General features: G+C 35.1%; 108 protein-coding genes, 1 tRNA gene, 2 other RNA genes, 2 pseudogenes and 1 riboswitch (2 of these 114 cut by a window edge). Of the genes and pseudogenes, 67 read left to right on the forward strand and 46 right to left on the reverse strand.

The window, feature by feature from the left end; translation table 11 throughout:
* From miaB to BST93_RS11850, 8 genes are all read left to right on the forward strand, one after another.
* Window positions 1-95, forward strand: partial view of a tRNA (N6-isopentenyl adenosine(37)-C2)-methylthiotransferase MiaB gene (gene miaB / locus BST93_RS11815; protein ID WP_105019327.1) — the 3' end only. 1372 nt of this gene lie to the left of the window's left edge; only the last 95 of its 1467 coding nucleotides appear in the window; its start codon lies beyond the left edge, outside the window; it ends in the stop codon at window positions 93-95.
* A gap of 6 nt (window positions 96-101) precedes the next feature.
* Window positions 102-1403: a sigma 54-interacting transcriptional regulator gene (locus BST93_RS11820; protein ID WP_105019328.1), complete on the forward strand. Its 1302-nt coding sequence runs from the start codon at window positions 102-104 to the stop codon at window positions 1401-1403.
* Complete coding sequence (lptE, locus tag BST93_RS11825) at window positions 1393-1899, forward strand: LPS assembly lipoprotein LptE (RefSeq protein WP_105019329.1); 507 nt, start codon at window positions 1393-1395, stop codon at window positions 1897-1899. The genes BST93_RS11820 and lptE overlap by 11 nt, the downstream gene beginning before the upstream one ends.
* A complete protein-coding gene (locus tag BST93_RS11830) occupies window positions 1893-2732 on the forward strand; it encodes a DUF8458 domain-containing protein (protein ID WP_105019330.1) in 840 nt (279 codons plus the stop codon). The genes lptE and BST93_RS11830 overlap by 7 nt, the downstream gene beginning before the upstream one ends.
* Entirely contained in the window at window positions 2732-3079 is a 348-nt protein-coding gene (gene secG, locus BST93_RS11835; protein ID WP_060524504.1) for a preprotein translocase subunit SecG, read from the forward strand. The genes BST93_RS11830 and secG overlap by 1 nt, the downstream gene beginning before the upstream one ends.
* 136 nt (window positions 3080-3215) lie before the next feature.
* A complete protein-coding gene (locus BST93_RS11840) occupies window positions 3216-3491 on the forward strand; it encodes a co-chaperone GroES (protein WP_105019331.1) in 276 nt (91 codons plus the stop codon).
* 69 nt (window positions 3492-3560) lie between these two features.
* On the forward strand, window positions 3561-5204 hold the full coding sequence (gene groL / locus BST93_RS11845; RefSeq protein WP_042277968.1) for a chaperonin GroEL: 1644 nt from the start codon (window positions 3561-3563) through the stop codon (window positions 5202-5204).
* Between the two features lie 78 nt (window positions 5205-5282).
* Window positions 5283-6635: a M28 family peptidase gene (locus tag BST93_RS11850; RefSeq protein WP_105019332.1), complete on the forward strand. Its 1353-nt coding sequence runs from the start codon at window positions 5283-5285 to the stop codon at window positions 6633-6635.
* Window positions 6636-6691: 56 nt separating this feature from the next.
* Here the strand turns inward: BST93_RS11850 and BST93_RS11855 are convergent, their stop codons facing one another.
* Together BST93_RS11855 and uvrA are read right to left on the reverse strand one after the other, a co-directional pair.
* Window positions 6692-7324 carry an SDR family oxidoreductase gene (locus BST93_RS11855; protein WP_105019333.1) on the reverse strand — a complete coding sequence of 211 codons (633 nt, stop codon included), beginning with the start codon at window positions 7322-7324 and terminating at the stop codon, window positions 6692-6694.
* Window positions 7325-7440: 116 nt separating this feature from the next.
* Window positions 7441-10269, reverse strand: coding sequence for an excinuclease ABC subunit UvrA (gene uvrA, locus BST93_RS11860; RefSeq protein ID WP_105019334.1), 2829 nt, complete (start codon window positions 10267-10269; stop codon window positions 7441-7443).
* A gap of 248 nt (window positions 10270-10517) precedes the next feature.
* Between uvrA and BST93_RS11865 the strand changes: the two genes are divergently transcribed.
* Window positions 10518-10979: a DoxX family membrane protein gene (locus tag BST93_RS11865; protein WP_105019335.1), complete on the forward strand. Its 462-nt coding sequence runs from the start codon at window positions 10518-10520 to the stop codon at window positions 10977-10979.
* Here the strand turns inward: BST93_RS11865 and BST93_RS11870 are convergent.
* On the reverse strand, window positions 10963-11670 hold the full coding sequence (locus BST93_RS11870; protein ID WP_105019336.1) for a DUF868 domain-containing protein: 708 nt from the start codon (window positions 11668-11670) through the stop codon (window positions 10963-10965). The genes BST93_RS11865 and BST93_RS11870 overlap by 17 nt on opposite strands.
* A 54-nt stretch (window positions 11671-11724) precedes the next feature.
* On the opposite strand from BST93_RS11870, the gene BST93_RS11875 reads away from it, so the two are divergent.
* Both BST93_RS11875 and prmC read left to right on the forward strand, forming a co-directional pair.
* The gene (locus BST93_RS11875; RefSeq protein WP_105019337.1) at window positions 11725-12249 is read left to right on the forward strand and encodes a DUF8685 domain-containing protein; all 525 of its coding nucleotides are present in this window, start codon (window positions 11725-11727) and stop codon (window positions 12247-12249) included.
* A gap of 7 nt (window positions 12250-12256) precedes the next feature.
* Window positions 12257-13102, forward strand: a complete 846-nt coding sequence (gene prmC / locus BST93_RS11880) for a peptide chain release factor N(5)-glutamine methyltransferase (RefSeq protein WP_105019610.1) — start codon at window positions 12257-12259, stop codon at window positions 13100-13102.
* A gap of 21 nt (window positions 13103-13123) precedes the next feature.
* Here the strand turns inward: prmC and BST93_RS11885 are convergent, their stop codons facing one another.
* Entirely contained in the window at window positions 13124-13606 is a 483-nt protein-coding gene (locus BST93_RS11885) for a hypothetical protein (protein ID WP_105019338.1), read from the reverse strand.
* Window positions 13607-13689: 83 nt separating this feature from the next.
* On the reverse strand, window positions 13690-14358 hold the full coding sequence (locus BST93_RS11890) for a ZIP family metal transporter (RefSeq protein WP_240919399.1): 669 nt from the start codon (window positions 14356-14358) through the stop codon (window positions 13690-13692).
* A 99-nt stretch (window positions 14359-14457) separates the two neighbouring features.
* Here BST93_RS11890 and BST93_RS11895 point away from each other — a divergent pair, with 99 nt between their 5' ends.
* The 3 genes from BST93_RS11895 to BST93_RS11905 are packed head-to-tail and all read left to right on the forward strand — an operon-like array spanning window position 14458 to window position 16290.
* Window positions 14458-15075, forward strand: a complete 618-nt coding sequence (locus BST93_RS11895; RefSeq protein WP_042277951.1) for a LemA family protein — start codon at window positions 14458-14460, stop codon at window positions 15073-15075.
* 1 nt (window position 15076) lies between these two features.
* Window positions 15077-15520 carry a TPM domain-containing protein gene (locus BST93_RS11900; protein WP_060524488.1) on the forward strand — a complete coding sequence of 148 codons (444 nt, stop codon included), beginning with the start codon at window positions 15077-15079 and terminating at the stop codon, window positions 15518-15520.
* Window positions 15520-16290, forward strand: coding sequence for a TPM domain-containing protein (locus BST93_RS11905; protein ID WP_105019339.1), 771 nt, complete (start codon window positions 15520-15522; stop codon window positions 16288-16290). Before BST93_RS11900 ends, BST93_RS11905 begins: the two co-directional genes overlap by 1 nt.
* Before the next feature lie 74 nt (window positions 16291-16364).
* Here the strand turns inward: BST93_RS11905 and BST93_RS11910 are convergent, their stop codons facing one another.
* Window positions 16365-17588, reverse strand: coding sequence for an NAD(P)-dependent oxidoreductase (locus BST93_RS11910; protein WP_105019340.1), 1224 nt, complete (start codon window positions 17586-17588; stop codon window positions 16365-16367).
* A 141-nt stretch (window positions 17589-17729) separates the two neighbouring features.
* Here BST93_RS11910 and BST93_RS11915 point away from each other — a divergent pair, with 141 nt between their 5' ends.
* Complete coding sequence (locus BST93_RS11915) at window positions 17730-18134, forward strand: hypothetical protein (protein WP_181072629.1); 405 nt, start codon at window positions 17730-17732, stop codon at window positions 18132-18134.
* Between the two features lie 140 nt (window positions 18135-18274).
* Window positions 18275-18673: a transfer-messenger RNA gene (ssrA, locus tag BST93_RS11920) on the forward strand.
* 1764 nt (window positions 18674-20437) lie between these two features.
* On the opposite strand, the gene BST93_RS11930 is transcribed toward ssrA, so the two are convergent.
* Both BST93_RS11930 and BST93_RS11935 read right to left on the reverse strand, forming a co-directional pair.
* Complete coding sequence (locus BST93_RS11930; protein WP_105019342.1) at window positions 20438-21532, reverse strand: HmuY family protein; 1095 nt, start codon at window positions 21530-21532, stop codon at window positions 20438-20440.
* Window positions 21533-21535: 3 nt separating this feature from the next.
* Entirely contained in the window at window positions 21536-23671 is a 2136-nt protein-coding gene (locus tag BST93_RS11935) for a TonB-dependent receptor plug domain-containing protein (RefSeq protein ID WP_105019343.1), read from the reverse strand.
* A gap of 106 nt (window positions 23672-23777) precedes the next feature.
* Here BST93_RS11935 and BST93_RS11940 point away from each other — a divergent pair, with 106 nt between their 5' ends.
* The 4 genes from BST93_RS11940 to BST93_RS11955 are packed head-to-tail and all read left to right on the forward strand — an operon-like array spanning window position 23778 to window position 28881.
* The gene (locus BST93_RS11940) at window positions 23778-24686 is read left to right on the forward strand and encodes a DUF6607 family protein (protein WP_105019344.1); all 909 of its coding nucleotides are present in this window, start codon (window positions 23778-23780) and stop codon (window positions 24684-24686) included.
* On the forward strand, window positions 24686-26179 hold the full coding sequence (locus BST93_RS11945) for an ankyrin repeat domain-containing protein (protein ID WP_105019345.1): 1494 nt from the start codon (window positions 24686-24688) through the stop codon (window positions 26177-26179). The genes BST93_RS11940 and BST93_RS11945 overlap by 1 nt, the downstream gene beginning before the upstream one ends.
* A gap of 25 nt (window positions 26180-26204) precedes the next feature.
* Window positions 26205-26669 carry a DUF2271 domain-containing protein gene (locus tag BST93_RS11950; RefSeq protein ID WP_258150552.1) on the forward strand — a complete coding sequence of 155 codons (465 nt, stop codon included), beginning with the start codon at window positions 26205-26207 and terminating at the stop codon, window positions 26667-26669.
* Window positions 26670-26673: 4 nt separating this feature from the next.
* A complete protein-coding gene (locus tag BST93_RS11955) occupies window positions 26674-28881 on the forward strand; it encodes a PepSY domain-containing protein (RefSeq protein WP_105019347.1) in 2208 nt (735 codons plus the stop codon).
* 40 nt (window positions 28882-28921) lie between these two features.
* On the opposite strand, the gene BST93_RS11960 is transcribed toward BST93_RS11955, so the two are convergent.
* Window positions 28922-29170, reverse strand: a complete 249-nt coding sequence (locus BST93_RS11960) for a hypothetical protein (RefSeq protein WP_042277939.1) — start codon at window positions 29168-29170, stop codon at window positions 28922-28924.
* A gap of 192 nt (window positions 29171-29362) precedes the next feature.
* Between BST93_RS11960 and BST93_RS11965 the strand changes: the two genes are divergently transcribed.
* Window positions 29363-29713: a DUF6686 family protein gene (locus BST93_RS11965; protein ID WP_105019348.1), complete on the forward strand. Its 351-nt coding sequence runs from the start codon at window positions 29363-29365 to the stop codon at window positions 29711-29713.
* Window positions 29714-29719: 6 nt separating this feature from the next.
* Here the strand turns inward: BST93_RS11965 and BST93_RS11970 are convergent, their stop codons facing one another.
* Window positions 29720-30883 carry a BamA/TamA family outer membrane protein gene (locus tag BST93_RS11970; RefSeq protein WP_105019349.1) on the reverse strand — a complete coding sequence of 388 codons (1164 nt, stop codon included), beginning with the start codon at window positions 30881-30883 and terminating at the stop codon, window positions 29720-29722.
* A gap of 158 nt (window positions 30884-31041) precedes the next feature.
* On the opposite strand from BST93_RS11970, the gene BST93_RS11975 reads away from it, so the two are divergent.
* Both BST93_RS11975 and hemN read left to right on the forward strand, forming a co-directional pair.
* Window positions 31042-31329 carry a hypothetical protein gene (locus BST93_RS11975; RefSeq protein ID WP_105019350.1) on the forward strand — a complete coding sequence of 96 codons (288 nt, stop codon included), beginning with the start codon at window positions 31042-31044 and terminating at the stop codon, window positions 31327-31329.
* A gap of 2 nt (window positions 31330-31331) precedes the next feature.
* Window positions 31332-32690: an oxygen-independent coproporphyrinogen III oxidase gene (hemN, locus tag BST93_RS11980; RefSeq protein ID WP_105019351.1), complete on the forward strand. Its 1359-nt coding sequence runs from the start codon at window positions 31332-31334 to the stop codon at window positions 32688-32690.
* Here hemN and BST93_RS11985 read toward each other — a convergent pair.
* Entirely contained in the window at window positions 32687-33604 is a 918-nt protein-coding gene (locus BST93_RS11985; RefSeq protein ID WP_105019352.1) for a LysR family transcriptional regulator, read from the reverse strand. The genes hemN and BST93_RS11985 overlap by 4 nt on opposite strands.
* A 372-nt stretch (window positions 33605-33976) precedes the next feature.
* Here BST93_RS11985 and BST93_RS11995 point away from each other — a divergent pair, with 372 nt between their 5' ends.
* The 4 genes from BST93_RS11995 to BST93_RS12010 all read left to right on the forward strand — a co-directional run bounded on the left by BST93_RS11995 (window position 33977) and on the right by BST93_RS12010 (window position 38810).
* Window positions 33977-34255, forward strand: a complete 279-nt coding sequence (locus BST93_RS11995; RefSeq protein WP_258150538.1) for a hypothetical protein — start codon at window positions 33977-33979, stop codon at window positions 34253-34255.
* 21 nt (window positions 34256-34276) lie between these two features.
* Window positions 34277-35242 (forward strand): sodium-dependent bicarbonate transport family permease, encoded by a 966-nt coding sequence (locus BST93_RS12000; protein WP_105019355.1) that lies wholly within the window; start codon window positions 34277-34279, stop codon window positions 35240-35242.
* Between the two features lie 494 nt (window positions 35243-35736).
* The gene (locus tag BST93_RS12005) at window positions 35737-37011 is read left to right on the forward strand and encodes a ribonucleotide-diphosphate reductase subunit beta (RefSeq protein ID WP_105019356.1); all 1275 of its coding nucleotides are present in this window, start codon (window positions 35737-35739) and stop codon (window positions 37009-37011) included.
* A 2-nt stretch (window positions 37012-37013) separates the two neighbouring features.
* Window positions 37014-38810 carry a ribonucleoside-diphosphate reductase subunit alpha gene (locus BST93_RS12010; protein WP_042277924.1) on the forward strand — a complete coding sequence of 599 codons (1797 nt, stop codon included), beginning with the start codon at window positions 37014-37016 and terminating at the stop codon, window positions 38808-38810.
* Window positions 38811-38905: 95 nt separating this feature from the next.
* Here the strand turns inward: BST93_RS12010 and mazG are convergent, their stop codons facing one another.
* Window positions 38906-39679: a nucleoside triphosphate pyrophosphohydrolase gene (gene mazG / locus BST93_RS12015; RefSeq protein WP_042277923.1), complete on the reverse strand. Its 774-nt coding sequence runs from the start codon at window positions 39677-39679 to the stop codon at window positions 38906-38908.
* Window positions 39680-39848: 169 nt separating this feature from the next.
* On the opposite strand from mazG, the gene BST93_RS12020 reads away from it, so the two are divergent.
* Window positions 39849-40589 (forward strand): thioredoxin family protein, encoded by a 741-nt coding sequence (locus BST93_RS12020; protein WP_052510302.1) that lies wholly within the window; start codon window positions 39849-39851, stop codon window positions 40587-40589.
* Window positions 40589-41332, forward strand: coding sequence for a thioredoxin family protein (locus BST93_RS12025; RefSeq protein WP_258150539.1), 744 nt, complete (start codon window positions 40589-40591; stop codon window positions 41330-41332). Before BST93_RS12020 ends, BST93_RS12025 begins: the two co-directional genes overlap by 1 nt.
* Here the strand turns inward: BST93_RS12025 and BST93_RS12030 are convergent.
* The 3 genes from BST93_RS12030 to recG all read right to left on the reverse strand — a co-directional run bounded on the left by BST93_RS12030 (window position 41327) and on the right by recG (window position 45909).
* Window positions 41327-42790 (reverse strand): magnesium chelatase, encoded by a 1464-nt coding sequence (locus BST93_RS12030; RefSeq protein WP_105019357.1) that lies wholly within the window; start codon window positions 42788-42790, stop codon window positions 41327-41329. The two genes, BST93_RS12025 and BST93_RS12030, sit on opposite strands and share 6 nt — an antisense overlap.
* Window positions 42791-42910: 120 nt before the next feature.
* Window positions 42911-43786, reverse strand: a complete 876-nt coding sequence (locus BST93_RS12035) for a hypothetical protein (protein ID WP_146105027.1) — start codon at window positions 43784-43786, stop codon at window positions 42911-42913.
* A 17-nt stretch (window positions 43787-43803) separates the two neighbouring features.
* Entirely contained in the window at window positions 43804-45909 is a 2106-nt protein-coding gene (recG, locus tag BST93_RS12040) for an ATP-dependent DNA helicase RecG (protein WP_105019359.1), read from the reverse strand.
* Window positions 45910-46153: 244 nt separating this feature from the next.
* On the opposite strand from recG, the gene purL reads away from it, so the two are divergent.
* The 11 genes from purL to BST93_RS12100 all read left to right on the forward strand — a co-directional run bounded on the left by purL (window position 46154) and on the right by BST93_RS12100 (window position 58616).
* Complete coding sequence (purL, locus tag BST93_RS12045; RefSeq protein ID WP_105019360.1) at window positions 46154-49828, forward strand: phosphoribosylformylglycinamidine synthase; 3675 nt, start codon at window positions 46154-46156, stop codon at window positions 49826-49828.
* A 159-nt stretch (window positions 49829-49987) separates the two neighbouring features.
* Complete coding sequence (locus BST93_RS14325; protein WP_308736877.1) at window positions 49988-50317, forward strand: DUF6122 family protein; 330 nt, start codon at window positions 49988-49990, stop codon at window positions 50315-50317.
* Window positions 50318-50408: 91 nt separating this feature from the next.
* A riboswitch (TPP riboswitch) is annotated at window positions 50409-50498 on the forward strand.
* Window positions 50499-50578: 80 nt separating this feature from the next.
* The gene (thiM, locus tag BST93_RS12055; RefSeq protein ID WP_105019361.1) at window positions 50579-51325 is read left to right on the forward strand and encodes a hydroxyethylthiazole kinase; all 747 of its coding nucleotides are present in this window, start codon (window positions 50579-50581) and stop codon (window positions 51323-51325) included.
* A 3-nt stretch (window positions 51326-51328) separates the two neighbouring features.
* Window positions 51329-51973 (forward strand): thiamine phosphate synthase, encoded by a 645-nt coding sequence (gene thiE / locus BST93_RS12060; protein WP_105019362.1) that lies wholly within the window; start codon window positions 51329-51331, stop codon window positions 51971-51973.
* The gene (gene tenA / locus BST93_RS12065; protein WP_105019363.1) at window positions 51949-52602 is read left to right on the forward strand and encodes a thiaminase II; all 654 of its coding nucleotides are present in this window, start codon (window positions 51949-51951) and stop codon (window positions 52600-52602) included. The genes thiE and tenA overlap by 25 nt, the downstream gene beginning before the upstream one ends.
* Window positions 52590-53402 (forward strand): bifunctional hydroxymethylpyrimidine kinase/phosphomethylpyrimidine kinase, encoded by an 813-nt coding sequence (gene thiD / locus BST93_RS12070; protein WP_105019364.1) that lies wholly within the window; start codon window positions 52590-52592, stop codon window positions 53400-53402. The genes tenA and thiD overlap by 13 nt, the downstream gene beginning before the upstream one ends.
* Window positions 53403-53534: 132 nt before the next feature.
* Entirely contained in the window at window positions 53535-54008 is a 474-nt protein-coding gene (locus tag BST93_RS12075) for a hypothetical protein (protein WP_105019365.1), read from the forward strand.
* 157 nt (window positions 54009-54165) lie between these two features.
* On the forward strand, window positions 54166-55398 hold the full coding sequence (locus BST93_RS12080) for a pyridoxal phosphate-dependent decarboxylase family protein (RefSeq protein ID WP_105019366.1): 1233 nt from the start codon (window positions 54166-54168) through the stop codon (window positions 55396-55398).
* A gap of 633 nt (window positions 55399-56031) precedes the next feature.
* Window positions 56032-56499, forward strand: a complete 468-nt coding sequence (locus BST93_RS12090) for a hypothetical protein (protein ID WP_105019368.1) — start codon at window positions 56032-56034, stop codon at window positions 56497-56499.
* A 290-nt stretch (window positions 56500-56789) separates the two neighbouring features.
* Window positions 56790-57452, forward strand: coding sequence for an oxygen-insensitive NAD(P)H nitroreductase (gene nfsB / locus BST93_RS12095; protein WP_105019369.1), 663 nt, complete (start codon window positions 56790-56792; stop codon window positions 57450-57452).
* Window positions 57453-57584: 132 nt separating this feature from the next.
* Window positions 57585-58616 (forward strand): L-dopachrome tautomerase-related protein, encoded by a 1032-nt coding sequence (locus BST93_RS12100; RefSeq protein ID WP_105019370.1) that lies wholly within the window; start codon window positions 57585-57587, stop codon window positions 58614-58616.
* Window positions 58617-58623: 7 nt separating this feature from the next.
* Here the strand turns inward: BST93_RS12100 and BST93_RS12105 are convergent, their stop codons facing one another.
* Window positions 58624-59562: a LysR substrate-binding domain-containing protein gene (locus BST93_RS12105; protein ID WP_105019371.1), complete on the reverse strand. Its 939-nt coding sequence runs from the start codon at window positions 59560-59562 to the stop codon at window positions 58624-58626.
* Window positions 59563-59667: 105 nt separating this feature from the next.
* Between BST93_RS12105 and katG the strand changes: the two genes are divergently transcribed.
* From katG to BST93_RS12120, 3 genes are all read left to right on the forward strand, one after another.
* Entirely contained in the window at window positions 59668-61956 is a 2289-nt protein-coding gene (katG, locus tag BST93_RS12110) for a catalase/peroxidase HPI (protein ID WP_105019372.1), read from the forward strand.
* 109 nt (window positions 61957-62065) lie between these two features.
* Window positions 62066-63688, forward strand: a complete 1623-nt coding sequence (locus BST93_RS12115) for a protein adenylyltransferase SelO (protein WP_105019373.1) — start codon at window positions 62066-62068, stop codon at window positions 63686-63688.
* A gap of 85 nt (window positions 63689-63773) precedes the next feature.
* Entirely contained in the window at window positions 63774-65177 is a 1404-nt protein-coding gene (locus tag BST93_RS12120; protein ID WP_105019374.1) for an exonuclease domain-containing protein, read from the forward strand.
* 79 nt (window positions 65178-65256) lie between these two features.
* On the opposite strand, the gene BST93_RS12125 is transcribed toward BST93_RS12120, so the two are convergent.
* Complete coding sequence (locus tag BST93_RS12125) at window positions 65257-65691, reverse strand: hemerythrin domain-containing protein (RefSeq protein ID WP_042277886.1); 435 nt, start codon at window positions 65689-65691, stop codon at window positions 65257-65259.
* Between the two features lie 10 nt (window positions 65692-65701).
* Entirely contained in the window at window positions 65702-66193 is a 492-nt protein-coding gene (locus BST93_RS12130) for a pyridoxamine 5'-phosphate oxidase family protein (RefSeq protein ID WP_105019375.1), read from the reverse strand.
* Between the two features lie 218 nt (window positions 66194-66411).
* Here BST93_RS12130 and BST93_RS14550 point away from each other — a divergent pair, with 218 nt between their 5' ends.
* Window positions 66412-66546, forward strand: coding sequence for a hypothetical protein (locus tag BST93_RS14550; RefSeq protein ID WP_258150540.1), 135 nt, complete (start codon window positions 66412-66414; stop codon window positions 66544-66546).
* 47 nt (window positions 66547-66593) lie between these two features.
* Here BST93_RS14550 and BST93_RS12135 read toward each other — a convergent pair whose 3' ends face one another.
* On the reverse strand, window positions 66594-68261 hold the full coding sequence (locus BST93_RS12135; RefSeq protein ID WP_105019614.1) for an alpha-amylase family glycosyl hydrolase: 1668 nt from the start codon (window positions 68259-68261) through the stop codon (window positions 66594-66596).
* Window positions 68262-68377: 116 nt separating this feature from the next.
* Between BST93_RS12135 and BST93_RS12140 the strand changes: the two genes are divergently transcribed.
* Entirely contained in the window at window positions 68378-69256 is an 879-nt protein-coding gene (locus tag BST93_RS12140; protein ID WP_105019376.1) for a sterol desaturase family protein, read from the forward strand.
* Here the strand turns inward: BST93_RS12140 and BST93_RS12145 are convergent, their stop codons facing one another.
* The 3 genes from BST93_RS12145 to ffs form a co-directional block, all read right to left on the reverse strand.
* Window positions 69257-69733 carry a hypothetical protein gene (locus BST93_RS12145; RefSeq protein ID WP_060524408.1) on the reverse strand — a complete coding sequence of 159 codons (477 nt, stop codon included), beginning with the start codon at window positions 69731-69733 and terminating at the stop codon, window positions 69257-69259.
* A complete protein-coding gene (locus tag BST93_RS12150) occupies window positions 69733-70536 on the reverse strand; it encodes an SDR family oxidoreductase (RefSeq protein WP_042277878.1) in 804 nt (267 codons plus the stop codon). The genes BST93_RS12145 and BST93_RS12150 overlap by 1 nt, the downstream gene beginning before the upstream one ends.
* Before the next feature lie 45 nt (window positions 70537-70581).
* Window positions 70582-70681: signal recognition particle sRNA small type (ffs, locus tag BST93_RS12155), an RNA gene on the reverse strand.
* A 443-nt stretch (window positions 70682-71124) separates the two neighbouring features.
* On the opposite strand from ffs, the pseudogene BST93_RS12160 reads away from it, so the two are divergent.
* The 4 genes and pseudogenes from BST93_RS12160 to BST93_RS12175 all read left to right on the forward strand — a co-directional run bounded on the left by BST93_RS12160 (window position 71125) and on the right by BST93_RS12175 (window position 74654).
* A pseudogene (locus BST93_RS12160) lies at window positions 71125-71813 on the forward strand (glutaminyl-peptide cyclotransferase).
* Complete coding sequence (locus BST93_RS12165) at window positions 71813-72217, forward strand: acyl-CoA thioesterase (protein WP_235783955.1); 405 nt, start codon at window positions 71813-71815, stop codon at window positions 72215-72217. The pseudogene BST93_RS12160 and the gene BST93_RS12165 overlap by 1 nt, the downstream one beginning before the upstream one ends.
* 1 nt (window position 72218) lies before the next feature.
* A complete protein-coding gene (locus tag BST93_RS12170; protein ID WP_105019377.1) occupies window positions 72219-73754 on the forward strand; it encodes a hypothetical protein in 1536 nt (511 codons plus the stop codon).
* 27 nt (window positions 73755-73781) lie between these two features.
* Complete coding sequence (locus tag BST93_RS12175; RefSeq protein ID WP_105019378.1) at window positions 73782-74654, forward strand: DUF6252 family protein; 873 nt, start codon at window positions 73782-73784, stop codon at window positions 74652-74654.
* 45 nt (window positions 74655-74699) lie between these two features.
* Here the strand turns inward: BST93_RS12175 and BST93_RS12180 are convergent, their stop codons facing one another.
* The 3 genes from BST93_RS12180 to pfkA all read right to left on the reverse strand — a co-directional run bounded on the left by BST93_RS12180 (window position 74700) and on the right by pfkA (window position 77716).
* Window positions 74700-75572: a BadF/BadG/BcrA/BcrD ATPase family protein gene (locus tag BST93_RS12180; protein WP_105019379.1), complete on the reverse strand. Its 873-nt coding sequence runs from the start codon at window positions 75570-75572 to the stop codon at window positions 74700-74702.
* 72 nt (window positions 75573-75644) lie between these two features.
* Entirely contained in the window at window positions 75645-76649 is a 1005-nt protein-coding gene (gene gap / locus BST93_RS12185; RefSeq protein ID WP_105019380.1) for a type I glyceraldehyde-3-phosphate dehydrogenase, read from the reverse strand.
* A gap of 80 nt (window positions 76650-76729) precedes the next feature.
* Window positions 76730-77716, reverse strand: coding sequence for a 6-phosphofructokinase (gene pfkA, locus BST93_RS12190; RefSeq protein WP_105019381.1), 987 nt, complete (start codon window positions 77714-77716; stop codon window positions 76730-76732).
* Between the two features lie 116 nt (window positions 77717-77832).
* On the opposite strand from pfkA, the gene BST93_RS12195 reads away from it, so the two are divergent.
* The 3 genes from BST93_RS12195 (at window position 77833) to BST93_RS12205 (ending at window position 82022) form a co-directional block, all read left to right on the forward strand.
* Window positions 77833-79575, forward strand: coding sequence for a sodium:solute symporter family protein (locus tag BST93_RS12195; RefSeq protein WP_105019382.1), 1743 nt, complete (start codon window positions 77833-77835; stop codon window positions 79573-79575).
* A 151-nt stretch (window positions 79576-79726) separates the two neighbouring features.
* The gene (locus tag BST93_RS12200; protein WP_105019383.1) at window positions 79727-81574 is read left to right on the forward strand and encodes a PLP-dependent aminotransferase family protein; all 1848 of its coding nucleotides are present in this window, start codon (window positions 79727-79729) and stop codon (window positions 81572-81574) included.
* A 70-nt stretch (window positions 81575-81644) separates the two neighbouring features.
* Complete coding sequence (locus tag BST93_RS12205) at window positions 81645-82022, forward strand: hypothetical protein (protein WP_105019384.1); 378 nt, start codon at window positions 81645-81647, stop codon at window positions 82020-82022.
* On the opposite strand, the gene BST93_RS12210 is transcribed toward BST93_RS12205, so the two are convergent.
* From BST93_RS12210 to pheT, 3 genes are all read right to left on the reverse strand, one after another.
* Entirely contained in the window at window positions 82019-83188 is a 1170-nt protein-coding gene (locus tag BST93_RS12210) for a GlmU family protein (RefSeq protein ID WP_105019385.1), read from the reverse strand. The two genes, BST93_RS12205 and BST93_RS12210, sit on opposite strands and share 4 nt — an antisense overlap.
* Window positions 83189-83468: 280 nt before the next feature.
* Window positions 83469-84188: a hypothetical protein gene (locus BST93_RS12215; RefSeq protein ID WP_042277862.1), complete on the reverse strand. Its 720-nt coding sequence runs from the start codon at window positions 84186-84188 to the stop codon at window positions 83469-83471.
* A 105-nt stretch (window positions 84189-84293) separates the two neighbouring features.
* Window positions 84294-86720, reverse strand: coding sequence for a phenylalanine--tRNA ligase subunit beta (gene pheT / locus BST93_RS12220; RefSeq protein ID WP_105019386.1), 2427 nt, complete (start codon window positions 86718-86720; stop codon window positions 84294-84296).
* 111 nt (window positions 86721-86831) lie between these two features.
* On the opposite strand from pheT, the gene BST93_RS12225 reads away from it, so the two are divergent.
* The 5 genes from BST93_RS12225 to BST93_RS12245 all read left to right on the forward strand — a co-directional run bounded on the left by BST93_RS12225 (window position 86832) and on the right by BST93_RS12245 (window position 90494).
* A complete protein-coding gene (locus tag BST93_RS12225; RefSeq protein WP_105019387.1) occupies window positions 86832-87527 on the forward strand; it encodes an SIR2 family NAD-dependent protein deacylase in 696 nt (231 codons plus the stop codon).
* A complete protein-coding gene (locus BST93_RS12230) occupies window positions 87511-88077 on the forward strand; it encodes an adenylosuccinate lyase (protein ID WP_258150541.1) in 567 nt (188 codons plus the stop codon). Before BST93_RS12225 ends, BST93_RS12230 begins: the two co-directional genes overlap by 17 nt.
* Window positions 88078-88125: 48 nt before the next feature.
* Entirely contained in the window at window positions 88126-89466 is a 1341-nt protein-coding gene (gene purB, locus BST93_RS12235) for an adenylosuccinate lyase (RefSeq protein ID WP_373420743.1), read from the forward strand.
* Window positions 89467-89714: 248 nt separating this feature from the next.
* Complete coding sequence (locus BST93_RS12240; RefSeq protein WP_082586957.1) at window positions 89715-89870, forward strand: YqaE/Pmp3 family membrane protein; 156 nt, start codon at window positions 89715-89717, stop codon at window positions 89868-89870.
* Between the two features lie 48 nt (window positions 89871-89918).
* A complete protein-coding gene (locus BST93_RS12245) occupies window positions 89919-90494 on the forward strand; it encodes a hypothetical protein (protein WP_105019388.1) in 576 nt (191 codons plus the stop codon).
* Between the two features lie 34 nt (window positions 90495-90528).
* On the opposite strand, the gene BST93_RS12250 is transcribed toward BST93_RS12245, so the two are convergent.
* The 10 genes from BST93_RS12250 to BST93_RS12300 all read right to left on the reverse strand — a co-directional run bounded on the left by BST93_RS12250 (window position 90529) and on the right by BST93_RS12300 (window position 101374).
* Window positions 90529-91101 carry a hypothetical protein gene (locus BST93_RS12250; protein ID WP_146105028.1) on the reverse strand — a complete coding sequence of 191 codons (573 nt, stop codon included), beginning with the start codon at window positions 91099-91101 and terminating at the stop codon, window positions 90529-90531.
* A gap of 128 nt (window positions 91102-91229) precedes the next feature.
* A complete protein-coding gene (locus tag BST93_RS12255; protein ID WP_105019390.1) occupies window positions 91230-91928 on the reverse strand; it encodes a hypothetical protein in 699 nt (232 codons plus the stop codon).
* 240 nt (window positions 91929-92168) lie between these two features.
* Window positions 92169-92876 carry a sulfite exporter TauE/SafE family protein gene (locus tag BST93_RS12260; RefSeq protein ID WP_105019391.1) on the reverse strand — a complete coding sequence of 236 codons (708 nt, stop codon included), beginning with the start codon at window positions 92874-92876 and terminating at the stop codon, window positions 92169-92171.
* On the reverse strand, window positions 92876-93322 hold the full coding sequence (locus tag BST93_RS12265) for a FixH family protein (RefSeq protein ID WP_085775040.1): 447 nt from the start codon (window positions 93320-93322) through the stop codon (window positions 92876-92878). The genes BST93_RS12260 and BST93_RS12265 overlap by 1 nt, the downstream gene beginning before the upstream one ends.
* Window positions 93323-93466: 144 nt before the next feature.
* Window positions 93467-94885: a cytochrome c oxidase accessory protein CcoG gene (ccoG, locus tag BST93_RS12270; RefSeq protein WP_105019392.1), complete on the reverse strand. Its 1419-nt coding sequence runs from the start codon at window positions 94883-94885 to the stop codon at window positions 93467-93469.
* A gap of 125 nt (window positions 94886-95010) precedes the next feature.
* Window positions 95011-95982, reverse strand: coding sequence for a cbb3-type cytochrome c oxidase N-terminal domain-containing protein (locus BST93_RS12275; protein ID WP_105019393.1), 972 nt, complete (start codon window positions 95980-95982; stop codon window positions 95011-95013).
* Entirely contained in the window at window positions 95979-96173 is a 195-nt protein-coding gene (locus tag BST93_RS12280; RefSeq protein WP_042277839.1) for a CcoQ/FixQ family Cbb3-type cytochrome c oxidase assembly chaperone, read from the reverse strand. The genes BST93_RS12275 and BST93_RS12280 overlap by 4 nt, the downstream gene beginning before the upstream one ends.
* 6 nt (window positions 96174-96179) lie before the next feature.
* Complete coding sequence (gene ccoN / locus BST93_RS12285) at window positions 96180-98378, reverse strand: cytochrome-c oxidase, cbb3-type subunit I (RefSeq protein WP_105019394.1); 2199 nt, start codon at window positions 98376-98378, stop codon at window positions 96180-96182.
* A 34-nt stretch (window positions 98379-98412) separates the two neighbouring features.
* Entirely contained in the window at window positions 98413-98568 is a 156-nt protein-coding gene (gene ccoS / locus BST93_RS12290; RefSeq protein WP_082586956.1) for a cbb3-type cytochrome oxidase assembly protein CcoS, read from the reverse strand.
* Window positions 98569-98911: 343 nt separating this feature from the next.
* Window positions 98912-101374 carry a heavy metal translocating P-type ATPase gene (locus tag BST93_RS12300; RefSeq protein WP_105019396.1) on the reverse strand — a complete coding sequence of 821 codons (2463 nt, stop codon included), beginning with the start codon at window positions 101372-101374 and terminating at the stop codon, window positions 98912-98914.
* A gap of 149 nt (window positions 101375-101523) precedes the next feature.
* Here BST93_RS12300 and BST93_RS12305 point away from each other — a divergent pair, with 149 nt between their 5' ends.
* Entirely contained in the window at window positions 101524-101745 is a 222-nt protein-coding gene (locus BST93_RS12305; protein WP_105019397.1) for a hypothetical protein, read from the forward strand.
* A gap of 108 nt (window positions 101746-101853) precedes the next feature.
* A complete protein-coding gene (locus BST93_RS12310) occupies window positions 101854-102555 on the forward strand; it encodes a Crp/Fnr family transcriptional regulator (RefSeq protein ID WP_105019398.1) in 702 nt (233 codons plus the stop codon).
* Here the strand turns inward: BST93_RS12310 and BST93_RS12315 are convergent.
* Both BST93_RS12315 and BST93_RS12320 read right to left on the reverse strand, forming a co-directional pair.
* Window positions 102552-103145 (reverse strand): pyridoxal 5'-phosphate synthase, encoded by a 594-nt coding sequence (locus BST93_RS12315; protein ID WP_181072633.1) that lies wholly within the window; start codon window positions 103143-103145, stop codon window positions 102552-102554. The genes BST93_RS12310 and BST93_RS12315 overlap by 4 nt on opposite strands.
* Window positions 103146-103147: 2 nt before the next feature.
* Window positions 103148-103987 (reverse strand): universal stress protein, encoded by an 840-nt coding sequence (locus BST93_RS12320; RefSeq protein ID WP_105019400.1) that lies wholly within the window; start codon window positions 103985-103987, stop codon window positions 103148-103150.
* A 118-nt stretch (window positions 103988-104105) separates the two neighbouring features.
* Between BST93_RS12320 and BST93_RS12325 the strand changes: the two genes are divergently transcribed.
* The gene (locus BST93_RS12325; protein WP_105019401.1) at window positions 104106-104378 is read left to right on the forward strand and encodes a heavy-metal-associated domain-containing protein; all 273 of its coding nucleotides are present in this window, start codon (window positions 104106-104108) and stop codon (window positions 104376-104378) included.
* Between the two features lie 67 nt (window positions 104379-104445).
* On the opposite strand, the gene BST93_RS12330 is transcribed toward BST93_RS12325, so the two are convergent.
* Together BST93_RS12330 and BST93_RS12335 are read right to left on the reverse strand one after the other, a co-directional pair.
* Window positions 104446-105015 carry a CopD family protein gene (locus BST93_RS12330; protein ID WP_042277827.1) on the reverse strand — a complete coding sequence of 190 codons (570 nt, stop codon included), beginning with the start codon at window positions 105013-105015 and terminating at the stop codon, window positions 104446-104448.
* Window positions 105016-105064: 49 nt separating this feature from the next.
* Window positions 105065-106032 (reverse strand): annotated as a pseudogene (locus BST93_RS12335) (NAD(P)H-dependent flavin oxidoreductase).
* A 153-nt stretch (window positions 106033-106185) separates the two neighbouring features.
* On the opposite strand from BST93_RS12335, the gene BST93_RS12340 reads away from it, so the two are divergent.
* On the forward strand, window positions 106186-108543 hold the full coding sequence (locus tag BST93_RS12340; RefSeq protein ID WP_105019402.1) for a TonB-dependent receptor: 2358 nt from the start codon (window positions 106186-106188) through the stop codon (window positions 108541-108543).
* 3 nt (window positions 108544-108546) lie between these two features.
* Window positions 108547-109344, forward strand: a complete 798-nt coding sequence (locus BST93_RS12345; protein ID WP_105019403.1) for a DUF4249 family protein — start codon at window positions 108547-108549, stop codon at window positions 109342-109344.
* 8 nt (window positions 109345-109352) lie between these two features.
* Here BST93_RS12345 and BST93_RS12350 read toward each other — a convergent pair whose 3' ends face one another.
* Both BST93_RS12350 and BST93_RS12355 read right to left on the reverse strand, forming a co-directional pair.
* A complete protein-coding gene (locus BST93_RS12350; protein ID WP_105019404.1) occupies window positions 109353-109856 on the reverse strand; it encodes a thioredoxin family protein in 504 nt (167 codons plus the stop codon).
* A gap of 60 nt (window positions 109857-109916) precedes the next feature.
* Window positions 109917-110543: an NAD(P)H-dependent oxidoreductase gene (locus tag BST93_RS12355; RefSeq protein WP_060524347.1), complete on the reverse strand. Its 627-nt coding sequence runs from the start codon at window positions 110541-110543 to the stop codon at window positions 109917-109919.
* Between the two features lie 147 nt (window positions 110544-110690).
* On the opposite strand from BST93_RS12355, the gene BST93_RS12360 reads away from it, so the two are divergent.
* The 4 genes from BST93_RS12360 (at window position 110691) to BST93_RS12370 (ending at window position 111900) form a co-directional block, all read left to right on the forward strand.
* Window positions 110691-111077, forward strand: a complete 387-nt coding sequence (locus BST93_RS12360; protein WP_105019405.1) for an acyl-CoA thioesterase — start codon at window positions 110691-110693, stop codon at window positions 111075-111077.
* Window positions 111077-111331 (forward strand): hypothetical protein, encoded by a 255-nt coding sequence (locus BST93_RS14555; protein ID WP_258150542.1) that lies wholly within the window; start codon window positions 111077-111079, stop codon window positions 111329-111331. Before BST93_RS12360 ends, BST93_RS14555 begins: the two co-directional genes overlap by 1 nt.
* Complete coding sequence (locus BST93_RS14560; protein ID WP_258150543.1) at window positions 111328-111732, forward strand: SanA/YdcF family protein; 405 nt, start codon at window positions 111328-111330, stop codon at window positions 111730-111732. The genes BST93_RS14555 and BST93_RS14560 overlap by 4 nt, the downstream gene beginning before the upstream one ends.
* 84 nt (window positions 111733-111816) lie before the next feature.
* A tRNA-Ser gene (locus BST93_RS12370) sits at window positions 111817-111900 on the forward strand.
* 65 nt (window positions 111901-111965) lie between these two features.
* On the opposite strand, the gene BST93_RS12375 is transcribed toward BST93_RS12370, so the two are convergent.
* Window positions 111966-114056, reverse strand: a complete 2091-nt coding sequence (locus tag BST93_RS12375) for a M1 family metallopeptidase (RefSeq protein WP_181072635.1) — start codon at window positions 114054-114056, stop codon at window positions 111966-111968.
* Between the two features lie 108 nt (window positions 114057-114164).
* Between BST93_RS12375 and BST93_RS12380 the strand changes: the two genes are divergently transcribed.
* Complete coding sequence (locus tag BST93_RS12380; protein ID WP_105019407.1) at window positions 114165-114686, forward strand: class I SAM-dependent methyltransferase; 522 nt, start codon at window positions 114165-114167, stop codon at window positions 114684-114686.
* 1 nt (window position 114687) lies between these two features.
* Here the strand turns inward: BST93_RS12380 and BST93_RS12385 are convergent, their stop codons facing one another.
* On the reverse strand, window positions 114688-115343 hold the 3' portion of the coding sequence (locus BST93_RS12385) for a zinc-dependent peptidase (RefSeq protein WP_181072637.1). Its footprint extends 40 nt past the window's final position; the window shows 656 of its 696 coding nt (coding positions 41-696); the start codon falls outside the window, past its right edge; its stop codon occupies window positions 114688-114690.

Consider the following 115343-nt stretch of genomic DNA (forward strand, 5'->3'; position numbering starts at 1 on the left):
TTGTAATGGTCAAAATAACAGACTGCACTAGCGCAACTCTAATAGGTGAAGCTGTTGGATATAGTGATATGACAGGCCCAATCACGATTAAATAATAGTTTATGGAAGGGATACAAGCTATAAAACAAAGATTTGAGTTAATTGGTAACGACCCTAGTTTTAATCGTGCTATTCAAAAATCCCTGCAAGTTGCTCCTACTGATATTTCAGTATTAGTAACGGGAGAAAGCGGTGTTGGTAAAGAAAGTATTCCTAGAATTATACATTCTCAATCCTTTAGAAAACACGCCAAATATATAGCCGTAAACTGTGGTGCAATCCCAGAAGGAACCATAGACTCTGAACTTTTTGGGCATGAAAAAGGCGCTTTTACTGGAGCTACACAAACAAGATCTGGTTATTTTGAAGTCGCCGATGGCGGAACCATATTCTTAGATGAAGTAGGTGAATTACCACTACCTACACAAGTAAGATTGTTGCGAGTTCTAGAAAATGGTGAGTTTCTAAAAGTAGGATCCTCAAAAGTTCAAAAGACTGATGTTAGAATTGTAGCAGCCACAAACGTCAAAATGTTTGAAGCTATTGAGAAAGGGAAGTTTAGAGAAGATCTGTATTATCGATTAAGTACAGTAGAAATTCACTTACCGCCATTACGCGAGCGTAAAGGTGATATTCATTTGTTATTTAGAAAATTTGCTAGTGATTTTGCTACCAAGTACAAAATGCCAACTATCAGATTAGATGAGGACGCAGTACGCTTATTAACCAATTACAGATGGAGTGGAAATATCAGACAATTACGCAACATTGCCGAGCAAATAAGCGTTCTTGAACAGGAACGTAATATCAATGTAGCTACCTTACGTAATTATCTACCAGACATTGGCACTCATTTACCTGCCGTGGTAGGAGAAAACAAAAAAGCCGACAGTGATTTTGCAAACGAGCGTGAAATACTTTACAAAGTGCTGTTTGATATGAAAAATGATTTGAATGATCTTAAAAAGCTCACTCACGATTTGATGGCTAGCGGTAACATGAAAGATGTGTCAGAAGAGAATTCTGGTTTAATTCAACGTATTTATGGCAACAATAATGATTCTAGTACAGACTATGAAGAAGTTATTGATAATGCCTATGAAATAACCAATGAAGATTCTTTTCATGAGGATAAATTACCTATAGAATATCAACCTCAATCTTCCATGGCTTCATCTGTATCAGACAGGTATGATTTTGCTCAAGAAATTGAAGAAGAAGAATCTTTAAGCCTAGAGGAAAAGGAAATTGAATTAATTAAAAAATCTCTTGAACGTCACAAGGGAAAACGCAAAGCAGCCGCAGAAGATTTAGGAATTTCAGAACGCACCTTATATCGAAAAATTAAGCAGTATGACCTTTAAGAAAATAACCTTTTTAGTAGTAACCCTTATCTTGGTTACCAGCTGCGGTATTAAATATGGGTTCAAACAAACTTCTATTCCTAATAATGTCAACACTTTTCAGGTAGATTTTTTTGGCAACCTGGACCCTATTGAACCTGGTATCGAGCGTACTTTCACGCTTAATTTACAAGATTTAATTCAGGATCAAACAAGGTTAAGTATTGTCAACAGCGGTGGTGATTACATTTACCAAGGTGAAATCACCAGGTACTACATCGCTCCTATGACTGCAACCGCAAACAATACTGCGAGTCAAAATAGGCTAACTATAGAAGTAAATGTAAGATTTACTAACACTAAGGATGAAGAGCAAAGCTTTGAGAAAAAATTTAGCTTCTTCTATGACTACCCTGCAAATGTTTTACTAAATGGTAGTGCTTTAGATGAAGCTCTCGATGTGATATTCACACAGATCACACAAGATATCGTCAATGAAACACTTACTTCATGGTAACCAAGGATCGTTTACATACTTTGATTGCCACTCCTGACGAGCTTTCATTAAACGATTTAGGAGACATTCAAACTACACTAGAAAAGTATCCATACTTTCAAAGTTTAAGATCTGTATTTCTTAAAGGTTTAAAATTAGAAAATAGCCCTTCATACAATCAGGAACTTCAAAAAACGGCCGCGCATACCTCGGACCGCGCTGTTCTTTTTGATTATATTACTTCCAAAAGTTTTATTCAAAATAGAATAAGTACTGAGATCAAAAGACAACAAGAGCAGCTTAATTCGCTAGATATTGAAGTAGAAGAGTTTAACGTTGTTCAAGAAGATTTTAATGAAAACAGCGATTTTACCTATGTAACAGATGATGACTTATTTGTTAAAAAGGATACTGATCAAACACTGAATTTTGAACAAAGTGATGCTTACAGCTTTAGTGAATGGCTCAAGCTCACATCGCTCTCGCCCATTAAAAGAAGTGATGAGAAATCAGTTGCTCAAGAAACTGATGATATCCAAGACACTTCAAGTGAAAATAGCTATAGCATTGAGGAGTCTCATCAACGTTCCATGGATATTATTGATAAGTTTCTTAAAACTAAACCTAAGAAAATTAAACCAGTAGCCAGTGAAACTAAAATTCAAAATCTGGCAGATCATAATATGGCGCCAGAGCAATTCATGACTGAAACTCTAGCCAAAGTTTATCTTGCGCAAAAAAACTATAAGAAAGCAATTAAAGCATATGAAATTTTAAAATTGCAGTATCCAGAAAAAAGTAGTTTCTTTGCAGACCAAATTCAAGAAATAAAGAATTTACAAAGTAATCCATAATGACAACATATTACATTTTTGCAGGTCTTATCATTTTAGTTGCCTTTTTACTTATCGTAGTAATTATGGTTCAAAATCCTAAAGGTGGTGGACTTTCACAAAGCTTTGGCGGCGGTGGAACACAGCAGTTAGGTGGTGTACAAAAAACAGGAAATTTCCTAGACCGCAGTACTTGGGTTTTATCAACGTTACTTCTAGTACTTATTTTATTAGCTAGTACTGCAAAACTTCAAGGCTCTAGTACGTCAACTATTAAAGTTGCCGATCCTGATGCTCAAGTAGAAACTCCTGCTTTACCATCAGATTCTGGTGATGCAACAACACAAGAAACTGACACGAACGAATAATCAGTTCTTTTAACTGACAAAAAATCCAGCTCCACGAGCTGGATTTTTTTATTTACGGCATTTTGTCAGTAACCAAAAAATGGCACATTATTAGAATATAGGCAGACATAAAAACAACTAAAAATTCATTTTAAAAATGGGATTAAATATTCAACCTTTATCAGACAGAGTTTTAATTGAGCCTATAGAGGCTGAACAGAAAACAGCAAGTGGTCTGTACATTCCAGACACAGCAAAGGAAAAACCTCAACAAGGTAAAGTAGTAGCTGTAGGAAATGGTAAGAAAGATCACGAGATGACTGTAAAAGTAGGTGATACAGTTCTTTACGGTAAGTATAGCGGTACCGAACTAAAATTAGAAGGTACTGATTACCTTATGATGAGAGAGGACGACATCCTTGCAATCGTTTAATCTAACCTTTCAATTTAATTTTTAATTAAGTACGCTTTCGCGAAAGCGTAAATTCAAAAAAAAACAATCATGGCAAAAGACATAAAATTTGATTTAGAAGCTAGAGATGGTATTAAGCGTGGTGTAGATGCACTTGCTAATGCTGTTAAAGTAACATTAGGACCAAAGGGTCGTAACGTAGTAATAGGAAAATCATTTGGAGCGCCAGTCGTAACTAAAGATGGTGTAAGTGTAGCTAAAGAAATCGAGCTAGAAAATGAGCTGGAAAACATGGGTGCTCAAATGGTTAAAGAGGTTGCATCAAAAACCAACGATCTAGCTGGTGATGGTACTACTACTGCAACCGTACTTGCACAAGCTATCGTAAAAGAAGGCCTTAAAAATGTGGCTGCTGGTGCAAATCCTATGGATCTTAAACGCGGTATCGACAAAGCAGTAGAAGCAATTACTAAAGATCTAGATAAACAATCAGAGAAAGTTGATGATAGTGGTGATAAAATAAAACAAGTTGCCTCGATCAGTGCTAATAATGATGATGTTGTAGGTGAATTAATCGCTACTGCATTTGGCAAAGTAGGAAAAGAAGGTGTAATCACAGTAGAAGAGGCAAAAGGAACCGATACTTATGTAGACGTAGTTGAAGGTATGCAGTTTGATCGTGGTTACTTATCTCCATACTTTGTAACTAATTCAGAAAAAATGACAACTGAATTAGAGAATCCTTACATCCTTCTTTTTGACAAGAAGATTTCTACCATGAAGGATTTAATGCCAGTATTAGAGCCCGTAGCTCAAACTGGAAAACCTTTACTTATCATTGCAGAAGATGTTGATGGAGAAGCTCTTGCTACGCTAGTTGTAAACAAGCTAAGAGGAGCTCTTAAAATAGCTGCAGTTAAAGCACCAGGTTTTGGTGATCGTCGTAAAGCTATGCTAGAGGACATCGCTATCTTAACAGGTGGAACCGTGATTAGCGAGGAAAGAGGATTTACTCTTGAGAATGCTACCATTGACATGCTAGGAACAGCAGAAAAAGTGGATATTGATAAAGATAACACTACAATCGTTAATGGTAACGGTGATAATGAAGCTATTAAAGCACGTGTAGGTCAAATTAAATCTCAAATCGAGAACACGACTTCTGACTATGATAAAGAAAAACTTCAAGAACGTCTAGCTAAACTTGCTGGTGGTGTTGCTGTACTTTATGTAGGTGCTGCAAGTGAGGTTGAAATGAAGGAGAAGAAAGATCGCGTTGATGATGCATTACATGCAACAAGAGCAGCTGTTGAAGAAGGTATTGTTGCTGGTGGTGGTGTTGCCCTAGTAAGAGCTAAATCAGTTCTATCTAAGCTTAAAGGCGCTAATACAGATGAAGAAACTGGTATTTCAATAGTAGCTAGAGCTATAGAGGCTCCATTAAGAACTATCGTTGAAAATGCCGGTGGTGAAGGTAGCGTTGTAGTTTCTAAGATTCTTGAATCTAAAGGAGCTCAAGGTTATGATGCTAAAAATGATCAATATGTTGATATGCTTAAAGCTGGTATCATTGACCCTAAGAAAGTAACGCGTGTAGCTCTTGAAAATGCTGCATCGGTTAGTGGTATGATTCTTACAACAGAATGTGCTCTAGTAGAAATTAAAGAAGATGCACCTGCTGGTGGCGCTGGAATGCCAGGTGGAATGCCAGGAGGAATGGGCGGAATGATGTAATCATTTCTCCATTTTATTACACAAAGCCATCTCTTCTAGAGATGGCTTTTTTTGTTTTGGCTAACTTATCTTTGTGATATGCGTATTTTATTTCTCTTATTCTTAATAAGCTCTGGGATTTCCTTATCACAAAATGTTCAACACATCATTGATCAAGTTGATACCAATAGAATTACTACCCGACTTCAAGAATTTGCAGGTGAAGTACCTACAACGGTAAATGGTAATGCGCAAATCATAATTAATCGCGAGAGCAATCAAAACGATATTGCAAAAGACTATCTTGTTGAAAGATTGAATGCCTTGCCCAACCTGAATGTTACTACTATAAATTACAGCACTAGAGGAACTAACATCATAGCAACGCAAACTGGTCTTACTAATCCCAACGACATTTACATAATATGCGCTCATTATGATACAGTTACTAACTACTGTGTAGACGATAATGCTACTGGAACTATCGCTGTTTTAGAAATCGCAGAATTATTAAGCCAGCAGTGCGCGGATAACACGATTGTATATGCATTTTGGGATGAGGAGGAACAAGGTTTAATAGGAGCACGTAATTATGCACAAGCAGCAAGAGCCAGAAATGATAATATAAAAGCAGTACTCAATCTAGATATGATAGGATACGATGGTGATGGTGATAATGATTTTGATATTGACGTGAGAGATGTCGCTAACAGCCTAGCTATGAAAGATGATATCATACAAATGTTAAATCAATATGGAACAAATTGGAATTTAAACGCCAATGTCATTAATCCAGGAACACCTTTGAGCGATCACAAGGTATTTTGGGATGAAAATTATACTGCCTTACTAATCGGTGAAGCATGGTCTATGAACGATCAAAACAATCAATACCATACCACTAGAGATAGATTTAATAATCTAGATTTGTCTTACTGCACCGACATTATAAAACTATGTACCGCTTATATGGCCACAAAAGCAGGACTTAATTACATAGACTCAAGTATTCAAAACACAGGTTCATCACTTACTGTTACTAATGATCCTACAGCAACTTATAGGTGGATTGATTGTTCCACAAATTTATCAATTTCGGGTGCTACCAGTCACTCCTATACTCCTACCACAGATGGTATTTATAAAGTTAGTATTACGAAGTCAGGCTGTACGGAAGAAAGTGACTGCATTAATTTCACAACGTTATCACAGAATAGTTTAAAAACGCCCATTCAAGTAAGCTATAACCAAGCAACCAAAGATTTATTAGTAACCAACTCCACAAAAGCTGAAATCCAATTGCGATTGTATCATGTAAATGGTCAATTTGCTCAAGAATGGATTACAGAAAAGGCTCAAGAGAATATTAACCTAAAAAATTATTCGGCAGGGATTTATATTCTACAATATTTCGTTGAAGGACAAAGGCATATGTTAAAGATTCAGATATAAAAAAACACCCTGAAAATGATTGCATTTTCAGGGTGTTTAAATCAATTATCGAGATATTATTGTTGTACTGGTTCTAACGCATCTGCGATTAATGTTTCCCCTTTAATTATTTCAAAAGTTTCTTTATTTGCTACATCATCGTGTAATGCTTTTACTAAGACCTTTGCTACATCAGCTCTTGGTATTTCTCCATGCTTATTTAACTTGGATTGCAATTCTATTTTATTGTTAGAATTATCATCGGTTAATGAGCCTGGTCTCACTATTGAGTAATTTAAATTTGAATTTTTTAAATAATTATCTGCGGCTTGTTTAGCTTTTAGATACTCTTGTAAATCTGAAGCCTGCTCTGGGTTGTCTGCTCCCATAGAACTTAGCATCACAAATTTCTTGACCGTTGCATTTTGACTTTCGTCAATTAATTTAATCGCGCCATTTTTATCAACTTCTTCAACATTCTTTCCTTTTGATCCTGCTGCAAAAATCACCTTATCTATGTTGTTTGTAGTATGACTTAAATCATTAGTTAAATCACCCAAAACAGTTTCAATCCCGTTAGTTTTAAACTGATCTACCTGTTCAGGCTTGCGCACCATTGCTACTGGTTCAAAATATTGATCGTTTTTTAATAATTCAATAACTTGTTTTCCTGTGGTACCTGTTGCACCTGCTACTAATATTCTTTCCATGTCATGAAATTAACCACAAAAGCCCTTTAAACAAGGGCTTTTAAGACTACTTAACTAGAGTTTATAATCTAGCTAAGAAGTTAGTCATAAATTAACAAAAGGATCTCTTAAAAGAGTTATAACTCCTTTTTTAAGAATCTAGCTGTATGGCTGGTTTTGTGTTTTGATACTTGTTCAGGAGTACCCTTTGCAACTACTTCTCCACCACCACGACCACCTTCTGGACCTATATCTATAAGGTGATCTGCGATTTTAATGACATCCATATTATGTTCAATAATAAGTACTGTATTTCCTTTATCCACCAACTTATTCAGCACATCCATGAGTACTCTTATATCCTCAAAATGTAATCCTGTAGTAGGTTCATCTAAAATGTAAAAGGTATTACCGGTGTCTCTTTTTGATAATTCGGTAGCCAGTTTTATTCGTTGTGCCTCACCACCAGATAATGTCGTAGATTGTTGTCCCAATGTTATATAACCTAACCCAACATCTTTAATTGTTTTTAACTTACGATATATTTTTGGAATAGATTCAAAGAAATCTGTTGCCTCATTTATTGTCATCTCAAGTACATCGCTTATAGATTTTCCTTTATAGCGTATTTCAAGAGTTTCTCTGTTAAATCGTTTTCCGTTGCAGGTCTCACAGTTCACATAAACATCTGGTAAAAAGTTCATTTCTATTACTCGTAATCCACCACCTTTACAGGTCTCACATCGTCCACCAGCAACATTAAAACTAAAACGACCTGGTTTGTAACCTCTTATTTGCGCTTCTGGAGTCTTGGCAAATAGCGATCTTATTTCATCAAAGGTTTTAGTATAAGTAGCTGGATTAGATCGCGGCGTTCTACCAATTGGACTTTGATTGATATCTATGACCTTATCAATGTGTTCAAGTCCTTTGATACTTTTATAAGGCATTGGCACTTTAACACCATTGAAAAAATGTGCGTTTAAAATCGGATACAAAGTTTCATTAATCAAAGTAGATTTTCCACTTCCAGAAACTCCCGTCACTACGATCATTTTGCCTAATGGAAAGTCAACTGAAATATTTTTAAGGTTATTACCTGTACAACCTTTCAATACCAATTTTTCACCAGTTCCTTTACGACGCGTTTTGGGTATTTCAATTTCTTTGGTACCGCTTAAATATTGTGCAGTAAGTGTATCGTGTTTAAGAATATCTTTTGGACTGCCTTGACTAATTATTGATCCACCGTATTTTCCAGCTCTAGGACCTATGTCTATTACATGATCGGCACGTTCAATCATATCTTTATCATGCTCCACGACTATCACGCTGTTACCAGTATCTCGTAGTGATTCTAAGGAATTGATTAATTTTTCATTATCTCGCTGATGTAAACCTATACTAGGCTCGTCTAGAATGTATAAAACACCTACTAATTGTGAACCTATTTGCGTCGCTAGTCGTATGCGTTGTGCCTCGCCTCCTGATAATGTTTTTGCGCTCCTGTTTAAGCTTAAATAGTCTAGCCCAACGTCGAGTAAAAATTGTAATCTTTCTTTAATTTCTTTAAGTAATTCAGTGGCTATTTGTTTTTGCTTTCGCGAAAGCGAACTCTCTAAATCATCAAACCAATCTACTAGTAATGCGATATCCATGTTTGCCAGATCGGCAATGGATTTTTCATTTACTCTAAAGTAAAGCGACTCTTTTCTTAAACGTGTTCCTTCACAGGTAGGACAGGTTACTTTATCCATAAAACCTTTGGCCCATCGTTGTAAACCAGCACTATCGTTATTGTTATAAGTTGCTTCTATAAAATTAGCAAGACCTTCAAAATCAATCTTGTATTTACGAGAAACTCCAAGTGTTTTTGAATTTACTTCAAGACTTTCATTGCCGCCATACAGGATCATTTGTACAGCCTCCTTGGGTAGTTTCTCAATAGGATCAGTAAGTTTAAAGTCAAACTTTTTAGCAATAAGTTCAAGTTGTTTAAATATCCAATTCTTCTTATTGTCTGGATAAGGAGCTAGTCCACCTTTTGAAATACTTAGACTAGGATTGGGAATAATTTTTTCTTCATTAACCTTATACAGGGTTCCTATACCGTTACAGGTAGGACAAGCTCCCTTAGGCGAATTAAAAGAGAAGTTATTGGGTTCTGGCTCTGGATATGAGATACCAGTTTCTGGACACATGAGAGATCTAGAAAAAAAACGTCCTTCCTTATCTCCATGAGCCACTACCATAGTAATGTCGTTTCCATGGTACATAGCTGTGCGTATAGCCTCATCTAGTCGTTTAATATCCTGTTCTGTATCATCTACTTGAATGCGGTCTATTACAATTTCAATATCATGAGTTTTGTAACGATCTAGTTTCATTCCTTTGGTTATGTCCACGATTTCACCATCGGTGCGCACCTTTACAAATCCTTGTTTTGCAATTTGTTCAAATAATTCCCTGTAGTGACCTTTTCGAGCTCGCACAACTGGTGCGAGGATGTTGATACGTTTGTCCTTATAATCCTTAATAATTAAATCCCTGATTTGTTCATCGCTATAACTAACCATTTTTTTACCGGTGTTATAGGAATAAGCATCACTCGCCCTAGCATAGAGCAAGCGTAAGAAATCGTAAATTTCGGTAATCGTTCCTACTGTACTTCGTGGGCTTTTTGAAGTCGTCTTTTGTTCGATGGCTATGACTGGTGATAGACCATCAATTTTATCCACATCTGGTCGTTCTAATCCTCCTAAAAATTGCCTGGCATAGGCACTGAATGTTTCAATATAACGTCTTTGACCTTCGGCATAGATGGTGTCAAATGCAAGGGAAGATTTTCCAGAACCTGATAATCCTGTAATAACTACTAGTTTTTCTCTAGGAATGTTAACATCAATGTTTTTTAAATTGTGAACTCGAGCTCCTTTTACTTCAATAATCTCGTCTGAATATCCCATAATTTTAGTCAATCTCGCGAAGTTACCTAAACCGCTCTAAAATTTATTTCAAACTAAGTTTAAATCTTGTTAAGTCTTTGCCTCTATTCTTATTACATCTAGTAAACATAAGTGAAAAAACTTGACATTTATCACAAATCGCTCGATTAACTGTAGGCGTTCATCCTAATAATAATAGGCTTTATCTAAAAAAATATAGTTTTAAAACTAAAGTAAATTTTACTTTTAATTTTATCAAAAATTCCCCTATGACCTACCACGGTAAAAATGATTTTCCAGTTTATTTGTATACCATTTTACGTATTGGTTTAGGACTGTATCTTCTTTTTCATGCCCTAGATCATATTATTCATTTCAACCAGTATCTTAAAGACACAGAAGCATATTTAGGTGAAGACTCTATGAGTACCGTGCTGCAATTATTTATCCCGATTGTTCCTATGATTGAGTTTTTTATTGCCCTTATGATTACCATGGGACTTTATACTCGTAGTAGTTTAATAGGCGCGATTGCGACAGGAATTATTTTTATAATTACATTCTTCCTTTTTGAAGATTATGACGCTGGCATTGTTCTTCTTTATTCTCTCGCGGTTAAAACGTTGTTGCTGTTCACTGTTAAATACAATCGAATATCGGCCGATTATAGAAACATCCAAATCGCCGAAAAAGAAATGAATGAATTATTAAGGATTAAGGAACAACTTTAACCTGAGTTATAGGTATTTCAATACCGTAGAGACTACGCTTTCGCGAAAGCGGAAAACCACCATCTGTCATTTCCCAGTCTTGCCATGTAGCTCTTATTCCATCTAGAGGTATAATACTTACCCACATTTTAAATGCTACTGGTTGGTAATTTTCATCCAATTCCCAGAGATAAGCATCGCCTGGCGTTGATCCTCCACTAGTATATTGTACTAATAATTGTTCTTTATCATCAACTTGTACGACAGAGCGCTTTACACCAGCATCAAATAGTTTATGAGGCGCTACCATCCAAAAGCTATCGTTATTAAAGTTTTTTTCAGCATAGGCTATAGCTTCTTCTCTTTCCTTTCCTTCTAGTTTTACTTCGTTTTTAAATGCAAAGCTACTTTGCGGATACCTGGTTTGATACGCAACCCTATAATCATCCCAATAAACATCAACTAGGTTTTGCTGTAACTTCCATCGATATCTATTAACTCCTCTAAAGGTCCAATGTAATTCACTAGCTTGAGTAAATTCTTTGTGATTAATTGCATCCAGCATTTTCATGGCCAATTCATCGGCAGGTTTTCCTGTGGTTCCTTCTGGCACCTGTTCATTAAACGTAAGTTTCAATACTATAAAAACAATAAGTAATAATGCAACAACACCTATAAAACCTTTCAATAAAAACTTCAATATTTTTTTCATAGTACTTATTTTTTGCGCAATTTACAGGCAAAATTAAACGTATATCTTTTACTTATGAAATTATTAGGAATAGGCTCTAGAATTGAACATGATGAATTAGGTTTTGGTGTGGTAACCAATGTTACTTCAAAACATTATTGGGTAAGCTTTCAAAAGTCTGGAATTGAAACTATTGATATAGATGATAATTTTGATGTCATCGAAGCCTGTGAAGATGATGTTGATACAGTTAGTTTTTATGAAGTTGAAAAATCACTAAGATATATTCTTGAACGTTACAGCGATACCAGTCAAATTGTACCGCTAGCCGATAAATTTAAAGGTGGTAAACTTATCCTAGAACCTAAAGATACTGATCTACAATCTAAGGAAATTCCTATTGACAAATTCTGGCACAAAATTGTGATGTTAAGAGATAGACTGCGTGTTATGGAACAAAAGATTAATAGTTCAAAAGAATTAGAGGATCAACTTAAAATAGACCTACAGCAATATATTACTCGTATTTACGGTAGTCTTACTACATTCAATGTATTGTTTGCTAGTAAAGACCAGCAATTTAAAGGAACTGGTAAATAAGGATACCATGAACCTACAAGAGGTAAAAAACGAATTTAGAATTGCATTGTCAAATAATTATCCTGACTTTGAAATTGATTCCATTTTTAAAATATGTTGTGAGGATTTATTAGATTTTTCTCGATCTGATATTTTACTAAAATCACAAGAGCCATTGACCAAAAATCAAGAAGGCACTTTAATTACAGCGCTTGAAAAGCTAAAGCAAGATATTCCTGTTCAATATATTACTGGTGTAGCACATTTCTATGGCAGGCAGTTTAAGGTAACTGAAAACACTTTAATTCCAAGACCAGAAACTGAAGAGCTCGTACAGCTCATCGTGAGTGATGTAAATAACGAGTCTTCTTTAAAAATTATAGATATAGGCACTGGAACGGGTTGTATAGGTATAAGTCTTAAAAAAGAACTGATCTCAAGTGATGTCACCTTATTGGATGTTTCTAAGGAAGCATTATCAATCGCAAAAGAAAATGCCACCAACTTAAAAGCTCAGGTACATTTTATAGAACAATCTATTTTAACCACTACGGATTTACCTGACAAATTTGATGTCATCGTAAGTAATCCACCCTATGTGCGGAATGTTGAGAAACAGGAAATCCATAATAATGTATTATTACATGAACCTCATCTTGCATTGTTTGTGGAAAATGAAAATCCGTTACTTTTCTATAGAAAAATCTTAGAACTTGCCCTTCATGGACTTACAGAAAAAGGTCGCGTTTATTTTGAAATTAATCAATATCTTTCAAATGAAATGAATGAACTAGCTAGTTCACTAGGGTTTGATTCAAAGATGATCAAAGATTATAATGGGAATTGGCGTATGATGATATGCTGGAAAAAATAAATTCAATTTCAATAGTAGTCCCTATTGACTCTGGTAGTATTCTTTTTTCAATAATAAACCAGCCTTTTCATCAAATTTTTTATTGAAAACAAACATGTCCCAAAACCATACTCGCTGAGTGATTTGTAGGGTAAATTCCTTTTCAGTAACCTCATTGTTCCTTATTTCATCAAACTTAAATTGATAATAATCTGGCATATATACAGGCACTTGGCCTAAGGTAATCATGGATAAAGTCAAGGGTTGACCGCATACTGGAGTTCTCTTAAGTGGATACAATTTTAGAACCACATTAGCTTCAGTACTATCTGACACTACATTAAAAAGTCCTGAGGCCTTTATTATTTTTAGCTCCTGCTTCAATGAGTCGCCCAATACAAAAGCGTCAATAGTTGTAATTTCCTTCCCGTATTCTTCATAATGAGTAGGAAACACGCGATAACTATAACACGAATAACAACTCCAAAGCAGGGATACAACAAATAAGAATTTCAATAATCTCATGACTCAAAATGGTTTTCGTTACAGTAGAACAACACTGTTCGCGAGTGATGTGACAATAAAAATACAGTTTTCAGTTCTATTGATTATAACAACAATCCCATTGCGGCTCCTACAATCATTACCAACATTTTTGCAAGATTAAATTTATGAGCTTCACTTGCTTCAAGAATTAAGGTAGTAGAAACATGTAAAACAATACCTGCGACTATGGCCTTAATGATAGTGACTAATTCATCGTCAAATAAGATATATTCATTAAGAAGCGTTCCTAGCGGTGACATTAAGGCAAAAATAAATACTAGCAATGCTGATTTAAATACGCCATATCCTTGTTGTAATAAAAAGCTCGAAAAAATAAAAGCAATAGGAATCTTGTGTACAGCAATTCCATACACCATACTTTGACTAGCATTCAAAGGAATACCTTCTAAGAAAGCATGTATACATAAACTCACAAACAATGCGGTAGGAAAACTAGGAACTTCTTTATTTATGTGTAAGTGACCATGCTCGGCTCCTTTTGAAAAAAATTCTAGAATAATTTGAATAAAAACTCCTATTACAATGTATACACCATAGCGACTTCCATCTTCAAACACCTCTGGTAAGAATTCATGCACCGTAGTGCTCAATAAAAAAGCTCCTGAAAATGCAAGTACCAGTTTAATACTATTAGAATTGATGTTTTTTAATGCCATAGCAGCAAAAAACCCCAATACTACAGCTATAAATGGGAGAAAAATTGGTATCATCTATTATTTAGAATAAGCTTGCAAAATTAACTAACTTCTCAAACATTTGAGCACTTAAAACAGTTATCGTAACTTTACTTTAATATTTATTCAATCAATATGAAAAAAGGATCTTTAGGCTGTTTGGGCATAGGTTTAATTAGTCTTGTAGGCTTAGTTGTCGTTATGGCAATTTGGGCAGGCAGTTGGTACAATGGTACTATTAATTTAAGCGAAGGCGTTTCTGGCGCGTGGGCAAATGTTGAAAGTAGTTATCAACGTAGGAATGACCTAATTCCAAATATCGTAGCTACTGCAAAAAAATATGCCGAATTTGAACAAGAAACATTGATCGGTGTGATTGAAGCTCGTGCAGCGGCCACTTCAATAAAAGTAGATGCCGACAACTTATCTAGTGAACAAATTCAAGCGTTCTCCAAGGTACAAAGTCAAGTAAGTTCAGGTTTAGGTAGATTATTAGCAACCTATGAAAATTATCCAGATCTTAAATCAAACGAGCAGTTTAAAGAACTTATAAACGAATTAGAACGTACAGAAAATCGCATCAATGTGGAACGCAATAACTATAACGGTGCTGTAAAACAATACAACGCTCGCATCAAACGTTTCCCAGGAAACCTGCTTGCCGGTATCTTTAATTTTGATGCTTCTCCTTATTATCAAGCAGATGAAGGTGCAGAAAATGCTCCTGATGTAGAAGGCTTATTTGGCGAATAATATGGACAACCACGTTGAGGAATTTCTTACCGCACAAGAAGAGAAAGAGATTATTGCTGCGATAAGACGAGCAGAAAATAAAACCAGTGGAGAAATAAGAGTACATCTTGAGAGTACCTGTGAAAATGCTATATCCAGGGCTCAAGAAGTATTTCATTTACTCAAAATGGATAACACCAAAGAAGAAAATGGCGTACTTATTTATCTTGCTGTAGATTCTCACAAGTTCTCCATCATCGGCGATAAGGGTATCGATAATAAAGTACCCAGCAACTTTTGGGATCAAATAAAGGATGTGATGGCATCACGCTTTCGCGAAAGCGAATTCTCAACAGGAATCATAAAAGGTATAGAGCTTATAGGTAAGGAACTAGCACAGTATTTTCCATGGGATGTGGATGATACTAATGAGTTGAGTGATGAAATATCAAAAGGAACGATTTGATGAAGAGGATACTTTGCTTTTTGGTATTATTTCCTGTTCTTCTACAGGCGCAATTTAATATCCCAGAAAAACCAGTAGTAAAAGAACAACGAGCTGTTTACGATTATTATAAAATACTCAACAAGCAGGAGTTCACAGCGCTAGACCGCAAATTGATCAACTATGCCGATACAACAAGCACGCAAATTGTAATTGCAATTGTAGAGAGCACAAATGGAGAAGACATTTCTTTACTAGGAGCTCGCTGGGGTGAAAAATGGCAGGTAGGACAAAAAGACAAAGGCAATGGGATTTTTATCCTGATGGCTTATGGCGATCGTAAAATTGATATTAATACAGGACGCGGCATTGAATACCGCATGACAGACCTAGAAAGTGAACGTATTATTAATCGAATTATAGTACCCAACTTCAAAAGAGGTAATTATTATCAAGGACTGGATCAAGCCACCGATGCCATTTTTAAATATTTAAATGGTGAATTTGTAGAAGATAGAGATTTAAACAACTCGCCTTTTCCATGGTCATTCTTTATTGTACTAGCTTTTATATTATTCATTATTATACTAAGCAGCCGCAAAGGAAATAATGGCAATAATCGTGGTGGCGGCACTTCCTTATTAGATGTCATTATCTTAAGTAATATGGGACGTGGCTCATATTCTGGTGGTAGTTTTGGTGGTGGATCTTCCGGTGGTTTTGGCGGCGGATTCGGTGGTGGATTTGGCGGTGGAAGCTTCGGTGGTGGTGGTGCCTCTGGTGGCTGGTAATTAGTAACTTAAAATATAAAGCCGTTCCTATTTGATAGGAACGGCTTATTTATATTCTAAAGTCACACAAGTTACTACTCTTTACCGTCTACATAATCTTGTAAGTAGGCAAAGCGCTCTGTCAATTGACCATCGCTGGTAGTAATTTTTGCACGTTGCAATACACCATCTTTATCCTCATTAAAAAAAGCAGGAATCACATACTTAGAGAACATTTCACCAAAACCTTCACTTGCATCCTTGGGTAATTCACAAGGTAGATTATCTACCGCCATTACAGTTATAGCGCCCTCTTTCTTATAATCTACTTCCTTTTCAGTTTGTGGGTTATAACCATAAATAGGTTGTGCAATTGTGCTAGGTCTAATTGTACAAGCAATAGGACCATCAATATCGCAACTAACATCGGCTACAAGGTTGATATTAAAATCTTCATTTCTCATATCTTCTCTTGTAAAAAAGTAAGGAGCACCATTTCCATAAAAATGACCTGTAATAAGCATGTCGGTTACCCTAGCATACTTCATAAAATCGCTTTTCAATAATTCAGGATTGTTATAACACTCGGTTCTAGTAGGTTTATATCCATCTTTGCGCATGTAATAATCCGTCACATCCAGTTGGGTAAACAAGGTTTGCACACTTTTGAATTGACCCAATTGCAAATATTCCTTGGGTTTTACTTCATGAATTTTAAGCTCCTCTAGGATTTCTCTAATTCCACCTGCCACTTTACCACTTCCTGTCATTACAATATGTATAGGTGGTAGATTGCATTTTATGCGTGCTAGTTCTTTTTTAAGAGCCTTGTAATCAGGAAGTGATTCTACTTTGGGCAATTCAAAACTTCCGTCTCTTAAACCTAATGCTCTAAAGCCATTGTATGCACCTACTATACCAGCATATCTTCCAAAACCTATTAATCTACCGCCGTTTTTTGCGACTATGGTTTCATGGTCATACAGTTCTATTTTTTTATCTAGAATGGCTTGCAATAACTTTCGGTTATAGGGCTGCTTTTTTATCGTGTGAGAAAAGAAAAAGTATTTTTTTCCAGGTATTAAACTTTCAACGGGTACTTCCTTTACTCCTATCATTACATCGGCATCGGTAACATCATCGGTTACGGTAATTCCCTCACGAGTATAGGCTGCATCGTCAAAAATTCTTATTGGTGATGATTCTACTAGGAATTCCGCTTTCGCGAAAGCGTGATCAAGAACATGTAATTGTTGTGGAGAAAAAACTACGCGGCGATCTGGCGGATTTTTTCTTTCTCTAATAATGGCAAATTTCATAAGGTAGATTATAAAGTAGCAAGATAATTAATCGCAATCAATTTAAAATGGGAAATAAACACCATAAAGACGGAAATATGTTCCAATTATACAGGAAGGTCTATCTGGATCTTTGTCTTATAAATTTATAAAACAAAAAACATGAAAAATTTAGTAGTAGTACTTATCGCATTTTTAGGCTTTTATGGTGTGCAAGCACAAGATAAAATGAAAAAGCATTCCGATGAGATGACCCAGGAAGTAGCTCACGTTCAACTAGATCAAATCAAAGGAGAGTTTGTTCAAAAACAAATTACTCTTAAACCGGGTACGTACATCTTTGATGTATCAAACAAGAATGTTGGTCATGAGGTTGGATTTGTACTAGTAAAAAAAGGTGCCGACATAAGTAACCCTAAAAATCACATTCAAACTGCCTATGTAACGCAAGCTGTTAAAACAGGAGAAATCCAACAGTCTAACCCTACAAAACTAGAAGCTGGAGAGTATGTGTATTTTTGTCCTTTAAATCCTACAAGTACAGATAACACGATACTTGTGGAATAGCTTTCTTCTCCCTAGAAAGCAAAAGCCCTGTCATCCAGACAGGGCTTTTTTTTGGCATAGTTTTTAGGCTAATTAATGAGTGTAAATGATATATTTGCGCTCCTAAATTAATTTTAGGTTTTGTTTTTTGAAAACAATCTGGGGTCGACTGGTTTTGACAGCGAGACTGGATTAATGGTAAGCATGTCGAGCGCTGGGAAACAGCTCGTAAATCTCATTTTTCATCTTTTTTAAACGGCGAGAATAACTACGCCCTAGCTGCATAATCTGAATCATAGTAAGATTACGCCTCGGTCTACTAGGTAGACAAGCAGGAAGTCTCTCAACAGCCTTGGTTTGCGGCGGTTGGTTATGGGACTTCGTAAAAGTAAACCTATCTACAGCAGTGCTTTGATGCGGTAGAGAAATTTAATTGAAGCCAAGCCTAGTTTTGGTAGTTTCTGACCGGCTCTAGGACTGAAATGAATTAGAAACTAAACATGTAGAAAGCGATTGATTCACTTGTTTGGACGGCGGTTCGAATCCGCCCGACTCCACAAAAAAAACGATAAACCACGACAGCGGTCGTGGTTTTTTTGTTTTGAATTAATTCAGCTAGCAAACTCAATCACTAATATTAAGATCTCATCAAATAATATATTCCATTTGAAGATAAAAATTGCATTACCATTAGCTAATGCTTCGATTGAAGAACAACTAAATGGAATATTTGACCCATTATTACTCCTAGAATAATCATAAGGAGATTGACTAAAGTCTAAACGAAAGCCTGCCCCAAAAAATCATTTGGATGTGTTACCTTAAGAATTAACTATAGTCAACATTAATCAAACTGGTTCATTGGAATCTAGAGCACTTACGATAACGAGTTCTGATTCTTCGTAAATTTTAATAGTATCTATTTCTATTATCATATCTGTCTGATCACTGAAATAAATATTTCTTTTATTTAAAGCCTTCTCAATTGATTTAGAAAGTGAATTCTTAACAATTTCAGGCTTTGAGTTATTAGAATTATTTTTGATGTTTTAATCTTGGTTTAAGCTATAACGATGTATTTACTGCAAATGCCAGTCAGAGACATCAGAAAATTGAAACAGCCTTTACAGAAACATTTATTTTTACAATTTCTGTCGCTCAACCAGAAATAGGAGTAATAATAAAGGCTGGGACTATTCTTTATAACAGTTAAGAAAATCAATTATTTAGACAAAAATTAAAGCGACAAAGATTTTAGAAAGCAATAGTTTAAATCATTTGACTTAATCGAAGAAATAAAACCATGGGATGGTTATAGCCGAAATAATAATGGAACCTCTCGATAAGTAAAAAAATAAGCAATGAAGTTGTACGATTATGTTTTCTGTATTATTTACTTACAGCTTAACAAAACAAACAAGTCAATTCCAGAATGGGGTACCATTTTTGTGATTTCAGCTATACAACTAGTAAATATCATGACAATTTTAATATATAATGATGTCGATTTTGCTAGTATTTCAAATAAGGAATTTTCGATTGGAGCATTCGTTTTGGTATTAATTAACTGGACAATATTTGTTTATAAAAGTCGCTACAAGAAGATTTTAAAAACCTTTAATAAACGTATAACTTGGTTAAAACGGATTTTAGTTTTCGCATATTTAGTGTTATCAATATTTGCTTTATTTTGGACTGAGAGGATACTTTATCTACCTATTTTAATAACCATTCTTCTTTTACTTATTATTCTACTTCAAAGTAAATCTTTATGGAAAGATTGAGAAGTATTTGAATCAAAAGTCTTTAATCACTCGAGTTGTACTTCATAGTAAGTCAGCAAAATAATTTTTTTATTAAAATAAGTTCGAAAAGCTTTAATGGCTCCTGTTTTATATTACGAGATTTGATATCGTGAGTGCGTTTTGAAAAATTAAAGAGGTCTAAGTTTAAGTAACTATTGCTTCATTTTTATGAAAGACCGAAGATTTGACCGTGTTTGTTTGTGGTTCTTGGATCTTAGAATGATCGTTTAATACAGAGAATTATCGCGATGAATAAGATTAGATTAGCTCAATATCTTGGTTTAAAAAGTTCGGATTTTGTCCCTTAATGCCTACAAAAAAAACGATAAACCACGACAGCAGTCGTGGTTTTTTTGTTTTGAATTAATTAAGCTAGCAAACTCAATCACTAATATTAAGATCTCATAACCATACTGCTTACAGTGAAAAAAAGCCCATCCATTTACTGGACAGGCTCTACCTAAAAAAATAAACACTGAGCTAATTCAATATTTAAAGATTCTAAATGAAAAAAGAAAATTATTCTTCCAATAACTTGTAAGCAAATTGAGGATATCCTCTTTCATTACTAGGACTTGTAAGTGCAAGAAATTGGAGTTTGTAGTAGTTTCCATTGGCATCGTGAATAACATAGAAAATATCTTCTATAAGTGATGGTGAAGCGCTAGGACCACCGCCGTTTCTCCATGTACTACCTATACTTCTTTGGTCATTTTCAAAATTGCTATCCACAACATCTAATAAACTAAAGTCCTCGTAGGTGATACCTTCCTCAGCTTCATCAATCATATAAGCTCGCGCACTCGACTTGATGTTATTGGTTATAAAGTCTGCATAGGCATAGGCTCCATAACTTTGTCCACCAAAAACAGCCTCGTTTGTAAATACGGTATAGCACAAATCCCATTCTTCTTTTTGTGGCTCAACACTCACTACTGATTCTGTATTAAAACTGAAAAAAGTATAGTGGAAGGAAGGGTTTTTATTAATGGTAGTTGTTTGAAAGGTAGTATCGTCAAGGTTAGCATATTGCAATAAATAATTCTCACCGACTTTTAAGATTCTAATCTTCTTCCAACCTCTAGCATCTCCTTTGTAGTTTGATGAACCAGAATTAGGTTGATCTACACCTACTTCATAGCCTAGATTGATTAGATAAACGTTGTTGTTTGAATCTACTGAAGAGACTGCATCTATAGCGGTTCCTGATATATTCCCATCTGGTGCATCGATAAACTCCATATTCGCTGGATTGAAATTACCTACTTCTGCCTGTGGTTGTAATTGTTGCACTTCAGGATTGGTTGAGTTTACTGCAGTCATATCGTTAGTAGATAAGCGAGCGGCCATCATGAGGATAGACCCATTTATGATAACCCTATCTTGCATAGAACTAAATCCTAAATCCCACGAGGTTCGGTTAACCTCGGTTGCGATATTGGTACTCAAATCAAAAAAGACCTGGTTGGGCATATTAGGACCACCTACATTTGGAGAAACTGTAGCGCCATCTACGGTCACTACGATTGGTCCCATAGGCTCATCGTCTTCACTACAACTACCTAATAGTAGAATGCTTATAATAGTTAAAGCTGTTAATAGATTATTTTTCATGTTTTAAAAATTAAGTTTATATAAAAGTTTTAAATAAAAAGATCGTCCGTAACCCAGTAAAATAGAATTTGTTGCTGTGTTGTGTGCACCGCCACTAGAGGTATAATTAGTATTTACACGAGTAATATCAAATAAATTACGCGCTCCTACTGTAGCCTCTAATTGATCACTTAAAAAGGATTTTCTTATCGATGCATCTAACCATGAATAAGCATCTGTTTCAATCTTGGAAAAAGTTGAATTACCGTCACTGTCTGAACCTGTAACCCTAAAATCTTGCTGTCTTCCGTTATAATTTACAAGTAGCGAGAAAACCGTATCCCACTTAGGGTAACGATAATTAAGACTGGCATTCAATTGGAATTGATACAAGTAGTCGTCACTAGCATTATCTTCACTTGCTAGCTCTCTAGATATACCAAAAACAGTTGCATTTAAAGAGGTACTCCAGTTCTTTAATTTAAGTGAATTAGTATTAGTTAATCCTATAAAACGATAACTATCTATATTCACATATCGGTACTGTAAAGGATTCGTATTTACAATGGATAGTTCAATGCGATCAGATAAATCAATGTAAGTTAGTTTTACACTATTTTCTAATCTAATCAAAGAATTATCAAACCAAGTTTTCTTTTTTAAACTTAGGAAAGTAGTTAAACCTTCTTCCGGTTTTAAATTCTCGTTACCTTGAACATCATGGTTAGCATCAACAAAGTAATAATAAAGCTCAGTAAAATCAGGAACCCTATACGATGTGCCTACATTGGCTCTTAATTCAAACCCTTTTTCAAACAACTGTCTTGCTGTTAATTCATAAACCGCCTTGTTATCAAATTGAGAGTTATAAATGAAACGTATACCAGGACGTACAGTTAACTTATCACTTAAACCTATTTCAGAAGAGATGAACCCAGCAAAATCATTGATGTTTCTAGTTTTAGGATTTAAGATGTTTTCTCCTGCAGCTTCCCTATCAAAACCTTTTTGTAAAGTTATTTCATAACCTACCTGAGCATTAAAACGATCCGTTTTGAAAAGATTCCCTAATGTACCTTTTGAATAGAAAAATTTCCCAGATTGGTTAACTTCATCTATTTCTGCAGTTCGTTCTCGGGTAAGAATGAAATAGTTAAATTCATTCAATCTTCTTTTTTGTTCTTGATAGGATAATGAAACACTATACCTTAAACCAGAATCAAATGTACCAGAGCCATTAAGGTGATTGAATATTCTTGAAGTTTTATAAATCCTATCAGTAGCAGATGGATTAATGGTTGAATTCTGGCTATTAAAATTACTTCTTACTGTAGAATTAAAGAAGTTGATAGTCTCGTCAAAGTACTCAAACTTATAGAAAAACTTGTGCTTTCTATTATTATAGCCTAACAATGCGTTTGAGGTAATTTGTTCCTTAGGTAACCACTCGTAACCTCGCAAACCATCATTCTCAAAATAATCACGCCCTTTCTTATTATTAAAAAAACCAGCAAAATCGTTTCTGGTTACTCCTACACTCGCATACCAATTATCATTAATGTTGTGTGAAATTGTAGCACCTTGTACATGCCTACCTTCATCAAACCATGCGTACTCGTCGCTTACCGTTTCTTCTTGCAAGGAGAGATTAATTCTCCATTTGTTTTTATCAGATTTTTTGGTGATAATATTTAAAACACCCGATACGGCATTAGCACCATATTGAACTCCCATAGATCCCTCAACAATTTCTATACGTTCAACATCGTCTAGATTAATTTGCGTGAGATCAATGTTGCTTCCTACACCATTATCACTCACTATGGGAACATTATCAATGAGAACATTAAAATAACGAGCATCTAATCCAAAAAAACTTACTGTACTCCTACCTGTTGAAGCACTAGGTGTTACATTAAGATTTAGATTAAAATTGAGCAAATCCGCTACATTAACAGCAGCTATTTGTTTGATTTGTTCTGCTTTAATGACTCGCACGTTGTAAACCGATTTTTTAATTGATTGTGGATTATACTGTCCGGTCACCACAATCTCTTCTAGCGACTCTACCTCAGTTGTATCAATAACAACTGTTTGTTGTGAGTTCGCTTTCGCGAAAGCGAGAATTAAAACCAATAAAACATTAAACTTAAACTTCATTATTAATTAGAATGATTCTTAATAAGGCGCAAATATATATATTTTATTTTTATTTAGAATCAATAAAAACAACTATTTTTGCAGCAACAAAAAATTTGTACTAATCATGAAAAAAGTTTTAATACTTGGTGTTCTATTAATTTCTATTGCAGCAACTGCTCCTAGTAAAAGGAATGATGATGCTTATGCCATTAAACAAATGTGTGGCTGTTTTGAAGTCACTTTTAACTTTGCGGAAACCTTTAATTATTCCCAAGATTCACTATATAAGCCCTCAAAAACCAAAGTTGATAAAGGACTAGAATGGGCTCAATTGGTTACTGATGAAAAAGACAAAATCCAAATTCAACACTTACTTCAAGTAGGAGATCCTTCAAATCCGTATATCGTGAAACATTGGAGGCAAGATTGGCTGTATGAGAATACAGATTTATATGAATACAACGCCGACAACAAATGGGATTTCATTCAATTAGACAAAAAGGACGTAAAGGGTCAATGGACTCAAAAGGTATATCAAGTTGATGATAGTCCTAGATATGAAGGTACAGGAACCTGGGTGCATGTTGATGGTAAAAGCTATTGGGAAAATACCACTAGTGCTCCATTACCTCGCAGAGAATATACTACTCGTAGCGATTACAACGTAACTATGAGAGGTAATCGTCACGAAATTACGGATTATGGATGGGTACATGATCAAGACAACTTAAAGATCATACGTAAAGAAGGACAAGAGGATCAAGTACTAGCAGCCGAAAAAGGTTATAACACCTACAAAAGAGTAGACGATAGTCGTTGTGCAGCGGCGGCTCAATGGTGGAAAGATAATAACGACAAATGGAGTACCGTACGTTCTAAATGGGACGAAGTTTACAACCGCAATACGGATTTACGTTTACATGAAAAAGTAGATAATAAATTGCTTTTCAAGCATTTGTTTGATGAAGAAATTAAAACTAAAGATCAAATTGATCCTATTATTGAATCATTCATAATCTCAAACCCTAAATAATGAAAGGAATTTTAAACTTAATCCTAGGCGTTGTTGTAAGCTCGTTTTCAATAGCCCAAAACAATGTATTTTTGGAAAGATCTTACTGGAATTCAAAACCTAGTCTAGAACAAGTAAAACAAGACATCGCGGCCGGAAACGACGCAACTCAATTGAATCAAAATGCCTTTGATGCTGTTGTATACGCGATTAACTCGGGTGCTGATAATGATGTGATCTTTCATTTATTGTCGTTAGAAGGAAATGATGTAAACAAACTTACACACGACGGAAGAACCTATATCTTTTGGGCTGGTTATAAAGGGAATCTACAAGTCCTAGAATACTTAATGAGCAATGGAGCCAATACAGATGTGATTGACAGTCATGGTTATACCTATCTTAATTTCACAGCAAATGCTGGACAGCAAGACACGGCTTTGTATGATTTTATATTTGAAAACGGTGGTAGCCCTAAACAAGTTAACAAACAAGGTGCCAACGCTCTTCTTCTAATTGCTCCATCTTTAAAAGATGAGAAGCTCCTATCCTACTTAATAAGCAAAGGATTTGACCTTAACGCAACCGATTATGATGGGAACAACATATTTAACTATGCTAGTAAAAAGGTTAATCCTGATTTTCTTAATCTTTTAGTTGAAAAAGGGATAGACTATAAAAGCAAAAATGAGAATGGTGGAAATGCCTTCTTATTTGCAGCAAGAGGTACACGAGGAAACTCAAATTCTCTAGAGGACTATCAATATTTAGAACAATTGGGTATTGATCCTAATGTTGTAAATAATGACGGAGTAAATGCCCTGCATTATTTATCAGGAAGAAATAAAGATTTAAAATTATTTGATTTTTTCATAGATAAAAATGTAGATATTAATCAAGCCAATAAAGAAGGTATCACGCCGTTCATGAATGCTGCACGTAGTAACGATAACACTGTTATAGATTATCTATTAGACAAAATAAAAGATATTAATACAATAGATGAGAATGGATATAACGCATTAACTCATGCTGTGCGTTACAATCGCGCAAGTGTAGTTGACTTACTTCTTAAAAACAAGGCTAACGCTCTTGTAGTAGACAAGGAAGGACAATCCATGGTTTACCATCTAATTCAAAGTTATAACAGCTCTAGACACGATGACTTCATCAAAAAATGGAAGTTTCTTACAGATGCCGGAATTGAACTTAGTGCTCCTATTTCAAAACAAACAACCATCTGGCATGAAGCTGTTAAAAAAGATAACTTGAAACTATTAAATTTTATTAGTATTGTTTCCAAAGAAAAGATAAACGATCTTGATAAGGATGGTATGACGGCGCTTCATCTCGCTGCCATGCAAACTAAGAATCCTGAGTTATTAAAATTCTTAATCGATCAAGGTGCAAGTACCCAAATTACTACTGCATTTGATGAAACAGTTTATGACCTAGCTCTAGAAAACGAGTTATTAATGAAAGAAAATGCTAATCTAGATTTTCTAAAACCCTAATTAAAAAATGATGAGAATATTATACATGGCCCTTGTTGCCTTGATTTGTCTATCTTTTACTGCTTCTACCGTTTCAAAAACGTCCGTAAAATGTATGATTCAAATGAAAAATTATACTGGTGAAGGTGCCTACATAGTAGTATCTGTAACCGATAAAGAAGGAGAATATAAAGAAACGATTTATGTTCATGGAAAGGATCCAGAATGGTATAGCGAGATTGACTCATGGTGGAAATTCTACGGTAAGCATAGACCAGATATCGACGCTATATCTGGTGAGACTATCGCTGGCGGTGAGCGTTCCATTAGTGTGCTTGAAATACCTACACAATACATAAATTCTAATCACAAACTACGTTTTGAAACTGCTGTAGAGGATCAAGATTACAATGAGGTAGATTTGGAACTAGATTTAACTGATAGTAATCTCAAATCAAAAGTTGACGGTACAGGTTGGATTAGATACGTGAGATTAATGCCTCAAAAATAAATAAGTGATTACATCTATATATAGATACAGTCACCTTGTACTCGCAGCTATTTCCTCCCTTTTTTTGGTAGTAGCTGCGATTACAGGTTTAGTACTTTCAACTGAACCGATTTTTTATGACTTAAAACAACCAGATAAAATCGATTTAAGTGAAATAAGCCTAGGACAAACTATTCATAAATTACAACAAGAATACGACGAGCTTATTACACTTTCTACAACCTCGCAAGGTCTTGTACTTGCCGATGTTGTAACTAAAGAAGGTACAAGCGTTACCGGCTACATAAATCCCAAAACAGGCATGTTTCTGGGAGATGAAATAACGCGACCTAGTATTTACAATTGGTTCACAAACTTACATAGATCCCTATTCCTTAAATCAATAGGAAGAGGTTTTATAGGTGTTTCCACCTTTTTATTAGTCTTAATAATCGTATCTGGTATATTTTTATTAGCACAGCGCCAGGGCGGATTTAGTAAATGGTTTTCCTCGATAAAGGATAAGGAATTCCATAAAAAATACCACGTAATACTTAGTCGTTGGCTTTTGATACCTATTCTTATTATTGCTATCACTGGTGTCTATCTTTCACTGGAACAGTTTGATTTGATTCCTGTTGAGAATCAATCTTTAGATTGGAGTTTATCTCCCGATGAGGAGTTACCATTACAAACAATTGAAAATCAAGACTTTTTTAAGACCACGACCCTAGATCAGGTTAAAGAAGTAAACTTTCCTTTTTCAAGTGATCCCATAGATTATTATGAAATTTATTTAAAGGAAAAAAGTGTTCTGGTCGCACAACACACGGGTGAAGTCATCGATCAGGTAGAAAATCCTTTTACAGCACTTGTTTCTTATTACAGTACCATTTTCCATACTGGGAGCGCATCGCCGCTGTGGTCTGTGATCTTAGGAATATCCTGTATAGGAATACTGTATTTTATTATTTCAGGATGTGTCATTTATTGGAAACGTAGGCCTAAGAAAAATTACAAGCTAGAACTTTCAAGCGCACAGGATAGTGAATATATTGTTTTAGTTGGGTCTGAAAGTGGCAGTACTTACGCTTTCGCGAAAGCGTTCACACAACAACTCTTAAGGACAGGTAAAAAAGTATCCCTGAGTGATCTTAATCATTACCAGCAATACGAGCGTGCCTTACACCTCATCATTTTTACAGCAACCTATGGTGATGGCGATGCGCCTACTAATGCTAGGAAGTTTTTTGATAGACTAGAAAAAATTGATCAACCTAGATCATTATTTGTGTCTGTAGTAGGATTTGGTTCTTCTATCTATCCAAAATACAATGAGTTTGGAAAACAAGTTTATCATCGTCTAGTAAAAGATGAGAATATGAAACCATACTTGCCGTTCACTGAGGTAGACGAAGAACACCAACCGGAAGAAACTTGTAAGCAGTGGCTGCAGTTATGGCAGCAAAAATCGGGTTTTCCTATGGAACTAAAGGTTGACCAGTTTCCTAAAAGCAATATTGAGAAACAAAAATTTAAGGTAACTCATCGCAGCCCATTAAATAAGGATGAAACCTTTATCATAAGCTTACAACCTACTAGTTATAATGATTATCAATCTGGAGACTTGTTAGAGGTTTATGCAAGTGAAAAAGCAAAGGCACGGCAGTACTCGATAGCTCGTATACAAAACAAAATAGTCTTAAGTGTTAGAAAGCACGAGCACGGACTGTGTTCCACTTATCTAGCAAACTGCCATAAAAACGATGATATCATGGCCACAATTAAAACAAATACCAGCTTTCATTTTCCTAAAGATGCTCCAAAAATTATCATGGTAGCAAATGGTACTGGAATAGCACCTTTTCTAGGAATGCTGGATGAAAATAAAACGAACATACCTATAGATTTATATTGGGGTGGAAAAAACATAGAGAGTCTTTCCATTTATGGAGAATATTTAGAAGATGCTCATAAAAAGCAACAAGTATCTAATTATCATATTTCATATTCTAGAGAAAATGAGGTTGTAGAATATGTACAACATAAAGTGGCTGAACACAAAGAAGAAATAACTACTGATTTGCAACAAGGCGCAGTCATCATGATCTGCGGATCTTTATCCATGCAAAACGAAGTTCTAGACTTATTAGAATTATGGAACAAAGAGAATCCTAAGATCCAACTAGAACAACTGTATAAAAATCAAAAAATCCTTACCGACTGTTATTAATACAGTCCGTAAGGATAATATTCAGTAAGTTGGAAGCCTATTAAGCAGTAACTTTTTCTGGTGCCCAAGCCTCACACATCATTCCGGCACTTGCCTTTTCTGGATGAGGACAAGAAGATGACTTGAATCTAGCACATTGTGCGCAATCGTGTTCATTATTAAGATCGGCACGCATATCAAAACTGTTACAAGTGTAACTGCTGCTCACTGCCACTTCATGAATTTTACATGTATTATCTGCGTTCAAGTTTGAACAATTTCCACAAGTATTTCCTAATCTAATTGCCATAATCTTTGATTTTTATTTAAAGATATAACACTTTACAAGAAGAATATTCAATAAGTTGTTAATTACCAATAATATGCATTTAGAATAAATAAAGATAAATGAACTTTAACACTCTAATTTTATTTAGAATAATTAAAAATAGATTATATTTGCACTGTAAATAAAGGGTTTATAACCGATTAATTATTTTTCATGAATCACGAACTTCAATTAATTACAAAAAATCAATTTGGTGAACTTAACTATTGCAATGGTTGTGATTGTTATTCGCTTGTTTTTTCTAATTTCATTTTTAAGTTCACTGTGGATGAGTTTGAAACATTTCAAAATTATATCAATGACATTCCCATGTCGTTTTGGAATAACTCTGAGATGATGAAAAATAAAAAACGTCGCATTCCAATTCACACTAAACAAAAGAATCTTACGCTTGTTTTTAATGGTGAAGAATTTACAAAGCTCAAGGCTTTGGTAAATGGAGTTACTAAAAAAGATGAATTCTTATCCTTATTAGATATTGATTATCCGCTTCATTTGAATTAAGGATACTTAAAAAGCTTCAGCAATACTTAAGTAAAAGCTACTAGCTCCATTTTGTCCACGACCGTAGTCAAATCTTAGATTTAAATTTTCTGATTTATCTAGCATAAATCTTAGTCCAGCACCATAATTAAATTTTAAGCTGTCAAACTGAAAATCAGATATATTATTATAGACATCTCCGGCACCTACAAAAGCCACTAGCCCTATCCTACTATCTTTAAAGTTTTTACGGTACTCTATTTGACCAGCTAGTAAATCGCGGTCCACGTACCTACCTTCACGGTAACCTCTCATAATTTCACTACTACCAAAAAAGGAAAATTCTGAAAAAGGAATATCTCCTCGCGTGAATCTACCTATTGTTTGTATTGCAAGAATGTCAAGGTTATTTGGTGATACATCTATATAATGTCTTAAATCAAAACGAGTAAGATTGAACTTATGAGTACCACCTACTGCTTCAAAATATTTACCATGTGTAAATTCCAAATACCATCCGTCTTGAGCATTTAATATATTACTACGGCTATCGTATAATAATGCAGCTTCTACACCAGCCGATGTTGAACCATCATTACCACTAGGTCTAGTTTGATCAATGAGTTTTCCCGGTTCTATTTCAACATCATAGATTACATTATACCTTACACCAGCTCCTAGAAATAAATACCTTAGTGAGGTTTGCTTGAGAAATATAGGCTCAAATAAAAACTGATAATAATTATACTGTTCTTCATTACTTTCAGGTGAATTGTTTCCCATACCGTAATAAAGCCTAGGGTAATTCTGGAACAACAAATTTCCTTCAATCACCCATTTTTCCTGATTGGTAAAAACTTCAAATCCTGAATACAAAAAGAACTGGTTGTTTAACGTATACTGTAAGGTGATCGGCATGTTTGAGGTTCTAGTTTCCTCGCCACTACCATTAAATTTGAATAAATATTTTGCTCCTGTTCCAAAAGCAAAACTGGTCTCTGGAGAATAACTTATCACCGGTGCGGCGATAAACTTTTGTAGGTATAAACTACTATCTTTTTCTACAGCTTTACGATTCGGGTAAAAAGTAAAAAACTCTTTAAGATCTTCAATAGTTCCCTTTTTTTCTTGAGCGTTAAGAGAAGAACAACTTAGGATTATCAGTATTACGGATAGGTAGAAATATTTCAATACATGCTATTTAAACGCCCAAAATAAAACAGGCGTAATAATAAAAGTATCAGTGTTTTACTAATTAGGAAAACTTTATCACTCTTTAGGGTGACAAAAGTCATCCTTTATGGCTTGTAGTCGGTTCTAGATTTGTATCAAATTTAAAATTTATAGGTATGAGCACTTTGTATAACAATATAAAAACCGACTGGGAAAATCACTTCATGATGTATGCTGCACTAGCTATTATAGCATCAACCTGTTTGGGAGGATTTGCGGTATTGTCCATTTTCAATAATGGTAGTGGTATCCCACAAATGATTCAAATATTTCTTGTGGTAACGATTTGTAATATCGTAAACGCTTCTATTCTAACAGTTCAAAAACCAGAACGTGTATTAAAGGCACTTATAGCAAGTTTAATCATTTGCTTCCTCATTACGGCAATTAATCTATTGTTCTAGAAATGGATTTAGTTAGAAAGTATAACGTAGCTGGTCCTCGTTATACCAGTTACCCTACAGTTCCCTATTGGGATGATACTACTTTTGACGTTGAGTCCTGGAAGGAATCTGTTAAAGTAAGCTTTCGCGAAAGCGGAATAAATACAGGCATCTCATTATACATACACCTACCTTTTTGCGAAAGCATGTGTACTTTTTGTGGATGTAACAAAAGAATTACTAAAAATCATAAGGTCGAAACACCTTATATTGAAAGTGTTTTAAAGGAATTTGATTTGTATTTAGATTTAATGGAGCAAAAACCTAGAATCAAACAAATTCATTTGGGTGGTGGAACTCCAACATTTTTCTCACCACAGAATCTAAAACAACTTATAGACGGCATTTTCAAAAATGCATATCGGGATGATAACGTAGAGTTCAGTTTTGAAGGACATCCTAACAATACCACATACGAACACTTAAAAGTTCTACATGATTTAGGTTTTTCTAGAGTGTGTTACGGTGTTCAAGATTACAATCTCAAGGTTCAAAAAGCTATAAATAGAGTTCAACCTTTTGAAAACGTTCAACAAGCTACTCAAATGGCTAGGGACATAGGTTATAGTAGTGCAGGACACGATATCATTTACGGTTTACCTTTTCAAACCTTAGAAGATGTAATATCGACAATTGAAAAAACGATAGAACTTAAACCAGATCGCATTGCTTTTTATAGTTATGCACACGTGCCATGGATTAAAGGTAATGGACAACGTGGTTTTAAGGACGAGGATTTACCACATCCTACGATTAAAAGAGCGCAGTATGAAACGGGAAAACTCTTATTGACACAAGCAGGATATGTAGAGGTCGGCATGGATCATTATGCACTGCCCGATGATACTCTTGCCGCTGCTATCCATAACGGTAAACTACATCGTAATTTCATGGGTTATAACAGTTCCAAAACAGATTTAATGATAGGTCTAGGTGTTTCCTCAATAAGTGATAGCTGGTCAGGATTTGCACAAAATTATAAAAACATAGAGGACTACAAGCAAGCAGTAGACCTAGGTATACTACCTGTTTTTAGAGGTCATATCCTTACCGAAGAAGATATGATTATAAGAAGGCATATTTTGAATTTAATGTGTCAATTTTCTACTAACTGGACTTCAAACTCAGATTATTTTGATGAAGTTCCAGATGTTCTTATAGCTCTTAAAGAATTGGAAGCCGACGGACTAGTTATTCTGGATAAAAACGGTGTTATTATTACTGAAAAAGGTAAACCCTTTGTTCGAAATATATGCCTACCGTTTGATTTAAGACTTAAGAGAAAAAAACCTGATACACAGTTATTTTCTATGACGGTTTAACTTACTACCCATTTAAAATGCTCGTCGATAATCTTACTTTTATTATCAGATAAGTAATCAATATACGCTTGCGCCACTGGTGTAAGCGTTTTGTTTTTTAGCCATACTAAGTTCCACTTTGTTTCTATAGGTAAGCCTGGATAATCAACGGTCTCGATCAATCCCATTTCAAGAGCATTTTTGATTCCGATTTTGGGCATAATTGAAAAACCCAGTCCAGCTATTACAGCTTGTTTAAGTGCCTCGTTTGAAGTTAATTCAATTCTCTTTGTAATTGGATATTCATTTGCTTTTAAAAAATCTTCCATCGCATTGCGAGTAGCACTACCCGATTCTCTGTATAACAGTGGTTGACTCATGAAAATATCTTCACCTTCCTTTAATTTATTTATTCTTTTTTTGTTCCCTACTAAGAAAAGTTCATTTTTAAATATAGAAAAGGTTTTAAGCGATAAATGCTCTGGCAATACAGAAACAAGAGCAAAATCTACTAGATTCTCCTCCAAATCTTTTATTACTCTTTGTTTGTTAGTCACATCCATTTTAAACTCAATTTGTGGATGTTCATCTATAAAACCTGATAAGAAATAAGGCATTAAATACTTACCGGTAGAGACTACAGAGATTTTTAAAGTACCAGCCAATTTTCCTTGAAAGCGTTGAACCTTGTGCTCCATTTCCTTGATTTGTTCAAGAATATTGATCGCTGTGCGAGCTATTTCTTCACCAAAATCAGTTACATAAAGCTGTCTACCAACTACCTCAGTTAAGGGTAAGGGAAACTGCTCTTGAAATTTTTTAAGCTGTATGGATACTGCTGGCTGGGTTAAAAAAAGACTTTCAGATGCCCTTGTGATACTTCTATGCTTAACAATCTCTATAAAAATTTGTAATTGATGTAAGGTGTAATGCATAAACTTGTTTTATGGTAAAGATAAAAATATAAATAAAAATATATGCAAATGATGTTCAACCTTTGCACCGTAAATGAGAGCATGTTATGGCAAGAACACAAAACCTGTATTCCAATCATAATTCAAAGAGAAAGTTAATCCGGTTGAAAACAACCGCGCAACTTATTAGCATTCAAATTGATAAGACAAAAATAAGTAAAGGATTACAAGTTTTATCGGTTTCTAGCTTTTTAACAATTTTACTCGTTGCTGTTGTATACAGTTATTGGAATAATACCTATCACTTTAAACCCTTACTATTTTCTAGCGGTATTATTTTCTTACTCATTTCATTAAAATTTATTAACTCTAAAAACAAGTAATATGTCTGTAATGATTAACCACAAAGTCAATCTCGTAGAAGGGACTTTTACACCGCAAGAATCTTTGGATATCATTAATGCGTTAATCAAAGAAAAAATTAATTTCCATAAACTACATAGACTTTCGATAGCTGAAGGTAATCTTTATGAAGATACAAGTTATGATGATGACCGCGTGGCACAACTAAATGAAGAACGTCAATCTTACCGAGAATTTTACAAAGAGATTAAACAAAGCGGCAAAAAGTTACGCATTAAAGGAACTATAGAAATTGAGGTTCTAAATTAATTCTAAGATTACTAAACACTTATGGATTTACATTTACTGGCAGATAACCTAACAAATCCTGCCTTATTATTTTTTATTCTAGGTCTTATTGCTTCACAAATTAAAAGCGACCTAGAAATTCCGCGAACCTCTTCAAAATTCATTTCACTATACCTTCTATTAGCCATAGGCTTTAAAGGTGGACAAGAACTTTCTCACAGCCCTATTACAAACGATATTTTATGGGCTTTAATCATGGGTATTGCTCTGGCTGCACTGGTACCCGTCTACACTTTTTTCATATTAAGAATTCGGTTTAGCCTAGAAAACGCTGGAGCAATTGCTGCAGCCTATGGATCAGTAAGTGCTGTCACCTTTGTAACTGCAATAAGTTTCCTAGAAATGGAAGGAATAGAATTTGGCGGACACATGGTGGCAGTAATGGCCTTGATGGAAGCTCCTTCTATTATAGTAGGTGTCCTTTTAATGAGGATATGTAGTAAGAAGAAAAATAAAAAAGATAAGGATACGAGCAAGATAGTTAAGCATGCGGTAACTAATGGTAGCGTTTTAATGATTCTGGGTAGTTTAGTCATCGGAATATTAGCCAACGACGCACAGGCAGCCGATATCAAACCTTTTACCACAGATATCTTTAAAGGATTTCTTGCTGTATTCTTATTAGATATGGGTATTGAAAGCGGTAAAAAAATTGGTGCATTAATTAAGAAAGGTTGGTTTGCCTTAGGATTTGCTCTAATAATTCCAATTATAAATGGAATCTTTATCGCTTGGGTTTCACAATTTGTACTTTCAGAACCAGGCGATAGATTTTTAATAGCCATACTGGCAGCGAGTGCAAGTTATATTGCAGTTCCTGCGGCCATGCGTATAGCAGCACCTAAAGCCAACCCCAGTTTATACTTACCTATGGCGCTAGCGATAACCTTTCCCTTCAATATCACTTTGGGCATGCCATTATATATGTATGTGATACAATCTTTATAGTTGAATGGTTAACTAGAATTATAAAAAGGAACTCAAAGATGGGTTCCTTTTTTATTTCACGCATGTGGTATGGAGAAGTTCATTTTTAAACTTAGATCATTTAAAAAATTGATTTTTCTACTCTATAGAAATTCTCTCATCGTATGTCATTTCATTTTGAAAGTGCCAACTTTAAATTTTGACGTTTTCGGTCCTTTGTAATTGTTAAATTTTGAAAAAAAGTGAACCATCAACAAAAAATAAAAAAGTAGATTTTAAGAGTTTTATAACATTTGAAATTTGGCTAAGCCTTTGCAAAATAAAGGTTTGTTAAACCTTTGAACAGACTATCAACAACTTAGCTTAACAAGCTAGTAAATTTAATATAAAAAACTGTTTTACAGTACTTTAAGCCATTGTTGAAAACATTGTGAACAACCTCAATTGCTCCTTCTAGTTACACCAATAATTTATACGCAATTTTACTTAACGTTAATTTAAAGAAGAAATAGGGCATGGAAATAGCATCGATTAGAAAGAGAGATTTTAGCGTTGTTCCTTTTGAACTGGATAAAGTAACATTGGCAGTTTTAAAAGCAATGAACGCGCAAGGAAATGGTGAAGAAAAAGACGCACAAAATGTGGCGCTTACCGTTTACAAGAAATTAAGTACCATTAAGGATAAAGATGCTAGTTTTATTCCTACCGTAGAGCAGATTCAAGATTATGTTGAAACGGCCTTGATGGAAAATGGTTTTCATGATATAGCTAAAGCTTATATCATATACCGTGAAAAAAGAGCTATGGGACGTCGTTCCAATATCTTTGAAAAACGAGTGAACCTAAAACCATACGAGTATCCACAATTATATGAATACGTTCCTGCAATTAGACACTCTTACTGGATACATACCGAATACAACTTCACAAGCGATATTCAAGATTTCAAATCTAGACTAACTGATGTAGAACGTAGTGCCATCAAGAATACGATGCTCGCTATTTCTCAAATCGAAGTTGCGGTTAAAAGTTTCTGGGGCGATATATACCATCGCATGCCTAAACCAGAAATAGGATCAGTAGGATCCACATTTGCTGAAAGTGAAGTACGTCATGCAGATGCCTACTCACACCTACTTGAAATTCTAGGATTAAATGAAGAGTTTAAAAAGCTTAAGAAAAATCCTGTAATTATGAAGCGTGTTCAGTATTTGGAAAACGCTTTACGTAATTCAAAAAGTGAAAGCGATAAAGAATATGCAGAATCTATTCTTCTGTTCTCTATTTTCATTGAACATGTTTCCCTTTTCTCTCAATTCTTGATCATCATGGCCTTTAACAAGCATAAAAACATGCTTAAAGGAATTTCAAATGTGGTTGAGGCTACATCTAAAGAAGAGCAAATACACGGTGACTTTGGTATCGATCTAATTAAAATTTTCCAAGACGAGCGTCCAGAGTGGTTCAATGAATCCTACACCGAAAAAATTCAAAACATCTGTAGAGAAGCCTACGAGGCAGAAAAAGCTATTGTAGATTGGATCTTCGAAGCAGGTGAACTTGACTTCCTTCCTAAAGCGGTTGTAAACGAGTTTATCAAAAACCGTTTCAATCGTTCCCTAATCAGCATTGGTAATGAGGCCATCTTTGAAGTAGATGAAGAACTTCTCGGTCAAACAGAATGGTTTGATGAAGAAATCATTGCCACCAAGCACGTAGACTTTTTTGTAAAAAGATCTATTAACTACACAAAAAGAAAACAAAGTATAACCAGCGACGACTTATTTTAATTATGATTCAAGAAAACAAGCAAGAACAAAAGGTTCAAGAGCAACAAGCAGCACCATCTGCTGCAGAACAATTACTAAAAGCACGTAAAGAAACCCTACAGAAAAGTAAGGAAAAACGACAAGAGCCGTTTTACTGGTTAAACGATTACAGTCGTAGGTTTCTTGAATCAGGATATTTAACCCAAGGAGTAACTCCTGAACAACGTATTAGAGAAATCGCAGATCATGCTGAAAAAATCCTAGGCATGCCAGGTTTTTCAGATAAGTTTTATGACTACATGTCTAGAGGTTTCTATTCATTAGCCTCTCCAGTTTGGTCAAACTTTGGTAAACGTCGCGGTCTTCCTATAAGTTGTTTTGGATCTCATATCGATGATGATATGGGTAACATCTTATATACGCAGTCAGAAGTTGGTATGATGTCAAAATTAGGTGGTGGTACATCAGGTTATTTTGGTAAAATACGTCATCGTGGTGCGGCTGTAAAAAATAATGGAGAAGCTTCTGGTGCTGTACACATTATGCAATTGTTTGAGTCAATGGTCGATGTAGTAAGTCAAGGATCAGTGCGTCGTGGCCGATTCTCTCCTTACCTACCTGTAGAACATCCAGACATCATGGAGTTTCTAGAAATAGGTACTGAAGGAAACCCAATTCAAAGTCTTACTCACGGTGTAACTGTGACTAACGACTGGATGGAAGAAATGATTGGTGGTGACACTGAAAAAAGAGCCATTTGGGCCAAAGTTCTTCAACGTCGTGGTGAGATGGGTTATCCATACATTTTCTTTACAGATAATGCTAATAAAGGTGCTGCTGATGTTTACCAAGACAAAGACCTTCCTATTTATGCCAGCAATTTATGTACAGAAATAATGCTACCTTCAAATGACGACTGGTCGTTCGTTTGTGTACTGTCAAGCGTTAATTTATTGCACTATGATGATTGGAAAGATACTGATGCGGTAGAAACCATGATCTACTTCCTAGATGCTATTATCACTGAATTTGTTGAAAAATTAGAAGCGTATAGAGATTCTGAAAATAGAGATGATCGTCAAACGTTCTTATTTATGGAGCGCGCCTACAATTTTGCAAAAACAAATCGCTCTTTAGGTTTAGGAGCATTAGGATGGCACTCACTTTTACAATCAAAACGTTTATCGTTTGGAAGTCAAGAAGCATTCAATTTGAACAGTGAAATTTTTAGAGAAATAAAAGATCGTTCTTACAAAGCAAGTGAGGAACTAGCCAAAAAATTTGGAGAACCTGAAGTTCTTAAAGGTTATGGCCGTAGAAATGCTACACTTAATGCAGTAGCGCCTACTACATCTAGTGCCTTTATTTTGGGTCAGGTATCTCAAGGAATTGAACCTATTTGGTCAAATATTTATGTAAAAGATATTGCAAAGATTAAAACCACCATCAAAAACCCATTCCTTGTAGAGCTTTTAGAGGAAAAAGGAATGAATAATAAAGAAGTGTGGAGAGATATTCGCGATCATGATGGATCTGTACAGCATTTGGATTTCTTAACAGAAGAAGAAAAAGATGTTTTTAGAACTTACCCTGAATTAGATCAAAACGATATCGTTTATCAAGCTGCAAACCGTCAAAATCATATTGATCAAGGTCAGTCGGTTAACTTAATCGTTCATCCAGATATGCCTATTAAAGAGATTAATAAAATTCATATTAATGCATGGAAATTAGGCCTTAAGTCACTGTATTACCAGCACAGTATGAATGCTGCACAAAAATTCAAACAACAAAAAGAATGTACTACATGTGAAGCTTAAGTAATTACTTGTAATTAATAAAAAAAGCCATCTTTTTCAAGATGGCTTTTTTAATTCCTCTAATTTTTAAGGACAATCAAATCGTAATTCCCCACTTACAACTCTTTAGCCTCGTTCCAATACACATCCATCTCGTCCAGCGACATATCATGTAGTTGTTTACCAGCCTCACCTGCTTTTTTTTCCAGATAAGAAAAGCGTTTGATGAATTTTTTATTAGTTCGCTCTAGTGCATTTTCTGGATTTACACCTAAATGTTTGGCATAATTTACAAGTGAGAAGAGCACGTCTCCTAGTTCGGCTTCAATTTTATCCTTATCTCCTGCTAGGACCTCAACTTCTAGCTCTGCCAGTTCTTCTTGTAACTTTTCTTTTACCTGTTCTGGTCGTTCCCAGTCAAATCCTACACCAGCCACTTTTTCTTGTATACGTGCACTTTTTACTAGAGCTGGTAAAGAATTAGGAACACCTTCTAACACACTCTTTTTACCTTCTTTAAGTTTAAGAGCTTCCCAATTTGCCTTTACCTCGGCCTCGTTTTCCACTTTTACATCTCCGTAAATATGTGGATGCCTAGAAACCAACTTATCGCAAATTCCATGAGCAACACTAGCAATATCAAACTCACCAGTCTCACTACCTATCTTGGAATAAAAAACAATGTGCAATAATAAATCACCCAGTTCCTTAGGAATTTCTTCTCGATCATCATCTAGAATAGCATCTCCCAGCTCATAGACTTCTTCAATGGTCAAATGACGTAGTGATTGCAATGTTTGTTTACGATCCCATGGACAGCCTTCTCGCAGTTCATCCATAATGGTAAGCAATCTATCAAGAGCTTCTAATTTTTCCTGGCGTGTAGTCATAAATTGATACTTTTGTGATAAAAGGAACTTACTTTTATCCGTGTGAATAGTTGGTTTAATTACGCTTTCGCGAAAGCGTACTCTCAAAAATACTACTGAACTTTTTCAGTCCATCTACTCACAATAATTATGGCATAAAATTAGTTAGCTTTACTCACAAACAAGAACAATGAACAGAATACTTTTCCTCTTACTTTTTATTTCACTAGGTGGGACCATACAAGCACAGGATTATATAACAGATGATACGTTTGAAACTACTGCGATGAAAAGCGATGGGCAACTTAAAGTCGTATCCTTTACCGCGGCATGGTGCGGTCCTTGTAAAATGATGAAACCTATTTTTAAAGAGTTAAATGAGGATAATGATCTGGATATTACGGTATATTATCTGGATATTGATCACAACGTGACCAATGATGTTCTCAACATTCACAGCGTGCCTACTATATATTTTATAAAAAATGGTGTAAAAATGGGCGAATTAATAGGTGGTCGTTCCAAAAGTCACCTTTTGAAAGAAATAAACAAGTTTAAAAATAGTGAGGCAACGGGAGAAAAACTGGACTACCTGCCTGTACCTAGTTCAATAGAAATAGTTGCTGGTGATCATAAGAAATTGACGGTAAAAACCGCTCAAAAAGTATGGAACAGTGTAGATAATTTAAATAAGCTGAGTGAATCTATATTTCTGAACCTGAACAATAAAGCAGACTTGCGTTACGGCCTGATGCTAGCAGAACGCAGCATAGAGATAGAACCTTCCCTAGTGAATACTGTGACAAAAGCTTATATCCTGTACAAATTAGGCGAATCAAAAAAGGCCAAAAAAGCACTTAAAATGGCTCAAAAGGTGGCAGGCGATCAAAAAGTAGAGGCTATTGAAAGTCTACTTAAAAAACTAGCTTAATGTTCAACCGCATAGCATTACTCATCCTAATATTCATGTGCTGGATGTTGCCGGCACAAGCTCAAACCTATGTTACAGATGCAACCATGGATGAAACTGTAATGCAGGAGAACGATCGCGTGGTAGTTCTTTTTTTTACCGCTACCTGGTGTGGACCATGTCAATACATGAAACCTATAATAAACAGTATTAAAAAAGAAGTGGACGTTGACATTTACTATCTAGACACAGATAATAACACCGCCGATGATATTTTACACGTAACTAGTATACCTACTTATTATTTCATTAAAAACGGACGAAAACTAGGTCAAACAACCGGTACTTTGAAAAGAGCACGACTTATCCAGTTAATTCTAAGACATGATGCAATGACTGTAACCGGTGATCTTTTACCCTATCGCGGTAAACCCAGTAAATTTTCTATCAAGGAAGGGCTTTCAAAAGAATTATCTTATGAAAGCATTGATAAAGTATGGTATGATGCGGCGCAACTTAATGCCACTGCATGGAACTATACTAGTGAATCGTCTCATTTACAGGATGTACAAGCTGCTCTCGTCATGATAAATCGCAGTATTGAACTAGAAGAAACGGTAAGTGCTCTAGAGACAAAAGCCTTTTTGCTGTTACGTTTAAACCGCAAAAAAGAAGCAAAATTGGTAATTGACCAAGGACTTAAACTAGCTCGTAAAAGGGATGAATTTACTGGAATTCTAGAAGGTTTACTAGAACGATTATAATCCCTTTAAATAACTGCTGTACAAATCGTTGATTTGGTATCCTTCTTTAAATCGGTGCTTGCTTAGTTTATCAAATTCCACCAAAGACCAAAGTAAAAATTCTTTTAAAAAGAATTTTTCCTCGCTAACTACATCGGGTTGATACTCGTTTATTAAATCTTCTAGTGGAGTAACTTCATTCAACAAATGCTCATATTCCTCATTGGACAACTCATCAAGTAATTCAATCCCGTTATTGTCAAAAAACCATTGCACAAGAGTATCGTATGGGGTCTGCTCATCAGCTTTGGTAAGCTTTTTAATTTCAGGAAAATATATTGGAAAAAGTGTTTTTGTAGCCTGAGCAATTAATTCTTGCGCTACAAATGCAGCTCCTTCTTGTTCTCCTTCATAAACCAACTCTATTTTACCCGTGATGGATGGTATGACACCTAAAAAGTCGCTATATCGTATAGTGGTTGTTTTTTCGCCACTAATAAGCGACCTACGTTCGGCAGTACTTAATAGGTTTTCATATGCGGTGATACTCATACGAGCACTCACGCCACTTTTTTCATCTACGTATTCACTTTCTCGTGCTGTAAAACTTATTTGTTCTAACAAATCTTTGGCAAGTTCAGGTACGTGAATGTGATTTTTTAGACGATCGTCATTACTAGCTTCTTGTTGGGTAATGATTTTGGCAATCTCAATAGATTTTGGATAATGAGTAAGTATTTGTGAGCCTATACGGTCTTTAAGAGGTGTTACAATGCTACCACGATTGGTATAATCTTCTGGATTTGCAGTAAATACAAATTGCATATCTAGTTGTAGCCTTAATTTAAAACCACGAATTTGAATATCTCCTTCTTGAAGAATATTAAATAAGGCAACTTGAATGCGCGCCTGTAAATCAGGTAACTCATTAATTACAAATATGCAGCGATTTGCTCGTGGTATCATACCATAATGAATCACCCTATCATCTGCATAACTTAACTTGAGATTAGCTGCTTTTATAGGATCGATATCTCCTATCAAATCGGCAACAGTAACATCTGGAGTGGCTAATTTTTCATAGAACCTTTCATCTCTATGTAACCATTCAATAGGCGTGTTATCGCCATGTTCTTCTATAAGTTGTTTCGCTTTTCGCGAAAGCGGATTTAAAGGATCATCATGTATTTCACTGCCACCTATAAAAGGAATGTATTCATCTAAAAGCTGAGTCATGAGCCTTGCGAGCCTAGTTTTGGCCTGTCCTCTTAAACCTAGTAAATTAATATTATGCTTAGATAGGATGGCACGCTCTAGTTCTGGAATCACAGTATTTTCATATCCATGAATTCCTTTAAAAGTGACTACATCATTTTTAATGTTATCAATCAAGTTATCACGCAGCTCATCCTTTATGGATTTTGATTTCCATCCAGCTTCCTTTAATTGACCCAGTGTTTTAATACTTTGAATATTCATGACATTACTTTGAGTAGTGAAAATACAGCGCATAAATGCATTAAAAAAGAAGACACCGCTGTTTTAACGATACTTTGAGTTTTAAAAAGCTCACTGTTCTCTTTATGTGCTCAAATAGAATTAATGAGTAAACAAAACCTCACTGTAATCTGTCAAAGCATCCAATTGTTCCTCGCTTAAATCATCACGGTCTTGATCATTCAAAAGAGACAAATGATACAGGTAATATTTCTTACTTACCTCATTAGGATTAAATTCAATTTCATAGTTTAACTTTTCGTAAATCAATTCATTATTATCAATTAGTAGTAAAACTTGAATGATACCTGATCTAAGGATTACATAATTACTGTAAGGGCTTTTTATTTCTCTAACTAAATCTAAAGCTCCATCTGGATTCCCACGATTTAATTGATGCCTTGCCTCAGCAAGAGTTTGGTAGGCATCCATCATCTCTAGCTGTTTTCCTAAAGGAACATCTACTTGCATGGACAGGGCACTTTGTATAAGTTGTGAAATACTATAACCAGAAGCTACGTGGTAATGATTTGCTATGTAATAATCCCCTTGATTATTAGGTTGAAGATAAAAAACTACATTATCGGCGCTTGTGCCTGTGCTATCTGATATACTATAAATAGCTCTCACGGCATTGTCTTTCTGATAAAGTTCAATCAGTTCTGTTTTTTGATTATTCAATTTATTCGTTTCTGCAATTGACCCCAACGCATCTCTAACTAATCGACGCAGAAAATAAACTACACTACTTCGAGTGTGTTTTGGTATTTTTTTAAAACTAATTTTTTTAGTAAAAGAATTGATATTAAAATTATTCTTAAGGAAATCTGCATCATAATTATTAAGGGCTTCTTCAATATCAACAGCAAGATTTTCAGCTTGAATGGGTACTATGTAATTGATTTTATCTTCATCTGATTTGCAAGCGGTGAGAATGACAATTATGAATGTTAGAATAAGAACGTAGTGGTTTTTCATTAAAGTAGTTAGGTTGATTAACTTATATATTTCCAAAAGCCTTTTTTACTTTGTAAGTAGGCCATTACTCGTTTGATAGGTTGATTTTTATCTAATTGAATAGCAGGATCTTCTTTCAACACTTTACTTGCAGCCTCTCTTGCAATAGCAAGAATTTGTTGGTCCTTCACTAGATCGGCCATTCTCAAGTTCATGATACCACTTTGTCGTGTTCCCATTAAATCTCCTGGACCTCTTAATTTAAGATCTACTTCGGCAATCTCAAACCCATCGGTAGTACGCACCATAGTTTCCATTCTAGTGCGAGCTTCTTTGCTTAACTTAAATCCAGTCATAAGAATACAAAAACTTTGATCGGCACCGCGTCCTACTCTACCACGTAATTGATGCAATTGCGACAAACCAAAACGTTCGGCACTTTCAATTACCATTACACTTGCATTAGGAACATTTACACCTACCTCAATAACGGTTGTAGCTACCATAATTTGTGTTTCTCCTTTGACAAACCTATCCATTTCCCAGTCTTTATCTTCTGGCTTCATCTTTCCATGGACAATACTTACCTTATAATCCGGTAAAGGAAATTCTCTCACGATACTTTCATATCCGTCTTGTAAATCCTTATAGTCTAATTTTTCAGATTCTTCAATTAAGGGATACACCACATATACTTGTCTACCTTTGGTAATTTCATCCCTAATGAATTTAAAGACTCCTAGCCTATTTTTATCGTAACGATGTACGGTTTTTATTTCCTTACGTCCTGGTGGCAATTCATCAATTACAGATACATCTAAATCTCCATAAACACTCATAGCCAAGGTACGTGGGATAGGAGTTGCGGTCATTACCAGGACATGTGGTGGTAATTCATTTTTCTTCCACAGTTTTGCTCGTTGAGCTACACCAAATCGATGTTGTTCATCTACAATCGCAACACCTAGATTTTTATACTTTACTTTATCTTCAATAAGTGCATGTGTCCCTATTAAAATATGTAAGGAGCCATCTTCTAGTCTTTCATGAAGTTCGCGACGCTCTTTAGTCTTTACACTACCAGTTAGTAAGCCGACTGACAGGTCTGTTTTTTCTAATAATTCAGCTACGCCTGCATAATGTTGCTGCGCAAGAATTTCTGTAGGAGCCATTATACAGGCTTGGAATCCATTATCAATAGCAAGAAGGCAAGTAAGTACCGCAACTATAGTCTTTCCAGATCCTACATCACCTTGAAGTAAGCGATTCATATGGGCGCCTGTTCCCATATCGGCTCGTATTTCCTTAACCACTCTTTTTTGAGCACCTGTTAATTCAAAGGGCAAGTGATTATTATAAAAATCTAAAAAATTATCACCTACTTCTTGAAACGGGTATCCTTTAATTTTAGACTTGCGCACTTTATTTTTAAGAAGTAACTCCATTTGAATAAAGAACAACTCCTCAAACTTCAACCGGTATCTGGCAGCTTGTAAATGCCTTGCCGTTGATGGAAAATGCACTTCTTTCATTGCTTGATTTTTCCCCATTAAGCTGTAACCTGATAGTACCTCTTCAGATAAGGTCTCAATAAAGCTGTTATGTATTTCACTATACAGCGACCTCATCAATTTTACCATGTATACGTTGGTAATTTTTCTTTTGGCCAAAGTCTCGGTACTGGGATAAATAGGAGCCATTGCTTGTTGAGCACGCGATTGGTGATCTTTAAGCAATTCCATATCAGGATGAGCCATGCTAAAAGTTGCGCCATAGCGCTGTACTTTACCAAACACCACATAAGGCTGATTAAGTTTTAAATTATCTTTAAAATACTTCTGGCCTCTAAACCAAACTAACTCCATTTTACCAGTATCATCTATAAACGTCGCTACTAGCCTGCTTACTTTACCTGTAGGAACGGTTTTGATACTAATGATTTTACCAATTACTTGTACTTGTGTGTTACCGTCAATTAATTGATTGATTTTATAATATTTGGTTTTATCTACATATCGATTGGGGAACAAATTTGCCAGATCTCCATAAGTATCAATACCTAATTCTGTGCGCAACAACTTAGCTCGTTGTGGCCCTACTCCATTTAAATATTCTATAGGTGTAGATAAAAAATTCTGTGGCAAAATTTCTAATTTATTACCAAAAATAGCACATCTCTATCAACGACTGTGGTTTCTTACAAGCATACTTAGCAACTTACATAAGCAACACATTATCTAACAACCATTTAAACCCATAATCACACATAAAAAACTAAATCGAATTGATTGTGAATAACACGTTATTAAAAGCCAACTTACTAAGAATAAAGTCATGAAATCTATGTAGTAAAAAGCTATCTTTGCAACTAGCTTTAAAACGCTCGCAATGATCCTTTTTTTCGGTGAACCCACAAAGAAAATTTATGCTGTACAATCACAGCAAGCTCTCTCTAACGACAACCTTCAAAAATTAGTTTGGCTACTAGGTAATGCTCCTCAAATCGAGGCCGATGCAGTTCCAGGAACCTATACAGGTCCTAGAGCAACTACCATAACTCCATGGTCTACTAATGCAGTTGAAATTACTCAAAACATGCAAATTCCAGGTATACAGCGTATAGAGGAGTTTAACTCCTGTCTGCCCGATGCCGACTACGACCGCATGTTACTAGTTAAATTTGATGGATTAAATCAATCTCAATTTGATATTAATGTTACTCCTGATCAAGTATTAGAAATTGATGACATCGCAGCTTACAACATGCAGGAAGGACTAGCTTTAAGTGATGATGAAATTGATTATTTAAATCAACTTGCCGAGCGTTTAGGGAGAAAGTTAACCGATTCTGAAGTATTTGGTTTTTCACAGGTAAATTCTGAGCATTGTCGTCATAAAATATTCAATGGTACCTTTATTATCGATGGTAAAGAACAACCTACTTCTTTATTTAAATTAATTAAGGAAACTAGTAAACAAAACCCTAATGAAATAGTTAGTGCTTACAGTGATAACGTTGCATTTATTCAAGGTCCACAAGCAGAACAATTTGCTCCTGCCAGCGCAGATAAACCTGACAAATACGTCAATAAGGATTTTGAATCTGTAATATCATTAAAAGCAGAAACCCATAATTTCCCAACCACTGTAGAACCATTTAACGGTGCTGCTACAGGAAGCGGTGGAGAAATACGTGATAGACTAGCTGGTGGACAAGGTTCTTTGCCTCTTGCAGGAACAGCTGTATACATGACCAGTTATTCACGATTAAATAATCAACGCCCATGGGAACGCGATTTTGAAGCACGTGAATGGTTGTATCAAACTCCATTGGACATACTTATCAAAGCCAGTAATGGAGCAAGTGATTTTGGAAACAAATTTGGACAACCATTAATAGCAGGCTCTGTACTTACATTTGAACATGACGAACATGTAGACCAAGAAAACCAATCTTCCCACGATCCACGTTATTTAGGTTACGACAAGGTGATCATGCTTGCTGGTGGAATAGGATATGGAAAAAAAGATCAAGCTCTTAAAAAAACACCCGATGCTGGCGATGATATCATCGTCATGGGTGGTGATAATTACCGTATAGGAATGGGTGGTGCTGCCGTGAGTAGCGCCGATACTGGTTCAATGGATAGCGGTATTGAATTAAATGCTGTTCAACGATCTAATCCCGAAATGCAAAAACGTGCAGCTAATGCCATTAGAGGAATGGTAGAAAGCGACAACAATACCATTAAATCCATTCACGATCATGGTGCTGGTGGACATTTAAATTGCTTATCAGAACTTGTAGAAGAAACAGGTGGAGTAATTGATGTAGACAAATTACCGGTAGGTGATCCTACTCTTTCTCGCAAAGAACTTATAGGTAATGAAAGCCAAGAACGTATGGGATTAGTAATGGAAGCTAGTGATACTCCAGTACTAGAACGTATAGCTCAACGTGAGCGTGCTCCTTTATATAAAGTAGGAACAGTTACCGGTGACAACAAATTTATTTTTAGTGAAAAAGATGGGCGCAGCCCGATGGATCTTGCTCTAGAAGACATGTTCGGTTCTAGTCCAAAGACCATTATGGATGATGTCACCATAAACAGAAAATATAACGACGTACAGTACATTCAAGATGAATTGACATCATACCTTAAAAAGGTTTTAAAACTAGAAGCTGTCGCAAGTAAGGACTGGTTAACAAATAAAGTAGACCGCTGTGTAACAGGTCGCGTAGCAAAACAACAAACCTGTGGTGAATTGCAGTTACCTCTTAATAATGTAGGTGTGATGGCTATGGATTATCAAGGTAAAAAAGGTGTTGCGACTACCATAGGTCACAGTCCTGTGAGTGCACTTATCGATCCTATCGCTGGATCTCGTAATTCTATTGCAGAGGCATTGAGTAATTTAGTATTTGCTCCGGTTGAGAAAGGTCTATCTGGTGTAAGTTTGAGTGCAAACTGGATGTGGCCATGTAACAATCCAGGAGAGGATGCTAGACTATATCAAGCAGTAAAAGCGGTAAGTGACTTTGCTATCGAATTAGGTATCAATATACCTACAGGAAAGGACTCCTTGAGTATGAAGCAAAAATATGCCGATAAAGATGTTTTATCTCCTGGAACAGTAATCATTAGTAGCGTGGCAGCTGTAGATGATATCACACGAATTGTAGAACCCGTTCTACAGCCAGATGATAATGCTCCTATTTACTACATTAATTTAAGTGGTGATTCTCACAAATTAGGTGGATCTAGTTTTGCACAAGTTTGTGATGCAATAGGTAATGAATGTCCGACAGTTGTAGATAGTTCCGCTTTCGCGAAAGCGTGGTCACAAATTCAAGCTCTCATAAAATCTGATAAAGTACAAGCTGGTCACGATATAGGAAGTGGTGGTCTTGTAACTACTTTACTAGAGATGTGTTTTCCATCAACCAAGGTGGGAATGAAACTTGACCTTTCAAGCATTGGAGACGATTTAATAAAGGTTTTATTTTCAGAAAACATTGGTGTGGTCTTACAAACCACCCAAGATATAGATAATGAATTAAAAGATTGTGGAGTGCCTTTTTATAAGATAGGTACAGCGACAAACAAGCCTGTTATAGAGCTTAATGAGCTTATTCTTGACGTGGCAGAATATCGCAAAGAATGGTACGAGACCTCTCACCTATTAGATCGTGAACAATCCTTTAATGGTAAAGCCGATGAACGAGCTGCTAATTATGAACAGCAGCCTTTAAATTATCAATTTCCTGCATCCTTTGACGGAAAACTACCCGAGCTACCAAAGCACAAAATAAAAGCAGCTGTAATCCGAGAAAAAGGAAGTAACAGTGAACGAGAAATGGCAAGAGCAATGCATCTTGCTGGTTTTGAGGTTATAGATGTTCACATGACTGATCTTATAAGCGGTCGTGAAACTCTTGAAGATGTGCAATTTATTGCTGCTGTTGGAGGTTTTTCTAACAGCGATGTTTTAGGTAGCGCCAAAGGTTGGGCCGGTGCATTTTTATATAACGACAAGGCAAACAAGGCATTGAAAAACTTTTTTGCACGACCAGATACGATGAGTTTAGGAGTATGTAATGGTTGTCAATTATTTGTGGAATTAGGATTGATAAACCCAGACCACGACATCAAACCAAAAATGCTTCATAACGATAGTAACAAATTTGAATGTCACTTTACTAGCGTAGAAATTGCAGCAAATAATTCTATTATGTTAGAATCACTAGCTGGTACAACCTTAGGAATTTGGGCAGCCCATGGAGAAGGAAAGTTCCAGTTACCTAAACAAAAAGAGGATTACAAGATCCCAGCCACTTATGCCTACACGGGATATCCTGCAAATCCTAATGGATCTGATTACAACGCTGCTATGTTGAACAGTGAGGATGGTAGACATCTTGTAATGATGCCACACCTAGAACGTTCTACATTCCCATGGAATTGGGCGCACTATCCTAAAGACCGTAAAGACGATGTAGTTTCTCCATGGTTAGAAGCATTTGTAAATGCTAGAAAATGGTGTGAAAAACAAAATTCCTAAGGAATTTGTTTTTATTAATATGATTAAAAAACACCTCTCTTAACGAGGTGTTTTTTTAATTGTAAATTTCAATTTTATAATAAATCTAGATTTATATGGCACCATGCAATTTGTAGTTCATTATTTTTTACATTTTGGTTTTCCTTTTTCATTGCCTATATATTCTTTAGGAAAAATTGGAAACGGGTTTATTTAATTCTTCTCGCAACCATGATGGTAGATCTTGATCATCTATTAGCAAATCCCATATTTCAAGAAAATAGATGTAGTATAAACTTTCATCCACTGCATACTTTTTATGCGATGGCATTTTATGTAGTGTTACTGTTTTTCCGCAAGCCATTCAATATCATTGGTATCGGTTTACTTTTTCATATGCTAACTGATTTTATAGATTGCTTAATGACCTACAGTAAATGTACCGATTGCCTAGTCTCCTCTCCTATTTATGAGAGTTTACAATCAATAAGTCAATTCTTGGGCATATAATTTTATTCCTATACTTAAGAATAGTTGATACTACTAGATGTAAAACAAATATTAAAATCATAACAAACACTTTTTTATATAGTAACTTTACACCAATCGTTAGGGGTGCCGTTGTGCTGAGATTATACCCTATGAACCTGAGATGTGTAATTACAGCGGAGGAAAACGAGACTTGTAACTAGTAAATAACCATAAACCTACAAGCCACTTTCATTACCGTGAAAGTGGCTTTTTTAATATAATAATGACCCAACAAAGCATATGAATACAACCATTGACTTAATCAAAACGCAATCGCCGCTTATTCATAATATCACCAATTACGTGGTTATGAATAACACTGCAAATGCCTTACTAGCTATAGGAGCTTCACCAGTGATGGCTCATGCAATAGAAGAAGTTGAAGATATAACCATGATCTCATCATCTTTAGTAATCAACATGGGAACCCTTAGTAAATCTTGGGTAGCTGCCATGGAGCAAGCAATGAAAAAAGCAAAAGCAAACGGAATCCCTATCGTCTTTGATCCGGTTGGAGTAGGCGCGTCAAATTACCGTACGCAAACCGCTCTTCACCTAGCAGAAACTTACCAACCTGACGTAATTCGTGGGAATGCATCAGAAATTATGGCACTGGCACAATTAAGTTCAAATACAAAAGGTGTTGATAGCACGATAGACTCTAATAACGCAGTGGATGCTGCTAGCACGCTTTCGCGAAAGCTGAATAATACCATTGTTATAAGTGGAGCTACCGATTACATCGTAACTGGTGACAAAATTGAAGAAATCACTGGTGGAAGTGCGATGATGCCTAAAATAACAGGAATGGGATGTACCGCAACCAGTATTATAGGCGCTTGTGTAGCAGTTAACAAAGACATACATAAAGGAGCTCGCGATGGAATGGAAATTATGAGTAAAGCTGGTGAGCAAGCTGAGTCTAAATCCAATGGACCTGGTAGCTTTCAAATGAATTTTATAGACGCGTTGTTTCAACTCACATAGAATATGAATAAAGCAGACTATTCTCTTATGTATGTGACTGATGAGCGCATTACAGAAGATACCCTATTTTTTGACACGCTACAATCCAGCTTAAAAGGTGGTGTTACTATAGTGCAACTTAGGGAAAAGCTGCTGGATACTAGAGATTTTTATAATCGCGCCCTTAAAACAAAAGAGATCTGTGATTATTACAATGTGCCATTGATAATTAACGATAGAATTGATATCGCTTTAAGCATCAACGCCCATGGTGTTCATATTGGCCAACAGGATTTACCACCAGCAATCACGAGAAAAATTTTAGGATCAGATAAAATTATCGGTTGGTCAGTAAGCAATGAGGAACAGGCTCTTAAGGCTAATAGCCTAGAGATTGATTACATAGGTCTTTCTCCAGTATTTAGCACGGCAACTAAAACAGAAAATTTAGAAAAACCATTAGGAATTTCAGGTTTATTAAGAATAAAGTCCATAAGCAACAAACCCATTATATGTATAGGAGGAATTGACCATTCAAATACAGAAGTACTTATAGAAAATGGTGCAGAAGGAATTGCTGTGGTATCCGCTATATCAACCTCGGAGCAACCTCAACAAGCAACTGAAAATTTTAAAAAATTATTATGTCGAATTGGTACCAACAAATAAATAAATCTACCGGTAGTATTCTTGCTAAGATTCAAAATCAGCCTTTCATAAAAGAACTTATGCAAGGTACATTACCTAAAGATGTATTTCAGTTTTACATTAATCAAGATGCCTTGTATTTAGCACAATACAAAAAAGTTCTTGCCCTTGTTGGAATAAAATGTCGTGATGAAAATGAAACCCAGTTTTTTCTAGATGCAGCAACAGGAATCATACATGTTGAAAATGCTCTTCATCAACATTTTGTAAATGCCGATTCGTTTACCACAATAGCATCACCTACTTGTGAGCTTTATACCAGTTACTTGTCTAGAATTGCTCATGAAAAATCAATTACAGTAAGTATAGCAGCTGTTTTACCATGCTTTACCATTTACAAACAAATAGGCGATTATATTATTGAGAACCAAACTAATAAAGACAATAATCCCTACCAAGAATGGATTAACACCTATGGTGGTGAGGAGTTTGCAGCATCTGTAGAACAAGCAATCAATATTGCAAACAAGTATGCACAAACAGCTAATCAAGAAGAACTCGAAATGATGAACCAAGCCTTTTTGAAAGCTTCACAATTAGAGTGGATGTTTTGGGATAGTGCTTATAGAAAGGAACAATGGGAAATTTAAAAAACACTTACCATACAGTACTTACCATTGCCGGTAGCGATAGTGGTGGCTGTGCTGGTATACAGGCAGATATAAAGAGTATTTCTGCTTGTGGTGCATTTGCTGCCAGTGTCATTACAGCCACAACAGCACAAAATACGCAAGGCGTTTTTGATATTCACCCTATACCGATTGATCATATAGAAAAACAACTAGACGCTGTTTTTACCGACATAACCTTTCAAGCGGTAAAAATAGGCATGTTACATTCTTGTGAGGTGATTAAACTTATTTCAAAAAAGCTACAAGAGTATCAGGCAGTAAATGTGGTAATAGATCCTGTGATGGTAGCGACTTCCGGTGATAGATTAATCACCAACGAGGCGCTGCAAAGCTTGAAATCATTACTGCCACAAGCCTTTTTGATCACACCAAATTCTAAGGAAGCAGAACTACTACTAGAACTAGAAATTAATCCCAAAAATGCACAAGAAGCGGCTCAACAACTTGGTAAAAAATACCAGACCTCGGTCTTATTAAAAGGCGGTCATATGGATCATGCTCCTGATGAAATGGTTGATATTTTATACAACTTTGAAACCGCTCAAACCATTCTGCTCAAAAATCCTAAAGTAGAAACCCGTCACACTCATGGTACAGGCTGCAGTTTATCATCTAGTATTGCTACTTTTTTAAGTAAAGGATATTCCTTGGAGAAATCAGTTGACCATGCATGCCAATACATCAATTCGGCAATTTTAAATGGTAAGGATAAGATATTAGGAAAAGGCAATGGTCCCATCAATCATTTTGGATTGTAATTTTTTTGTGAGCATGTATTTTAGGTACGCTTTCGCGAAAGCGTAATCAAATCAAGCAACTGTAAATCAGACAATAATCTTGGAAAAAGTTTATTAATCCATATCTTTAAGCTGAATATAAAAGGTGTAAAAATGACCAAAAAGTTAACTCCTATATTTTGTTTACTACTCTTTCTAATAGTAACCAGTTGTACATTAGAATCTGAATTTTCTTTACCCAACAATGAGGCAATTGATAGTGAGTTATTGGGTTTATGGAGCCCAACAAATAACCCGAAAGAATCCGTAAAAATAGAACGTCACACTGAGAAAAGATACAAGTTAACTCTAATAGATGGAGATGATAAAGAGGAGTTAATCGCCTACCCTACTACCATAAGAGAAAGACAAATTTTGACTATAATCACGGAAGATGAAGTTGGTCTGAGTTACCAATTTTATGGGATCTCAATGATAAACAACTCTCTTACCTATAGTGAGGTCAATAATCAAATAAGAGAGGAAAAATTTGAGTCCCAACAAGATTTATATGATTTTTTTCTCACCCATATTGAGAAAGATTATTTTTTTAAGAATCCTGAAACTTTAAAAAAAATATCCCCTTAATCTAAAATGCATTACTTGGGATCAACGGTTTAAATTAAAAGTTATAAAGTAAAAATCTGAATCATAATCTTATTGTTTTTACAAGTCACTTATTTAAGAAATCTTACCTTCGTCATAATTTTTACAGCCCTTTTGGGGCTATTTTTAAACAGCTATAATGACACAATTTTGGACTAAAAAATCCGAAGAAGAGATTAAGAAGATTGTATTTAATGCATTAGATAAAAATATAAATTATGACAAGGAAGGAGTTATAGGGGTACCTGCTTCCTATTTAGACGACAAGGTTTTTAATCAAGATGCTACCTTTCTTAAAGACGCTCCTTTTATGTACGCACTGGTGAAAAATCCCAATCACATAGGTTGTCATACTTTAGGAAATTCCGAATCTTTTTTTGAAGGTACACATGCAATTGAAAAGGATCTTATTGAAATTTGTGCTGTAGATATTTTAAAAGGAATACCATATGAACAAGATGGTTACGTAGCATCAGGAGGAACTGAAGCTAATATTCAGGCCATTTGGATTTATCGTAACTATTACATGCAACAAATGAATGCATCTCGTGATGAGATAGCAATTGTTTGTAGTAAAGACAGCCATTATTCCATGGATAAAGCTGCAAATCTATTATCGATCAATATTCACAAATATGATGTAAATGAACATACTAGGGAAATTACAGCAGCAAGTGTCGAGCAAACTCTTACTAGCGCAAAAAACAAGGGTATAAAATACTTTATTGTGGTTGCAAACATGATGACAACCATGTATGGATCAGTTGATAATATTGAAACAATAATAGATTCTTTAAAAAAACTGAAGTGTGAATATAAAATCCATGTAGATGGTGCTTACGGTGGCTTTTACTACCCTTTTACCATAAAAAACAACTTACTTACCTTTCAAAATCCTGAAATCACATCCTTTACACTTGATGCTCATAAAATGGCACAGTCTCCTTATGGAACCGGAATTTTCTTGATAAGGAAAGGTTTTATGAAGTATGTAAACACCCAAGAAGCAAGTTATGTGGAAGGTCAAGATTTTACACTTGTAGGTAGCCGTTCAGGAGCCAATGCCATCGCGGTATGGATGATATTGGCAAAAAATGGACCTTATGGTTGGCAGGAAAAAATATTTATACTTCAAAAAAGAGCTGAATGGATTTGTAAGGAGCTAGAGCAACTTAACATAAAATACTATCGTAACCCCATGTCGAACATTGTTACGATAGGATCCAGCTATTTAAATCCAGAATTGGTTAAAAAATATGGTCTAGTACCAGACAATCATGTATCACCTAAATGGTATAAAATTGTAATTATGGAGCACGTTACTGTAGATAAACTAGCTCTTTTCATCAATGACATAAAGGAAACTGTTTAAACAGCTTTGAACTATAGAAGAGCGAAATTTATACGAAACCTGATAGCGTTTAGCATTAGATAGATTAAAACTAATCGGTATTCGTAAATAGCTTTTTTTATTTTTTAAGATTTATCCTTCAAGGATACTACTACTTTTGGCATCTGAATTTTTCTAAAACTTGAAGGAGAAAAGAACTCATATTTTAAGTGCTATTGTACTTGCTGCCATTTATGTATTTGGAATAGTTAACTGCATTAATACAGTTAATATTTCACATGTTTCTATTCAAGAAAATAACATATCCACAGATAAAATAGAATCTGTTGGGAATGACCTATTCGCCCATGCTACGCCTTCGGATAGCAGCATTTTTAGTCTTACTGAATACAGCGACTATAATGGTTTAAGTAGTAAGACATCACCATCATTCCATAGCTCTCTTGTATTATCAAATGAAACAAAGGCAAGACTAAAACAATATACCAATTATCATTTTTCTATATCATTTAGGTATAGAAAATCAGACCTAATATTTCCTTTTCATTACTTCTGGTAGTTAGAAGCTTTTTAATCTGAATCAGATTAAAGCTACGATAAGGTGCTGTAACCTTTACAGTACTAAAAAACATACTATCAATTTAAAATAAAATAATGAATACAGGAATAGCCTTTATAGGCATCGTTTGTGTTGCAATTTGTGCAATACCGTTTTTACTCACATACAGCTCACGTAAAAGAAAACAAACTTTAGAAAAGAAGGAATTTGATACTTTCTTAATGAAACATCAAGCACAACTCGATTATAGCGAGTCTTGCGGTAACTATCATATCGGTATAGACCAGAATAAAATGAAATTGTATTTTCAGCTTCATACAAAGCACCTTATAGAGCAGGAAGTTGTTAACCTTGATGAAATGAGCCATGCCGAAGTTAAACGACATAACTCTAACAAGGGAACTATAGATAAGCTCGTGATGATACTCTATCCTAAGGACAAAAACCTACCTAGTACTTTTTTAGATTTTTATGATATCAATTTGAGTTATTTGCCTAGTGGTGAAATTGAATCTATTGAAAAATGGCAAGACGTTATAAACAAAGCCATTAAACATAACTAAAGTCCATAATGTGGTTTTTCATTTTTTTATTTTCACAATAAGAATGAAAAACCGCATCAAATTCTGACAATTTTCTTGAGAAGAATCTTAAAAAATTAATACAATAAACTCTATTAACACAAGATTAATACTCTATAAGAACCAATTATAAATAACTGATTAACAATGTTTTATTTTAGTGTTAATGATTTTTACAGCGTTAAAATATTACTATCATTTTAGATAGTTATTGCTCACCAATAACACTATAGTTACTTTTGCTACTATAATTTTTATAGTACAATATTGATATGGAACATACAGACATTATAGAAGCATTAAAGTGGAGATACACAACAAAATCTTTTGACCCTTCTAAAAAAATATCTAAGGAAAATGAAGAGAAAATTAAAGAATTACTTCAGTGGAGCCCTTCATCAATTAATTCTCAACCTTGGCATTTCGTATTAACTTCAAGTGAAGAAGGAAAAAAACGACTTGCAAAAGGAACCGCTGGATTTTTTAGCTTTAATGAATCCAAAGTGACTCAAGCTTCGCATGTTGTCTTGTTTTGTACAAAAACTGAAATTAGCGATCAATATTTAAATGAAGTAACAGATAAAGAAGATGAAGACGGTCGTTTTGCAAATGAAGATTTAAAGGAACAAAATCTAGGTGCCAAAAAATTATTTACTAATATTCATAGGTATGACTTAAAGGATGCCCAACATTGGATGGAAAAACAAGTTTATTTAAACATTGGTAATTTCCTTCTAGGTGTGGCTGCACTTGGAATAGATGCTGTACCTATGGAAGGTATTGATATGAAGGCCCTAGATGAAGAGTTAGGTTTACGTGAGAAAGGCTTTTCTTCTATTGTTATGGTTGGATTGGGTTACCGATCTGAAGATGACTTTAATGCCAAGCTACCTAAATCTCGATTGAATCAGGACGACATTATTACCGTGATTTAACAAAAATTAGAATTTAGAATTTAAGTGAACAAAGCCTTTGAGAATACTCAAAGGCTTTGTCTATTAACAACATATTAATTCATCTAGGTATTCAACAGGATTATCTTTCTTGATGTAATGAATCCATTAGTCATGAATAAACTAATCCCGTTTTTACTGAGTATTATTTTCTTAAGCTGTCAAACTGAACAGAAAAAACAAATTACCCAAGTAATTTCTTTTAAAGGTCAACAAGTGACTGGTGTAACTGCTACAAATACAGGAAGGTTATTTGCTAATTTTCCTAGATGGCGCAACAATGTTGAAAATTCAGTCGTTGAAATTTCAGATTCTGGGGTTGCGACACCTTATCCCAGTAAAGATTGGAACAACTGGAAACTAGGAGCTCCGATCCATGATAGCTTATTTGTTGCGGTTCAATCGGTGGTAGCCTTTGAAGACCATTTATATGTTCTAGATACAAGAAACCCATTGTTCAAAGGGGTTATTGGACAACCTCGCATTTATGATTTTGATTTAAATACTAATCAACTGCTCAATACATACCTTTTGTCTCAAGGTAGTTATCATCATGACTCATATATCAATGACCTTAGAGTTGATAAAAAATTAAATAAAATTTATTGTACAGATTCTGGTCATGCCGGTCTTGTAATAATTGATATGGAATCTGGAAATTCTATCAGAGTTTTGGATAATCATGAATCTACGCTAGCACAAGTAAACAAACTTACTTTTGACAACGGTGATTGGAAAAATACGGTTCATTCCGATGGTATTGCCCTGGATACTGTAAATGACGAACTATATTTTCATGCACTCACAGGTTATAAATTATATAAGATTTCAACTCAGTCACTTAACTCTGGCAATTTAAATATCATAAAGAACAACGTGCAGTTTGTGGCACAAACTCCAGCTCCAGATGGAATGATAATAGATAGCAATGGAATACTTTATTTAGCTGATCTTGAAAAAAATAAGATTATGCAGTATAATATTAATCAAGGAGAACTGTCTGTTTTAGCTCAGGGCGAAAACATAAGATGGGCAGACACATTTACACTACACGACAATAAACTGTATTACACAAATTCTAGAATTAATGAGGCTCAAGATGACATAAGCCAATTAGAATTTTCAATTAATTACATTGAATTATAAATTCAAGTTACTCTAATGGATGAATAATTTTGTTTTCAGGAATTTCAGAAATAACTTCCTTCATGATGTCTTGAATCATCAATTGGAGTTTATTAAGTAGCGTTTTCTTCACAAAATACTTATGAGTAATTATTCCTACCGATCTGGATGGAACAGGTGTATCAAAATGTACCAATTTATCTTGATCATTCTCGGTAAAATCTAAGGTAGCTATTTGCGGTAATATAGTTAAACCATTACTCGCTTTGGTAAATCTTATAAGGCCGTCTAGCGATCCAGATCTAAATTCGAGATTAGAATCTTCATCAACCTGTCGAGAAGACTGTTCACAAATTTGATGTACTTGAGTTTGTAAACAATGACCTTGTTTTAATAACCACAACTTGGAATAATCTAAATTTTTAATAGAAATAGGTCCTTCAGTAGATTTTTCCCTGCAATCATAAATTAAAAATGGTTCAACAAACAATTCTTTTTCATTAAGATCTTTATCCTTTATAGGTAAAGCGAGTAAGCCAATATCTAAAGATCGATTTTTTATAGCTGCTACGATCTCGTCAGTTTGTAATTCATCCACAATTAAATTTACATAAGGAAATTTAGTGGCAAACTTGTGTAAAAATAAGGGTAATAAGTAAGGAGCTATTGTGGGAATCACCCCTATTTTTAATTCACCCATGAGCTCACCTTTCAACTCTTTAACCAGTGCTCCTAACAGTCCAATATCATTGTTTATAGTCCTTAAACGTTCAACGATTATAGCTCCTTCACGAGTGACCGAAACAGGTTTGGACTTACGATTAAAAATTTTAATTCCAATTTCATCTTCAAACCTTGCAATCATCGTGCTTAAGGTAGATTGACTTACAAAGCATTTATCAGCTGCGGCTTCAAAATTTCTTAAATCAACCACCGCTAGAATGTATTTAAACTGTTGAATGTTCATCTACAAATATAATATCTACCATGTCGATATTAACATTGATTTTTTAGTTTTTATAAATAAAACAACGCGCCTAGTTTTGTGCCAAATTCAATTAAACAATACACTATGCGCAAGATTTTAATAATTTCCGCAATTGCACTGGTAGCTATAGCATCCGTAGCTTTTACCATGCATGTTAACAGTTATTCAGACAAGACTTCAACGTCTGAATCTGGCGGCTGTCCATTTGGTTTTGACCAACCTAAATCAACAGGAAACAGAATTAAAGGAGAAGGAAAAACTAATCAAGAATGGTGGCCTAATTCATTAGATTTAAGTGTCCTTAGACAAAATAGCGATAAATCAAATCCACTAGGAGAAGATTTTGATTACAAAAAAGAATTTGAAAGTTTAGACTATGCGGCTTTAAAAGCTGATGTAGAAAAAGCACTTACCGATTCAAAAGATTGGTGGCCAGCAGACTTTGGTAACTATGGTGGATTATTCATAAGAATGGCATGGCACAGTGCCGGTACTTATAGAACTGGTGATGGTCGTGGTGGTACACGAGAAGGTAAACAACGTTTTGCTCCTCAAAACAGTTGGCCTGATAACGCAAACCTTGATAAGGCAAGAAGATTACTTTGGCCAGTTAAACAAAAATACGGTCAAAAAATTTCATGGGCAGATTTAATGATTTTGGCAGGAAATGTATCCTTTGAATCCATGGGCTTTGAAACACTAGGCTTTGCTGCTGGTAGAGAAGATACATGGGAACCACAAACAAGTGTTTATTGGGGTTCAGAAAATGAAATGCTAGGTGACGATAGATTCAATGAAGAAAGAGAACTAGAACAACCACTTGCTGCTGCACAAATGGGTTTAATTTATGTAAACCCAGAAGGACCAAATGGAAATCCAGATCCAGTACTTGCAGCACACGACATACGTAAAACCTTTGGACGTATGGGAATGAACGACGAGGAAACAGTTGCTCTTATTGCTGGTGGACATACCTTAGGTAAAACACATGGTGCCGCGAGTGGTGAGAATTTAGGAAACGCTCCAGAAGAATCAGGAATTGAAGAACAAGGATTAGGATGGAGCAGCACTTTTAAATCTGGTAAAGGAGCCGATGCTGTTACGTCGGGTCTTGAAGTAACCTGGACTCTTACTCCTACACAATGGAGTAATGGATATTTTAAATCCCTTTTTGAAAATGAATGGAAACTAGTAAAAAGTCCTGGTGGCGCACATCAATACGAGGCTGTAAATCCTAAAAAAATGTATCCACATGCCTTTGATAAGGATAAAGAAGTTAAACCTACCATGCTCGTAACTGATTTATCGATGATTAAAGATCCAGAGTATCGTAAGATTTCTAAAAGATTTTATGAAAACCCAAAGGAATTTGATAAAGCTTTCGCGAAAGCGTGGTTCAAACTAACACATAGAGATATGGGGCCTAAATCCACTTACCTAGGACCTGAAGTTCCTACGGAAGAATTTATCTGGCAAGATCCTATTCCTGCTTTAGATCACAAACTGGTTTCTACTAAAGATGTTGATCGACTTAAAAAAGAAATCAAAAACTCTGGTTTAAGTACTAGTGAATTAGTTTCAACAGCATGGGCTGCCGCAGCTACTTACCGAGATGGTGATAGACGTGGTGGAGCAAATGGCGGTAGAATAAGATTAGAACCACAAGTAAGCTGGGAATCAAACAACCCGAATCAACTTAAAAAGGTTTTAAAAGTTTATGAGGAAATAAAATCAAATTTTGATTCCAATACAACAAAAATTTCTATAGCCGATTTAATTGTTCTAGGTGGAAATGTAGCTATAGAAGACGCTGCAAAAAAAGCAGGATATACCATTAAAGTTCCTTTTACACCTGGTAGAATGGATGCGTCACAAGAACAAACAGATATTGATGGTGTTAACCTGCTAGAACCTATCGCCGATGGTTTTAGAAACTACCAAGAAAAAGAATATACGCTTACCCCAGAACAATTACTGATTGACAAGGCTCAACAACTTACATTAAGTGCGCCAGAAATGACGGTCCTTGTAGGTGGTATGAGAGCCCTAGGAGCAAACTACGATAATTCGTATGTAGGAGTTTTAACTGATAATCCTGGTGTACTTACTAATGATTTCTATCGCAATCTTTTAAGTATGGATTATAAATGGAAAGCTGTTGAAGGAGAAAACAATCTTTTTGAAATCATCGATCGTTCCAACAATAAAGTAATGTGGAAAGCAACTAGAGCAGATCTTATTTTTGGATCAAATTCAGAATTAAGAGCTTTATCTGAAGTTTATGCCAGTGACGATGCCAAGGAGCGATTTATAAACGACTTTGTACAAGCATGGAGTAAAGTAATGAATCTAGATCGATTCGACATTAATTAAAGAGTAATTGATTTTTATGATAAGCGGTTTTAAAAATTTTTAAAACCGCTTTTTTTATTCTTAACTTATTTTGAACCTAAGCCACACGCCTAATTCTTATTTTTACCACATGGCCCAATTGAAACCTATTAATGCGTTTACATCTACCTTACCTGCAGATCCAGTAGATGAAAATTACCGACGACAAGTAAGTCAAGTAGCGTACTCTTTTGTACAACCAGAACACTTTATTGATAGTGAGGTACGACATACATCATCGCTAACCGAAGAGCTAGGTTGGGATCCCATTTATGTGGCTAGCAATGAATTTAAAGCTGTATTTGGCAGTAAACAAATAATAGAAAATAGCAAGCCTTATGCAATGGCCTATGCTGGTCATCAATTTGGTAATTGGGCTGGTCAATTGGGTGATGGTCGCGCTATCAATCTTTTTCAACTAGAAACGGATATTGGATTGCAAACCTTTCAACTTAAAGGTGCAGGACCTACACCCTATTCAAGAAATGGAGATGGATATGCAGTTTTAAGGTCCTCTATAAGAGAATACCTGTGTGCAGAAGCAATGCATCACCTTGGCGTTCCAACCACACGTTCACTCACAATAGCTACTACTGGTAAACAAGTATTAAGGGATGTTATGTATGATGGAAATCCAGAATATGAACAAGGTGCGATAGTTTGTCGAGTAGCTCCTAGTTTTATAAGGTTTGGTAATTTTGAATTATTTGCCGCACAAGGAGATCAAGAAAACTTAAGAAAACTGCTGGATTATACGATTGAGCATCACTTTCCACAGGTCACTGCACTTGATAAGAAAGGATATCTAGAGTTTTTTGAAATTGTCTCTCAACGCACACTGGACATGATTATTCACTGGCAACGAGTAGGATTTGTTCATGGGGTAATGAATACAGATAACATGAGTATCCTGGGCCTTACGATTGATTATGGACCATATGGATGGTTAGAACCTTATGACCACGGTTGGACTCCAAATACGACTGACCGACAACACAAAAGATACCGTTATGGTGCACAACCCGAAATTGGATTGTGGAATTTGCTTCAGCTGGCAAATGCACTCTATGAAATAATCGATGATCAATCTGGACTAGAACAAGTTTTAGACAATTACAAAATTCAATATCAAGAAAAACATCTTGATATGATGAGGAATAAGCTAGGTTTTCTTCATAAAGATAGTAACGATCAACAATTAGTAACACAGCTCATACAAACCCTTCATCTTCACGAGGTAGATCACACGTTCTTTTTCAGGGAATTGCAGCATTTGGACAGAAACATGGATACTACCATTATGCTAGATAAACTTGCCATTGCTTTTTATGATTTTGAACAATTAAGTGAACCTCATCGATTAAGATGGTTGGACTGGTTATCGGTTTATAAGTCACGAATTCAACTAGATTATTCTAAATTTCTTGAATCCAAACAGTTTACTAATAATGATGAGGATGTTGTTAATCTCGCTTTCGCGAAAGCGAGATCTGAAAAATTAATTACAACAAATCCTAAATACGTCCTGCGCAATTACATAGCTCAGCAAATTATTGATCAAGCTGAAAAAGGAAATTATACCATATTCAACGAAATTTATCGGGTATTGCAACATCCATATGACGAGCAACCAGAATTTGAAAAATACTATGCCAAAAGACCTGAATGGGCAAAAACTAAAGTGGGCTGCAGTATGTTAAGTTGTAGTAGTTAAACAACTTAAAACTTGTAGGTGTTAAATTTTCATTTTCCACATCGTTATAATTGGAATTATTCCTATTTTTGGAACTATTCCAATTATGAATTTACAAGAGCAAGATTTTGTTATAGTAGACCTAGAAACTACAGGTAGTGGACTGGGCGGAAATCGCATCACAGAGATATGTATGGTGCGCCTGCGAGGTGAAGAAATACTAGATAAATATACCAGTCTAGTGGATCCCCAAATGCTTATTCCTGATTTTATTACTAGTCTCACAGGCATTGATAATGAAATGACTAGTAGCGCTCCGCTTTTTGAGGAGATTGCTCAGGATATATTAGATTTTACTAAGGATGCTGTTTTTGTAGCGCATAATGTGAGTTTTGATTACAACGTTTTACGCAATGAATTTAAAAGGTTGGAACTACCATTTACCCGTAAAAAATTATGTACGGTAAGATTGTCTAGAAAAATTATTCCTGGGTTTCCTAGTTATAGTTTAGGACGTTTGTGTAATTCATTAGGTATCGATCTTGTAAACAGGCATCGCGCTGAAGGTGACACTGATGCAACGGTAGAATTATTTAAATTACTGCTTACAAAACCCGATGCAAGCGAAGTAATGCTAAAGGCTCTTAAGCCCAAAAGTCGTGAGGGAACTTTTCCACCACACCTAGACCGATCTCAATTTAATGAGTTACCAGAAATTCCTGGAGTTTATCTTTTTAAAAATCAAGCACAGAAGGTCATTTATGTAGGAAAAGCAATTAATTTAAAGAAAAGGGTACTCTCTCATTTTTATAACAAACGCAGTAAGTCCTATCATATGTGTCAAGAAATTCATCACGTTGAACATATTCCAACTGGTAGTGAATTGGTTGCGCTGTTGCAAGAGGCAGAACTTATTCTTCACTACTACCCAAAATATAATGCTGCACAAAAAAAACCAAGACGTTCCTACCAGATTTTACATTATAAAAATCAAAAAGGCGTAATTCAGTTTGCGGTAGGAGTTATGAAATCCTACGACTCTAGATTAGTTACTCATTACAGTCGAGCACACGCCGTAGAACAGCTGGAACAATTGTGTGAGGAATATAATCTGTGTCCTAGGTATTGTAGTTTTAACACTAAAGAACATTGCACCAGCCATTATAAAATAAAATCATGTAAAGGAGTATGTAGAGAAGAGGAACTTGTTCAACTATATAACATACGAGCTAATCAAGCGATTAAAGCTTTACAAGAGACCAATGCTACTTATTTCATTCAAGAACAAGGTAGAACCGAAGATGAATTTTGTTTGGTGATGGTCAAGGATGGTGAGTATGTAGGTTTTGGGTTTGTACCCAATCATGAATCTATAGAATCGGTAGAACAAGCAGAAAGCTATATTGAATCTAAAAAGCCTAATTATCACACCTCTCAAATTTTAAGAGCCTATATAGAAAAAAGGCCTGGTAAACGATTAGAGATAAATAATTGGAGTACTGCTGTTTAAACTATGTTTTTAAAGCTGTTATTTTCAAGTTTACCAAAAAGTAAAACGTCACCATAGCTTTATGGTGACGTTTTTGTATTTACCTATTGCTTTGCATGGCGTCCTTATAGTCTGACGCTAGGCTTTTCTTTTGATTTTCAGAAAGTGATTTTCCAGCAAGTTGAAAAACCTCGTGCTCTTCTTCATCAAGGTGATGTATTACTTTATCGGCTAGGTTTTTCATGTGTGCCAGCCATGCGCTACTATCAAAGTCTGTGTCATTCAATTTTTCTATTAACTCATCAATTTCATGATGTTCGGCGACGCTGTGTCTGGCTTTATCTTGTGTAAGGTCATCCTTAAATAAAGGAACGTAAAAGTACTTCTCCTCTGCGTCGGCATGGATTTGGAGCTCTTTTTTAAGCTCTTCCCAAATGTTTCTTCTAAATTCACTATCACCAGAGGTGTCTAGTAACTTCTTACAATAATCACGTTGTTTCTCATGGTCTTCTCTTATGGCTTCAAAGATGTTCATAGTATTTTGGTTATAGAGTTAATTTTCCTTTTGTTCCTATATCAGTAGGTGTACCGGTTATGGCTGTAAAACCGAGCTTAATCATATTGCTGAGTGCATTGCTTTTAGTATCCCAATACTGACCTTCAAATGGTTGAAATTTTAAAATAGTAATGGAAGTATCCTCTTCATTTTCAAACCAATTATTATCAATATTTGAGTACAACTCTTTAATCAATTCTCTGTCATGAGAAATTATCGTTTCTCCATATACAATTAGGAACTGGTGGCTTGAAGGATCTGAAAACACAATTTGAGATTCTGCATCAATTTGAATATTCTGATTGTGCTCACTATCCTTTTTGCTAAAGAATAAAATGGTTCCATCGTCCTCTACCCTTTTTAAGGTCATGGGAATTGAGTGAATAGGAAATTTATCAAGTGCGGTTTGAAGGATTCCAGTTTGAATTTCTCTGGTTAATTCTAGGTACTTTTCTCTTGCTTCTCGTTGGGTTAAATTCATGTTGCTAGTTTTTCTTTTAAATCTATTGAACTTAAAAGGGCAAGCGTATTAATGAAATATGAATTAACAGAATTTAAGACTGATTGTTACAAGTTTTCAGAACTTAATTTTATTAAGAAGATTTTAAGTTTAACTCCTTCATTTAGTAATCATTAAATAACAATTCGTTAAGACAAAAAACTGTGCTTGCATATTAAATTTGAAAAAAAAAGCAAACAATGAAAGAGTACTATCTAACCAATGGTTATAGTGATTACAAAAGAAAGGTAATGACTGATGACAATTCAACTAAGGAAAAACCCAAAGTTGAACCTCAAGAGCTATTTGATACAAGGTATCAAAGTAAACTTTAAACGGCTGGTTTCCCAGCCGTTTTTTTTATTCTAAAGTATAGTAATACTTAAAAGGACTCTAATAGGATTGTGTTGTTAACCACTTGTATGGACACCATTCCATCTTCTACAGAAAGTATTTTATCGGAATAAGCATCTCTAATCTCAGTTGCATTAGGGAATACTTTTTTAACTTCGATAGTAGTTGGACCGTTAGTTAAACCAGTTCCTACTAGTACGTCGTCAACGACTCCATTTTTATTGTAAAAACGGGCGAACAACACGCCTTGGCCATCGTGTTCTAGTTTAAAATGTTTTCCGGCTCCTACAGCAGGATGATTAGATCTAAATGTTCCTAACTTTTGATAATGCGACAACAAATTGTTGTCGATAGCATTCCAATTCATCATAGAACGTAGATTAGCATCACCCAAAGCTCCGTCAACTATCAATTGTCTTGCAGTTTCATCACCGTAGTAGGTTTGTGCCATTCCTGGAGCTAGTAGTAGCTTTGTAGCTGCTTCATACCTTTTTTCTCTTCTAGGATCAAATGGTTGCCCATCATCATGACTGCTTATGTAGTTCATGAAGTAAGCTTTATCATTTGGATCTTCGTTTAGTAAGCTTTCGCGAAAGCTATCATACTTACTAAATAATTCTTCATAACTAGCCTGTGCATGTCTTTTGAAACCAAAATTGATCATGCCGTCATAACCATAATCGAAATAATCTACTTGATTCTCGTCACTGAATGGAAAAGGTCTACCACCTGCTACTTCCCAACCATACAACTCACCTAAAACGAAAAACTCATCGTCATGAATCATTAAATCAGGATGGTTGGACTTCCATTTTTCAAATGCTTTTTTAGATTGATCAATAAAGGTTTGCCATACATCTTCTTCAACATGTTTAACTGTATCTACTCTAAATCCATCTACACCTGTTTCACGTGCATAATCAGTAACCCATTTAATAAGATAATTAGAAGGTGTACGTGGTAAACCGGTTTCCTCAAAGAAGGCATCGATTTCCTGTATTTCTTGTTCGTATCTACCTTCTTTTTTCCATTTCTGGATTAAGATTTCTGGTAACTCGACTTCTTTACTACTATTCGTTAAAATATCTGGTAAATTGTTAGTTAGTGTACAGTCAACAGCTGTCGCTTGATCTTGATAGGTACAGGTAGGTGTAGTTCGCACCCAATCTGATGGCCAAACGGGATCTAACTCGGTTACAGGACCTGTGTGGTTAATAACCACATCTAGTAAAACTCTTATATCCTGATCGTGAGCTTTTTGAACTATGGTTTTAAATTCCTCGTAAGTTCCATAGCTGGGTTCAATAGCTGTCCAATCCTTTGCCCAATATCCATGAAAAGCATAAGTATTTCCTGTTCCTTCATCAACGCTGCCATGAATTTGCTCCCAAATAGGTGTAAGCCATATTGCATTTACTCCTAAATCAGAGAAGTAACCTTCATCTAGCTTTTGTATAATCCCTGCAAAATCACCACCTCTAAAATCTCTAAGTTTTCCTGTCTCTAGGTCTCTATTTATAATAGTGTCATTAGTGGTATCACCGTTTTTGAATCTATCTGTAAGTAAAAAATAAACATGTGCGCTTGACCAATCAAACACCTTTTCTGGAACGGCAACATCCGCATTATCTTTTGAATTACATGATGTTATAACCAATGCAAGTAGCAAAAAGAAAAGTAAATAGATATGTTTCATGAAATAAATTTGAGTACTAAAATACATTCACAATTGTTTTTTATGATGTTATCAGATTTATAAATAATACAACGTTGTAGTTTGTAATCTAAGGACAATATCTTTGTAATCGATTTATGAATAAATATGTAGACGTTTTTATAAGTAGTTTTAAAGGCTATTTTAATTATATAATTCATGAGGTTACACATCCTGAATGGGGTAGCTATTTTTATGGATTGTTATTACTATCCATGGTTGTTTATGTCTTGGAAATAATTATTCCATGGAGAAAAAAGCAGTCGGTAGTTCGCAAGGACTTTTGGTTGGATCTTTTTTACTTACTATTTAATTTCTTTTTGTTTTCACTTATAGGCTATAACGCAGTCAGTGATGTTTTTGTGACCCTGTTTAATGATGGATTGCGAGGTATAGGCATTACCAATCTAGTAGCTATTGAAATACAATCTTGGCCAGTATGGGCACAGTTGCTAACGATGTTTATAATAGCAGACTTTATCCAATGGAATATTCATAGGTTGCTTCACAGAGTGCCTGCTTTGTGGCGTTTTCATAAGGTGCATCATAGTGTTAAGGAAATGGGTTTTGCCGCTCAATTTAGATTCCATTTTATGGAAACTATAATATATAAGAGCTTGCAGTATATACCACTGGCAATGATAGGATTTGGAATACAAGAGTTTTTTGTGGTACACATGATTGCGATTTTAATTGGTCATTTAAATCATGCTAACTTAAACTGGGATTATGGACCATTAAAATATGTTTTTAACAATCCCAAGATGCATTTATGGCATCATGCAAAAAAGCTTCCTAAAGAACATCCTTATGGTGTTAATTTTGGTCTATCCTTAAGTATATGGGATTATTTATTTAAAACTGCTCATCAACCCTACAATGATCCTTATTTAGAATTGGGATTTGAAGGTGATGAGAATTATCCTGATGACTTTATTAAACAAACCATAAAAGGATTTGATAAAAATCAATCCTAATTAGATTCTTCCTGGACTAAATATTCGTTTTTTAAAGCCAAAAAGATCTGCTAGTTTTTCAGCCTCGTATTGGGCTGCTTGTTCATCTTCAAGTTGTAATAGCAATAATCTTTGATAATGATTTTCAGTGAGTAAGCAAATTCTAAAAACTTGTTTTTTGGAACTGCTAGTAACCATTGATCTACTTGTCAAGGTCGTTTTTTCTGTAAAGGAAAGTACCGATATATCCGTGTATGGGCTTAATGTTTCCCATGTTCCAAATTTGATAAATAATACTTGAGTGTATGATTTTAATCTATTTTGATTCTTGTCTAATAAAACGCCTTTACGTGAAAGTAATATAGCAAAACCAACAAGTGTGATACAAATTCCAACAACAACATTTGAAGTAATCCCTACCAAACCGATTATGATAAATAATCCACTTAAAATTCTTGTAACAGGTGGAAAAAGCCAACTTGTTTTAAAATTATGCATTACAAACCATAGTGTTTTTTAAGCATGTTCTCATACATTTTTTCAGGTAGTATTTTTTTGAGAACGATGGAGAACTTTTGTAAAAAGCTACCTACTTTATAATGAATTCCGGGATTCTTTGCTTTTAATATTTTTTCGACTGTATATGCAACCTCCATTGGATCATTACCGTCATCCACATGTTCATCTATGAGCTTTAAGGTGTGTGAATAACCTTTTTCATAATCACTACCAGCAACAACGGGTGCGTGGTACCTACCTGCTGCGATATTTGTTGCAAAATCTCCAGGTGCTAGGTTACTAAAATGAATATTGAGGTGAGCACACTCCATACGATATGCTTCAGTCGCTATTTCTAGCGCTCCTTTTGAAGCACTGTAAATCCCTCGATAAGGTAATCCCATGTATCCAGCGATACTGGTTATATTTATCACTTGTCCCCTTTTTTGTTTACGCATTATTGGTAAAACCGCTTTTAACACCCTAAGAGGACCATAAAAATTAGTTTCCATAGCATGTTTTACCTCATCAATCGGAGTTTCCTCAATTGGTCCTGTAATACCTACACCTGCATTATTAATTAAGACGTCAATGGTAGTTTCTTTTTGTAAAATAGACGCAACACAGTTGTGCGCTGATTCTAAATCATGAACATCAAGTGCGACTAATTCAAAAGGTAAATTAGAATACTTATTAGGATTTCTACTTGTACCATACACCTTATAATCTAGTGATGAAAGATGTGTAGCTATGGATTTACCAATACCAGATGAAGCGCCAGTAACAAGAACCACTTTATTCATATTAGTCTTAATATCAGGTAGTTAAATTTCAATGAAGTGTACAAAAAAAGGCAAGCTACCTACATCACACCGCTACGACCGCTTACCTTTGCTGCGTTCCCGCCCTGGAGGAGTTCAGCAGGAGCTGGTTGTGTAGGACTTGCCCGGTGCAAATATATAATCTTGTATGGCTGTCACAAAGGATTAACTGTATTTTTATGAGTATATTTCGACTGAATTTTAAGTTGTACTATGAAATTAAAATCGATCGCTATAATTGCGACAATAGCACTCTCATTATCAGGATGTAAGACTGAACTGGAAAAATTCTCTTCAAACTACAGTTTAGAAATTTCCAACCCAAAATCGGTATATACACAGAATGATGAAATAAAAATTAGCCTTATCGATGACGCTGGTATAGGTATGGACAGTATAAAATGGTACCGCAATGCTCAACTTTTAAAAGAGGTTTCGGGTAGTACGCTTTCGCGAAAGCTGGCTAACGAACCTTTAGGTAACATTACCTATAAAGCTCGTATTTATAAAGACGGGAAAATAACGGCTGCCACAACACAGGTTACTCAGTATTCCAACAAACAGCCTAATATGATTAAAACTGTAGTGACTAATAGGTTTCCACATTTGACTGAAGCTTATACACAAGGTCTAGAGTTTTATGGAGATAGTTTATATGAAAGTACCGGACAATATCGTGAGAGTGATTTAAGAATCACCAATCCAACTACCGGTGAGGTAATTAAAAAAATCGAATTACCTGCCAATGAATTTGCAGAAGGTATGACCATTTTAAACAATAAAATTTATCAACTTACCTGGCGCAGTAACAAAGGATATGTTTATGATCTTAACTTGAACAAGTTAGATGAATTTAGATACAACGAGAGTAAAGAAGGCTGGGTCTTACTAACGATGGCAAACATTTACTGAAAAGTGATGGTAGTGCCAAAATTTGGAGGATAGATCCAAACACTTATGAAGAGTTAGGGTACATTGAAGTTACTAGTAATGATCGACGCATTGATAAGATCAATGAATTGGAATTTGTAAATGGTAAAATTTATTGCAATGTGTATCAAAATGATTTAATCATGGTTGTAAATCCAGAAAATGGCGCTGTAGAATCATTTATAAATGTTAAGGATTTACGCAATGAGATACCTAATTGGGATAAAGACAATAACGTACTTAATGGAATCGCTTACCGTAATGAAACTGGTAAGTTCTATGTAACAGGAAAAAGATGGAACACTCTTTTTGAAATTGAATTACAATAGTGAAAGAGGAACTTCCTATCTACTCCAAAGAGCTTTTTGTAACGGACGAACATATAGATCAAAATGGGCATGTAAATAATGTAATCTATGTGCAATGGGTTAATGATATCGCACTGGAGCATTGGTTTTCAAAGTCCAACCAAAAACAACAAAAAGAGGTATTATGGTTTTTAGTAAAGCATACCATTAACTATAAAAGTCAAGCGGTTATCGGTGACCGAATTATTATTAAGACTCAGGTAGGACGAGCAACAAATGTGAGATATGAACGTTTGGTAAATATTTACAATGCAGATAGTAATCAATTACTAGCAAGCTCAAAAACAGATTGGTGCGCTGTAAATCCTGATGGAAAAATTATTAAAATCTCTCAAGAAATTAGAGATTTATTTGAAGTGAAATAGTATGAAGAACTTTTTAGGCGTCTTAGGAATTCTAATTTTATTGATCACAGGAACCTCGTGTAGGGATGATTTTTCGTTTGAACCTAGTACAGGAAATCTAGAATTTTCTCAAGATACTGTGTTTCTAGATACTGTATTTTCTACAATTGGAAGCAGCACTAGAACACTCAAAGTTTACAATAGAAGTTCAAACAACATAGTAATTCCTAGAGTTGCACTAGCCGATGGTACTAATTCAAAATACCGATTAAACGTTGATGGAATACCTGGTCAAGTGTTTGAAAATGTCGAATTACTAGCAAAGGATTCCTTGTTTGTTTTTATTGAAACAACTGTAGATATTACTGATTTTACAAACGACACTCAATTTGTTTATGAAGATCAAATTGAATTTGATAGTGGCGCGTTGCAACAAAAAGTAGAATTAGTAACTCTTATACAAGATGCTATCTTCTTATTTCCTGAACGTGATGCCGATGGAGTAATAGGAACATTACCTCTAGGAACTACACAGGATGGTGAGGAAATTAGAATTCAAGGTTTTGTTCTAGATGACAGTCAACTCAATTTTACAAATGAAAAACCTTATGTAATATATGGTTATGCAGCAATCCCTAATAATAGGACCATGACTATTCAACCTGGGGCAAGACTTCATTTTCACGCTAATAGTGGGATAATAGCCACTAATGAAGCTACCGTAAAAGCTTTGGGAGATTTCTCCTCAACAGAAGATCTAGAAAACGAAATTATAATTGAAGGTGATAGACTTGAACCATCATTTGCAGACTTACCTGGTCAATGGGGAACAATTTGGCTTACTCAAGGTAGCTTAAATCATGAATTCAATCATGTTACTATCAAAAATGCCAGTGTAGGGATTTTGATGGATAATTCTAATCCTAATTCTACAGGTGCTACCTTAAAGATAAATAATAGTCAGATTTTAAACAGTTCAAATAGTGCTTTAATCGCAACTACTGCCGATGTTGATTGCTCTAATAGTATTTTTCATAACAGTGGTCAAAGTACCGTGATAGCAAGACTAGGTGGTTCTTACAACTTTAATAATTGTACCATTTCAAATTACTGGCGTAATAGCTTTAGACAAGATGCAACATTATTAATAACAAACGGCTTTCCTAATTCTGAATTAAGTGAAGATCTTATAGAAGCTACGTTTTCTAATTGTATCGTATATGGAGATAGGAATATTGAGATTGCCCTAGCTGATACTGAAAATAGTTTGTTCAATTTTAATTTTAACCATAGCTTGTTAAGAATCAATGATGTATTTAATGATTTAGACGGTAATCCTAATTACGATTTTAACAACCCATTACTTTACGAGAACAACATTCTAAACATCGATCCGGAATTTGAAAACCCTGCCAGATTTTTGATGAGAATTGACAATTCATCTGGTGCTAATGGCATTGCCAATCCAACTACAGCTAGTAACACTGATATTCTAAACATTACGCGAGGAAGCAATCCTGATGCTGGTGCTTATGAAAGTCAAGATCTTAATAATTAACAACTAAAAACAACTAAAAAAATCGATATGTTAAAGAGAACTTTACCTTTTTTAATTTTAATTCTTTCTGTTGTAGCATGTACTACAGATATAGAACCACTGGATCCAGGATTAAATCCTAACGGTGGTAATAATGGTGGTGGTAACTTAAATGCCGTTTTCACCGCAGAAATTGATGGTCAATTCAATGACTATTCAAGTACAGTCGAAGCTGAGGAAACTGAAGATGGTTTTACCGTAGGTACTTTGGGAAATCCTACTCTAGCCATTCAAGTATTTAATCCTGCTGTTGGCTCCTTTAATGTAGACGCAAATAACACAAATACTGGTGCACTTATACTCTATTCTTCTGGTCCTAACAGCCTCTATGTTCCAATGAGTGGTACTGTAACAATCACTTCCTATGATACTACAAATCAAATTGCAAACGGTACATTTGAAGGTGTCATGTCGGATATTGCAGGAGTAGATCCTGATGTAATAATTACAAATGGTGTTTTTCAAAACATTACATACAACATCACAACCTCTTTTGATGAATGTGAAGCTCTATTAGACGGTAATCAGTTTGTAGCCGACGTTTTTGCATCAGCTGAAATCAATAATCAACTAAGTATTGCTTTCAGTAATAGCTTAAATGAACAAATCAACATTCAATTTCCATTGAATATTACTCCTGGCACTTATGATATAGAAGGTTTAGGAGGTACTTATATTGGTCGTTACACCGACACTAACGGAGTTGATTACACCTCTGTGCCAATGAGTGGTGAATTAGTAATTACTAGTTCTTCTAACCTCATATTTGAAGGTACATTTGAATTTACAGTAGCCGAAGATGGAAATCCTGCTAATGTTATTGTCATAACCGCTGGAACATTTATCTACGACTATAATTAATAAGAATTAACAGTATAAAAAAACCGAGCTTGAAGCTCGGTTTTTTTATACATTTTGTTGTTGTTTGATTTTGTCAATGTGATAATCCACTAAACCTTCAATTGGCCTGCGCACAATGTTACCCACTTCATAATCAAACTCATTTGCAACTTGCTTGATTCTCTTTTCAGCAAAATGAGCAATACTTCCTACAAAATGAACTTTATACTGTTTTAATTCTTCTTGAAATTGTAAAATCATGTTACGTGAGAACTTTCGTAATCCTTTACGCAACAATTTTTTGATGTATCGTTCTTCTAGATTTTTAAAAATAAACTCAGCGTGCTTTGCTAGATAGGCATTAGGATTTGGTAGTTTATACAAATTGTACTTAATGTAATCCGGATCTGTATTATATTCTGCCGCAAATCGTTCCATTAATACTCCTGGCATTTTACCGTAATTGTAATCTTTGAGCAACTGCTTACCATACCAGTTACCACTTGCATCATCCATTAAGGTATAGCCTAATGAAACCACGCGTTGTTCAATATGAGTACCATCGCTAAAACAGCAATTAGATCCAGTTCCCAAAATACAAACAATACCTGGCCTGTCTCCTACTGCGGCATATACGGCAGCTGCAGTATCTTCTTTAACAACGACCTCATTTGCTTGTTGAAAATAATTCTCCAATAAATTTTGAAGCGCCAATCTAGGTTTTTCGGTACCACAACCAGCACCGTAGAAAAAGATTTTTTCAACCTTTTCTTTCGAAGCAATGAGCTCACTTGATTCATTTATGCGATCTTCTAGTTGTTCCAGAGTTAGAATAGCCGGATTCATACCTTTTGTCCTAGACTTGAATAATTGATTTCCATCATTATCAAGAGCTATCCAATCACATTTTGTAGAACCACTATCGGTGATAAGTATCATAAGGGTTAGTTTTAAGGGTAAAACAAAAAACGGCCGCAATCAAATAGTTGTGCAGCCGTTTTCTTTTAATCATTATAATGAATTTACCTTTTCAGCTAGGTCTACCAATTTGTTTGAGTAACCAAACTCGTTGTCGTACCAACTCACCAACTTGAAAAATGTTGAATTAAGTTCGATTCCTGCAGTAGAATCATAAATACTAGTGCGGTCATCACTTACAAAATCCTGAGAAACTACAGCCTCATCGGTATAACCTACTATCCCTTTGTATTCGTTTTGTGCCGCTTTCGCGAAAGCGGAATTAATTTCCTCTAAACTAGTCTCCTTACTTAGTTTTACTGTTAAATCAACAACCGAAACGTCTACAGTAGGTACTCTAAATGCCATACCAGTAAGTTTACCTTTAAGTTCTGGGATTACTTTAGTAACAGCAACTGCTGCTCCTGTAGAAGTTGGAATAATGTTATTCATAGCACTACGACCCAATCTATAGTTCTTTTTGCTAGGTCCGTCAACAGTGGCTTGTGTTGCAGTTGTTGCATGAACGGTAGTCATAAGCGCCTCTTCAATACCAAAATTGTCATCAAGGATTTTTGCCATAGGTGCCAAACAGTTTGTTGTACATGAAGCATTCGAAACGATATGATGATCCGCAGTAAGTTTATCATCATTTACACCCATTACAAACATAGGTGCAGTCTTTGATGGTGCAGATATTACCACTTTTTTTGCACCAGCATCGATATGAGCTTGTGCTGTATCTAGGTCGGTAAAAATACCTGTACAATCTGCCACTACATCAACGTTAACATCGTTCCATGCAAGATTTTTTGGATCTCTTTCACTCGTTACTCTTACCTCTACACCATCTACGATTAAATTTCCATCCTTTATTTCGATAGTACCGCCATAACGACCATGTACTGAGTCATATTCTAATAAATAAGCTAATTGTTCTACTGGAACAAGGTCATTGATAGCAACTACTTCTACATTTTCTCTTTTTAGAGTTGCTCTAAAAACGATTCGACCTATTCTACCAAAACCGTTTATTCCTAATCTTAATTTTTTACTCATTTTATTGTAATTAAATGTTGTTTTTGAAATATTAACTTGTTAGCGCTTTTCCATAGATAATAAACATCTTGAAAAGCATTTTATATTGTCACTATATCACTTACTCTAAGTAATTCTGTGTCAATTTCTGTTTTACCTTTAACGGCTTTATCTAGTGGACATAAGGCCATTTTATTATTTTGAATTCCTACCATGTAATTAGTCTTACCTTCCAGTAAACTCTCCACAGCTTTTACACCCATACGGCTAGCTAAAACACGGTCAAAACACGATGGAGTTCCACCACGTTGCATGTGTCCAAGTACAGATACTCTTACCTCATATTCTGGCATATTTTGAAGTACATAATCTTTTAGGTCAAAAACATTCTCACCTGTCGTATCTCCTTCGGCTACTACAACTATACTCGATGATTTTCCATTTTTACGACTGCGTTTTAAACTTTCTACAAGCCTATCCTTTCCCATATCCTCTTCTGGAATAAGAATCTCTTCAGCTCCAGCTCCTATCCCAGCATTTAGTGCAATATGTCCCACATCACGACCCATGACCTCAACAAAGAACAACCTGTTATGTGAACTCGCTGTATCTCTAATTTTATCAATAGCATCAACTACTGTGTTCAATGCGGTATCATATCCTAAAGTAAATTGAGTACCGTATATATCATTATCAATAGTTCCAGGTATTCCCATTACGGGAAAATCAAACTCCTCGTTAAAAACCATTCCACCAGTAAATGAACCATCACCACCTATGACAACAAGAGCTTCCATTCCCGATGCTTTAACTTGTTCATAAGCTTTCTTACGACCTTCTACAGTTCGAAACTCTTGTGAACGTGCACTTTTAAGAACCGTTCCTCCTTTATTTATAATGTTATTGACACTACGTGGTGTCATTTCCTTGAAATCACCTTCAATAAGTCCTTGATATCCACGGTATATACCCAAACACTCTACTTGATGGTAGGCACATGTTCGAACCACCGCTCTTATTGCTGCATTCATTCCTGGAGAATCACCTCCAGAGGTCATTACACCTATTTTTTTAAAGCTTTTGTTCATTACGTTTTTAATAAAAACCAAGCTAATCTATTAACTTTTCCTAAAAAAATGATCGCTATTAATCTATATTTAGCGTTTAGAGAAAATTCAAACGTTATCGTTAATAACTTTTTTACATGAAACTGGAATTCATAGACTTTACGCTCATAATCAGCTTCTTTTTAATCTCACTTTTAGTAGGAATTTGGGTCTCAAAAAGCAGTGGAAAAGACAGTTCTTCCTTCTTTTTATCCAGTAGAAATATGCCGTGGTGGTTACTAGGATTTTCTATGGTCGCCACCACCTTTGCTGCCGACACTCCAAATTTAGTAGCAGGATTAGTTCGTACCGATGGTGTTTCGGGTAATTGGGTGTGGTGGGCTTTTTTACTAACTGGTATGCTTACTGTATTCTTTTATGCGCGATTATGGCGTCGCAGTGGTGTTACCACCGATTTAGAATTTTATGAATTAAGGTACTGCGGCAAAAGCGCTGCTTTCCTTAGAGGTTTTAGAGCATTATACTTAGGTGTAGTTTTTAATATCATTATAATGGCTACTGTATGCCTTGCTGCTATAAAAATTGGTCACGTTATGTTTGGTTTTGATGCAACCACAACTCTAGTATACGCTTGTGTAGTTACAGTTGCCTATTCGCTTTTAGGAGGATTAAAAGGTGTATTAATAACAGATTTCATACAGTTTATTATAGCAATGGTAGGTTCGATATGGGCTACATGGTATATTCTAGATCTACCTGAAATAAATGGTATGAAAAACTTAATTGCTCATCCTAACGTCCAAGATAAATTAGACTTAATACCCGATTTTTCTAACACTGATATGGTGATGGGTATTTTTCTTATTCCTATCGCTGTTCAATGGTGGAGCACTTGGTATCCAGGTGCAGAACCTGGTGGTGGAGGCTATATAGCGCAGCGCATGCTTGCCGCAAAAGATGAAAAAAACGCTACATGGGCTGTTCTATTTTTTAATCTAGCACATTATGCATTGAGACCGTGGCCATGGATCATTATAGGACTAGCTTCTCTAATTATTTATCCCAACCTCGAATCGTTATCACTTGCATTTCCTAATCTAGATCCTTCATTCATAAAGGATGACCTCAGTTATCCAGCTATGCTTACTTATTTGCCTGCTGGTTTACTTGGGCTAGTTGTTACCTCGTTAATCGCAGCATTTATGAGCACCATTTCTACACATTTGAATTGGGGTTCTAGCTATGTTGTCAATGATTTTTATGCTAGGTTTTTATATCCAGAAGCTACTGAAAAAGAAAAAGTTATTGTAGGTAGAGTTTCCATGCTAGTAATGATGTTATTAGCCGCATTGCTTTCCTTTGTTTTGGAGGAAGCAAAATTTGCATTTGATCTTATCATTCAAATAGGTGCTGGATCTGGATTACTATTTATTCTTAGGTGGTTTTGGTACAGGATAAATCCATGGTCAGAGATAACAGCCATGACCATTTCCTTCCTGGTGGCATTAGTTTTTTTCTTAAACAACAGTGACCTCACATCATTACAATATCAAATATTTGGAGAACTCGCTAGCTGGAAAATGATTTGCATTAATGTTTTAATAACATCTATTGCATGGTTAACGGTTACGTTCTTGACTGAAAAAAGTGACAGCGAAACCTTAAATAGGTTTAATAATCTCATCTATGGCAAAGAATCAAAATTCCATAATTTCCCTGCTAAAACTTTAGGGTTCCTTCTCGGAATAACAGGTGTATATAGTTTACTATTTGCCACAGGAAAACTACTTTATGGTGAGACCGTAATTGGTTTAACATTACTATTAATCTTTATCGCCTGTACATTGGGTATTATTTTAATGAGAAAAAAATTGTTTTAAGGCGTGGTGAGTATCACGCTTTCGCGAAAGCATACTTATTACAACCTCAATTGCATTTCATCAAACTTGATTAAATAGCTATCCAAACTTCCTGTTAAAGGCTTTTTGAACGATTTTTTAAAAACTAAATTTGCACGAGAAACGATAAACAATGCAGAAAGAATCTATATTTTCCTTTATTCAAAAGGTATTGGTAAACATGCCTGAAGGATGGGTAAAAACTACTACACACCGATTAGACATATATAACGAAGCTCTTGCAAAAACCGAGTTTTTAATGCAGTTTGAACAACTGTTTGAAAAAGGAGATGCTTCAAGAAAATCATTAGAGGAATTACCTACAGCCTATGATTATATAAGACTGGGACATCCTTTGTCGTGTGTGCTAGAATGGACTCTAGCAAAGATTAATGACGTTGATGCTCATCAAGTTATTTCCTTTTCCTCTCGTACGGCTCCTATACTAGCCGTATTACGTAAAAACTTACTAGAAAATAAAAACACAAGACTAGTATTTAATAAGGATTTGCCAGCATTCATTGACCTTGAAAAAATAAGAGAGGTTTATGGATATAATTTTAAAGCGATTAAAATAGATAGCTTATCAGCATTAGACAATTACGCTGGTAGTACGGTTCATATAAAACAGGATGGCAACAACTTGTCTACAACTTTAGAATCTGCCGCTGATTTTACTATAACTACTCATGGAAGATTAGGTAGCATCATAAGTATAAATAATGACTCTAATAAACATTATATAGCAGATATTCAACACGTGCGCCGTAGAGAAACTATCGCTATGACGCCTGCTGATTCACTTAAAGTTTTAAAATCATTAGTGAATAATTCTAATCTTTCAATTCCATCAATTGACACTGACGTCAAGAAAAAAGTTCTTAAAACTATACAGGAAGTCGCAGGAATAAATGAAGCTCCTGTTGTAGGATCCAGTGGACTTTCTATTCAGTATGCTATTATGATGGGATTAATTGACCATGCAAATGAAAACCATCCTGGGAAACCCATAAAATTTGTTGTACCACCTAATTGTTACGGTGGTACCAATGATCAAGCTAGAAGAGTTGCAGCAACGCTGGACCATGTTGAAATTATGGATTTACCAGTGGATGGTGAAAACGACATGGTAAATAGTACCGAAAAAGTACTTGTTGAAATCGCTAAACAAGATGCTATTCCCTACATTATAGCAGAAATACCAACAAATCCTAGAGTTGAAGTTCCTGAACTTGATGCGCTCAAAAAAGTTTTATTACAAGAAAGAAAAACACCAACAGGAAGTGTTGCTGTAGATCCGGTTTTTATTCTTGATCAAACTTTTTGCCCCAACATCCAGTTCATGAAAGCTGGAGAACTCTTAGAAAATGTGCGTAGTATTTCATATGCCAGTGGATCAAAATTTCCTAGCGGTGGAAAATGTACGGCTGGTTATTGTATAGGTAATCCTAATGCAAAATCTTTAATGCTTAAGGTAAGTGAGCATCTTAATTTATGCGACAACGAGGCTACTGACTTGCAATATGAATTACTAGCAGAACAATTACCAGGAATGAATGATCGTATTAAAGGCGCTTATCTCAATACCAGAGAGTTTGTAAATTTTATAGAAGACACACTTCCTGAAGCAAAAATCAACTTTGTTTCTGAAGAATTAGCACAACGAGGATTCACACCTTCAGTATTTTCCTTAGATCTTCCTACCCAAGGGAACACTCCTGAAGAACGAGAAAATTATAAACGTAATTTGAATCTTAAGTTGATTCACCTTATGATTAATAAAATACCGCATGAAAGTAAGTTTTGTGTAAGCTATGGACAATTGAAAGGTTGTTATTGGACGGTGCCAGCAACTTCAACCCAAGGAACAACTAAAGAAGAGGATAAAGACTATATCGTGCGAGCTTCCTTATCTGCAAGCATGAATCTAGAGCTGCACAAGCAAGTTTTTAAAGAATTTGTTACTACTCACATTCATTAAAATATACCGTTATTTTTAAACTGGACGCAACCAATTAAAAGGTTTTACATCTATTTTAAAAATAACGGTTATGAATAAACTACTTATACTATTTATCATCCCTTTGCTATTTTCTTGCCAAGAAGATGATGAGGTCCAGATAGAAACAGATGTAATTGGTGAATGGGAAATTGTGGCAAGATACGCTGATCCAGGAGATGGCAGCGGATCCTTTCAACCTACCACAGGTAAGTTTCTCACCTTTAGCAACAACAATGTTCTATTTTGTAACCAAGGATTTTGCTTTGCATCACTCACACAAGCAACAACTACTGGTAGTTTTGATGATAGCAACAAAACCATAACTACATCAGACTGTGATGCTACTTATAGTTTTAACGGCATGTTTTTAGAAGTATCTTATCTATGTATTGAACATTGTATTGAACGATATATAAGAATTAATTAATCCTTACGGTACTTTTTTGTGTTTTCAAAAACAGAATCTAAAATACGTTGTTCTACATCGTTAAAACTCAATTTACGCCTTTGCATGACCACATCGGCAACCTCATAAGCTTTAGCAGGTTTGTAAGTCATTGTTCCTTGCGGTCCACCCCATGTGAATGATGGAATAAAATTACGTGGGTATCCTGCTCCATAAATATTAGCACTCACGCCTATCACCGTACCAGTATTAAACATGGTGTTAATACCACATTTACTATGATCTCCCATCATTAAACCACAAAATTGTAAACCAGTTTTAGCAAATCTACCTGTATTATAATCCCATAATTTAACCTCGGCGTAATTGTTTTTAAGGTTGCTAGTGTTCGTGTCGGCACCTAGATTACACCATTCTCCAAGTACAGAGTTACCCAGATAACCTTCATGACCTTTATTTGAATATCCGAGTAATACAGAATTACCAACCTCACCACCGATTTTACTGTGAGGTCCTACAGTAGTCGGACCATATACTTTAGTTCCTAATTTTGTCGAGCTATTATCACATAATGCAAATCCACCTCGTATAATACTACCTTCCATAACCTCAGCATTTTTACCTATATAAATAGGACCATCTGTAGCATTAAGAATGCAGAATTGTAATTTGGCGCCTTCTTCAATAAAAATGTTTTCACTAGCTATTGTTTGAACTCCTTCAGGAATAGGTTGTGAGCTTCTATTTTGAGTTATTCTATTAAAGTCGGCTTTTAATTGATCACCATTTTTTGAAAAAATATCCCAAGTGTGATACAAGCCATCAACATCTTCTTCATAAATCACTTGTTCTAATTCAATAGTAGGTATTGAAATAGTTGAAGATCTGTAAGCAATAATCTCATCATTTGCGACCAGTTTTTGATTAGGTTTTAATGATTGTATAGCTTCAACTAACGATTGTGAGGCAAAAATGTGTCCTGCAATTACCGTGTTATCATCCTTTTCAACAAGAGGATATTTTTCTTGTAAATAATCCTGTGTATAATAACTAACAGAGCTTTTCAAATACGCTTCCCATTTTTCTTGTAAGGTTTGTATACCACATCTAAGTAACGATGTAGGTCGAGTATACGTAAATGGTAATAAGGATAAATGCTGATTAAAGTCGGCAAGGATGTAATTCATAGTGATCAATTATTATTCAAAGGTCGGTAAAAGATTTTGTAATCTCATATCAAAATAGCCCTTCTTCGTTTGATTTTTAAAACTACATGCATCGATACCTTGCTACTGTATTGTTTTAAAAGTAGTAAGAACTTGCCACCTGAAATGAGTGATTTTAAATGCTTACATGAAGTTTACAACCAATACATAACTATAGAAAAACATTGTGTAAAACAGTGCATAAAAAAACTGCCCTGGGTAACAGGGCAGTTGAATCAAAAACAAAATCTATATCGAGAAACTAAGCATTAAAATACTTACTATTCCATATAGCAACATTAAAATTCTTACCAGTAGCAAAGGAATAATACAAGACTATACTAGCCACTGATTTGAATGTAAAAAAGAATATTAAAAGGTATTCTACAGATGTAGTATCATTACTAAAAAGACCGTTTGGAATCATGTAAGCCAGTAAACCACTTACTACCAATGTAGTTAATATTAAGTTTTCAAAACTCTTTACACACCAAGCCCATGCTTTTCTAAATGGATTTAAGTCATTTCCCCATTTATGAATGAGGTAAAAGTAGCCATTACCGATAGGTGCAAAAAGTAAAGGGTCATCCTTATCTTCTAACTTGAAAAGTTTTGAAGGAGCGACAATTTTAAAACCGCTCATCGTCATTTGATGGTCTTTTTCTAATTGCTTGATTTCATTAAGAGCTTCTTGAGGAATCTCGTTTTTAAAATACTTTGTATCTAAAAAACGTAATCTATAATCCACACAAATCTTTCTAATTTGGTCAACGTGATAAATTCGATCAGCATCTAATAAATCAATATCAAATTGATTGCGTGGTGTAGGTTTTTGAGGACTCTTCATCCTTGCTATAATAGCATCTTCCCGTTTATTGTCTTCAGCTAGAATAGCATAAACTTCTTTTAAAACATCTTCGCTAGTGGTTGCCTTATTTCTCACCTTGCGCAATTGATCCTCAATGTTTGTTCTACTAAGCATACTCTTTTAATTCTTAAAATTAGAATTGAAGTTTCAATTTAAAACAAAACTCCTTCACAACCATAGTCGCAAAGGAGTTAAAAACTTTACTTAAAATAACAAATCTTATCTAAGAACTGCTCCAGTTTGTTTTTCAAGTGATTGCTGTATCTTATTCATCACCTTGTCGATTTGCTTATCAGTTAAGGTTTTATTCTCATCTAATAATGAGAAACTAAGGGCATATGATTTTTTGCCAGCTGGAAGATTTTTACCTTGATATACATCAAATAATTTAACCTCCTTAAGCAATTTACGTTCTGCGTTTAAAGCAACCGTTTGTAATTCTTTAAAGCTTACTTCATCATTAACTAATAAGGCAAAGTCACGTTGCACGACAGGGAATTTTGGTATCGATGTTATCGGTTTATTTTCTGTTTGAACTAATTTAATAACCTCGTCCCAGTAAAGATTTGCGTAATGCACCGTTTGATCAATGCCAAACTCTCTGGTGAACTTCTTGCTTATCACACCTAGATCAGCAATTTTAGCTCCGCTATTAAGTGAAATACCTTCACCCAGAAATTCCAGTTTAGTAGCTTTTTCATTTAAAGTGGTAATTCCCAATCGATTTAAAACCGCCGTAACAGCACCTTTCAAATAGAAAAAGTCTGCTGGTTGATCTCCACCTATCCATGAATTTGAATGTACGTTACCCGTAGTAAATAGGGTTAAATGTTGTTGTTCTGTAAATTGACCACTAGAATATTGGTGATAGGACTTTCCAAATTCAAATAATTTAAGGTCTTCTTGTCTTCTATTGATATTGTATGCAATAGCCTCTAATCCTCCATAGATAAGACTTTGACGCATTACCGCTAGATCACTGCTTAATGGATTCAACATGCGTACCTCGTTATCAGCCGAAATTTGTTCACCTAAATGATGATATTTTTCAGCAGTAAGAGAATTTGCCATCATTTCATAAAATCCTAATCCAACTAATTGCTGCGCTGCAATATTTTGAATACGGTTATTTTCTTTTCTTGAAGTGGTAGCGATAGTAGCATTAAGTTTAGTCCCTACTTCGATGCGATCATAACCATAAACGCGTAGTATTTCTTCTATTACATCGGCAGGACGAGTAACATCATTACGATAAGCAGGAACGGTGAGTCCGATACCAGCATCGGTTGCGTGATTCACATTAATCTCCAGCGAACTTAATATTGTAGTAATTTCCTCGCGAGGAATTTCTTGACCTATTAAATTATTAATTTGTTCAAAGGTCACGTACACCTCATGATCTTCTAGTTTTACAGGGTAATGATCTACTATATCACTACTTACGTGTCCACCAGCACATTCTTCAATAAGAGTAACCGCTCTTTTAAGAGCATATTCCGTAATATTAGGATCTATACCACGCTCAAATCTAAAGCTAGCATCGGTATTAAATCCGTGACGTTTGGCAGTTTTACGTACGCTTACAGGATCAAAGTAAGCACTCTCCAAAAATATACTAGTTGTACCTTCTGTTACGCCACTGTTTTCTCCACCGTAAACTCCTGCGATGCATAAGGGTTTTTGATCATCACAAATCATAAGGTCTTCCTCATGTAATTTGTGTTCCACTCCATCAAGAGTAATAAATGGCGTGTCCTTTTCGACTGTTTTGACAATTATTTTGTTACCAGTAATTTTATTGGCATCAAAGGCATGTAACGGCTGTCCTAACTCATGCATCACATAGTTGGTAATATCAACAATGTTATTTTTAGGTGCTAGACCTATGGCCTTTAATCTATTTTTCAACCACTCTGGTGATTCTTTTACCTGTAAGCCCGTTAAAGTTACACCGCAATATCTTGGTGCTTTTTCAGGGTTTTCAACTTCTACATCGATACGTAATGTGCGATCATCAACATGAAAACTACTTACCGATGGTGTGATAAACTCGGTAAGTTCACCAGTTTCTACTGCAAGACCAGCTCTTAAATCTCGAGCTACACCCATGTGCGACATAGCATCTGCACGATTAGGAGTAAGTCCAATCTCAATCACATGATCTTGCTCAATTTTATAAATCTCGCTTAATGGAGTTCCTACTTCACAAGAATCATCTAGGACTAAGATCCCATCGTGAGATTCTCCCAATCCTAATTCATCCTCGGCACATATCATTCCGTGACTTTCCTCACCACGTATTTTACCTTTTTTTATCTTCCACGCCTCACCTTTATCATCGTAAAGTACCGTTCCTATTGTGGCAACAGGAACCTTTTGACCGGCTTCTACATTGGGCGCTCCACAAACTATTTGTACTGTCTTTTCACCTAGGTTGACAGTGGTAATTTTTAATTTATCGGCATTTGGGTGCTTTTCACAAGTTTCTACATGACCTACAACCACGCCTTGTAATCCACCTTTTACACTTTCAAATTTCTCAACGCCTTCAACCTCAAGCCCCAGTGAAGTCAATAGGGCTGTATGTTTATCAATGTCGTGAGGTATGTTTATAAATTGTTTAATCCAGTTGTAGGATACTCTCATGTCCTTTGTTTTTTTGGGTCGGTAAAGATAATGCTATGGTCGCTTTCGCGAAAGCGTAACCACCACAATCCACAACAACTATTTTATATATCTTTATCCTAAAAGAAATACGTGAAAAATTTAGTGGTTTTAACTGGAGCTGGAGTAAGTGCAGAAAGTGGTATTTCAACCTTTAGAGATGCTGGTGGTTTGTGGGAAGGACATGATATTATGGAAGTAGCTTCACCACAAGGTTGGGAACGCAATCCTGAGCTGGTACTCGACTTTTACAATAAACGTAGAGCTCAATTAAAAACGGTTGAACCTAATGAAGCTCATCATATTATCGCAGGGCTAGAACGCAATTTTCAAGTTACTGTAATCACCCAAAATGTAGATGATTTACATGAACGCGCTGGCAGTAGTAGCGTTTTACATTTACATGGAGAATTACGCAAAGTACGCAGTACGGTAAATCCAGATGATATCGCACACCATGATGATGATCTACATCTAGGTGATTGTTGTGCAGCTGGTCATCAATTAAGGCCACATATTGTATGGTTTGGCGAGGATGTTCCTGCCATGAGTAAGGCCATCGACATCACCAGTAAAGCCGATTTGTTTTTAGTAGTTGGAACTTCATTACAAGTATATCCGGCTGCCGGTTTGATAGATTACACTCCTATTAATTGCCAGCATTTTTTAGTAGATCCTAATCCTGCGCTCTCCTCAAAAAATGGTCTTACGGTAATAGAAGATGTAGCAAGTACTGGAATGAGAAAAATCGAGGAATTATTGTTCTTACATCATGATAAAAAAGATTGATCTCGAGACTGAATTAAACGCATTAAAGGCGTACAAAAAAGAGCGTGTGCGTATAGGAACACTGGTTGTAAAAGAAAATTGTATACCAGAGCTTGTCTCATTGTGCACAGTTGACAGTAAAGTAAGTCATCAGGCATGCTGGTGCCTAGAACAGTCTTTTTTACTGTTCCCAGATGCTACTATGAAGCATATTGATGGGATCGCAAACTTATATAACCAAGAGCTCAACTCGTCGGCTATGAGGTCTTTATCAAAAATAGCTTCAGTAATAACTAAAAAGTATTATTCTAAAAGGTCACATCCATTTCAAAAACAACTAACAAAAGAGCATCGTGAACATTTTGTAACGGGTTGTTTCTATACGTTGATAACGCATACTGATTGCACAGCAAATATGGCAATGGCCACAAGCAGCCTGTATGAGTTAGGTAAGGAGTTTGAATGGATTTATCCTGAATTAGTTCCCACTATTGAGAGACTGCTTACTCAAACAAAAACTAAGGGATATCGTGCTAGTGCTGCCAAAGTATTAGATGCTATAAACACCTAATACTCTCGGAAATTTAGCGTACTTTTGCGTGCTTTAAAGACAGAAATTATGCCTACTGCTTTACAAGCTATCTCTCCTGTAGATGGTCGTTATCGATCAAAAGTTGAACCACTAGCCGATTACTTCTCAGAATATGCTCTTATTAAATATAGAGTTCTAGTTGAAGTAGAATATTTTATCGCTTTAAGCGAAAGCGGAATACCTCAACTACAGCCGCTTGATGAAGCGACACAAGAGGAACTTAAAAATCTATATCGCAACTTTACTGAAGAAAACGCTCAAGAAGTAAAAGACATTGAAAAGGTTACTAACCACGATGTCAAAGCAGTGGAATATTTCTTGAAAAAGGCGTTTGATCGATTAGGTCTAAGCGATGTAAAAGAATTTATACATTTTGGTCTTACTTCACAAGATGTAAATAATACAGCCATTCCATTATCCATTAAAGATGCTGTTGAGAATGCTTACTTACCTATATTAGACGAGGTTAAGGATAAATTAAATAATTTATCTATAGAGTGGAAAGATATTCCAATGCTAGCCAGGACTCATGGACAACCTGCCTCGCCTACACGATTAGGTAAAGAATTTTATGTGTATGTAGTTCGTTTAGAAGAACAACTTAACATGCTAGAGCATGTGCAGCACGCGGCAAAATTTGGTGGTGCTACTGGAAATTATAACGCTCATCACATTGCTTATCCAAACATTGATTGGCAAAAATTTGGTGAAGATTTTGTGGAAAATCGATTAAGATTGAAACACAGTTTTCCGACTACACAAATAGAGCATTACGATCATATGGCCTCACTTTTTGATACCTTAAAAAGAATTAATACCATTTTAATAGATCTGGATCGTGATATCTGGACCTACATTTCTATGGATTATTTTAAGCAAAAGATTAAAAAAGGTGAAGTAGGTTCAAGTGCAATGCCTCATAAAGTAAATCCTATTGATTTCGAAAATTCTGAAGGTAATCTAGGAATTGCTAATGCACTTTTTGAACATTTGAGCGCAAAACTTCCTGTATCTAGACTGCAGCGAGATTTAACAGACTCTACAGTTTTAAGAAATGTAGGAATGCCACTAGCTCATACTTTAATTGCTTTTCAAGCAACATTAAAAGGTTTAGGTAAATTATTATTGAACGAGCAGGCGATAGCACAAGATTTAGAGAATAACTGGGCGGTAGTAGCTGAAGCTATTCAGACCATCCTGCGTCGTGAGGCATACCCAAATCCTTATGAAGCACTAAAAGAACTTACTAGAACCAATGAAAAAATCACTGGTAAGAGTATTGCGCAATTTATTGACACGCTTAATGTAGATGAATCTGTTAAGGAAGAGATGAGAGGAATATCGCCATCCTCGTATACCGGTATTTAACTAGTAACATATAAAATCACATATTATTAAACCATCTCATATTGAGATGGTTTTTTTGTGAAAATTTCCCATTAAAGTTTTACTGCGTTGAGTTAGAAACACCAGTAATACTTTAATAATTAAAATCACCTTACCTATTTTTAAGTTAATTTATTACAAAATAAGTTAATAGTTTTTCAATTGATTAGATTTTAATAATATTATCAATATTGGGATAGTAATTTAGAATCGAATCAAAAACAAAAACTATGTCAATTTTAACTATCATCTTAAACATTTTTATCCCACCATTAGGAGTAGGACTAGCCAAAGGTTTTGGCAAAGATTTTCTTATCAACCTGATATTAACTCTAATATTTTTTATCCCAGGAGTTATACATGCGTTCATTGTTACAAGTAGATAAGCTTTAATAAGAAAACAGAAATTAATAAATACATTAAATCAAAAAAACATGAAAAAATATATTATACCATTTTTTATAAGTGCAGCCATATTAACTAGTTGCGATGTAAAAAAGACAGAAGAAGGAAGTTTACCCGAAGTAGATGTTGATGTTGAAGCTGAAGCAGGGAATTTACCAGAGTATGAAGTTAACTGGGCAGATGTCGATCTAACGACAGAAACTAGAATGGTAGAGGTTCCTAAAGTGGTCGTAGTAATGGAAGAAGAAGAAGTTGAAGTTCCGGTTATTGACGTAGATATGCCTGGTGAAGATAAGAATGAACGTACCTTACTTGTAGAGGCAGAGGTATCTGATTATGATCATGAATTAAAAATTGAAGAGGTACGTGCTGCCAATAAAAAATTATATGTTATTGCGTCTCTAGAAAAAACAGAAACTAGTTTAGACGGGAAGACTATAAGAAAACAAGATCAAATAGACCTCAATGCTCCAGCTATGGATGTGGAATACATAATTATAGGAGAACGTCCAGACAGAGTATTTAATAAGAATAATACTTATGTAGCAAGTAAAGCAAATCTTAACGATGCTATTAAGAATGCCACTGTAATTTATTCAGAATAAAGACAGTTAAAATCAGTATGAAAAACGCGCCTTTTTAGGGCGCGTTTTTTTCTTCTACAATTTTTACATCAATACTAGGAATATGATGTTTAAAGAACATTTTAAGCTTCAATAATGAATTCTTTTCAAAATCAAAAAAATATAAATAATCTACTCTATTTTCAATGGAAGTAACAGCTACAAATTTCTCAGACAATCTTATTTCTTTGAAATTAATAATAGTATCAAAGTACTCAATATCATTTTTCCTAAAAATAAGTTGATTCTCATTTATCGCAACTATAGCTTGCTCCTCAATTTGAATTTTATAACTAGCGATAACTAAAATGATTAAGATTACAATAAGATAAAAAATATTATTTTCAAGCCAATCATCGACTCCAAATTCAATTATATCTTTAAATAAAACAATATATAGAAAGACACAAAGCAAGAATAGTAACCATCCAAATTTTGAGAAATGGTTTACTTTTTTTTCGGGTTTTTTAAAGCCAGCTTTATCTGTATTTACTTTATTTATTTTGACTATGATTTGAAAAACCAGAATAAATATTGCAGAAATCAGTATGTAATAAGGTCCATAAACCTCGAAGTGTTTATTGTACAAGATTTGAATTAATAAAATCAAGTATGCTGTATAATGTAAAACCCTTAACCAGATATTTTGTCGCCTCCTTTTTAAGAAGTATCGTTGATCAAATATGCTGTCTATGTACTGTAAAAAACGAGCTATCACTATCTTACATGCTTCAACGTTCTTATAAAGCCGTTAGAATCCTCTATACGTGTAACATAAATCCCTGAAACTAGATCGGTTTTTAACTCATAAGTAGTACCTACTAGAACCTTTTCATCTGCAATCAATTTACCAGTAAGGTCATAAGTCGATAATCGGTAAGTATCTGGTCTAGAAAAATAAAAGGTATCCTCCACTACCCTAACATCAAATTGAGCCATATTTGGACTCTGTACACTCAGAGTACTTGGTTGCCATCCATAGTCTGACCCTTTCAAATCAGGGCTTTGTCTAGATAAGTCGGTGGTTATAATTAAAAAATACCAATCATTTACTTTTGTTCCAGTTGGAATTGTTGTCAAATTTAAATTAGGCTCCTCTTGATAAGTGCGGTTTGCAATATCAATTTGTGCCACATAAGCGCCTGCAGTAGCGTCATAATTAAATACGACAAAGGTAGACGCGTCACTGAAGTCATCATGATAATCCCAAGTACTAGGAACACCATCAGTTTCTAATCCAGTATAGAGAAGCAAGTTAGGATCTCCCATAGGGTCAAATAATGAATAATCGCCTTGAGCTCCATAAGTTATAGTTATAGTACCACTATTTATATCAGCTGGGTTTGGATTCAATTGAATTTGACCGTGAGCAGTAATACTTAGTGTGATGAAAAAGAAAAGTAATTTTAGCCTCATAAAAATCTTTTAATGATCTCTAAAAATAGAAAAAACCTAATTGTGAGACAACTAAGTTTTTTATTTAAGCTATAACAAAACCTTCTTAAAGATATTATTTCATTTTATCACCTTTAGCTAAATTCATAACTATGGCAACCATAGCTATACAAACCAGCACAAAGACTCCAATAATTACAGCTCCATAAGTCCAATTCACAAGTGGTAGCATATACATATTCATAGTAAAATATTATAAAATTAATGACATTTATATTGAGAGCTTACCTGCTCTACAGTTACATTTTCTGATGGTGAAACATAGGGTATATCTAACCCTAAACCTCTTAATACAAACAAAGCTCCAATCACTACAACAACCACAGGGATCATTTTAATTACCCGTTTTTTGACCTGTCCAGTTAAAAAATTTCCTAGATAAATAGCAGTAGTCATCATAGGAATTGTTCCTAGACCAAACATCAACATATAGATTCCGCTTGCGCTCACACTGTTCATAGCAACAGAAGCAAATACGGCCATGTAAACTAAGCCACATGGTAAAAATCCATTAAGAAAACCCATCATAAAAAAGTTTTCATAACCTCTTTTTTTAAGCTGTTGGGATAAACTAGATTTCACCTTACCAATAAGTAAATAAACTGGTTTTGTTATAGAAAATCTCTGTAAAAATTTAGAAGGTAATACCACAGTAGCGATCATTAATATTCCTACACCAATAGAAATATATTGCTGAAATCCGAATAAATGAGCACCACGTCCTATATACCCAAGCATCATTCCTATCGTAGCATAGGTAAACAATCTACCACTATGATAACTGATTAATTGTCCCCACCTTTTAGTACGGCTTTTTCTATCCAATGGCAGTAAAAAAGCTATTGGACCACACATTCCTACACAGTGAAAACTCCCTAATAGACCCAGTATGAAAGCAGTATATATCATTAATACAAAATAGATTCTTTATACAGATAATCATTATCTTTAGTAGTCCATTCAATAGTAATGTTCCAACGACCGTCCACCAGCTTGTTATCAGGTATGAGCAAGTGAGAACCAGATAATTTCAAATCAAATTGAGTATCTAGTTTTTGGTTGGACGGTCTATATAGGAACACTGTGCCAGAACTATTAATCTCGTTTATTTCTTCAGGGAACTCTATTAACCAACCTTCCTTAGTTCGCTTTCCATTAATTTTTTTGGATAAACTTTCAAGACGCTTTTCCTGATCAATTTCATCTTGATATGCCATCTCCTTTGCGTAGTAATTTTCAGTTACAAGATCGTGATCATAATCGCTATCAGTAAGCATGGTTATTACCATAAACATGATAAAGGCAATAAATCCTATCATTCCTAGAACAATACCGGTTCCCCAATTCCATTTCATATTTTATTCTTTTTAACTCTTATATTATTTGTGCATGCCAGCTACCCTACTTTAGGTAGCTGTCGGGCTATACGTTACAATTCCTCGCTATTAGTTATTGTATAACCATAGCTGCGGGATTTTCACTACTATCCCTCATGCGTTTTAATTAAAACTTCTAGGTCCCAAAAAGGTAGTTGTTGTAGTTTCAATTAAATGTGAACCACTGTAAATACCTATTTCAACTTTATCTTTTTCTTCTTTAAGTAAGTTTGAGTCAATTTCAATAAACAATGTCCCTTCTGCGAGCTCTTGCGCTGGTACATTAACCTCATCATTCACCACTTTTATAAAACCGTCATGCGATAATAACTTAAAGCTAACATCCTCAATATTTTGAGTGGTTTTATTCACTAATTTGTAGGTAAAAACATTACTTATATTACTACCTTCTTTATGCTCATACAATTGACCAGGTAGACGTAGGATTCTAGCCTCAATATCATTACGTAAAAACAACATACCGACTAGCACCGCAATTAATACACCTAGCACCACACTATAACCTTTAAGCCTAGGAGTAAATTCAAATTTTGTTTTTTTCTCTATATTTTCCTCACTTGCATAGCGTATGAGACCTTTAGGCAATCCCACCTTTTCCATCATGCTATCACAGGCATCGATACATGCGGTACAGTTGACACATTCCAGTTGTGTACCATTTCTTATATCGATACCAGTCGGACAAACATGAACACACTGTGCACAATCAATACAATCTCCTTTACCACTGGCTTCACGATTTTCTGATTTTTTAAACTTTGCTCGCCCTTTTTCTTTTTCACCTCGCTTATAGTCATAAGCTACTACTATAGATTTATTATCCAATAAAACTCCTTGTAATCTACCGTAAGGACACGCTATAACACATACTTGCTCTCTAAACCAAGCAAAGACAAAGTAAAAAACTGCTGTAAAAATTAATAATGAAATAAATGTGCTTAGGTGGTACTTGGGTCCATCAATCATATACTTAAGTAATTGATCACTACCTATCAAATAAGCTAAAAAAACATTAGCTATTAAAAACGAAATAATAAAGAAGACAATCCATTTAATGACTCTTTTCTTAATTTTTTCGGCATTCCATGGAGCTTTTTTCAGTCGAATTTGCTTACCACGATCGCCTTCAATCCAGTACTCGATCCTTCTAAATACCATTTCCATAAAAATGGTTTGAGGACATATCCAACCGCAAAAAATACGACCATAGGCTACAGTGAAAAACACCACAAAAAGAACACCTATAAGCATACTTATGACTACTAGGTGAAAATCTTGAGGCCAGAATGGTTGACCAAAAATATTAAACCTTCTTTCAAGAACATTTATCATGATAAACTGATTACCATTTATCTTGATAAAAGGAGAAATAAATAATATCGTAAGCAGAAAATAGCTTACAATCTTACGCCAATTGTAATACCTACCAGAAGGTTTTTTAGGAAATATCCATGCGCGTTTCCCGTCTTGGGTAACGGTGCTTATACTGTCTCTAAAAACTTCAGCTTCTGGCGATTTCATACTATTTATTTTATTCGTAAGAACTAGGATACTTTTGAGTTAGGGATTGAGACGGCATCCTCTTGTGGTAGCAAGAGATATAGTCGAAAGCCCGACCCAAAGTCCCAAGGACTTTGGGAAACTTCCTAATTAAATTTTGAATTAGTTACTACACTATTTTGTAAACTATCGGTTACTATCGTTTTGTCTGGATTTTCAATTATCATTTTATCAGGAGCATCAGGATTGTTCCATATTTCTCCTTGAGGTTCTTTAGGTTCGGCTGGTGTGGTTCCCTCAAACTGCATGACATAACTGGCTACTTGAGCAATTTGTGCTGGCTTAAGTTCAGTCTTCCATGGCACCATTCCTTTGCCACTACGACCACCTTCTGAAATGGTATTGAAAATATTTTTTATGCCACCACCAAGTATCCAGTAGGAATCTGTTAAATTGGGACCTATTCCACCACCACCATCAACCTTGTGACATGCAGCACAGTTTTGATTAAAAATTTCCTTACCAGCGTTTAAATCACTTGCGTCGGTCAATAATGTAACTGTGTTTACATCTACTAGATCTTTTGCCGTTTTTTTCCATTCTTCTACTTGTGCTCGAGCAATTTCCATTTCAGTTTCAAACTCTGATGCTTGGTCATACTCATTAAATACATGGAATCGCGCCAAGTAAACTACACCAAAAATGATAGTTGCATAAAACATGTAAAGCCACCATGGTGGTAAGTTGTTATCTAATTCTTGTATACCGTCGTAATTATGATCGAGTACAATCTCATGCTCGCTTTCAATAGGTTTGCTATCTAGAGATTTTTTATACACTCTTTTTATTCTAGCAAATTGATTTTCCTTACGTGTTTTTTCGGCAAGGTCATAGCGCTCTTTTGCTTCTTTATCAAGGGTGTTGTATAGGACCGCTTTTAAAGTTGAAATACTGGCCTCACCGGCAATCATAAGTGTTATCAAAAGTGCAACCAGCGGCCAAAACCATACTTTTTCAAATGCTGAAAATGGTTGGTCTGGTGAAGCTACAAACATGAGCAAGCCTGATGCAACGACTGCAAAAACACCAACTCTTATATAGGATGATAAGGTTCTCATTGTTTATTAATATTTGTAGTTAAAGAATCATCTAAGGGTATGTTACTCACCTCTTCAATATGTTGCTTTTTTGCTGTTGCTACCCAAAAGAAGAGTGCTACAAAAAAGACGAAGAATATGAGTAAGGAGATCATGGGATAAATACTTACCCCATCAATCTGTTCTAAATTTTGTTTTACAAACTTGAGCATGACTTATTAATTTGATGCAGTTTGCGCTGCGTTACTTATAACTTTTATATCAGTCCCTAATCGCTGTAAATAAGCAATAAGAGCGGTTATCTCACGATCTTTAATTTCTACAAACTCCTCACCTTGTTGTTGCTTTCTAGTTTTATCTGCCTCGTAAGTTTTTAAGAAATCTGGATCTTCAGATAGGTTGCTTTGTATTTGACTACCTTGTTCGTCCATCCATTCTTGAGCTCGATCTACATCATCCTGTGTATAGGGAACGCCTAGTGAAATCATGGCTTCCATTTTAGCCTCGGTATTTGATTTATCAAGTTTTGATGTGATTAACCATTTATAAGCTGGCATTATGGAACCATCTGATGTACTTTGAGGATCATACATATGATTAAAGTGCCAATTATCGTTGTATTTCCCTCCTATCCTAAGCAAATCAGGACCTGTACGTTTACTACCCCAAAGAAATGGGTGATCATATACAAATTCACCAGCCTTAGCATACTCTCCATATCGCTCAACTTCACTACGGAAAGGACGTACCATTTGAGAGTGACAATTATTACAACCTTCTCGTATGTATATATCACGACCTTCTAGCTCAAGAGGTGTATATGGTTTTACACTCGAGATAGTTGGAACGTAATCATCAACCAGTAAGGAAGGTATAATTTGGACTGCACCACCAATTAAAATTGCTATTGTAGCGTATATAGTCAATTTGACTGGTCTTCTTTCTAACCATGTGTGATATCCTTCTTTGGCAGTTCTACTAGAGGTTACAGCAGGTAGAGCCGCAGCTTCTGCAAGTTCATCGGTAACTTTTTTACCAGAACGAGCTGTCATAATCACATTATGGACTCCTACTAACGCACCTACTATATATAAACTTCCTCCTATAGCACGCATCCAGTACATAGGCATAATTTCATTTACAGTCTCTAGGAAATTACCGTAAACTAAGGTACCGTCTGGATTAAATTGTTTCCACATAAATGCCTGTACAAATCCAGCTACATACATGGGTAATGCATAAAGCATGATTCCTAATGTACCTATCCAAAAATGAACATTTGCTAATTTATTAGACCACAATTTTGTTTTGAACAGTTTAGGCACTAACCAATATATCATACCAAAGGTTAGGAAACCGTTCCAGGCTAAAGCTCCTACGTGTACGTGAGCTACAATCCAATCGGTAAAATGGGCAATAGCATTAACGTTTTTAAGCGATAACATAGGTCCTTCAAATGTGGCCATACCATATCCTGTGATAGCTACCACCATAAATTTAAGTACTGGACTAGTGCGCACTTTATCCCATGCACCGCGTAACGTAAGCAGTCCGTTTATCATTCCACCCCATGATGGAGCGATCAACATTACTGAAAAAGCTACTCCTAAATTTTGCGCCCAATCTGGTAGTGCAGAATATAACAGATGGTGAGGACCAGCCCATATGTAGATGAAAATCAAAGACCAAAAGTGGACTATGGACAACCTGTATGAATACACTGGTCTATTGGCTGCTTTAGGAACAAAATAATACATAAGTCCTAAGAAAGGTGTAGTTAAGAAAAAAGCAACTGCATTATGACCATACCACCATTGAACTAGAGCATCCTGAACACCTGCATAGGCTGAATAACTCTTTAAAAAGGTTACAGGCAGCTCCATGCTATTAACAATATGAAGTACCGCAACAGTAACAAATGTTGCTAGATAAAACCAAATAGCCACATACAAATGTCGTTGTCTTCTTTTAAGTATAGTTCCTATAAGATTTGCTCCAAAAGCTACCCACACAATTGCAATTGCAATATCTATAGGCCACTCCAACTCGGCATATTCTTTGGAACTTGTATAACCTAATGGTAAGGTTATAGCCGCTGCAACAATAATAAGTTGCCATCCCCAAAAATTGAAATTACTTAAAAAATCACTCCACATACGAGCTTTTAGCAGTCGTTGGGTAGAGTAATAAACACCTGCATAAATTGCATTACCTACAAATGCAAATATCACTGCATTGGTGTGAAGAGGCCTTAACCGACCAAAGCTTAGCCATGAAATACCGTCGGTTACATTAGGAAAAATGAACATGAATGCGAGTAATAACCCTACACTCATACCTACGACACCCCAAACTAGAGTTGCGACTATAAATTTGCGTACAATCTTGTTATCGTAGTAAAATTGTTGCAGTTCCATACTTGAATTAATTAGTGGTTTTAAAAATTACATTTTAGTCTTGAAGCACATCTTCATCATCAAACAACATGCGAACTGATGGTGTGTACGTGTCGTCATATTGACCGCTGCGTACAGAGATCACAAAGGCTATAAAAAATCCTATAGCAACAACCACGCTTATGGCTAGTAATAAATAAATGATGTTCATACCTGACTTATTTTATACGGTAAAATTAGATCTAGATGCCACCTTGAAATGGTGACTTTTGTCACTTAATACCTATCTTTTTTTGTTGTTTTAAACAAATGCATACATGGCTATAAGTTGAGTTTCATAGCGCAGTTTGGTCCATTGGTTTAACATTGCGACATCTTCTTGGAGTAGCAATGAGTTTTTTATTTGAAGTAGTTCTTGTTGCAGCAAAAAATATTGGGAAGACAGTTGATCCAATTCAGGAACAAGGTCTGACTTCTCCCGAGAAACATAACACTGTGTTCTCAGTGCCTGTATCTTAGATGCGAGTATCGATAATTGGTTATTCATAATTTAATTATGGTTTGATTTTATTTGAAGCGTAATAAGAAAACAAGGTGGTAAACACCACAATGCTTATGGAACTCAAAGGCATTAAAATAGCAGCAATAACTGGTTTCAAATGACCGGTTACAGCAAAACCTAAGCCTATAAGATTATAGAGTAATGAAAAGATAAAAGCGTATGAAATAATAGATCTTGCCTTATTAGCTAGTTGTAAATACTGAGGTAAAAAATGAAATTGTGAAGCATCGATGATACCATCACATGCAGGAGAAAAAACATTTACATTTTCAGATATGGCGATACCCACATCACTTTGTTTAAGAGCTCCTGCATCATTTAAACCATCTCCTATCATCATTACTTTGCTACCATTATTTTGTAATTCTTTTACAAATCGCATTTTATCATCAGGCCTTTGATTAAATAAAAAGCGAGTACTTTCTGGTAGTATTTTTTTCAAAGCCTGTAATTCACCTTCATTATCACCAGATAAAACCACAATTTGATATGATTTCTCAAGTTCTTTAAAAGTTTCAGCCATTCCAGGGCGATATTCTGTTTGAAAAATGTAGCATCCTTTATAAGAAGAATCTGTTGCTATATGAACTGCCGTCTCTTTACTGGCACTTACATCAATTGAATTTGAAGAATCAATACCAACATATCGCGCCGATCCTATTTTAATAGTTTGAGATGCAATGGAACCAGTAATTCCTTGTCCTACATGTTCTTGAAAAGTGTCTAACGTTTGAATGTTATTCTCCTGTAAAATTTTATATAAGGATCTACTCAAGGGATGGTTTGATGCCTTAAGAGTACTGGACAATAATTGTTTTTCCATATCATCCAGTGCAATTCCCTCATAATGAACTGTATTTTTAGAAGCGCTGGTTAAAGTACCCGTTTTGTCAAAGATTATGGTATCTAACTCAGACATCTTTTCTATAACATGACTGTTTTTAAGATATAGCTTTACCTTACCATAAAATCGTAATACATTACCTAATGTAAAAGGAGCGGCAAGTGCAATGGCACAAGGACAAGCTACTATAAGCACCGCTGTAAATACATTAAGCGCCATACTATTGTCGTAAAACAACCAGAATAAAGCAGCAATGATCGCTACACTTAAAATACCAATTGTAAATCTTTTACTTATTCGATCAGTTATAGATTGTAACCGTGTACTATCCTCTTCTTTAAAAATTTCGTTGGACCATAATTGAGTCAAATACGATTGCTCGACTCCTTTAATCACCTCTAGCTCAAGCAAGCCAGATTCCTGCCTACCACCTGCATAAATTTTATCTCCTGATTGTTTAGGCACTGGCTGTGCCTCGCCAGTTACAAAACTATAATCTATAAGCGCCTTTCCCTTTATCAGAATAGCATCCACAGGGATAAGTTCCCCATTCCTAATCAGAATTCTATCACCAGGTTGTAATTCATAAACTGGCGTTTGCACCTCGCGGTCTAGGTTACTCTTGTTAGGTTGATTTATTGTGTTGTCGATCTCGCTTTCGCGAAAGCGTAATTCTTCACATTCCCGAGGTTTTACAATCTTTGTAACACCAATAGGGAAATAGCTTTTGTAATCACGTTCAAACGAAAGATAGGCATAGGTTTTTTGTTGAAAAAATTTACCCAACAAAAGAAAAAAGACGAGTCCTGCAAGACTATCCAGAAAGCCCGTACCCCAATCCATTATAATTTCTATAAGTGACCTTAAGAAAAGTACACTTATCCCTATCGCGATAGGCACATCTATATTTAAAATCCTTGATTTTATACCTTTAAAAGCCGAAATGAAGTAGTCTACACCACTATAAAACACCACAGGTATAGAAAAAGCAAGCATCAACCATCTAAATACATGTTTAAATTGATCTAGCCAGTATTCATTGACTTCAAAATACTCAGGAAAGGACAAGAACATTATATTGCCAAATGCAAATCCAGCTACACCTAATTTATAAATCAGACTGCGGTCTTTTACTTTTTTTGATTTTTTTGAATCTTCAAGAGAAATGTAAGGTTCGTATCCTAGATTAGATAATAGTATTACCAAAGATTTTAAATTAAGATGCTCTGGTTGATAAACTATCCTTACCGTTTTTTCAGGAAAATTAACCTGAGATTGTGTAACAGCTGGGTTGATTTTATGCAAATGTTCCAGTACCCAAATGCAACTACTGCAATGCATAGAAGGGATAAGGAGCTGTACAATTTGTGTATCTTGTTCATTAAACTCTAAAATGGAATTAACAATATCCTGATTTTCTAAAAAATCAAATTTTCCTTCAAAATCTCTCGGACTCACTCCTGGATGTTGTTCAAGATCGTAGTAATAGGATAAATTGTTTTCATTCAAAATATCATAAACCGTCTTACAACCATGACAACAAAATACCTTGTGATCATGTTCAATAGCACCCGTAATACACGGATCACCACAGTGGAAACATTTTTCCATTTATCTAGTTCTTAAAATTGCTTATACCTGGGATAAAGGTGAGCACAAGACAAGCAATAAAACGGTGACTTTTGTCACCCTAGAACAATAAATTATGAAATGATTAGTAATTAAAAAACTGTATTTCAGTATTTTAAAACAAAAATTCTATGAAAACTAATGCACTATTTTGGGTTTATTTGGTGACGGCAGTATTAGTAATCCTCACCGTTTCTAGTCAACTAGGTACTTCCTTTAAATGGATTTTTACAGGTACCTTAATTGGTCAACTATTATTACTTACTATGGTATATAAAATTTTGACCGATGATTATGAGACTGATAAAACTTTTGAAGATTTCTATGAAGATCGCCCAGACTTGGGTAAATAAAAACTTTTGTTACTGTTTTGTTGTTCAAGTGTAGTACGCCTGATTTTTATTTAATTGAACATTAGTAGATGTTTTATTAATTTTACACATTGTTTGATCAAGTATAATATGAATCATCATAAAGAAAGTCGTTGTGAGAATTGTGTAATAAGACAGCTTAACTCTCTCAAGGCTTTATCAAAGGAACAGCTCAAAGAAATAAGTGACAGTAAAGTAACTAAATCTATTAAAAAAGGTGAAGTCATATTTGCTGAAGGTGAGCGACTACACGGCGTTTTCTGTGTAAGAAATGGTGTTTCTAAATTGTCCAAGACTAGTGAGAACGGTAAGGACCAAATTGTAAAAATTGCTACTAAGGGTGAAGTATTAGGACAGCGATCGGTTATTACCGAGGAATCGGCCAATTTAAGTGCTGTTGCATTAAATGACATGGAAATGTGCTACATTCCAAAAACACATTTAATCAATAATATAAATCGCAACCCAAAGTTTACAAAAGCTGTTCTTATTCAAATGGCCGATGATTTGAAGTTTGCTGATGATGTAATTGTAAATATGGCGCAAAAATCGGTGAAGCAGCGCATTGCAGAAACATTAATGTACTTAGAGAAAAATTTTGGAATTGATCAAGAAGGCTATATTTCTATGACTCTAACCAGAGAAGATATAGCTAACGTAGTTGGTACTGCCAAAGAAGCCTGTATACGTACCTTGACTAGTTTTAAAAAGGAGGAATGGATTATTACCGATGGTAAGCGTATTAAAATTACCGATAAAAACGCTCTCTTAAAATTGAGTAAAGGATTTTAATTGTAACACCACTCATCTATTTTTGACCAAACGTGATTAGGGTCAACCTTGTAAATTTCGCTTTTTTGTATCCTACTCTTTAAGGAAGTAATGAATATAAATTCCTTTGGTCGGATAGTAATTCCACCCCAATGGCTTGGACGCTCAATATCTTTATTTGCATTCATTTGAGTAACCTTATTAAGATTATCAAATAAACATTTTCTTGAGTAGATGATAGCACTTTGGTTACTAGCCAATGCACTTAATTGACTTTCTCTAGGTCTTCTGAAAAAATAATTGTCAGAAATTTCACTTTCTGTTTGAGAAGCTAGACCTTTTACAATAATCCTCCTAGAGATATTAGGCCAATTGAACTCCAAGCTGCAATTAGGATTAGATATTAAATCCATAGCCTTGTTACTGTTGTAATTAGTAAAAAAAGTAAGACCTTTCCAATTGTATTCTTTTAGAAGCACTACTCGATTACTGATTTCAAGGTCGTTACTTATCGTTGTTAATCTCATGGCATTACACTCGGGAACATGTGGATGATCCCGAGCGGTAACTAGCCATTCATGAAATAATTGTAAAGGGTTACAATCGTCCACTTTTACAATTTCAATGTTAGTACAGGTAAAATTGAATGGTTTGCTATATCTTCACTTACACTGCCTTTAAGTAATCGAGAAACACCTGTTCTTCCATGTGTAGGTATAGCGATAACATCTACTTGTGAAAGCTGTGCGTAAGACATGATGCCTTCTTCAATACTGTAATCTGCTATTCGATTCACTTTTTTGATAGCACTCAGTGGTTCAGGATGATTAAGCTTTGTAAAGAAATTGAGTAAAATTTCATCCATTTCATTAGTACTCTTAAAGTTTGAACCAGGTAAATTGACGTATACTAATTCCACTCTTGATTCAAACATTTCAGCTATTTCTAGAACTTTTTTGTAGGCAGGAATCACTTCTTCATCAAAGTTACTAGCCAGTACTATTTTTTCTGGATTAAAATTAAGGTCGTTTTCCTTGACCACTAGAACAGGAACCTGAGAGCTGCGTACCACTTTTTCGGTATTACTACCAGATATCACCTCTTTGAAGCCATTTGCGCCATGCGTACCCATTACTATTAAGCTGGCATCTACATCGCTTGCAAACTCACCTATACTTTCAAAGTTCAATTCTTTTTGTAAAACTGGCTCTACAACTAATCCTTCTAAATACTCCTTATCAGTAAATTCACTAAATTGTTTCTCGGCTAGTTTTAGTTGAAAAATGTTTTGTTGAACAGCTTGTGCTTGGTTTTGATTAATGACTAGTTCTTCAATACCAGCCATGTGACATAACAGTAATTTTGCATTTATTTTATGTGCAACTCGTGCTGCTACTTGTAATGCTTTTTCTGATTCTTTTGAAAAATCTACCGGAATTAAAATGGATTTCATGCTCTACCTGTTTTAAAATTATAGAACAAAATTATTCTTGATATAATTTTCTCAAGGTGACAATTATCATCTTTTTCCCAATATTCTAGAATTAATTTTACACAGTAAATTATCCTTTATGGAAACAAGTTTATTGTTACAAAACCTGAAATGTAGCGGTTGTAAAAATGCTATACTTAAACGTATATCAAAATTGGATGGAATAAAAAACATTCAATTAGATGTCCCATCTAGTAAGCTTTCATTTGAATACACCAGTCATAATGCATTGGAAGGATTACGCAGTAATCTAGCTGATATGGGTTATCCAATCAGTGGTGAATCTAATACCATTGTTGAGAAAACAAAATCCTACATTCAATGTGCCGTGGGCAGGTTATCCAAAGAGTAAGATAATTACAGGTTAATTTTTAGGGTTTAAAAGCCGGTTGTAAACGTGATCTAGCAACCGGCTTTTATTACGCTTTTCTATATCGTTTGTAGATTTTAAAAAGAATCATAAGAATCACTGCAAGTGCAAATAATCCTATTACTCCATAAATCCAATTGAGTGCACTTTTTAAAATAACTAGAAATACTACTGCAAATAAAACAAGAGTAGCACCTTCATTATATAACCTCATACCGTTTGAAGTCCACTTAACCACATTCTTATCTAACTCTTTAAGTATACTATTTGTCTTAATATGATAAATAATCAATGCAAGTACAAAGGCAAGTTTAACATGCATCCACCCTTGTTCTAGATAGTAAGGTCTTATCAACAATAGCAAAATTGCAAAAGTTGTAGCAAGAATAGCACTAGGCCATCCTATTATAAACCAAAGTCTTCTGGACATAATTTTTAATTGATCTAAAAGGATCGTTTTATTGGGCTCTGGTTTATCATGAGCTTCAATTTGATAAACAAATAGTCTAGGAATATAAAATAAAGCCGCAAACCACGTCACAACAAAAATCAAGTGCAACGACTTAATATATCCATAGAAATTTTCAAAATAATCTGGTAAAACAGGCTCTAATTCCATAGTAGGACAAAGGTAATATGAAAACAGTTACCGATCATTTCAAATAGCTCTATGAGTACTTTTTGAGCGTCTCTATTTGCTTTTCAATAGCCGTTTTAAATTCAGATTTCATTCTATCTATAAGTTCACCAGCTGGTATAGAATCCTTAATAGTTGCAGATCCTTGTCCTGCACTCCAAATAGTTTTCCAGGCTTTTGCCTCAGTATCCATTTCTTTTCCAAAATCAATTTTGGCAGTTGCCTTAAGTTGTTCTTCAGTAATACCTGCAGCTTGTAAACTAGCCCTAAAAAATTAGCATGCACACCTGATATAGCAGCCGTGTAAACGATATCACTAGCGCCAGATTGAATAATCATCTCCCTATACTCATCAGTAGCTTTAGACTCATGGGTATTAATGAATCTTGTTCCCATATAAGCAAGATCGGCTCCCATTTGCATGGCACTTGCTACATCTTGTCCTGAACTCATAGCTCCAGATAATAAAATAGCTCCGTCATAGAACTCCTTTACTTCTCTCACAAACGGCATAGGGTTAAGAGTTCCCGCATGACCACCAGCACCAGCACATACTAGGATTAAACCATCAACACCAGCTTGAGCCGCTTTTTGCGCATGACGTTTTTTAATAACATCATGAAATACTAATCCACCATAACTGTGCACAGCATTTACAACCTCACTCACTGCACCTAGAGATGTAATAATTAATGGTACTTGATGTTTAACACACAATCTTAAATCGGCCTCTAATCTAGGATTGCTACCGTGAACTATAAGATTTACCCCAAACGGCGCTGCCTTTTTACCGGTTTCTTCTTCCCACTGCTTCAGGCTAGATTTAATCTCAATCAACCATTCTTCAAAACCTTCACTACTACGCTGGTTAAGAGCAGGAAAAGTACCTACTATTCCATTTTTACAACATTCTATAACCAGTTGTGGACCAGAAATTAAAAACATCGGCGCTGCCACCACTGGCAATTCTAATTGATCAATTAAGGATTGTGCTTTCATGAATAGATTTGTTTTGGGTAAAGATAAGTATTATGCATGCATAAAGAAAAGAACCTGTATCAACTTTGTGCTACAATAATAAACTGTGTTTAAGGTTTTACTAACACATTAAATACAAGTGTAGTTTACATTTGTTTTTGAAAAATATAGGTTTTGAAAAAAAATATCCTCCTAGTTTTTTTTGTTCTCGCTTTCGCGAAAGCGTACTCACAAAAAGCTACTCTTTCTGGCACTGTTACCGAGGCAGCCACAAGTGAAACATTGCTCAATGTTAATGTGATTATTAAGGAATTAAAAACAGGAACAATCACAAATGAATATGGCTACTACTCTATTAATCTTCCTGTAGGGTCATACACCGTACAGTTTACCAGTTTAGGATTTACTAGTCAAGAAAAAATTATTTCCTTAAATAAGGACACTGTCCTTGACATAGCTCTAGATGAAGCCAATGAAGAATTAGAAACTATTGTAATTAAAGCTGATGTAGAAAAATTAAATACAAGATCACCTCAAATGAGCGTGAACGCTCTAAATATAGATACCGTAAAAAAAATACCAGTCGTTCTGGGAGAGACCGACCTTATAAAGGCACTTACTTTGTTACCGGGCGTGAGTAATGCTGGTGAAGGAGCTGCTGGATTTAATGTACGTGGTGGCGCCGCAGATCAAAATTTGGTTTTACTGGATGAGGCTACTTTATACGGTAGTGATCACCTTTTTGGGTTCTTTTCTGTATTTAATCCAGATGCGATTAAAGATTTAAAATTGTATAAAGGTGGAATTCCTGCTAGATATGGTGGTCGTGTTTCTAGCGTGCTTGAAATATACCAACGTGATGGAAACAAAAAGGAAATAAGTGGTACAGGTGGAATTGGGTTAGTCGCTAGTAGGCTTTTATTAGAAGGACCAATAAAAAAAGACAAGTCGTCCTTTTTAATAGGTGGTCGTAGTAGTTATGCTCATTTATTTTTACCTCTTTTTGATATAGATAACAAGGCTTATTTCTATGATTTGAATGCTAAATTAAGTTTTAATTTAAACGATAAGAATAGATTATATTTTTCAAGCTATTTTGGAAGAGACGTGTTTAATGTCAATGATTTATTTGGAAACACCTTTGGAAACTCATTTGTAAATGCAAGGTGGAATCATATTTATAACAGTAAATTATTTGCCAATGCATCATTAATTTTTAGTGACTACAATTATGGCCTTGAATTAGATTTTGTCGAATTTCAATTCGATAGTGGTATTACAAATCTAAATGCTAAATACGACCTCACCCATTACCTCAATGACAAGGTCAAATTACGTTATGGAGTGAACTCAATATATTATGAATTTGATCCTGGGAAAATTGTTCCTACAACACAGGAAAGTGGAGTTAATGAACGACAACTTACTAAAAAATATGCTTGGGAAAATGGATTATATATAGATGGCGAATTCAAAATTAATGACCAATTGAATATTAATGCAGGAATGAGGTATAGTAGCTTTAATCGATTAGGTCAAGATCGTTTAAGCACGTATGATGGTGATCCTGTTGTTTACAATGAAAGCCAGGGAATTTATGAAGGTGCAGAACCTACAGGAGAGACAAGTAACAGCCGTGGTACAACAATTGAATTTTTTGATGCTTTTGAACCTCGTTTTTCGGTAGCTTACTCTCTTAATGATGATACGAGTATTAAAGCTAGTTATCAACGTATTGTTCAATACATTCACTTAATTTCAAACACCAATGCTCCTACTCCTTTTGATCTATATGCTCCTAGTGGAACTTATATAGAGCCTCAAGATGGTCATCAAGTTGCAATAGGATATTTTAAAAATTTCAATACTTATAGTTTAGAGATTGAAAGTTTTTATAAAACCGTGGACAATCGTCTAGATTATATTGATGGCGCCGATTTAATTGCTAATGATGATGTGGAACAAATACTGCTCGCCGGAGAAGCTCGCGCTTATGGACTTGAATTACTTTTTCGTAAAAATGAAGGTGATTTGCAAGGTTGGATAGCATATACCTTGTCTCGCAGTGAGCAACGCACTCCAGGTCGCAATGAAATAGAACCTGGAATTAATAATGGAGAGTGGTACAGTGCTCCGTGGGATAAAACTCATGATATCACCATTACTGCAAATTACGACTGGAATAAAAAATGGGATTTTGGAGCAAACTTTACCTTTCAAACAGGTCAACCTGTAACATTTCCTAACGGTCAATATAACTTTGACAATTTATTTATTCCTACTTATGGCGAACGTAATAGCAATAGATTGTCAAACATTCATAGGCTGGATTTGAGCGCAACTTACACACCAAAACCTGATCTAACAAAGGGATGGAGATCGAGTTGGGTTTTTAGTTTATACAACGTATACAATAGAAGAAATGCAGTGAGTATAAACTTTGGAGAAAATGAAGATACCGCTAGAAATGAAGCAACCAGACTATCGATTTTTGGTATCGTACCTGCGGTTACTTATAATTTTAAATTTTAAACCATGAAGTATCTTTATATAATCATGTTTTTGTTCTTAGGCATTGTTTCCTGTGAAGACGTAGTAGAAGTCGATTTAGACACCGCAACGCCTAGATTAGTTATAGATGCAGCTCTAGAACTCAATGAAGATGGAAGTACCACTAGCACAGTATCACTTTCTAGAACTGCTGGCTTTTATGAAGAAAATAACCCTATAGTTACAAATGCCAGTGTAGTCATTAATGAAAGTAATGGAACAACACACAACTTCAGACACATAGGTGGTGGAGTTTATGAATCTAATACTATCAACCTAATAGATAACGAGGTTTACACATTAATCGTTGAAGATGGTAGTGATATTTATACAGCATCACAAACTTTGGAACGCACAGTACCTATCGCAACGGTCGAGCAGCTCGTACTGGATAATTTAGATCCAGAAATTACACGCATTACAGTTCTTTATGATGATCCGGTAGGATTAGGAGATAATTATCTATTCACGTATCAAGATCAATACAATGATGAGCTAGATGTGGGTGATGATGAATTTACCGATGGTAATAGAGCACCATCCATTTTCTTTATGGAGGATCTGCCAGTGGGCACTGTTATCACACTAGGGATTAAAGGTATTGACTCTGATTGTTATCGCTTTTATGAAACACTACTTCAACAAACTGAATCGGGTGGACCATTTGATACTCAACCAGCAACAGTAAGAGGAAATATTGTTAATAGTGTAAATGAAGAAAATTTTCCTTTTGGTTATTTCAGAATATCTGAAGTGTTTTTCACGGAATATACCGTTCAATAAGAAGATTATTAAAATCTAAAAATCTTTTCATTTTCCGCCATGAAGTTCCAGTGGTATCTTGCATCGCCACCTGAAAAGTTTTCAATTCTGTTTTTCTCTTTACCCTTGTGATCTAGCGCAAGAAGCGTAGGGTATCGACTATTGTTATACTTTTCAAATAATTTTTTGTTAGCTTTTTTCTCTTGTGGACTTACAATATCATCTCTAAAAGGTATATCTAGATAAACCAAAATATAATTCTGACTCTCATTAATAAAACGAGGTGTATTAAAAAATTTTTGTTCTAGATTTTTACAAGGCGTGCACCAGTCACTACCGCTGAAATAAACCAACATAGGTTTCCTTGATTTTCCCGCATGTTTTAATGCCTTATCAAAATCTGTGTACCAATCTAAAGAATCTACCGTAATTTGGTTTTCAATTTCAACTTCGTATTGCGTATTATTCTCATCTTGAGCAATAAGGCCAAAAGTTGCGACTAGGAATAGCAACAAAACAAAATACTTCATCATAATTCAGTTATCAGTTCAAATGTAAACAATAACGACTAAAAGTCAATTATCTTGCCAAACCTACTTAAACATAACCATTTCCTTCAATGGCAGTCGTACTTTCTTTAAAGATGCCATATAATCCTCACTTGATCTGTAGCCTATAGGAAGCATTAAAACACTTTTCAACCCAAGAGATTCAAGACCTAGCAATTGATCAATTTCCTTTGGTAAAAAGCCTTCCATTGGACAAGCATCAATTTTAAGTTGCGCACATACTGTGAGTAAATTACCTAATGCTATATAAGCTTGTTTTTGAGCCCAAAGTTCAATTTCGTCTTCCTTCTTTTTTGAAAAAGAATCAAGGAGAAATTCCTTGAAAGGATTCAAAATATCATCAGCAGTTCCTCTCACATCCTTCACTGTATTAAAATAAGTAACGATCTCATCTCTCCCTATCTTACGAGTACAAAACACCAGAACGTGACTAGCCTGTTCCACTTGTTTTTGACCGTAACTTTTCTCTACCATCATCGATTTTAAGGCTTGGTCTTTAACCACCATTAATTTAACCGGTTGAAGTCCATAACTAGTTGCAGTTAAATTAAAAGCTTCAACGAGAGTCATTAACTTATCATTATCTACCTTTTTAGTACTATCAAATTGTTTAACGGCATAGCGCCATTTTAAATTGTCAATAATTTCCATGCTCAATTAACGTTCTATTAAAAGTATTTTGTGTAATCTCGCTTTCGCGAAAGCACCATAAATACAAACAGTGATTGTAAATATATACGGATTCAAAGGTACAATCCCTATAAGTTTAAAATCGCCGAAGTCCTATAATTTAAGTCTATGACTCAAACAGAAGAACGTATACAAAAATCTGTTACTCAAATTTTCAAAGCTGTATTTCCAAATACAACAAATCATTATGACACTCTTTTTGGTGGAACTGCACTACAGCTTATGGACGAATCTAGTTTTATATGCGCCACACGATTCTCAAGAAAAAAAGTAGTCACAATAAGCACTGATCAAATTGATTTTAAAAAACCAATTCCACAAGGAAGTATCATTGAATTAGTAAGTAAAGTGATTAAAGTAGGGACAACAAGCTGCGTAGTAGAAACCGATATTTTTATGGAAGATATGTACAGTTACAATCGAGAAAAGGTGGTAACAGGTGTTTTTACATTTGTAGCAGTTGATGACGATAAAAAACCAGTAAGTATTTTATAATGAAACGTTTATTAAACATACTAGTATTTTTAGTTATTGGTGTAATTGTCTTTGCCATAGGGCTTCAATTTCATATTAAAAGACTTGCTCAACCTATAACTCACACATCAGTTCTTGAAGCTCCTCATGCATATACTGGGATTGTATTAGGTGCTAGTGTAAAAGCAAATGGTAATTTGAGCGCAATATTACAAGATCGTGTAGATGCTGCACTAATGGCCTATCAAGAAAAAAAATTGAGAGATTCCTGTTGAGTGGTGATCATGCCCAAAAAGGGTATGATGAAGTAAATGCTATGAAAAAGTACTTGAATAAAAAAGGTGTTCCAGATTCAGTTATATTTCTAGATCATGCAGGATTAGATACATATGATTCTATGTTTAGAGCAAAAAATATTTTTCAAGTTGACACGGCTTTAGTCTTTACCCAAGAATTTCATCTACCAAGAGCGCTATACATAGGAAAAAACATGGGGTTAAATATCAATGGCGTTATAGCAGACGCAAGGATTTATGAAGGAAATTCTCATTTTAAAAGACGAGAATGGGCAGCTAATATTAAAGCATGGATGGAAATTAACGTAGAAAATCCACCAAAAATTGACGGTTCTGCAATTCCGATTACAGGAAAATCACAACTCTCTCATGATAAATAAAATTTTTATTGCATTTGCGCTTTTCTAATTAAAAAAAGAAGTTATATTTGCACCCGCAAAAGCAGTTAGCTTTTCGACAAATCTGGAGAAATGGCAGAGTGGTCGAATGCACTGGTCTTGAAAACCAGCGAGGGTCACACCTCCGGGGTTCGAATCCCTCTTTCTCCGCAACATGAAAAACCCGTTTTCTAAATAGAAAACGGGTTTTTTGATTTCTTACTTTAATTATTTAATTACTGACTCAAAACTCGTTCTACTTTTAATTGATCAGTATCAGACATTTCAGTCATTAAATTTTTAATAATCTCGCGTCCTGTTTCTGTCTTAAATCCAGTTCTTAAATGCTCTCGCGAAGTCTTATAAAATCGCCAAACATGATGAAAACAGGCCGCGATTAAATCACGATAATTCTCCTCAGACATAATATCCAATTGAATTAAGTAATCAAACGCAGCTTGTCTTGTAATCATACTGTGTTTAGAATCTGTGTAATCACGTAATAAACTTAAATAAAGCTTTTTTTCTGCATTAGTAAATTCTGGTGTACTTAATGCTAGAACTAACCAAGACATATTTAATTCCGGACTTAATGTATCCCAGCGACTTTTTAAATCTAAAAGAAGTTCTTTCTTATTCTTTGTATCCTGCCATAATAAAAACATGGCACTTTCTCTAGTTACATAACTTGGTTCGTCAACTAAAGTTTGAATTACACTACGGTTGTAATCGTTTATTTGCTGGGTACTCAGAACAATTGCTCTATTCACTTCAAGAAGGTCATAATTAGAAACTTTTTTGATCAAGTCATATTTCCTAATATCATCATGAAGCGTTAACTGTTGAATCATCTCAATTAGAGCAGGAATGTTGTCCCTTTCATTTGCAACTTCCTTGAAACTTGTAAAACTCTCATTAAAATTTGAAATACTTCTAGCTTTTAGTTGAAAAAACTCTTCCATTTCTGGATATGATCTTAATATTTGCAGTGCTTCTTTTGCAGGGAAAGATTTATTTAACAACCACCTCTCTCTGAAATCTAGTAAATCTAGCCCAGTTATTTCGGTAACTTTTTCAAGAAAATCAAAAGTAGTTACATTGTCATAGGCATTAGTGGTTAAATAATGTCGTATAATAGTTTTAAAAGCTTTATCGCCTACTTTAACCTTTAATGCGTGTAAAGCCCAAGCACCGTGATCATAAAAAGTTAATGAGCTAGATCCCGGATTAAGCAGCTCGGTAGATTTACCCGTGCGTGATTGCTCTACAAGATTTTCTGCTTTGGTATACAGTAGATTTAGGAAATGATTGTCTCCATATAAATATTGCTCGGCTAGCATGGAGTAATAAGTGGCAAAACCTTCATGTAACCAGTGATGCTGTGATTCTGTTTCAGTAACTAAGTTTCCAAACCACTGATGCGCCATTTCATGAGCATTTACCGTAACATAACTTCTATCGTTTGATCCTATTTCATCGTTAAAAAAGCTATCACTGTAAACTGTTAAACCAGTATTCTCCATTCCAGAATACAGAAAATCCTTCACTGGGACCTGTCTATAAACTTGCCATGGATACGGGTAACCAATTTCTCTTTCTAAAAAATCAAAAACTTCCTTTGTTTTTTTATAGGTAGCGAGTGCTTTATTTTTTTCCCCTTTGTAATAATATAACTCAATTGGAACTCCTGTTTCACTAGATAGCTTATAGCTATCATATTCACCAATCACAATGGCAACTAAATAACTACTCATGGGTTGATCCATGCTATAATTCCATTGTATTGCATTACCTAATTCCTTTTTTTGAGTAAGAACACCATTTGATAAAGAAGTTAAATGATTAGGAGCTGTAATTTGTAAATTCCATAACATTTTATCATTCATATCATCAATACTAGGTAACCAGTTACTGGTATATTTACCTTGTCCTTGAGTCCAAATTTGATTCCAAGACCCATCTCCAGTGGCATCAATAAAATACATGGCTTTTTTAGGCTCACTGGTGAAATTTATGAGTAGGTTAATAGTATCGCTTTCGCGAAAGCGAGAACGCAACAAGATACGCTCACCATTATAATCTGACTTGACAAGATTGCCATTGAGAAACACCTCGTGCTCTTTCAAACTCTTGGCATCTACAAATAAAGAATCAGTTGTAGATGTTATTAGAATATCAAACGATATTTCTCCGGTTACATTTTCAGAATCGTTCTGGAATTGAAGTCGCGCAGTTGCAGACAAAAAATCGGCATAGGTCTGTGATGGTATGTTTTGAGAATAAACCCAAAAGCTTACAAACGACATTATAAGAGCAAGGTATTTCATAGACCGTGAAAGTACAAAAGTCGTGCCTGTATAGCTACACAAAGGCTCGAGCTTAACACACATTAACGAGTTAAAATCATTATACTTGCAGGTAGAAATTGACCCAACGTGTACGAAAATAGCTTCCCTAAAAAAAGATTTCAAATAACCCTTGAGTTTTTAGAAAAACATCTAGAAAAAAACAGCAGCATTCTTGATTTAGGAGTTGAAAACCCATTTAGTAAAATAATGAGCGATGCTGGCTATAAGGTCGTGAATACAAGTGGTGAGGATCTAGATGATGAACTTACTGCTATTTCTGGTTTTACAGGCGATGCTGTTACTGCATTTGAAATATTTGAGCATCTAGTAGCTCCTTACAACGCCTTAAAAGCGATCAAAACCAAAAAGCTCTTTATAAGTGTTCCTATGAAATTATGGTTTGCAAGCGCCTATCGTAATAAGAATGATGTACGAGATCAACATTATCACGAGTTTGAGTCTTGGCAACTGGATTATGTTTTAGAAAAAGCGGGATGGGAAGTTATCGATAGTATTAAATTCACAAATCCCGTTAAGAAATTTGGAATTAGACCTTTTTTGAGAAGGTTTACACCTAGGTATTACTTAGTTTATTGTGAAAAAAGGTAGTCTATTCAACAGTCCAATCTAGCCATTCATCCTTGTATAATAAGGCTGTTTGATAGCATTTAAAAAGGATAGGAAAATTACTTTTGAACTGTTTAGGTGACTCAATAAAATATTCAGTTAATACCGCCATGAACTCATACTGATTGGTAAAAGCGTATTCTCTAAAAAACGCTGTGTTATCCAATCGTTTTTTGACTTCTGGATCCATCAATCTACGCAAGATAAGTTGATGTTGTTTATGAAATCTTTGTGCATCAACATTGGTACTATGTTCACTTTCAAAATGCAACACATGGCAAAACTCATGTAATCCTAAATGCAAGTTGTCATTTGAATCGGCCATTCCATGTAGAAAATCAGGCCAACTCATCGCAAGTACTCGAGCACTTGGGTTGTACTCTCCTTTATGCAATGCGTTATTAGTAGGACTAGTAAATGGCTCTGGAAAAAACAATAGGGTATCCAGCATTCCATATGTGTACTGTCTTCTACCAAAAGTGAGCTCACAAGCTACACATGCAGGAAGGACAAATTGTTCATCGGTGACGCTCTCACCGTATCGATTTTTAAAATTCTTTTGACTTATAAAATGAGCTACTCGATGTTCAAATTGCTTTTGATACTTACTAGACAGGCGTTTATAGAACGGATAGTTTT

The sequence above is a fragment of the Nonlabens tegetincola genome (assembly GCF_002954355.1).
GTDB classification, from domain to species: Bacteria; Bacteroidota; Bacteroidia; order Flavobacteriales; family Flavobacteriaceae; genus Nonlabens; species Nonlabens tegetincola.

What these genes read in the sequence shown, in the direction of transcription:
- BST93_RS12255 (WP_105019390.1), bottom strand. Translation starts at nt 91,928, where the DNA reads ATGAGGCTAAAATTACTTTTCTTTTTCATCACACTAAGTATTACTGCT.
- BST93_RS12030 (WP_105019357.1), bottom strand. Translation starts at nt 42,790, where the DNA reads ATGAATATTCAAAGTATTAAAACACTGGGTCAATTAAAGGAAGCTGGA.
- BST93_RS12245 (WP_105019388.1), top strand. Translation starts at nt 89,919, where the DNA reads ATGAAAAAATATATTATACCATTTTTTATAAGTGCAGCCATATTAACT.
- BST93_RS11940 (WP_105019344.1), top strand. Translation starts at nt 23,778, where the DNA reads ATGAAAAAAGTTTTAATACTTGGTGTTCTATTAATTTCTATTGCAGCA.
- BST93_RS12195 (WP_105019382.1), top strand. Translation starts at nt 77,833, where the DNA reads ATGAAACTGGAATTCATAGACTTTACGCTCATAATCAGCTTCTTTTTA.
- BST93_RS12170 (WP_105019377.1), top strand. Translation starts at nt 72,219, where the DNA reads ATGAAGAACTTTTTAGGCGTCTTAGGAATTCTAATTTTATTGATCACA.
- BST93_RS12005 (WP_105019356.1), top strand. Translation starts at nt 35,737, where the DNA reads ATGGAAATAGCATCGATTAGAAAGAGAGATTTTAGCGTTGTTCCTTTT.
- BST93_RS14550 (WP_258150540.1), top strand. Translation starts at nt 66,412, where the DNA reads ATGAAAGAGTACTATCTAACCAATGGTTATAGTGATTACAAAAGAAAG.
- BST93_RS12210 (WP_105019385.1), bottom strand. Translation starts at nt 83,188, where the DNA reads ATGAATTACATCCTTGCCGACTTTAATCAGCATTTATCCTTATTACCA.
- BST93_RS12240 (WP_082586957.1), top strand. Translation starts at nt 89,715, where the DNA reads ATGTCAATTTTAACTATCATCTTAAACATTTTTATCCCACCATTAGGA.
- BST93_RS11930 (WP_105019342.1), bottom strand. Translation starts at nt 21,532, where the DNA reads ATGAAAAATAATCTATTAACAGCTTTAACTATTATAAGCATTCTACTA.
- BST93_RS11895 (WP_042277951.1), top strand. Translation starts at nt 14,458, where the DNA reads ATGAAAAAAGGATCTTTAGGCTGTTTGGGCATAGGTTTAATTAGTCTT.
- BST93_RS12355 (WP_060524347.1), bottom strand. Translation starts at nt 110,543, where the DNA reads ATGGAAATTATTGACAATTTAAAATGGCGCTATGCCGTTAAACAATTT.
- uvrA (WP_105019334.1), bottom strand. Translation starts at nt 10,269, where the DNA reads ATGGGATATTCAGACGAGATTATTGAAGTAAAAGGAGCTCGAGTTCAC.
- BST93_RS11875 (WP_105019337.1), top strand. Translation starts at nt 11,725, where the DNA reads ATGAAATTATTAGGAATAGGCTCTAGAATTGAACATGATGAATTAGGT.
- groL (WP_042277968.1), top strand. Translation starts at nt 3,561, where the DNA reads ATGGCAAAAGACATAAAATTTGATTTAGAAGCTAGAGATGGTATTAAG.
- BST93_RS14555 (WP_258150542.1), top strand. Translation starts at nt 111,077, where the DNA reads ATGAAACGTTTATTAAACATACTAGTATTTTTAGTTATTGGTGTAATT.
- BST93_RS11885 (WP_105019338.1), bottom strand. Translation starts at nt 13,606, where the DNA reads ATGAGATTATTGAAATTCTTATTTGTTGTATCCCTGCTTTGGAGTTGT.
- BST93_RS11905 (WP_105019339.1), top strand. Translation starts at nt 15,520, where the DNA reads ATGAAGAGGATACTTTGCTTTTTGGTATTATTTCCTGTTCTTCTACAG.
- thiE (WP_105019362.1), top strand. Translation starts at nt 51,329, where the DNA reads ATGAATAAAGCAGACTATTCTCTTATGTATGTGACTGATGAGCGCATT.
- BST93_RS11840 (WP_105019331.1), top strand. Translation starts at nt 3,216, where the DNA reads ATGGGATTAAATATTCAACCTTTATCAGACAGAGTTTTAATTGAGCCT.
- hemN (WP_105019351.1), top strand. Translation starts at nt 31,332, where the DNA reads ATGGATTTAGTTAGAAAGTATAACGTAGCTGGTCCTCGTTATACCAGT.
- BST93_RS12075 (WP_105019365.1), top strand. Translation starts at nt 53,535, where the DNA reads ATGACCAAAAAGTTAACTCCTATATTTTGTTTACTACTCTTTCTAATA.
- BST93_RS12020 (WP_052510302.1), top strand. Translation starts at nt 39,849, where the DNA reads ATGAACAGAATACTTTTCCTCTTACTTTTTATTTCACTAGGTGGGACC.
- BST93_RS12320 (WP_105019400.1), bottom strand. Translation starts at nt 103,987, where the DNA reads ATGAAATCCATTTTAATTCCGGTAGATTTTTCAAAAGAATCAGAAAAA.
- BST93_RS11915 (WP_181072629.1), top strand. Translation starts at nt 17,730, where the DNA reads ATGAAAAATTTAGTAGTAGTACTTATCGCATTTTTAGGCTTTTATGGT.
- BST93_RS12310 (WP_105019398.1), top strand. Translation starts at nt 101,854, where the DNA reads ATGAATCATCATAAAGAAAGTCGTTGTGAGAATTGTGTAATAAGACAG.
- ccoN (WP_105019394.1), bottom strand. Translation starts at nt 98,378, where the DNA reads ATGGAACTGCAACAATTTTACTACGATAACAAGATTGTACGCAAATTT.
- thiD (WP_105019364.1), top strand. Translation starts at nt 52,590, where the DNA reads ATGGGAAATTTAAAAAACACTTACCATACAGTACTTACCATTGCCGGT.
- lptE (WP_105019329.1), top strand. Translation starts at nt 1,393, where the DNA reads ATGACCTTTAAGAAAATAACCTTTTTAGTAGTAACCCTTATCTTGGTT.
- pfkA (WP_105019381.1), bottom strand. Translation starts at nt 77,716, where the DNA reads ATGAACAAAAGCTTTAAAAAAATAGGTGTAATGACCTCTGGAGGTGAT.
- BST93_RS12100 (WP_105019370.1), top strand. Translation starts at nt 57,585, where the DNA reads ATGAATAAACTAATCCCGTTTTTACTGAGTATTATTTTCTTAAGCTGT.
- BST93_RS11995 (WP_258150538.1), top strand. Translation starts at nt 33,977, where the DNA reads ATGATTAACCACAAAGTCAATCTCGTAGAAGGGACTTTTACACCGCAA.
- BST93_RS12345 (WP_105019403.1), top strand. Translation starts at nt 108,547, where the DNA reads ATGAAGTATCTTTATATAATCATGTTTTTGTTCTTAGGCATTGTTTCC.
- ccoG (WP_105019392.1), bottom strand. Translation starts at nt 94,885, where the DNA reads ATGAAATCGCCAGAAGCTGAAGTTTTTAGAGACAGTATAAGCACCGTT.
- BST93_RS11935 (WP_105019343.1), bottom strand. Translation starts at nt 23,671, where the DNA reads ATGAAGTTTAAGTTTAATGTTTTATTGGTTTTAATTCTCGCTTTCGCG.
- BST93_RS11965 (WP_105019348.1), top strand. Translation starts at nt 29,363, where the DNA reads ATGAATCACGAACTTCAATTAATTACAAAAAATCAATTTGGTGAACTT.
- BST93_RS12150 (WP_042277878.1), bottom strand. Translation starts at nt 70,536, where the DNA reads ATGAATAAAGTGGTTCTTGTTACTGGCGCTTCATCTGGTATTGGTAAA.
- BST93_RS11890 (WP_240919399.1), bottom strand. Translation starts at nt 14,358, where the DNA reads ATGATACCAATTTTTCTCCCATTTATAGCTGTAGTATTGGGGTTTTTT.
- BST93_RS12230 (WP_258150541.1), top strand. Translation starts at nt 87,511, where the DNA reads ATGATAAAAAAGATTGATCTCGAGACTGAATTAAACGCATTAAAGGCG.
- BST93_RS12010 (WP_042277924.1), top strand. Translation starts at nt 37,014, where the DNA reads ATGATTCAAGAAAACAAGCAAGAACAAAAGGTTCAAGAGCAACAAGCA.
- BST93_RS11820 (WP_105019328.1), top strand. Translation starts at nt 102, where the DNA reads ATGGAAGGGATACAAGCTATAAAACAAAGATTTGAGTTAATTGGTAAC.
- BST93_RS12175 (WP_105019378.1), top strand. Translation starts at nt 73,782, where the DNA reads ATGTTAAAGAGAACTTTACCTTTTTTAATTTTAATTCTTTCTGTTGTA.
- prmC (WP_105019610.1), top strand. Translation starts at nt 12,257, where the DNA reads ATGAACCTACAAGAGGTAAAAAACGAATTTAGAATTGCATTGTCAAAT.
- purB (WP_373420743.1), top strand. Translation starts at nt 88,126, where the DNA reads ATGCCTACTGCTTTACAAGCTATCTCTCCTGTAGATGGTCGTTATCGA.
- BST93_RS11830 (WP_105019330.1), top strand. Translation starts at nt 1,893, where the DNA reads ATGGTAACCAAGGATCGTTTACATACTTTGATTGCCACTCCTGACGAG.
- BST93_RS12135 (WP_105019614.1), bottom strand. Translation starts at nt 68,261, where the DNA reads ATGAAACATATCTATTTACTTTTCTTTTTGCTACTTGCATTGGTTATA.
- BST93_RS12125 (WP_042277886.1), bottom strand. Translation starts at nt 65,691, where the DNA reads ATGAACATCTTTGAAGCCATAAGAGAAGACCATGAGAAACAACGTGAT.
- BST93_RS11945 (WP_105019345.1), top strand. Translation starts at nt 24,686, where the DNA reads ATGAAAGGAATTTTAAACTTAATCCTAGGCGTTGTTGTAAGCTCGTTT.
- BST93_RS12180 (WP_105019379.1), bottom strand. Translation starts at nt 75,572, where the DNA reads ATGATACTTATCACCGATAGTGGTTCTACAAAATGTGATTGGATAGCT.
- BST93_RS12275 (WP_105019393.1), bottom strand. Translation starts at nt 95,982, where the DNA reads ATGAGAACCTTATCATCCTATATAAGAGTTGGTGTTTTTGCAGTCGTT.
- BST93_RS11985 (WP_105019352.1), bottom strand. Translation starts at nt 33,604, where the DNA reads ATGCATTACACCTTACATCAATTACAAATTTTTATAGAGATTGTTAAG.
- BST93_RS11950 (WP_258150552.1), top strand. Translation starts at nt 26,205, where the DNA reads ATGGCCCTTGTTGCCTTGATTTGTCTATCTTTTACTGCTTCTACCGTT.
- BST93_RS12305 (WP_105019397.1), top strand. Translation starts at nt 101,524, where the DNA reads ATGAAAACTAATGCACTATTTTGGGTTTATTTGGTGACGGCAGTATTA.
- BST93_RS11975 (WP_105019350.1), top strand. Translation starts at nt 31,042, where the DNA reads ATGAGCACTTTGTATAACAATATAAAAACCGACTGGGAAAATCACTTC.
- BST93_RS12035 (WP_146105027.1), bottom strand. Translation starts at nt 43,786, where the DNA reads ATGAAAAACCACTACGTTCTTATTCTAACATTCATAATTGTCATTCTC.
- BST93_RS12265 (WP_085775040.1), bottom strand. Translation starts at nt 93,322, where the DNA reads ATGAAATGGAATTGGGGAACCGGTATTGTTCTAGGAATGATAGGATTT.
- pheT (WP_105019386.1), bottom strand. Translation starts at nt 86,720, where the DNA reads ATGAGAGTATCCTACAACTGGATTAAACAATTTATAAACATACCTCAC.
- BST93_RS12105 (WP_105019371.1), bottom strand. Translation starts at nt 59,562, where the DNA reads ATGAACATTCAACAGTTTAAATACATTCTAGCGGTGGTTGATTTAAGA.
- secG (WP_060524504.1), top strand. Translation starts at nt 2,732, where the DNA reads ATGACAACATATTACATTTTTGCAGGTCTTATCATTTTAGTTGCCTTT.
- BST93_RS11960 (WP_042277939.1), bottom strand. Translation starts at nt 29,170, where the DNA reads ATGGCAATTAGATTAGGAAATACTTGTGGAAATTGTTCAAACTTGAAC.
- BST93_RS12130 (WP_105019375.1), bottom strand. Translation starts at nt 66,193, where the DNA reads ATGAATTTAACCCAACGAGAAGCAAGAGAAAAGTACCTAGAATTAACC.
- BST93_RS12350 (WP_105019404.1), bottom strand. Translation starts at nt 109,856, where the DNA reads ATGATGAAGTATTTTGTTTTGTTGCTATTCCTAGTCGCAACTTTTGGC.
- BST93_RS11865 (WP_105019335.1), top strand. Translation starts at nt 10,518, where the DNA reads ATGACCTACCACGGTAAAAATGATTTTCCAGTTTATTTGTATACCATT.
- BST93_RS12280 (WP_042277839.1), bottom strand. Translation starts at nt 96,173, where the DNA reads ATGCTCAAGTTTGTAAAACAAAATTTAGAACAGATTGATGGGGTAAGT.
- BST93_RS12325 (WP_105019401.1), top strand. Translation starts at nt 104,106, where the DNA reads ATGGAAACAAGTTTATTGTTACAAAACCTGAAATGTAGCGGTTGTAAA.
- mazG (WP_042277923.1), bottom strand. Translation starts at nt 39,679, where the DNA reads ATGACTACACGCCAGGAAAAATTAGAAGCTCTTGATAGATTGCTTACC.
- BST93_RS12260 (WP_105019391.1), bottom strand. Translation starts at nt 92,876, where the DNA reads ATGATATATACTGCTTTCATACTGGGTCTATTAGGGAGTTTTCACTGT.
- BST93_RS12330 (WP_042277827.1), bottom strand. Translation starts at nt 105,015, where the DNA reads ATGGAATTAGAGCCTGTTTTACCAGATTATTTTGAAAATTTCTATGGA.
- BST93_RS11900 (WP_060524488.1), top strand. Translation starts at nt 15,077, where the DNA reads ATGGACAACCACGTTGAGGAATTTCTTACCGCACAAGAAGAGAAAGAG.
- BST93_RS12080 (WP_105019366.1), top strand. Translation starts at nt 54,166, where the DNA reads ATGACACAATTTTGGACTAAAAAATCCGAAGAAGAGATTAAGAAGATT.
- BST93_RS12025 (WP_258150539.1), top strand. Translation starts at nt 40,589, where the DNA reads ATGTTCAACCGCATAGCATTACTCATCCTAATATTCATGTGCTGGATG.
- BST93_RS12145 (WP_060524408.1), bottom strand. Translation starts at nt 69,733, where the DNA reads ATGCATAATTTTAAAACAAGTTGGCTTTTTCCACCTGTTACAAGAATT.
- BST93_RS12215 (WP_042277862.1), bottom strand. Translation starts at nt 84,188, where the DNA reads ATGCTTAGTAGAACAAACATTGAGGATCAATTGCGCAAGGTGAGAAAT.
- BST93_RS12200 (WP_105019383.1), top strand. Translation starts at nt 79,727, where the DNA reads ATGCAGAAAGAATCTATATTTTCCTTTATTCAAAAGGTATTGGTAAAC.
- BST93_RS12140 (WP_105019376.1), top strand. Translation starts at nt 68,378, where the DNA reads ATGAATAAATATGTAGACGTTTTTATAAGTAGTTTTAAAGGCTATTTT.
- BST93_RS11850 (WP_105019332.1), top strand. Translation starts at nt 5,283, where the DNA reads ATGCGTATTTTATTTCTCTTATTCTTAATAAGCTCTGGGATTTCCTTA.
- BST93_RS12205 (WP_105019384.1), top strand. Translation starts at nt 81,645, where the DNA reads ATGAATAAACTACTTATACTATTTATCATCCCTTTGCTATTTTCTTGC.
- BST93_RS12300 (WP_105019396.1), bottom strand. Translation starts at nt 101,374, where the DNA reads ATGGAAAAATGTTTCCACTGTGGTGATCCGTGTATTACGGGTGCTATT.
- gap (WP_105019380.1), bottom strand. Translation starts at nt 76,649, where the DNA reads ATGAGTAAAAAATTAAGATTAGGAATAAACGGTTTTGGTAGAATAGGT.
- ccoS (WP_082586956.1), bottom strand. Translation starts at nt 98,568, where the DNA reads ATGAACATCATTTATTTATTACTAGCCATAAGCGTGGTTGTTGCTATA.
- BST93_RS12360 (WP_105019405.1), top strand. Translation starts at nt 110,691, where the DNA reads ATGACTCAAACAGAAGAACGTATACAAAAATCTGTTACTCAAATTTTC.
- thiM (WP_105019361.1), top strand. Translation starts at nt 50,579, where the DNA reads ATGAATACAACCATTGACTTAATCAAAACGCAATCGCCGCTTATTCAT.
- tenA (WP_105019363.1), top strand. Translation starts at nt 51,949, where the DNA reads ATGTCGAATTGGTACCAACAAATAAATAAATCTACCGGTAGTATTCTT.
- BST93_RS12120 (WP_105019374.1), top strand. Translation starts at nt 63,774, where the DNA reads ATGAATTTACAAGAGCAAGATTTTGTTATAGTAGACCTAGAAACTACA.
- BST93_RS12090 (WP_105019368.1), top strand. Translation starts at nt 56,032, where the DNA reads ATGAATACAGGAATAGCCTTTATAGGCATCGTTTGTGTTGCAATTTGT.
- BST93_RS12115 (WP_105019373.1), top strand. Translation starts at nt 62,066, where the DNA reads ATGGCCCAATTGAAACCTATTAATGCGTTTACATCTACCTTACCTGCA.
- BST93_RS12375 (WP_181072635.1), bottom strand. Translation starts at nt 114,056, where the DNA reads ATGAAATACCTTGCTCTTATAATGTCGTTTGTAAGCTTTTGGGTTTAT.
- purL (WP_105019360.1), top strand. Translation starts at nt 46,154, where the DNA reads ATGATCCTTTTTTTCGGTGAACCCACAAAGAAAATTTATGCTGTACAA.
- katG (WP_105019372.1), top strand. Translation starts at nt 59,668, where the DNA reads ATGCGCAAGATTTTAATAATTTCCGCAATTGCACTGGTAGCTATAGCA.
- BST93_RS12000 (WP_105019355.1), top strand. Translation starts at nt 34,277, where the DNA reads ATGGATTTACATTTACTGGCAGATAACCTAACAAATCCTGCCTTATTA.
- nfsB (WP_105019369.1), top strand. Translation starts at nt 56,790, where the DNA reads ATGGAACATACAGACATTATAGAAGCATTAAAGTGGAGATACACAACA.
- BST93_RS11855 (WP_105019333.1), bottom strand. Translation starts at nt 7,324, where the DNA reads ATGGAAAGAATATTAGTAGCAGGTGCAACAGGTACCACAGGAAAACAA.
- BST93_RS11910 (WP_105019340.1), bottom strand. Translation starts at nt 17,588, where the DNA reads ATGAAATTTGCCATTATTAGAGAAAGAAAAAATCCGCCAGATCGCCGC.
- BST93_RS11870 (WP_105019336.1), bottom strand. Translation starts at nt 11,670, where the DNA reads ATGAAAAAAATATTGAAGTTTTTATTGAAAGGTTTTATAGGTGTTGTT.